At 64.9% G+C, this 111368-nt stretch carries 113 protein-coding genes and 3 tRNA genes (2 of these 116 cut by a window edge); 44 read left to right on the top strand and 72 right to left on the bottom strand.

The annotated features are described in order from the left end of the window. The 3 genes in view from hemC to CFB41_RS12890 are tightly spaced (at most 2 nt apart) and all read left to right on the top strand, a layout consistent with a single transcriptional unit that may run on beyond the window. Window positions 1-650, top strand: the 3' portion of a protein-coding gene (gene hemC / locus CFB41_RS12900) for a hydroxymethylbilane synthase (RefSeq protein WP_089456746.1). Its footprint begins 355 nt before the window's first position; 650 of the gene's 1005 nt are visible here — the last part of the coding sequence; the start codon falls outside the window, past its left edge; its stop codon occupies window positions 648-650. After that, window positions 650-2620, top strand: coding sequence for a fused uroporphyrinogen-III synthase HemD/membrane protein HemX (gene hemDX / locus CFB41_RS12895; RefSeq protein ID WP_089456745.1), 1971 nt, complete (start codon window positions 650-652; stop codon window positions 2618-2620). Before hemC ends, hemDX begins: the two co-directional genes overlap by 1 nt. Before the next feature lie 2 nt (window positions 2621-2622). Then, window positions 2623-3810: a heme biosynthesis protein HemY gene (locus tag CFB41_RS12890; protein WP_089440783.1), complete on the top strand. Its 1188-nt coding sequence runs from the start codon at window positions 2623-2625 to the stop codon at window positions 3808-3810. Window positions 3811-3925: 115 nt separating this feature from the next. Here CFB41_RS12890 and CFB41_RS12885 read toward each other — a convergent pair whose 3' ends face one another. The 4 genes from CFB41_RS12885 to CFB41_RS12870 form a co-directional block, all read right to left on the bottom strand. Continuing rightward, a complete protein-coding gene (locus tag CFB41_RS12885) occupies window positions 3926-4291 on the bottom strand; it encodes a DUF4180 domain-containing protein (protein WP_089456744.1) in 366 nt (121 codons plus the stop codon). 18 nt (window positions 4292-4309) lie between these two features. After that, the gene (locus CFB41_RS12880) at window positions 4310-5614 is read right to left on the bottom strand and encodes an MFS transporter (RefSeq protein ID WP_089456743.1); all 1305 of its coding nucleotides are present in this window, start codon (window positions 5612-5614) and stop codon (window positions 4310-4312) included. A gap of 177 nt (window positions 5615-5791) precedes the next feature. Then, complete coding sequence (locus CFB41_RS12875) at window positions 5792-6550, bottom strand: SDR family oxidoreductase (protein ID WP_069248588.1); 759 nt, start codon at window positions 6548-6550, stop codon at window positions 5792-5794. A 71-nt stretch (window positions 6551-6621) separates the two neighbouring features. After that, window positions 6622-8061 carry an aldehyde dehydrogenase family protein gene (locus CFB41_RS12870; protein WP_089456742.1) on the bottom strand — a complete coding sequence of 480 codons (1440 nt, stop codon included), beginning with the start codon at window positions 8059-8061 and terminating at the stop codon, window positions 6622-6624. Window positions 8062-8582: 521 nt separating this feature from the next. On the opposite strand from CFB41_RS12870, the gene ppa reads away from it, so the two are divergent. Continuing rightward, window positions 8583-9110, top strand: coding sequence for an inorganic diphosphatase (gene ppa / locus CFB41_RS12865; RefSeq protein WP_034178734.1), 528 nt, complete (start codon window positions 8583-8585; stop codon window positions 9108-9110). Between the two features lie 54 nt (window positions 9111-9164). On the opposite strand, the gene CFB41_RS12860 is transcribed toward ppa, so the two are convergent. From CFB41_RS12860 to CFB41_RS12850, 3 genes are all read right to left on the bottom strand, one after another. Then, on the bottom strand, window positions 9165-9989 hold the full coding sequence (locus CFB41_RS12860; protein ID WP_089456741.1) for a GIY-YIG nuclease family protein: 825 nt from the start codon (window positions 9987-9989) through the stop codon (window positions 9165-9167). A gap of 49 nt (window positions 9990-10038) precedes the next feature. Then, complete coding sequence (locus tag CFB41_RS12855) at window positions 10039-11073, bottom strand: AraC family transcriptional regulator (RefSeq protein WP_089456740.1); 1035 nt, start codon at window positions 11071-11073, stop codon at window positions 10039-10041. 304 nt (window positions 11074-11377) lie between these two features. Then, entirely contained in the window at window positions 11378-12556 is a 1179-nt protein-coding gene (locus CFB41_RS12850; RefSeq protein WP_089456739.1) for a GNAT family N-acetyltransferase, read from the bottom strand. A 110-nt stretch (window positions 12557-12666) separates the two neighbouring features. On the opposite strand from CFB41_RS12850, the gene CFB41_RS12845 reads away from it, so the two are divergent. Continuing rightward, entirely contained in the window at window positions 12667-14373 is a 1707-nt protein-coding gene (locus tag CFB41_RS12845; RefSeq protein ID WP_089457188.1) for an NAD+ synthase, read from the top strand. An 83-nt stretch (window positions 14374-14456) separates the two neighbouring features. Further along, a complete protein-coding gene (locus tag CFB41_RS12840; RefSeq protein ID WP_006398637.1) occupies window positions 14457-14795 on the top strand; it encodes a P-II family nitrogen regulator in 339 nt (112 codons plus the stop codon). Between the two features lie 181 nt (window positions 14796-14976). On the opposite strand, the gene CFB41_RS12835 is transcribed toward CFB41_RS12840, so the two are convergent. Continuing rightward, window positions 14977-16056 (bottom strand): porin, encoded by a 1080-nt coding sequence (locus CFB41_RS12835; RefSeq protein WP_071334967.1) that lies wholly within the window; start codon window positions 16054-16056, stop codon window positions 14977-14979. A gap of 562 nt (window positions 16057-16618) precedes the next feature. Then, window positions 16619-17590 carry a LysR family transcriptional regulator gene (locus CFB41_RS12830; protein ID WP_373558618.1) on the bottom strand — a complete coding sequence of 324 codons (972 nt, stop codon included), beginning with the start codon at window positions 17588-17590 and terminating at the stop codon, window positions 16619-16621. Between the two features lie 88 nt (window positions 17591-17678). Between CFB41_RS12830 and CFB41_RS12825 the strand changes: the two genes are divergently transcribed. Further along, window positions 17679-18176, top strand: a complete 498-nt coding sequence (locus CFB41_RS12825; RefSeq protein ID WP_089456738.1) for a GNAT family N-acetyltransferase — start codon at window positions 17679-17681, stop codon at window positions 18174-18176. A gap of 54 nt (window positions 18177-18230) precedes the next feature. Here CFB41_RS12825 and CFB41_RS12820 read toward each other — a convergent pair whose 3' ends face one another. The 4 genes from CFB41_RS12820 to CFB41_RS12805 all read right to left on the bottom strand — a co-directional run bounded on the left by CFB41_RS12820 (window position 18231) and on the right by CFB41_RS12805 (window position 21438). After that, window positions 18231-19010, bottom strand: a complete 780-nt coding sequence (locus CFB41_RS12820) for an ABC transporter ATP-binding protein (RefSeq protein ID WP_039368539.1) — start codon at window positions 19008-19010, stop codon at window positions 18231-18233. A 17-nt stretch (window positions 19011-19027) separates the two neighbouring features. Then, on the bottom strand, window positions 19028-19741 hold the full coding sequence (locus CFB41_RS12815) for an ABC transporter permease (protein WP_039368534.1): 714 nt from the start codon (window positions 19739-19741) through the stop codon (window positions 19028-19030). Further along, window positions 19738-20427, bottom strand: coding sequence for an ABC transporter permease (locus CFB41_RS12810; RefSeq protein ID WP_021158491.1), 690 nt, complete (start codon window positions 20425-20427; stop codon window positions 19738-19740). The genes CFB41_RS12815 and CFB41_RS12810 overlap by 4 nt, the downstream gene beginning before the upstream one ends. A gap of 228 nt (window positions 20428-20655) precedes the next feature. Then, complete coding sequence (locus CFB41_RS12805) at window positions 20656-21438, bottom strand: ABC transporter substrate-binding protein (protein ID WP_143330831.1); 783 nt, start codon at window positions 21436-21438, stop codon at window positions 20656-20658. 369 nt (window positions 21439-21807) lie between these two features. On the opposite strand from CFB41_RS12805, the gene CFB41_RS12800 reads away from it, so the two are divergent. Beyond that, window positions 21808-22503, top strand: a complete 696-nt coding sequence (locus CFB41_RS12800) for a pirin family protein (protein WP_089456736.1) — start codon at window positions 21808-21810, stop codon at window positions 22501-22503. 70 nt (window positions 22504-22573) lie between these two features. Here the strand turns inward: CFB41_RS12800 and CFB41_RS12795 are convergent, their stop codons facing one another. Continuing rightward, complete coding sequence (locus CFB41_RS12795) at window positions 22574-23125, bottom strand: periplasmic heavy metal sensor (protein ID WP_089456735.1); 552 nt, start codon at window positions 23123-23125, stop codon at window positions 22574-22576. 224 nt (window positions 23126-23349) lie between these two features. On the opposite strand from CFB41_RS12795, the gene CFB41_RS12790 reads away from it, so the two are divergent. Further along, the gene (locus CFB41_RS12790) at window positions 23350-24075 is read left to right on the top strand and encodes a response regulator (protein ID WP_009693256.1); all 726 of its coding nucleotides are present in this window, start codon (window positions 23350-23352) and stop codon (window positions 24073-24075) included. Next, complete coding sequence (locus tag CFB41_RS12785) at window positions 24059-25375, top strand: ATP-binding protein (protein WP_089456734.1); 1317 nt, start codon at window positions 24059-24061, stop codon at window positions 25373-25375. Before CFB41_RS12790 ends, CFB41_RS12785 begins: the two co-directional genes overlap by 17 nt. Window positions 25376-25417: 42 nt before the next feature. Here CFB41_RS12785 and CFB41_RS12780 read toward each other — a convergent pair whose 3' ends face one another. Then, complete coding sequence (locus CFB41_RS12780) at window positions 25418-25684, bottom strand: hypothetical protein (protein ID WP_011545926.1); 267 nt, start codon at window positions 25682-25684, stop codon at window positions 25418-25420. A gap of 503 nt (window positions 25685-26187) precedes the next feature. On the opposite strand from CFB41_RS12780, the gene CFB41_RS12775 reads away from it, so the two are divergent. The 9 genes from CFB41_RS12775 (at window position 26188) to CFB41_RS12735 (ending at window position 37701) form a co-directional block, all read left to right on the top strand. Next, window positions 26188-27945: an ABC transporter permease subunit gene (locus CFB41_RS12775; RefSeq protein ID WP_089456733.1), complete on the top strand. Its 1758-nt coding sequence runs from the start codon at window positions 26188-26190 to the stop codon at window positions 27943-27945. A 22-nt stretch (window positions 27946-27967) separates the two neighbouring features. Next, on the top strand, window positions 27968-29305 hold the full coding sequence (locus tag CFB41_RS12770) for an AAA-associated domain-containing protein (protein WP_011352844.1): 1338 nt from the start codon (window positions 27968-27970) through the stop codon (window positions 29303-29305). Window positions 29306-29865: 560 nt separating this feature from the next. Further along, the gene (gene tssI, locus CFB41_RS12765; RefSeq protein WP_089456732.1) at window positions 29866-32865 is read left to right on the top strand and encodes a type VI secretion system Vgr family protein; all 3000 of its coding nucleotides are present in this window, start codon (window positions 29866-29868) and stop codon (window positions 32863-32865) included. Continuing rightward, window positions 32865-33647, top strand: a complete 783-nt coding sequence (locus CFB41_RS12760) for an ankyrin repeat domain-containing protein (protein ID WP_089456731.1) — start codon at window positions 32865-32867, stop codon at window positions 33645-33647. The genes tssI and CFB41_RS12760 overlap by 1 nt, the downstream gene beginning before the upstream one ends. Window positions 33648-33664: 17 nt before the next feature. Continuing rightward, complete coding sequence (locus tag CFB41_RS12755) at window positions 33665-34561, top strand: DcrB-related protein (RefSeq protein ID WP_256941007.1); 897 nt, start codon at window positions 33665-33667, stop codon at window positions 34559-34561. A 12-nt stretch (window positions 34562-34573) separates the two neighbouring features. Beyond that, entirely contained in the window at window positions 34574-35917 is a 1344-nt protein-coding gene (locus tag CFB41_RS12750; protein WP_218828682.1) for a PAAR domain-containing protein, read from the top strand. 44 nt (window positions 35918-35961) lie between these two features. Next, on the top strand, window positions 35962-36393 hold the full coding sequence (locus tag CFB41_RS12745; RefSeq protein ID WP_089456728.1) for a hypothetical protein: 432 nt from the start codon (window positions 35962-35964) through the stop codon (window positions 36391-36393). Between the two features lie 64 nt (window positions 36394-36457). After that, complete coding sequence (locus CFB41_RS12740; protein ID WP_089456727.1) at window positions 36458-36940, top strand: tetratricopeptide repeat protein; 483 nt, start codon at window positions 36458-36460, stop codon at window positions 36938-36940. A 74-nt stretch (window positions 36941-37014) separates the two neighbouring features. Further along, the gene (locus CFB41_RS12735; protein ID WP_089457186.1) at window positions 37015-37701 is read left to right on the top strand and encodes a hypothetical protein; all 687 of its coding nucleotides are present in this window, start codon (window positions 37015-37017) and stop codon (window positions 37699-37701) included. Window positions 37702-37946: 245 nt separating this feature from the next. Here the strand turns inward: CFB41_RS12735 and CFB41_RS12730 are convergent, their stop codons facing one another. Both CFB41_RS12730 and CFB41_RS12725 read right to left on the bottom strand, forming a co-directional pair. Further along, on the bottom strand, window positions 37947-38441 hold the full coding sequence (locus CFB41_RS12730; protein WP_089456726.1) for a hypothetical protein: 495 nt from the start codon (window positions 38439-38441) through the stop codon (window positions 37947-37949). Next, a complete protein-coding gene (locus CFB41_RS12725; protein WP_089456725.1) occupies window positions 38438-38989 on the bottom strand; it encodes a hypothetical protein in 552 nt (183 codons plus the stop codon). The genes CFB41_RS12730 and CFB41_RS12725 overlap by 4 nt, the downstream gene beginning before the upstream one ends. A 288-nt stretch (window positions 38990-39277) precedes the next feature. Between CFB41_RS12725 and CFB41_RS12720 the strand changes: the two genes are divergently transcribed. The 3 genes from CFB41_RS12720 (at window position 39278) to CFB41_RS12710 (ending at window position 41618) form a co-directional block, all read left to right on the top strand. Next, on the top strand, window positions 39278-39484 hold the full coding sequence (locus tag CFB41_RS12720; protein ID WP_089456724.1) for a hypothetical protein: 207 nt from the start codon (window positions 39278-39280) through the stop codon (window positions 39482-39484). 138 nt (window positions 39485-39622) lie between these two features. After that, window positions 39623-41044 carry an alpha,alpha-trehalose-phosphate synthase (UDP-forming) gene (otsA, locus tag CFB41_RS12715; protein ID WP_089456723.1) on the top strand — a complete coding sequence of 474 codons (1422 nt, stop codon included), beginning with the start codon at window positions 39623-39625 and terminating at the stop codon, window positions 41042-41044. Continuing rightward, window positions 41037-41618: an AAA family ATPase gene (locus CFB41_RS12710; protein WP_089457185.1), complete on the top strand. Its 582-nt coding sequence runs from the start codon at window positions 41037-41039 to the stop codon at window positions 41616-41618. Before otsA ends, CFB41_RS12710 begins: the two co-directional genes overlap by 8 nt. Window positions 41619-41649: 31 nt before the next feature. Here CFB41_RS12710 and CFB41_RS12705 read toward each other — a convergent pair whose 3' ends face one another. Beyond that, window positions 41650-43017, bottom strand: coding sequence for an MFS transporter (locus tag CFB41_RS12705; RefSeq protein ID WP_089456722.1), 1368 nt, complete (start codon window positions 43015-43017; stop codon window positions 41650-41652). Window positions 43018-43176: 159 nt separating this feature from the next. After that, on the bottom strand, window positions 43177-43557 hold the full coding sequence (locus CFB41_RS12700) for a DUF5594 family protein (RefSeq protein WP_085041199.1): 381 nt from the start codon (window positions 43555-43557) through the stop codon (window positions 43177-43179). Window positions 43558-43674: 117 nt separating this feature from the next. Between CFB41_RS12700 and CFB41_RS12695 the strand changes: the two genes are divergently transcribed. Beyond that, on the top strand, window positions 43675-44076 hold the full coding sequence (locus CFB41_RS12695; RefSeq protein ID WP_089456721.1) for a hypothetical protein: 402 nt from the start codon (window positions 43675-43677) through the stop codon (window positions 44074-44076). 183 nt (window positions 44077-44259) lie between these two features. On the opposite strand, the gene CFB41_RS12690 is transcribed toward CFB41_RS12695, so the two are convergent. Beyond that, the gene (locus CFB41_RS12690; protein ID WP_046544669.1) at window positions 44260-44568 is read right to left on the bottom strand and encodes a hypothetical protein; all 309 of its coding nucleotides are present in this window, start codon (window positions 44566-44568) and stop codon (window positions 44260-44262) included. Between the two features lie 144 nt (window positions 44569-44712). Here CFB41_RS12690 and eco point away from each other — a divergent pair, with 144 nt between their 5' ends. Then, the gene (eco, locus tag CFB41_RS12685) at window positions 44713-45213 is read left to right on the top strand and encodes a serine protease inhibitor ecotin (RefSeq protein ID WP_046544670.1); all 501 of its coding nucleotides are present in this window, start codon (window positions 44713-44715) and stop codon (window positions 45211-45213) included. Between the two features lie 29 nt (window positions 45214-45242). On the opposite strand, the gene CFB41_RS12680 is transcribed toward eco, so the two are convergent. Continuing rightward, entirely contained in the window at window positions 45243-45857 is a 615-nt protein-coding gene (locus CFB41_RS12680) for a TetR/AcrR family transcriptional regulator (RefSeq protein WP_089456720.1), read from the bottom strand. A gap of 115 nt (window positions 45858-45972) precedes the next feature. Here CFB41_RS12680 and CFB41_RS12675 point away from each other — a divergent pair, with 115 nt between their 5' ends. After that, window positions 45973-46713 (top strand): SDR family NAD(P)-dependent oxidoreductase, encoded by a 741-nt coding sequence (locus CFB41_RS12675; protein ID WP_089456719.1) that lies wholly within the window; start codon window positions 45973-45975, stop codon window positions 46711-46713. A 53-nt stretch (window positions 46714-46766) separates the two neighbouring features. Here CFB41_RS12675 and CFB41_RS12670 read toward each other — a convergent pair whose 3' ends face one another. The 3 genes from CFB41_RS12670 to CFB41_RS12660 all read right to left on the bottom strand — a co-directional run bounded on the left by CFB41_RS12670 (window position 46767) and on the right by CFB41_RS12660 (window position 48261). Then, window positions 46767-47099, bottom strand: coding sequence for a hypothetical protein (locus CFB41_RS12670; RefSeq protein ID WP_089456718.1), 333 nt, complete (start codon window positions 47097-47099; stop codon window positions 46767-46769). Between the two features lie 212 nt (window positions 47100-47311). Then, window positions 47312-47388: transfer RNA gene (locus CFB41_RS12665), tRNA-Met, on the bottom strand. Window positions 47389-47736: 348 nt separating this feature from the next. Beyond that, on the bottom strand, window positions 47737-48261 hold the full coding sequence (locus tag CFB41_RS12660; protein ID WP_089456717.1) for an excisionase: 525 nt from the start codon (window positions 48259-48261) through the stop codon (window positions 47737-47739). Between the two features lie 504 nt (window positions 48262-48765). Here CFB41_RS12660 and CFB41_RS37325 point away from each other — a divergent pair. Both CFB41_RS37325 and CFB41_RS12650 read left to right on the top strand, forming a co-directional pair. After that, window positions 48766-49794 carry a hypothetical protein gene (locus CFB41_RS37325; protein WP_144029916.1) on the top strand — a complete coding sequence of 343 codons (1029 nt, stop codon included), beginning with the start codon at window positions 48766-48768 and terminating at the stop codon, window positions 49792-49794. A gap of 106 nt (window positions 49795-49900) precedes the next feature. After that, window positions 49901-50389 (top strand): hypothetical protein, encoded by a 489-nt coding sequence (locus CFB41_RS12650; protein ID WP_089456715.1) that lies wholly within the window; start codon window positions 49901-49903, stop codon window positions 50387-50389. Window positions 50390-50409: 20 nt separating this feature from the next. Here the strand turns inward: CFB41_RS12650 and CFB41_RS12645 are convergent, their stop codons facing one another. From CFB41_RS12645 to CFB41_RS12540, 25 genes are all read right to left on the bottom strand, one after another. Beyond that, window positions 50410-50670 carry a pyocin activator PrtN family protein gene (locus CFB41_RS12645; RefSeq protein WP_089456714.1) on the bottom strand — a complete coding sequence of 87 codons (261 nt, stop codon included), beginning with the start codon at window positions 50668-50670 and terminating at the stop codon, window positions 50410-50412. Window positions 50671-50830: 160 nt separating this feature from the next. Then, window positions 50831-51091 (bottom strand): pyocin activator PrtN family protein, encoded by a 261-nt coding sequence (locus tag CFB41_RS12640; protein WP_089456713.1) that lies wholly within the window; start codon window positions 51089-51091, stop codon window positions 50831-50833. Beyond that, window positions 51088-51876 carry a DUF4238 domain-containing protein gene (locus tag CFB41_RS12635; RefSeq protein ID WP_179250030.1) on the bottom strand — a complete coding sequence of 263 codons (789 nt, stop codon included), beginning with the start codon at window positions 51874-51876 and terminating at the stop codon, window positions 51088-51090. The genes CFB41_RS12640 and CFB41_RS12635 overlap by 4 nt, the downstream gene beginning before the upstream one ends. A 214-nt stretch (window positions 51877-52090) precedes the next feature. Continuing rightward, window positions 52091-52324 (bottom strand): hypothetical protein, encoded by a 234-nt coding sequence (locus CFB41_RS38095; RefSeq protein WP_179250027.1) that lies wholly within the window; start codon window positions 52322-52324, stop codon window positions 52091-52093. A 161-nt stretch (window positions 52325-52485) separates the two neighbouring features. Then, window positions 52486-52562 (bottom strand) — tRNA-Met (locus CFB41_RS12630). Between the two features lie 39 nt (window positions 52563-52601). Continuing rightward, entirely contained in the window at window positions 52602-53168 is a 567-nt protein-coding gene (locus tag CFB41_RS12625; protein ID WP_089456711.1) for a hypothetical protein, read from the bottom strand. Window positions 53169-53472: 304 nt separating this feature from the next. Then, entirely contained in the window at window positions 53473-55224 is a 1752-nt protein-coding gene (locus tag CFB41_RS12620; RefSeq protein WP_089456710.1) for a phage tail tip lysozyme, read from the bottom strand. A gap of 86 nt (window positions 55225-55310) precedes the next feature. Then, window positions 55311-56759, bottom strand: coding sequence for a hypothetical protein (locus CFB41_RS37320; RefSeq protein ID WP_144029915.1), 1449 nt, complete (start codon window positions 56757-56759; stop codon window positions 55311-55313). A gap of 152 nt (window positions 56760-56911) precedes the next feature. Further along, window positions 56912-57874 (bottom strand): hypothetical protein, encoded by a 963-nt coding sequence (locus CFB41_RS12615; protein WP_089456709.1) that lies wholly within the window; start codon window positions 57872-57874, stop codon window positions 56912-56914. A gap of 437 nt (window positions 57875-58311) precedes the next feature. Beyond that, window positions 58312-59061: a transcriptional regulator domain-containing protein gene (locus CFB41_RS12605; RefSeq protein WP_089456707.1), complete on the bottom strand. Its 750-nt coding sequence runs from the start codon at window positions 59059-59061 to the stop codon at window positions 58312-58314. Between the two features lie 141 nt (window positions 59062-59202). Then, on the bottom strand, window positions 59203-59580 hold the full coding sequence (locus tag CFB41_RS12600; protein ID WP_089457184.1) for a single-stranded DNA-binding protein: 378 nt from the start codon (window positions 59578-59580) through the stop codon (window positions 59203-59205). 174 nt (window positions 59581-59754) lie between these two features. Beyond that, entirely contained in the window at window positions 59755-60243 is a 489-nt protein-coding gene (locus CFB41_RS12595) for a hypothetical protein (protein ID WP_089456706.1), read from the bottom strand. After that, window positions 60240-62630 (bottom strand): AAA family ATPase, encoded by a 2391-nt coding sequence (locus tag CFB41_RS12590; RefSeq protein WP_089456705.1) that lies wholly within the window; start codon window positions 62628-62630, stop codon window positions 60240-60242. The genes CFB41_RS12595 and CFB41_RS12590 overlap by 4 nt, the downstream gene beginning before the upstream one ends. Then, window positions 62630-63028, bottom strand: coding sequence for a hypothetical protein (locus CFB41_RS12585; RefSeq protein ID WP_105771254.1), 399 nt, complete (start codon window positions 63026-63028; stop codon window positions 62630-62632). Before CFB41_RS12585 ends, CFB41_RS12590 begins: the two co-directional genes overlap by 1 nt. Next, window positions 63021-63233 (bottom strand): hypothetical protein, encoded by a 213-nt coding sequence (locus tag CFB41_RS12580; protein WP_089456703.1) that lies wholly within the window; start codon window positions 63231-63233, stop codon window positions 63021-63023. Before CFB41_RS12580 ends, CFB41_RS12585 begins: the two co-directional genes overlap by 8 nt. Further along, window positions 63226-63525 carry a hypothetical protein gene (locus CFB41_RS37315; protein WP_105771255.1) on the bottom strand — a complete coding sequence of 100 codons (300 nt, stop codon included), beginning with the start codon at window positions 63523-63525 and terminating at the stop codon, window positions 63226-63228. The genes CFB41_RS12580 and CFB41_RS37315 overlap by 8 nt, the downstream gene beginning before the upstream one ends. Then, the gene (locus CFB41_RS12575; RefSeq protein WP_105771256.1) at window positions 63522-63764 is read right to left on the bottom strand and encodes a hypothetical protein; all 243 of its coding nucleotides are present in this window, start codon (window positions 63762-63764) and stop codon (window positions 63522-63524) included. The genes CFB41_RS37315 and CFB41_RS12575 overlap by 4 nt, the downstream gene beginning before the upstream one ends. A gap of 107 nt (window positions 63765-63871) precedes the next feature. Then, the gene (locus tag CFB41_RS12570; RefSeq protein ID WP_089456701.1) at window positions 63872-64135 is read right to left on the bottom strand and encodes a transcriptional regulator; all 264 of its coding nucleotides are present in this window, start codon (window positions 64133-64135) and stop codon (window positions 63872-63874) included. A gap of 150 nt (window positions 64136-64285) precedes the next feature. Then, complete coding sequence (locus CFB41_RS12565; protein WP_089456700.1) at window positions 64286-64522, bottom strand: transcriptional coactivator p15/PC4 family protein; 237 nt, start codon at window positions 64520-64522, stop codon at window positions 64286-64288. Beyond that, window positions 64519-65241, bottom strand: a complete 723-nt coding sequence (locus CFB41_RS12560; protein ID WP_089456699.1) for a Rha family transcriptional regulator — start codon at window positions 65239-65241, stop codon at window positions 64519-64521. The genes CFB41_RS12565 and CFB41_RS12560 overlap by 4 nt, the downstream gene beginning before the upstream one ends. A 3-nt stretch (window positions 65242-65244) precedes the next feature. Continuing rightward, window positions 65245-65505, bottom strand: a complete 261-nt coding sequence (locus CFB41_RS12555) for an AlpA family transcriptional regulator (RefSeq protein ID WP_089457183.1) — start codon at window positions 65503-65505, stop codon at window positions 65245-65247. A gap of 104 nt (window positions 65506-65609) precedes the next feature. Continuing rightward, window positions 65610-66371: a hypothetical protein gene (locus CFB41_RS37310; RefSeq protein ID WP_144029914.1), complete on the bottom strand. Its 762-nt coding sequence runs from the start codon at window positions 66369-66371 to the stop codon at window positions 65610-65612. 9 nt (window positions 66372-66380) lie between these two features. Then, window positions 66381-67598 (bottom strand): integrase arm-type DNA-binding domain-containing protein, encoded by a 1218-nt coding sequence (locus tag CFB41_RS12550; RefSeq protein ID WP_089456698.1) that lies wholly within the window; start codon window positions 67596-67598, stop codon window positions 66381-66383. Between the two features lie 175 nt (window positions 67599-67773). After that, window positions 67774-67848, bottom strand: a tRNA-Arg gene (locus tag CFB41_RS12545). Between the two features lie 157 nt (window positions 67849-68005). Then, window positions 68006-68188: a rubredoxin gene (locus CFB41_RS12540; protein WP_006398668.1), complete on the bottom strand. Its 183-nt coding sequence runs from the start codon at window positions 68186-68188 to the stop codon at window positions 68006-68008. Between the two features lie 199 nt (window positions 68189-68387). On the opposite strand from CFB41_RS12540, the gene CFB41_RS12535 reads away from it, so the two are divergent. The 5 genes from CFB41_RS12535 to CFB41_RS12515 all read left to right on the top strand — a co-directional run bounded on the left by CFB41_RS12535 (window position 68388) and on the right by CFB41_RS12515 (window position 76375). Beyond that, window positions 68388-68792, top strand: coding sequence for a DUF4399 domain-containing protein (locus tag CFB41_RS12535; RefSeq protein WP_089440739.1), 405 nt, complete (start codon window positions 68388-68390; stop codon window positions 68790-68792). Between the two features lie 273 nt (window positions 68793-69065). Then, a complete protein-coding gene (locus CFB41_RS12530) occupies window positions 69066-71051 on the top strand; it encodes an ATP-binding cassette domain-containing protein (RefSeq protein WP_373558617.1) in 1986 nt (661 codons plus the stop codon). 241 nt (window positions 71052-71292) lie between these two features. Further along, on the top strand, window positions 71293-73275 hold the full coding sequence (gene parE, locus CFB41_RS12525; protein ID WP_089456696.1) for a DNA topoisomerase IV subunit B: 1983 nt from the start codon (window positions 71293-71295) through the stop codon (window positions 73273-73275). A gap of 69 nt (window positions 73276-73344) precedes the next feature. Next, entirely contained in the window at window positions 73345-75666 is a 2322-nt protein-coding gene (gene parC / locus CFB41_RS12520) for a DNA topoisomerase IV subunit A (RefSeq protein ID WP_089456695.1), read from the top strand. Window positions 75667-75916: 250 nt separating this feature from the next. After that, window positions 75917-76375, top strand: coding sequence for a CopD family protein (locus CFB41_RS12515; RefSeq protein ID WP_039370342.1), 459 nt, complete (start codon window positions 75917-75919; stop codon window positions 76373-76375). A gap of 53 nt (window positions 76376-76428) precedes the next feature. Here CFB41_RS12515 and CFB41_RS12510 read toward each other — a convergent pair whose 3' ends face one another. Next, complete coding sequence (locus tag CFB41_RS12510; RefSeq protein WP_089456694.1) at window positions 76429-77313, bottom strand: LysR family transcriptional regulator; 885 nt, start codon at window positions 77311-77313, stop codon at window positions 76429-76431. Between the two features lie 113 nt (window positions 77314-77426). Here CFB41_RS12510 and CFB41_RS12505 point away from each other — a divergent pair, with 113 nt between their 5' ends. Then, window positions 77427-77873, top strand: coding sequence for a multidrug/biocide efflux PACE transporter (locus tag CFB41_RS12505; protein ID WP_089457182.1), 447 nt, complete (start codon window positions 77427-77429; stop codon window positions 77871-77873). Window positions 77874-77931: 58 nt separating this feature from the next. Here the strand turns inward: CFB41_RS12505 and CFB41_RS12500 are convergent, their stop codons facing one another. The 7 genes from CFB41_RS12500 to CFB41_RS12465 all read right to left on the bottom strand — a co-directional run bounded on the left by CFB41_RS12500 (window position 77932) and on the right by CFB41_RS12465 (window position 86276). Continuing rightward, on the bottom strand, window positions 77932-79140 hold the full coding sequence (locus tag CFB41_RS12500; protein WP_089456693.1) for a chromate transporter: 1209 nt from the start codon (window positions 79138-79140) through the stop codon (window positions 77932-77934). A gap of 190 nt (window positions 79141-79330) precedes the next feature. Beyond that, entirely contained in the window at window positions 79331-81670 is a 2340-nt protein-coding gene (locus CFB41_RS12495; protein WP_089440733.1) for an EAL domain-containing protein, read from the bottom strand. 219 nt (window positions 81671-81889) lie between these two features. Further along, on the bottom strand, window positions 81890-82771 hold the full coding sequence (locus CFB41_RS12485) for a PhzF family phenazine biosynthesis protein (RefSeq protein WP_089457181.1): 882 nt from the start codon (window positions 82769-82771) through the stop codon (window positions 81890-81892). A 13-nt stretch (window positions 82772-82784) separates the two neighbouring features. Then, complete coding sequence (locus tag CFB41_RS12480; RefSeq protein ID WP_011352811.1) at window positions 82785-83243, bottom strand: RidA family protein; 459 nt, start codon at window positions 83241-83243, stop codon at window positions 82785-82787. A gap of 42 nt (window positions 83244-83285) precedes the next feature. Continuing rightward, a complete protein-coding gene (locus CFB41_RS12475) occupies window positions 83286-84467 on the bottom strand; it encodes a PLP-dependent aminotransferase family protein (protein WP_047852437.1) in 1182 nt (393 codons plus the stop codon). Window positions 84468-84619: 152 nt separating this feature from the next. Continuing rightward, on the bottom strand, window positions 84620-85528 hold the full coding sequence (locus CFB41_RS12470) for a DMT family transporter (protein ID WP_089440730.1): 909 nt from the start codon (window positions 85526-85528) through the stop codon (window positions 84620-84622). 55 nt (window positions 85529-85583) lie between these two features. Then, window positions 85584-86276, bottom strand: a complete 693-nt coding sequence (locus tag CFB41_RS12465) for a VOC family protein (protein ID WP_089456692.1) — start codon at window positions 86274-86276, stop codon at window positions 85584-85586. A gap of 230 nt (window positions 86277-86506) precedes the next feature. On the opposite strand from CFB41_RS12465, the gene CFB41_RS12460 reads away from it, so the two are divergent. The 4 genes from CFB41_RS12460 (at window position 86507) to CFB41_RS12445 (ending at window position 91105) form a co-directional block, all read left to right on the top strand. After that, on the top strand, window positions 86507-87967 hold the full coding sequence (locus tag CFB41_RS12460; RefSeq protein WP_089456691.1) for a PLP-dependent aminotransferase family protein: 1461 nt from the start codon (window positions 86507-86509) through the stop codon (window positions 87965-87967). Between the two features lie 158 nt (window positions 87968-88125). Next, the gene (gene htpG, locus CFB41_RS12455; RefSeq protein WP_089456690.1) at window positions 88126-90024 is read left to right on the top strand and encodes a molecular chaperone HtpG; all 1899 of its coding nucleotides are present in this window, start codon (window positions 88126-88128) and stop codon (window positions 90022-90024) included. A gap of 8 nt (window positions 90025-90032) precedes the next feature. Further along, window positions 90033-90629: a chorismate lyase gene (locus CFB41_RS12450; RefSeq protein WP_089457180.1), complete on the top strand. Its 597-nt coding sequence runs from the start codon at window positions 90033-90035 to the stop codon at window positions 90627-90629. Then, window positions 90629-91105 (top strand): DNA-deoxyinosine glycosylase, encoded by a 477-nt coding sequence (locus CFB41_RS12445; RefSeq protein ID WP_089456689.1) that lies wholly within the window; start codon window positions 90629-90631, stop codon window positions 91103-91105. The genes CFB41_RS12450 and CFB41_RS12445 overlap by 1 nt, the downstream gene beginning before the upstream one ends. Window positions 91106-91316: 211 nt before the next feature. Here CFB41_RS12445 and CFB41_RS37300 read toward each other — a convergent pair whose 3' ends face one another. The 5 genes from CFB41_RS37300 to CFB41_RS12425 form a co-directional block, all read right to left on the bottom strand. Beyond that, window positions 91317-91982: an MAE_28990/MAE_18760 family HEPN-like nuclease gene (locus tag CFB41_RS37300; RefSeq protein ID WP_144029913.1), complete on the bottom strand. Its 666-nt coding sequence runs from the start codon at window positions 91980-91982 to the stop codon at window positions 91317-91319. Between the two features lie 23 nt (window positions 91983-92005). Then, window positions 92006-93166 carry a DUF262 domain-containing protein gene (locus CFB41_RS12440; RefSeq protein ID WP_089456688.1) on the bottom strand — a complete coding sequence of 387 codons (1161 nt, stop codon included), beginning with the start codon at window positions 93164-93166 and terminating at the stop codon, window positions 92006-92008. A 300-nt stretch (window positions 93167-93466) separates the two neighbouring features. Then, a complete protein-coding gene (locus CFB41_RS12435; protein ID WP_089456687.1) occupies window positions 93467-93721 on the bottom strand; it encodes a hypothetical protein in 255 nt (84 codons plus the stop codon). A gap of 14 nt (window positions 93722-93735) precedes the next feature. Then, a complete protein-coding gene (locus CFB41_RS12430; protein WP_089426040.1) occupies window positions 93736-94044 on the bottom strand; it encodes a type II toxin-antitoxin system RelE/ParE family toxin in 309 nt (102 codons plus the stop codon). Next, window positions 94041-94319 carry a YlcI/YnfO family protein gene (locus CFB41_RS12425; RefSeq protein WP_089457179.1) on the bottom strand — a complete coding sequence of 93 codons (279 nt, stop codon included), beginning with the start codon at window positions 94317-94319 and terminating at the stop codon, window positions 94041-94043. Before CFB41_RS12425 ends, CFB41_RS12430 begins: the two co-directional genes overlap by 4 nt. 156 nt (window positions 94320-94475) lie before the next feature. Here CFB41_RS12425 and CFB41_RS12420 point away from each other — a divergent pair, with 156 nt between their 5' ends. The 3 genes from CFB41_RS12420 to mctP all read left to right on the top strand — a co-directional run bounded on the left by CFB41_RS12420 (window position 94476) and on the right by mctP (window position 97381). Further along, window positions 94476-95393 (top strand): spermidine synthase, encoded by a 918-nt coding sequence (locus CFB41_RS12420; protein WP_089456686.1) that lies wholly within the window; start codon window positions 94476-94478, stop codon window positions 95391-95393. A 198-nt stretch (window positions 95394-95591) separates the two neighbouring features. After that, window positions 95592-95834 (top strand): DUF3311 domain-containing protein, encoded by a 243-nt coding sequence (locus tag CFB41_RS12415; protein WP_011352801.1) that lies wholly within the window; start codon window positions 95592-95594, stop codon window positions 95832-95834. Then, window positions 95831-97381, top strand: a complete 1551-nt coding sequence (mctP, locus tag CFB41_RS12410; RefSeq protein WP_089456685.1) for a monocarboxylate uptake permease MctP — start codon at window positions 95831-95833, stop codon at window positions 97379-97381. The genes CFB41_RS12415 and mctP overlap by 4 nt, the downstream gene beginning before the upstream one ends. Window positions 97382-97448: 67 nt before the next feature. Here the strand turns inward: mctP and CFB41_RS12405 are convergent, their stop codons facing one another. The 5 genes from CFB41_RS12405 to CFB41_RS12385 form a co-directional block, all read right to left on the bottom strand. Further along, on the bottom strand, window positions 97449-97904 hold the full coding sequence (locus CFB41_RS12405) for a VOC family protein (protein WP_089456684.1): 456 nt from the start codon (window positions 97902-97904) through the stop codon (window positions 97449-97451). A gap of 251 nt (window positions 97905-98155) precedes the next feature. Continuing rightward, window positions 98156-99109 (bottom strand): transaldolase, encoded by a 954-nt coding sequence (tal, locus tag CFB41_RS12400; protein WP_089456683.1) that lies wholly within the window; start codon window positions 99107-99109, stop codon window positions 98156-98158. Window positions 99110-99277: 168 nt separating this feature from the next. Further along, window positions 99278-100489, bottom strand: coding sequence for a benzoate/H(+) symporter BenE family transporter (locus tag CFB41_RS12395; RefSeq protein WP_089456682.1), 1212 nt, complete (start codon window positions 100487-100489; stop codon window positions 99278-99280). A gap of 54 nt (window positions 100490-100543) precedes the next feature. Then, window positions 100544-101719, bottom strand: a complete 1176-nt coding sequence (locus CFB41_RS12390) for a VWA domain-containing protein (RefSeq protein WP_089456681.1) — start codon at window positions 101717-101719, stop codon at window positions 100544-100546. A gap of 27 nt (window positions 101720-101746) precedes the next feature. Further along, entirely contained in the window at window positions 101747-102589 is an 843-nt protein-coding gene (locus CFB41_RS12385; RefSeq protein WP_089426034.1) for a MoxR family ATPase, read from the bottom strand. 245 nt (window positions 102590-102834) lie between these two features. On the opposite strand from CFB41_RS12385, the gene CFB41_RS12380 reads away from it, so the two are divergent. Continuing rightward, the gene (locus CFB41_RS12380) at window positions 102835-103194 is read left to right on the top strand and encodes a c-type cytochrome (protein WP_011352793.1); all 360 of its coding nucleotides are present in this window, start codon (window positions 102835-102837) and stop codon (window positions 103192-103194) included. Between the two features lie 40 nt (window positions 103195-103234). After that, window positions 103235-103594, top strand: a complete 360-nt coding sequence (locus CFB41_RS12375; RefSeq protein WP_011352792.1) for a cytochrome c — start codon at window positions 103235-103237, stop codon at window positions 103592-103594. Between the two features lie 85 nt (window positions 103595-103679). Here CFB41_RS12375 and CFB41_RS12370 read toward each other — a convergent pair whose 3' ends face one another. Then, window positions 103680-104114, bottom strand: coding sequence for a DUF1841 family protein (locus CFB41_RS12370; RefSeq protein ID WP_089456680.1), 435 nt, complete (start codon window positions 104112-104114; stop codon window positions 103680-103682). 294 nt (window positions 104115-104408) lie between these two features. Between CFB41_RS12370 and CFB41_RS12365 the strand changes: the two genes are divergently transcribed. Further along, entirely contained in the window at window positions 104409-105338 is a 930-nt protein-coding gene (locus tag CFB41_RS12365; protein ID WP_089456679.1) for a DMT family transporter, read from the top strand. A 150-nt stretch (window positions 105339-105488) separates the two neighbouring features. Here CFB41_RS12365 and nth read toward each other — a convergent pair whose 3' ends face one another. Together nth and rsxB are read right to left on the bottom strand one after the other, a co-directional pair. Next, window positions 105489-106133 (bottom strand): endonuclease III, encoded by a 645-nt coding sequence (gene nth, locus CFB41_RS12360; protein ID WP_042976184.1) that lies wholly within the window; start codon window positions 106131-106133, stop codon window positions 105489-105491. After that, complete coding sequence (rsxB, locus tag CFB41_RS12355) at window positions 106130-107131, bottom strand: electron transport complex subunit RsxB (RefSeq protein WP_089456678.1); 1002 nt, start codon at window positions 107129-107131, stop codon at window positions 106130-106132. The genes nth and rsxB overlap by 4 nt, the downstream gene beginning before the upstream one ends. Before the next feature lie 156 nt (window positions 107132-107287). On the opposite strand from rsxB, the gene CFB41_RS12350 reads away from it, so the two are divergent. Further along, window positions 107288-107920, top strand: coding sequence for a TetR family transcriptional regulator (locus CFB41_RS12350; RefSeq protein WP_039370405.1), 633 nt, complete (start codon window positions 107288-107290; stop codon window positions 107918-107920). A gap of 88 nt (window positions 107921-108008) precedes the next feature. Here CFB41_RS12350 and CFB41_RS12345 read toward each other — a convergent pair whose 3' ends face one another. Both CFB41_RS12345 and CFB41_RS12335 read right to left on the bottom strand, forming a co-directional pair. After that, a complete protein-coding gene (locus tag CFB41_RS12345; RefSeq protein WP_089456677.1) occupies window positions 108009-109478 on the bottom strand; it encodes a polyhydroxyalkanoate depolymerase in 1470 nt (489 codons plus the stop codon). Window positions 109479-109690: 212 nt separating this feature from the next. Beyond that, window positions 109691-111368 carry the 3' portion of a glycoside hydrolase family 15 protein gene (locus CFB41_RS12335; protein ID WP_089440715.1) on the bottom strand. It continues 152 nt past the right edge of the window, so 1678 of the gene's 1830 nt are visible here — the last part of the coding sequence; the start codon falls outside the window, past its right edge — the gene reads right to left on this strand; its stop codon occupies window positions 109691-109693.

Genomic DNA, 111368 nt, shown 5'->3' with positions numbered 1-111368 from the left:
ATGCATTCGTGTCGAACGACTACGCGTCGCTCGACGCGCTGCCGGCCGGCGCCGTGGTCGGTACGTCGAGCCTGCGCCGCGAGGCGATGCTGCGCTCGCGCTACCCGCACCTGGACGTGCTGCCGCTGCGCGGCAACCTCGACACGCGCCTCGCGAAGCTCGATCGCGGCGACTACGCGGCGATCATTCTCGCGGCTGCGGGCCTGAAGCGCCTCGGCCTCGAAGCGCGGATCCGCGCGCTGCTCGACGTCGAGGCGAGCCCGCCCGCCGCGGGCCAGGGCGCGCTCGGCATCGAGATCGCATCGCACCGCGACGACGTCGCCGCATGGCTCGCACCGCTGCACGACTCGCAGACCGCGCTCGCGGTCGAGGCCGAGCGGATGGTGTCGCGCGCGCTCGGCGGCAGCTGCGAGGTGCCGCTTGCCGCGCACGCGGTGTGGCGTGCGGGCGAGTTGTACCTGACGGGCCGCGTGTCGACGACCGACGGCAAGCGCGTGCTGACGGCCGAGGAATGCGGGGCCGTCGTGACCGTCGCCGATGCGCTCGCGCTCGGCCGCGCCGTGTCCGACGAGCTCGAGGCGCAAGGCGCGCTCGACATCGTCCGGGCGCTGCTCGCGGGCTCGCAGGCCGCCGGCAAGGGCGACGCCTGATGGCGGGCGGCGCGCGCACGTTCACCGCTGTCCTGACGCGCCCGGACGGCCAGTCCGGCGCGCTGGCGTCGCAACTGGCCGAGGCCGGCTGCGACGTGCTCGAATTTCCGTTGATCGACATTGCGCCGGTCGACGATCCCGCACCGCTCGACGCGGCATTCGCGGCGCTCGCCGACTACGCGCTGGTGATTTTCGTCTCGCCGAACGCGATCGACCGCGCGCTCGCGCAGTACGGCGCGATCTGGCCGAACGCGCTGCCGGTCGGCGTGGTGGGGCCCGGCAGCGTCGCGGCGCTCGAGCGTCACGGTATCGCGGCGCCCGCGCATCGCGTGATCGCGCCGCAGGCACCGGCCGACGGTGGCGTACCTCACTACGATTCGGAAAGCCTGTTCGCGTGCATCGAGGCCGCGTTCGGGGGCGCGCAGGCGCTGGCGGGCAAGCGCGTGCTGATCGTGCGCGGCGACGGCGGTCGCGAATGGCTCGCCGAACGATTGCGCGAGGCCGGCGCGGACGTCACGCTCGTCGCCGCCTATCGGCGCGTCGTGCCCGAGCCGCGCGTCGGCGCGTGGGAGCGCGTGCATGCGCTGCTTCACGGCGAACCGCATGCGTGGCTCGTCACGAGCTCGGAAGGCGTGCGCAACCTGCACGAACTCGCGCGGGCGCATCTGAACGATGCCGAGATCCACGCGCTGAAGCACGCGCCGCTCGTGACGCCGCATCCGCGGATCGAGCAGACCGCGCGTTCATTGGGTTTTGATAGGATTACGCTGACCGGCGCGGGCGATGAGCGCATCGTCCGCGCGTTTCGAACGATGGCCGAGGAGGCCGTCCAACCGGCGACAGCCGCACCGGTGACTAAACGCATGACAGATACCAACGATTCCAAAAGCGTCGCTTCCCAGCCGGCCGCTGCATCCGCACCGCCGTCACGCCCCGCCTACATGGGCGCCGAACCGCCCGCGCGCCGCGGCGGTAGCGCGGTGCTGTGGTTCGTCGTCGTCGTGCTCGGCTGCGCGGCGGGTGTCGGCGGCTACGCGCTGAACCGCAAGATCGACCGGCTCGACGGCACGTTCGTCACGCGCCAGAAGGCGCTCGATGCGCAGACGGCCGAGACGCGCATGAAGACCGAGCAGGCGCTCGCGAGCACGCATCAGGTCGACACGCAGCTCGCGCAGCTCGACGGCAAGCTCGCCGACGCGCAGAGCGCGCAGCAGGCGCTGCAGCAGCAATACCAGGACCTGTCGCGCAACCGCGATGCGTGGATGCTCGAGGAGGTCGACCAGATGCTGTCGAGCGCGAGCCAGCAGCTTCAGCTGACCGGCAACACGCAGCTCGCGCTGATCGCGCTGCAGAACGCCGACGCGCGCCTCGCGACGTCGCAGAGCGCGCAGGCGGTCACGGTCCGCAAGGCGCTCGCGCTGGACATCGAGAAGCTGAAGGCCGCACCGGCGGCCGACCTCACCGGCCTCGCGATCAAGCTCGACGATGCGATCGCGAAGATCGACGCGCTGCCGCTGTCCGGCGAGGCGATCGTCCCGCATGAGGCGCCGAAGGCAGTGCCGGCTGACGCCGCGTCGTCGGCCGTGGCCGGCGAGCCGCGCTGGAAGGTGTGGTGGCACGACTTCTCGGCCGGCCTCGGCCAGCAGTTGAAGGGGCTCGTGCAGGTGCGCCGCATCGACAACGCGGACGCGATGCTCGCGTCGCCCGACCAGGGCTACTTCGTGCGCGAGAACGTGAAGCTGCGCCTCTTGACCGCCCGCCTGTCGCTGCTCGCGCGCAACGACAGCGCGATGAAGGCCGACCTGCACGCCGCACAGGCGTCGCTCGGGAAGTATTTCGACCAGGCATCGAAGGACACGCAGACCGTCGAGGATCTGCTCAAGCAGGTTGACGGCGCATCGCTGACGGTTGCGGTGCCGAACCTGAACACGAGCCTGAACGCCGTTCAGCAGTTCAAGAGCCGGGGGTAACGATGACGCTTCGAGGAATCGTCTGGCTCGCGGTCCTGTTCGCGATCGCCGCTGCGCTCGCCACCGTCGGCCGTTTCGACGCCGGGCAGGTGCTGCTCGTCTATCCGCCGTACCGGGTCGACGTGTCGCTGAACCTGTTCGTGATCGCCATCGTCGTGCTGTTCATCGTCGTGTATGCGCTGCTGCGCATCGTGCGCAACATCTGGCGCATGCCGCAGCGGGTCGCCGCGTATCGGGCGCGCTCGCGCAACGAGAAGGCACAGGCATCGCTGCGCGACGCGATCGCGAACCTGTATGCGGGCCGCTTCTCGCGTGCGGAGAAGGCCGCGCGTGAAGCGCTGTCGGTCGATGCGAACCTGGGCGCCGCGAGTCTCGTCGGGGCCACCGCCGCGCACCGGATGCACGAGTACACGCGCCGCGACGACTGGCTGTCGAAGGTCGACGCGCCGGAATGGCAGGATGCACGGCTGCTCGCCGCGGCCGACATGCGCGCGGATGCGCGTGATGCCGACGGCGCGCTTGCCGCGCTGGCCGACCTGCAGGCGGGCGGCAAGCGCATCCATGCGCAGCAGGTCGCGCTGCGCGCGCAGCAGCAGCTGAAGAACTGGGCCGAGGTGCTGAAGCTCGCGAAGGCGCTCGAGAAGCGCGAGGCGCTGCATCCGGCGGCGGCCGTGCGGCTGCGCCAGCAGGCCGCGGAAAACCTGCTGCGCGAACGCCGGCACGACCCGGACGCGCTGCTCGAGGTGTGGCAGTCGCTGTCGCCGGTCGAGCGCCAGTCGCCGCGTCTCGCCGATCTCGCCGCAGAGCTGCTCGTGCCGCTCGAGCGTCGCAACGAAGCGCGCCGCATCGTCGAGGACGCGCTCGCGCACAACTGGGATGCGCGTCTGCTGCGCCGTTATCCGGATACGGCCGGCGCCGATGCGCTGCCGTTGATCCAGAAGGCGGAAGGGTGGAAGAAGGATCACCCGGAGGATGCCGACCTGCTGTTCGCGCTCGGTCGCCTGTGCCAGCAGCAGCAGCTGTGGGGCAAGGCGCAGTCGTTCCTCGAATCGGCACTGAAGCTGGCCGACAACGAGGCGCTGAAGGTGCGTGCGCATCGCGCACTTGCGCGCCTGTTCGAGCATCTCGGCGAAACCGACAAGGCTGCGAAGCATTACCGCGAAAGCGCGCTGGCGATTACCGTGGTCTGATGCCGGTCACTCGGGCCGCCTGCTGCAGGCGGCTCGTACACCCCGCGCAAAAAAGCCCCGAAGGCCTTTCCGGCATTCGGGGCTTTTTTTCGTCCGGGGTGGGCCGGACGACACGTCACGCGCCGAGCTTGCGCAGCAGGTCGTCCTCGCTGATGACGAACCACACCGATTGCCCGCGATTGGACTCGCGAACGAGCGCGCGGAGCGCTTCGCTGCGCGCGAGCCAGTGGTCGATATCACCGACCACGCCGAGCCGGACGCCGTAGTTGACGAGTTTCTGCAGCACGGCGCCCGCCAGCCCGCTGTCGAGCCGGTAGAAGTCGTCGTGCAGCGCGTTGGCGGGCACCGCGACCCAGTCGGCTTCATGTTCATGCGCGAGCGCGACGAGGTCGAGCGCATCGCTTTCGCGCTGGACCGGGCCAGCGGCGGGATCGCGGACCAGCACACGGTGGCCGGCTGCCTGGACGATTCGATGGTGCATGCGGGTGGGCTCCTTGCGTCACTTGTCGACCAGCCGCTTCGGCACCGACAGCGCCAGCAGCCCGCCGAGCACGAGGAACCCGGCGAGCATGTACATGCCTGAATCATTGGCGCCCGTTGCCTGCTTGAGCCAGCCCATCATGTACGGGCTGAGGAAGCCGGCGAGGTTGCCGATCGAGTTGATCATCGCGATGCCGGCCGCGGCCGCCGTACCGCCGAGGAACGCGGTCGGCAGGCTCCAGAACAGCGGCAGCGTCGTCAGGATGCCGATCGTCGCGAGCGTGAGGCCGAGCATCGCGAGCGCGGTCTGGTGCGCCCAGATCACCGACAGCACGAGCCCGAGCGCGCCGATCGCGGCCGGAATCGCAACGTGCCAGCGGCGTTCGCGGTGCCGGTCCGCGCTGCGCGCGATCAGGATCATCGCGACCACCGCGGCCGCATACGGAATCGCGGACAGCAGGCCGATCGTGAACGTGTCGGTCACACCGGTAGCCTTGATGATGGTCGGCAGCCAGAAGCCGACCCCGTAGAGCCCCATCACGAACGAGAAGTAGATCAGCGCCATCAGCCACACGCGCGGGCTCGACATCACGGCGCCGAGCGGCAGGTCTTCCTTGGTGGCTTCTTCAGCAGCGACGTTGCGCGCGAGCAGCGCCTTTTCGTCGTCGGTCAGCCAGTTGGCCTTCTCGATCCGCTCGTCCAGCTTGAGGAACACGACCACGCCGACCAGCACCGACGGGATACCCTCGAGCAGGAACAGCCATTGCCAGCCGTGCCACCCGCTGATGCCGTCGAACGCCTTCAGGATGAAGCCCGAGAGCGGCCCGCCGATCACGCCGGACAGCGCGACGGCCGTCATGAAGAACGTCGTCATCCGGCCGCGCCGGTGTGCGGGATACCAGTAGGTGAGGTAGAGGATCACGCCGGGGAAGAAGCCGGCCTCGGCGACGCCGAGCAGGAAGCGCATCACGTAGAACATCGCGGGCGTCGTGACGAACATCGTCAGGATCGAGATCACGCCCCATGTCGCCATGATCCGCGCGATCCACACGCGCGCGCCGACCTTGTGCAGGATGATGTTGCTCGGCACTTCGAAGAGGAAGTAGCCGAAGAAGAAGATCCCGGCGCCGAGCCCGTAGACGGTGTCGCTGAGGTTCAGGTCGCTCGCCATCTGCAGCTTCGCGAACCCGACGTTCACGCGGTCGAGATACGCGACCACGTAGCACAGCAACAGGAGCGGCACGAGCCGCCACGACACCTTGCGGTAGGTTGCTTCCTCGAATGCGCCGGACGAGCCCGGCAGCGACTGCGTCGATGTTGCCATGTTGTCTCCTGTCGATCAAAGTTAGCGCTTTAGCGGTTACTTGGATCCCATGCACCGCTGTCCTTATAGTTGGCCGGGGAAGGCGCTGCGGCACCCGATCCGGTTTCGTGCGAAGCAATGCGTGGATGTCGTGCCGGCCGGTGAACCCCGGCGCGGTGCGCGAACAGCCCGGTGCGGCTAGATGCAGCGTCCGCCGTCGACTTCGAGACAAACGCCCGTGATGAATTCAGCTTCGTCGGAGGCGAGGTAAAGCGCCGCGTTCGCGATGTCCTGCGGCGTCGAGAAGCGGCCGAGCGGGATCGTCGCGAGGAACCGGCTGCGGTTCTCGGGGGTATCCTCGCAGCCCATGAATTCGGTCATCAACGCCGTTTCGCCGAGCACGGGGTTGATGCAGTTCACGCGGATGCGGTCGGCGCCGAGTTCGGCCGCGAGCGACTTGCTTGCGGTGATCATCGCGCCCTTCGTGCTGTTGTACCAGACGAGGCCGGGCCGCGGCCGCACGCCGGCCGTCGACGCGACGTTCACGAACACGCCGCCGCCCTGTTCGCGGAAGTACGGCACGAAGGTCTGCACGCACCAGAACAGGCTCTTCATGTTGACCGCGTACACGCGGTCGAATTCGGCTTCCGTCACGTCGAGCACCGGCTTGTTTCGGTGCGTGGTGCCCGCGTTGTTCACGACGATCTGTACCGCATGGAAATCGTCGAGCGCGGCTTGCAGCAGCGCGTGCCAGTCGTCCTGCCTCGACACGTCGCCGGCCACCGCGATGGCCTTGCCGCCCGCGAGCGCGATCTCGCTCGCGACGCGCTCGGCTGCCGCGCCATTCAGGTCGTTGACGACGACGTTCGCGCCTTCGCGCGCATAGGTCTTCGCGATGCCTTCGCCGAATCCCGAGCCGCCGCCCGTGACGATTGCCGTCTTGCCGCTCAACCGCATGGTGTGTCTCCTGTGCTGGATATGAGTGTCGTCGTGCTTCGGCACGCGGCCGGGTGCTGCATGCGGCGCGGTCAGCCGTGCCGGATCGCGATCGTCTTCAGCGTGGTGAAGCCGTACAGTGCCTCGAAGCCTTTCTCGCGGCCATGCCCCGAGTGGCCGACGCCGCCGAACGGGAGCTCGACGCCGCCGCCCGCGCCGTAGTTGTTGATGAACACCTGTCCCGCGCGCAGGCGCCGCGCAAGACGCATCTGGCGCGCGCCGTCGCGCGTCCAGATGCCCGCGACGAGACCGTACGGCGTGCCGTTCGCCAGCGCGACGGCTTCGTCCTCGTCGACGAAACGCATCGCGGCGAGCACGGGGCCGAACACTTCCTCCTGCGCGAGCCGGTGCGACGGCGGCACGTCGCGCAGCAGCGCGGGCGCCTGGTAGAAGCCGCTTTCGGGCGCGTCGGCGACGACTTGCCCGTGCGCGGCCATCGGAATGCCGTCGTGCTGCGCGTCGGACAGGAAATCCCACACGCGCTGCTGCTGTTTCGCGTTGATCAGCGGGCCGCAGTCGAGGTCGGCGCGGCTCGGGCCGACGCGCAGCTCGTTGAACGCGGTGGCGAGCCGCTCGACGAGCGGCTCGTACACCGCGCGCTCGATCAGCACGCGGCTGCCGGCCGAGCAGGTCTGCCCGCCGTTCTGCACGATCGCGGACACGAGCACGGGCAGCGCCGCTTCGAGATCGGCGTCGGCGAACACGATCTGCGGCGACTTGCCGCCGAGTTCGAGCGTGACGGGGACGTGGTTCTCGGCCGCCATCTGCGTGACCAGCTTGCCGGTGGCCGGCGATCCCGTGAACGAGATGTGGTCGATGCCGGGATGGCGTGCGAGCGCGGCGCCGGCTTCATGGCCGTAGCCGGTGACGATGTTCAGCGCACCGGCCGGCAACCCGGCCTCGACGGCCAGCTCGGCGACGCGCAGCAACGACAGGCACGCATCCTCGGCCGGCTTGACGACACAGGCGTTGCCGGCCGCGAGCGCGGCGCCGACGCTGCGCCCGAAGATCTGCATCGGGTAGTTCCACGGCACGATATGGCCCGTGACGCCGTGCGGCTCGCGCACCGTCAGCACCGTGTAGCCGGCTTGATAGGGGAGGGTTTCGCCGTGCAGCTTGTCGGCGGCGCCTGCGTAGAACTCGAAGTAGCGCGCGAGCGCGGCTGCGTCGGCGCGTGCCTGTTTCAGCGGCTTGCCGGTGTCGCGCGCTTCGATCGCGGCGAGTTCCTCGATCGAGGCGGCGACACGTGCCGACAGGCGCATCAGCACGCGGCCGCGCTCGGCGGCGCTGGCGGCGCCCCACGGGCCCGCGAATGCGTCGCGGGCCGCGGCGACCGCGCGCTCGATGTCGGGCGCCGTGCCGCGGGCGATCGACGCGAATGGCTGGCCGTCGGAGGGATCGACGACCGCGATGGTTTCCAGTTGCGCGGGCGACGTCCATTCGCCCGCGATGAAGTGCTTCGCCTCTTCCATGCCAGCTCCTGTCGACCCGAGTTAGCGCTTTAGCGCTTACTCGGGTCCCATGCTTCGCGGTCGACCCCGAGTTAGCGCTTTAGCGCTCACCCGGGTCCCATGCTTCGCGGTCGACCCCGAGTTAGCGCTTTAGCGCTCACCCGGGTCCCATGCTTCGCGGTCGACCCGAGTTAGCGCTTTAGCGCTCACCCGGGCCCCATGCTTCGCGGTCGGCCGGAGTTGGCGCTTTAGCGCTCACCCAGGCCCCATGCTTCACGGTCGCCCCGCGTTGTCGCTTTAGCGCTCACCCGAGCCCCATGCTTCGCGTTCGACCGGCGACAGCGCCTCAACCACCGACACCGATTCCACGTACCACGGCCGATGATTCAACGGCCGGGCATCCGGAACGATTATCGGCCGATCGTCATCCGGACGCCACCGGTCGATTGGCTATAATGGCGCATTCCCTTGCGGGACGCCTGCGGCGATGCATCGGCCGCGGCGCCCTGTCCCGAATTCCCATCGACCTACAGAGAGTGCTCATGAGCTTCAATCATGTTCCGGCCGGCAAGGACCTGCCGCAAGATTTCAACGTGATCATCGAGATTCCCGCGCAAAGCGATCCGGTGAAGTACGAGGCGGACAAGGAACTGGGCCTTCTCGTCGTCGACCGCTTCATCGGCACGGGCATGCGCTATCCGGTGAACTACGGCTACATCCCGCAGACGCTGTCGGGCGACGGTGATCCGGTCGACGTGCTCGTGATCACGCCGTTCCCGTTGCTGGCAGGCTCGATCGTGCGCTCGCGCGTGCTCGGCATGCTGCAGATGACCGACGAGTCGGGCGTCGACGCGAAGCTGGTCGCCGTGCCGCACGACAAGATCTGCCCTATGACGGCAAACCTGAAGTCGATCGACGACGTGCCCGAGTACCTGAAGGACCAGATCAAGCACTTCTTCGAGCAATACAAGGCGCTCGAGAAGGGCAAGTGGGTGAAGGTCGAAGGCTGGGCCGGCATCGAAGCCGCGCACAAGGAAATCACCGACGGCGCAGCGAACTACAAGAAGTAAGCGGCGTACCGGCCGACGGCCGGTTCGTGCGAAACGCCAACCGCGCGTGTCTCCTCAGGAGGCCGCGCGGTTTTGTTTTGTGCGTTGGGGTCGCTTGCGTACGGCAGCGGGTACGGCCGCAGGCGACGGGGCGGTGGACGGCGCGTCCTTCGCGCGCTTCGCGCGGCGAGCGGTAGCGGGAGCCGCCGGCGCTTCGGCGGCTTGGGCAGCGGCCGCGCGGCGGCGACCCGATGCGGGCGCGGCATCTTCGCGTCCGTTCGTGCTGAGTTTGCCGCTGGCTGCAGGCGCCTTTGCTTTCGACGAAGCGGGTGCGGCCGGCTTGTCCTTTTTTACCAGTGTGTCGCGCGATGAAGTCTTTTTTGCGACGCCATCGCTTTCGGGCTTCTTGCGCTTTGCGACCGGGGCGGCTTTTGTCGCCGTGGGAGACTCGGGGGCTTTGGCTTCTGCAGGCTTATCGACCTTTTCGGCTTTCCCGGCTTTTCCGGGCTTCTTCGGGCTTTTGCCCGTCTCGACCGACTGTTCCGCACGGTCGACGTTCTTCGCCTGCTTCCGCCCGCGCGCACCGGCCTTCAACCCGGTCGTATCACCGCTCGCGTCGACAGTCACGACGGCCGGCAGCACCGACTCCAGCGTCCGCAACCCGGCCGCCAGCTCCCGCTTCTGCGCCGCCGTGAGCTGCTTCACCCAGTACTCGGCGCGCGACGCGCTCGACCGGTCGGGCAGTGGAAACGACGCGAGCACCGCACGCGGCTTGCGCGAGCGCGTATAGCGCGCGCCCTTGCCGGATGCGTGCTCGTCGAAGCGTGCGGCAACGTCGGTCGTGATGCCCGTATAGACGCTGTCGTCGGCGCATTCGATCAGATACAGAAACCAGGACATGGCAGGGCGGCAGGATGCGAAGCCGCCAGTGTCTCAGAAAAAGCGCCCGTCAACGCCACCGCTCGCCGTGCCTGTCGCGAAAGCGGCTCGGCGCCGCGCCGAGTTCGCGCGTGAAGAAGCGCGTGAACGCGCTCGTCGAACGGAAGCCGACCCGCGCGCCGATCTCCCCGATCGGCAGTTGCGTAGTCAGCAGCAGGTCGCGCGCTTCACCGAGCCGCGCCTGCGCGACGAGCGCATGAAACCCGACCGCTTCGCGATGCAGTCGCCGGCGCAGTGTCCAGCGCGACATCGCGAAGCGCGTGCAGACGTGCTCCATCAGCGTGTCGGACGGCACGTCGGCGTCGTCGGACGTGCGCAGCCAGTCGCGCACGCATTGCTCGACCGACGCGCCGAACGTCGAGCGGGCACGCACGCGCTCGCGCGCGGCGTCGGCCGCATGACGCTGGATGTCCGCGAGCGGCGCGTTGTAGCACTCGAACGGCGTGTCGAAGCGCGCGGAGCGCAGCACGACGCGGTTGCATGCGGCATCGAACGACATCGTCGCGCCGAGGAGATCGCGCAACGCGGCCGTCGGCGCGAACGCGCGGCCCGCGAACGCGGCTTCGTCGATCCGCACGTGCGGATCGTACAGGCGCGCGAGCGCGACGAGGATCGCGAAATTCGCGAACGCGCTGCTGGCGGGCCGGCCGTCACCCTCGTTCACGTATTCGAGTGCGATCGCGTCGCCGGTTTCATGCGCGAAAAGCCAGTCGACGTTGCCGATCAGTTCGCGGTAGCGCAGGTAGCCGTGCAGCGCGTCGCGCAGCGTCGCGGCGTTGCAGGTGATGCCCGCGAGCTCGGGGAACGGCGCGAGCCACGGCACGACCTGCGGCGGCGGCCGATGCCAGGACAACGGCCAGTCGCTCATCAGCCGCATCGCGGCGACGTGCCGATCACCGGGGATGCGCCGCGCGTCGTCGGCGAGATCGGCCGCGCCGATGCCGAGCGTCGCATACAGCGGCGCGATGTCGAAGCCGTTGCGGCGCATGTCGTCGAGCGCCTGTCGGTAGACCCGGACGGATACCGATTTCTGTCGTAACTCCATGTCTCTCTCCATGACCTTCGGGTTGCCCCCGCTGCGAGAGGTCAGGTACGGCTCCTGCCGGTCAAGCATGGTGACCGGTCGATTTTTTTGAACTGGGACGCTGGAGTGGGACGACAAGTACAACAGATCGATTCAGTCGGATCAACGAAAACTTCGCTGTTCCCCCGTTCGGCGATTGCGTCCGCGTGGGCGATCGAGGCGTGGCCGACGACGGTGACGCGCGTCGCGCACCGGGCCGAAGGCGCCGTACGGCATGCGGCGAAGCCGGCCGTGACTTCGTCGCATGCCGGGGCCCTTGATGACGTTACGCGCCGCTGCGCCGGAACGGATCGTGTTCGCGCAGTTCGTCGACGTACGCGTGGATATGCTCGGTCTCGCGTTCGAGAAAGCGTGCGACCGCGTCCGAGAACGCCGGGTGCGCGAGCCAGTGCGCGGAGTGCGTGACGGTCGGCAGGAAACCGCGCGCGAGCTTGTGTTCGCCCTGTGCGCCGCCTTCGAACGTATCGAGTCCGGCCTCGATGCAGAATTCGAGCAACTGGTAGTAGGCCGTTTCGAAATGCAGGCAGGGCACGTGTTCGAGCGCGCCCCAATAGCGGCCATACAGCGTGCCGCCGCCGTTTTCGCCGCGCCGGTAGACGGCGAGCGCACTCGCGATCGGCCGACCGTCGGCTTCCGCGATCACGAGCAGCAGGTTCTCGGGCATCGTTGCGCCGATCGTGCGGAAGAAGTCGAGATTCAGGTACGGGCTCGAATAGTGTTCGCGATAGGTCTGCCGATAGCAGCGCGAGAAGAAGCGCCAGTCGGCGTCGGTGATCTGGTCGCCGGTGAGCCGCCGGAACGTCACGCCCGCGTCGTGCACCTTGCGCCGCTCCGCGCGGATGTTCTTGCGCTTCTTCTGCTCGAGCGTGCCGAGGAAATCGTCGAAGTGGCGGTAGCCGTCGTTGATCCAGTGGAACTGCACGCCTTCGCGCAGCATCATCCCCATCGATTCGAGCAGCGCCGCTTCGTCGCCGGTCGGGAACAACACGTGCAGCGACGACAAGTCGCTCTGCTCGGCGAACGCGAGCAGCGTGGCCGCGAGTCGGCGGCGCGCGTCGTCGTCGGCCGCGAGCAGGCGCGTGCCCTGCACGGGCGTGAACGGCACCGCGCACAGCAGCTTCGGGTAGTAGGGCAGGTTATTGCGCTGGTACGCATCGGCCCAGGCCCAGTCGAACACGTATTCGCCGTACGAATGCTGTTTCGCGTAGACGGGCGCTGCGGCCGCGAGGCGGCCGGTGCGCTCGTCGGTCAGCGTGACGAAGTGCGGCGACCAGCCGGTATCGTCGACCGCGCAGCGTGCGACGTGCAGCGCGTCGAGGAATTCGTGGCGCAGGAAGGGCGTCGGCTGCGCGTCGCGGGCGAGCAGCGCGTTCCATTCCGCGGCCGGCACCTCCGCGGGGGACGACAGGATGCCCGTGCGATAATCGATGCGTTCGTGTTTCAAGCGTGAATCCGTACCGTTCTGTGTCGCCGGATGCGCGGGCCTGCATGGCCTGCACCGGGACGATTTCGTCAGCCGTTCAGGGCGCGCCGCCGGGCTGCGCCGATCCCGCCATGAAGACCCGACTCGCTCTCGCCCAGATCAACGTCACCGTCGGCGACTTCGCCGGCAACGTCGCGCGAATCGTCGCGGCCGCCCGCGCCGCGCACAACGATGGTGCGCAGCTGATGGTCGCGCCGGAACTCGCGCTGTCCGGCTATCCGCCGGAAGACCTGCTGCTGCGGCCCGCGTTCTACGCGGCGGCGGCCTCGGCACTCGACGCGCTCGCCGACGCGCTGAAGGCATTCGACGGTCTCGCGGTGCTGGTCGGCCATCCGCTGCGCGGCGCGGGCAAAGGCGCGCATGCGTCAGCCGTCGATGGTAATGCAAACCGCCCGATCGAGCGCGGCGTGCCGCCCACCGATACCTACAACGCGGTTTCCCTGATCGTCGGCGGCGCGATCGTCGGCACCTACCGCAAGCAGGATCTGCCGAACGCCGAGGTGTTCGACGAGAAGCGCTACTTCGCGACCGACGCCGAGCCGCTCGTGTTCGAGCTGAACGGCGTGAAATACGGCGTGATCATCTGCGAGGATGCGTGGCACGCGTCGGCCGCGCAGATCGCGAAGGCGGCGGGCGCGCAGGTGCTGCTGATCCCGAACGGCTCGCCGTACCACATGAACAAGGAAGCGGTGCGCATCGACATCCTGCGCGCGCGGATCCGCGAAACCGGGCTGCCGATGGTGTACGTGAATCTCGTCGGCGGCCAGGACGAACTCGTGTTCGACGGCGGCTCGTTCGTGCTCGACGCGCAGGGCGCGCTCGTCGCGAAGATGCCGCAGTTCGTCGAAGGGCACGCGATCGTCGAATTCGACGGCGCGCGGCCGCTGCCGGGCGCGATCGCGCCCGAGCTGTCGACGCACGCGCAGGTGTATCGCGCGCTCGTGCTCGGCGTGCGCGACTACATCGGCAAGAACGGGTTTCCGGGCGTGCTGATCGGGCTGTCGGGCGGCGTCGATTCGGCGCTGGTGCTGGCCGTCGCCTGCGATGCGCTCGGGCCCGAGCGCGTGCGCGCGGTGATGATGCCGTCGCGCTTCACGGCCGACATCTCGACCACCGATGCGGCGGAGATGGCGCGGCGCGTCGGCGTGCGCTATGACGAGATCGCGATCGCGCCGATGTTCGATGCGTTCCGCGCATCGCTCGCGGGCGAGTTCGCGGGCCGAGCGGAAGACGCGACGGAGGAGAACATCCAGGCGCGCATTCGCGGTACGTTGCTGATGGCACTGTCGAACAAGTTCGGCTCGATCGTGCTGACGACCGGCAACAAGAGCGAGATGGCGGTCGGCTACTGCACGCTGTACGGCGACATGGCCGGCGGGTTCGCGGTGATCAAGGACATCGCGAAGACGCTCGTGTACCGGCTGTGCCGCTATCGCAACGAAACGGCCGACTATCCGCTGCGCGACGTGATCCCCGAGCGGATCCTCACGCGCGCGCCGTCGGCCGAGCTGCGCGAGAACCAGACCGACCAGGACAGCCTGCCGCCGTACGACGTGCTCGACGCGATCATGCGGATGTACATGGAAGAGGACCGGCCGCTCGCCGAGATCGTCGCGGCCGGTTATGCGCAGGCCGACGTCGAACGCGTGACGCGGCTCATCAAGATCAACGAATACAAGCGCCGCCAGGCGCCGATCGGCATTCGCGTCACGCATCGCGCGTTCGGGCGCGACTGGCGCTACCCGATCACGTCACGGTTTACCGAACGTCTCGATTGAGCGGTGCTGGGCCGCGTGCGGCCCGCAGGCTTACAATCGGGGTCGCGATTTTGCATCCAAACGAGCATTGGGGGACAACCACCATGAAACGCATCACTGCCATCATCAAGCCGTTCAAGCTGGACGAAGTCCGCGAAGCGCTCGCCGAAGTGGGTCTCACGGGCCTGACCGTGACGGAAGTGAAGGGCTTCGGCCGCCAGAAGGGCCATACCGAGCTGTATCGCGGCGCCGAATACGTCGTCGACTTCCTGCCGAAGATGAAAATCGAGGTGGTCGTCGCGGAAGCGCAGGTCGACCAGGTGATCGACGCGGTGATCGGCGCGGCCCGCACCGGCAAGATCGGCGACGGCAAGATCTTCGTGTCGGACGTCGAGCGCGTGATCCGCATCCGCACCGGCGAAGAGAACGAAGCGGCCGTCTGAGCGCCGCGTCCGCGCCATTTGATCGCTTCCCGGCCGCTTCGGCCGATCGGGCCACGGGTCGCAAGAACCCGTCGCCCAAGAAAAAACGGTGCGGATACCCGGTTGGGTACCGCACCGATACGCGCCTCTCGCAGCAGCGTGGAAAACGTCGTTGAATCGATTCTTTGAGAACGGCGCCCGATCAGAACAGGTGCTGGATACCGGCGTAGACGCCGGTCTGGCTGCCGCCCGGATGCGGGTTGCCGGTCGACACGGCGGTGCCTGCACCGTTCGCGTTCAGACCGAAGTTGGCCGACGAGCTGTTACGCACCGTCGCGGCCTGCAGGTCGAACAGCGTGCGCTTCGAGATGTTGTACGAACCGCCGATCGTGTAGATGTTCGCGTTGCCGCCGCCGTGGTTCGCGTTCACGTGATACACGGCCGCGATCAGCGCCGCTGCCGGCGTTGCCTGCCACGTCACGCCGCCCCAGACCTGCTGGGTGCCCGTCACGCCGGCGTTCACTGCCGGGCCACCGCTGCCGTCCGCGCGCGATGCCTGGTAGGCCGCTTGCACCTTGAACTGACCGAGGAACACGTTCACGCCCGCGAAGTATTCACGCGAGTAGTTGAACACGTCCGAGAAGCGGCCGTTGCTGTCGCGGGTTTCGTCGTAGATGCCGCGCAACTGGAACAGCGAGTTCGTGTAGGTGACCTGACCGCCCATTGCACGGCCCGGTTGGCCGGCCGTCGTGTTGCCGTTGAAGCTGGTCGAGTTCGAGAACGAGAACTGGCCGTAGAAGTCGAGGCCGTAGAGCGACGGCGACTGGTACGACACGTTGTTGCTGGTCTTGTTCCAGTTGCGGCCGCGCACCAGCGAGGCCGTCGACCAGGCCGACTGGCCGAACGGGTCGAAGTCCCACACGCCGTTGGCGATCGCGAGCTCGCGACCCAACAGCAGCGTACCGTAGCGGTCGTTCGAGATCCCGACGGTCGCGAAACGATCCCAGATCGAGCCGCTGAAGCCGCCCGTCATCGTGTTGAACGCGCCTTCGAGGTGGAACAGGACCTTGTTGCCGCCACCGATGTCCTCGGTGCCCTTCAAGCCCCAGAGGCTGGTGCCCCAGTCGCCGCTTTCCGCGCGCACTTGGTGGCCGTTCTGCAGGCCGTTCAGGTACTCGATGCCGGCATCCAGGCGGCCATACAGCGTGACGCTGCTCTGCGCGTGCGCCGTCACCACCCCAGCAGCCATCAGCGCGGCCGCGACCAAAGCTTTCTTCATCATCTCCTCCATACCCTGTCAAAAAGTCAACCCAGACTGCACGAGATGCCCGGAGCGCGAGCGCCGGGCAAAAGCGGGATAACCAGGGAGACCTCGTGCAGGGCCGGTAAGCGCGGCACGCGGGCAAGCGGACGGAAAACCGTTGAGCGTTCCCGCGCAGCCGGGTCGGCCTGCGGGGTCTCCTTGTAGTGTCGTGAAGCTAAACTACATTTCACGAACTTCGTTTTGCTACTTTGGTTACTAATTTAGCAAAAATACAATTTTGTGGCGATGGAAATCGTTGTTTGACTAACACGTGTCGCCAAATTGCCATGCAACACGGTGGGCAACAGGGGTGCCAAGGGTTTGCAATTAACGGAAAACCCTTGTCCCGCAAGGGAGACACGAGTTTTGCAAACGGGGGTCAAGGATTGTCACTATTGACGCTGCGGGGGCGCAGGCGTAAGCGTCAACGACGAGAAATTGGTAAGTATTTCGTAATGAATGGGCGGCTGCCGGATAGGGCCGGCGATTGCCTGAAACGCTTGTCCGGCAACGCGCAGCGCGGTGTACCGACATACCTTGGTCAGGCAGCGGCGGGCCGCGCGCCGAGCAACTGCGCGCGAATCCAGCGGTGCGCATCGGTGCGCGCATGCTTCGCGTGCGAATAGACCTTCACGGTGTAGCGCGGAATCCCGAACGGCGCCGGAAAGAGGCGGATCGGCGCCGCGTGCCGCAGCGCCTGCGCGGCGCGGTTGGGCACGGTCATCAGCAGCGCCGATTCCGCGATCACGAACGGCGCGGCCAGCACCGTCGGCAACTGCACGGCGACCTGCCGCGCGAGGCCGAGCCGGTCGAGCACATGGTCGACGACGCCGCGCGACTCGTTCCACGGCGTGACGACCACGTGGCGTGCCGCCAGGTACTGGTCGAGCGTCAGCCGCCGGCGAATCTCCGGATGCGTGGCGCTCGCGATCACGACGTAGTCGTCGGAGAACCAGTCGAAATCCTCGATGCCCGGTGCGTCGGCCGTCGATTCCTCGTGGTAGCCGAGCGCGAAATCGATGCGTCCGGCCGCGAGTTCGTCGACGGAGATCTTCCGGTCGGAATGCACGACGCGGATCCGCAATTGCGGCGCGACATGCTGGATGCGGGCGAGAAACGCCGGCAGCACGGCGAATGTCGTGTAGTCGGTCGCCGCGAACACGAACGTGCGGTCGCTTTGCGCGGGATCGAAGCGGCGTGCGCGGGCGAGCCCCTTCGACATCGTGTCGAGCGCGTCGCCGGCCCAGGTGGCGATGTCGTCGGCGCGCACGGTCGGCTGCATCTCGTTGCCGAGGCGCACGAACAGCGCGTCGCCGATCGTGTCGCGCAGCCGCGCGAGCGCGTGGCTCAATGCGGACGGGCTCAACGCGAGCTCGTGCGCGGCCGCGGCGACGGACCGGTGGCGGTACAGCGCATCGAACACGAGCAGCAGGTTCAGGTCGAGGCGGCGCAGATCGGGATGCATCATGTTCAGGTCCGGATGAAGAAACTGCACTTCCTGCAGGGGCTGCATGAACGTAGCATGACGTTCTGATGGGTGCCAGCGCGGCTGCGCGGCATCGTTTCACGTTACCAGCCAGGGCCGGAGGAGGGCTCAACCCGTGCAAATCGACATCCGTTCCGCCACCGTCGCCGACGTGCGGCAGATCCTGCGTTTCATCACCGAGCTGGCCATCTACGAGAAGGCCGAACACGAAGTGATCGCGACGCCCGCGTCGCTCGAGCGCAGCCTGTTCGGCGAGGGATCGCCGGCGCGCGCGCTGATGTGCGAGGTCGACGGCGAGCCGGCCGGCTTCGCCGTCTATTTCTTCTCGTATTCGACGTGGCTGGCCCGGCAGGGGCTGTATCTCGAGGATCTGTACGTGTCGCCACGCTTTCGCGGCGCGGGCGCCGGGCTGCGGCTCCTGAAGGCGCTCGCGCGGATCGCGGTCGAGTCGGGCTGCGGGCGTTTCGAGTGGAGCGTGCTCGACTGGAACGAGCCGGCGATCCGCTTCTACGAAAGCGTCGGCGCGGCGCCGCAGAGCGAATGGGTGCGCTACCGGCTCGCGGGCGACGAACTGCGCGCGTTCGCCGACAGCGCGCCGGTGAGCGCCGCGTAAACGCAAAACGGGCGCCGCGCGGCGAACCGCGGGCGCCCGCTCATCCAGCGTGCGTTACTTGAGGCTGCCCGACAGGAACCCGCGCAGGCGTTCGCTCTTCGGGTTGGCGAACACCTCGGACGGCACGCCTTCTTCCTCGACGCGGCCCTGGTGCAGGAACATCACGTGGTTCGACACGTTGCGCGCAAAGCCCATCTCGTGCGTGACGACGATCATCGTGCGGCCTTCCTCGGCGAGCTTCTGCATCACCTTCAGCACTTCGCCCACCAGTTCCGGGTCGAGCGCCGACGTCGGCTCGTCGAACAGCATCACGTCCGGATGCATCGCGAGCGCGCGTGCAATCGCCACACGCTGCTGCTGGCCGCCCGACAGGTGCGACGGATACTGCTTCTCGACGCGCGGCGCGAGGCCGACTTTCTCGAGGTACTCGCGTGCGCGCTCCTCGGCTTCCTTCTTCGGGATGCCGAGCACGTTCACCGGCGCTTCCATCACGTTCTCGATCACGTTCATGTGCGACCAGAGGTTGAAGTGCTGGAACACCATCGACAGCTTGGTGCGCACGCGCTGCAGTTGCTTCGAATCGGCCGCGCGCAGCGCGCCCGTCTTGTCGAGCGCGGTGCGCACTTCCTCGCCGTCGACGAAGATGCGGCCCGCATTCGGCTGCTCGAGGAAGTTGATGCAGCGGAGCATCGTGCTCTTGCCGGAGCCGGACGAGCCGATCACGCTGATCACGTCGCCCGAGTTCGCCTTCAGCGACACGCCCTTGAGCACCTCGTTGTCGCCGTACCGCTTGTGCAGATCGTCGACGAAAAGCTTCTGAGTCTGGGAATTCATCATAGTCCTGCGAAAACTTACTTGCCTTGCGGGCGCAGATACGCGAGCCAGCGGCGCTCGGCCTGGCGGAACAGCCAGACGAGCGTGAACGAGATCGCGAGATAGAGCAGGGCGGCGATGCCGAACGCATGGAACGACATGTAGGTCGCCGAGTTGACGTCGCGGGCGATCTTCAGGATGTCCGGCACGGTCGCGGTGAAGGCGACGGTGGTCGCGTGCAGCATCAGGATCACTTCGTTGCTGTACAGCGGCAGCGCGCGGCGCAGCGCCGACGGCAGGATCACGCGGCGGTACATCGTGAACGTCGACATCCCGTACGCGCGAGCGGCTTCGATTTCGCCGTACGACGTCGCCTTGATCGCGCCCGCGAAGATTTCGGTGGTGTACGCGCAGGTGTTCAGCGTGAACGCGAGCAGCGTGCAGTGCATCCCGTCGCGGAAGAACGCGTCGAGCATCGGCGTGCCGCGCACGGCCTGCAGGCTGTAGAGGCCCGTGTAGCAGAGCAGCAGCTGCACGTAGAGCGGCGTGCCGCGGAACACGTAGGTGTAGAGCCACACGGCGCCCGACAGCCACTTCTTCTTCGACACGCGCGCGACCGCGAGCGGTATCGACAGGCAGAAGCCGAGGCCGATCGACACGACCAGCAGCCACAACGTAATCGCGACACCGGTGATGCGATAGCCGTCGGTGTAGAGATAGTTGCGCCAGTATTCTTGGATGAGTTCGATCATAGGTCAGCCTTGCGGACGCCGGTCGAGTAGCGCTTTTCGAGCCACATCAGCACGAAGTTCGAGATCGTCGTGATCGCGAGGTAGACGGCACCCGCGATCAGCGTGAAGAAGAAGAACCGCAGCGTGCCCTTGCCGGCGTCCTGCGACGCCTTCACGACGTCGGCGAGGCCGATGATCGACACGAGCGCGGTCGACTTCACGAGCACCTGCCAGTTGTTGCCGATGCCGGGCAGCGCGAAGCGCATCATCTGCGGGAACATGATTCGCGTGAACACCTGCCAGTTCGTCATCCCGTAAGCGCTGCCGGCCTCGAGCTGGCCGCGCGGCACCGACAGGAACGCGCCGCGGAACGTCTCGGTGAAGTACGCGCCGTAGATGAAGCCGAGCACGAGCACGCCGGCGAGGAACGGGTCGATGTCGATCTGGTCCCAGCCGAGCGCGTCGGTCGCCATGTTCAGCCAGATCTGCAGGCTGTAGAACAGCAGCAGCATCAGCACGAGGTCGGGCACGCCTCGGATCAGCGTCGTGTAGACGGTGCCGACGCCGTTCGTGAAGCGGTTGCGCGACAGCTTCGCGCCCGCGCCGAGCAGGCCTAGCAGGAACGACAGCGCAAGCGAAAGCACCGCCAGTTTGACGGTTTGCCAGGTGCCAGCGAGGATCAGCGGGCCGTAACCTTGTAGAAACATTGAGTGGTCCCTGGTGTGGTCCCTTAGGGCGCACGCGGTGCGCCGCGAAAGACGCGTTCCGCCCAAGCTGCGCGGAACGCCCCGTGCGTATCATGACCGTCCGCCCCGGCAGCGGTGCCGGGCCGCCCGTCGCGGGAGCGGCGGGCAGCGGCGGGCGGCGCGTGGTTGACTGCCTGTACTGCCCGGATGCGGGGCGGCCCCGCATCCGTCGTCTCTTCTTTTCGTTACTCAGCGGGCCGAAGCCGAATAGACGCTGAACGCGAAATACTTGTGCGACAGCCGGTCGTACGTGCCGTCCTTGTGCATGTCGGCCAGCGCCTTGTTGATCTTGAGCTTCAGGTCCGTATCTTCCTTGCGCAGGCCGATCGCGGTGCCGTCGCCGATCGTCTTCGGATCCTTCACTTCCGGCCCGGCAAACGCGAAACCCTTGCCGCGCGGCGTGCGCAGGAAGCCGTAGTCGGCCTGCAACTCGTCCTGCAGCGTCGCGTCGAGACGGCCCGAGCCGAGATCGGTATAGACCTGGTCCTGGTTCTGGTAAGGAATGATCGTCACGCCCTGCGGCTCCCAGTACGCCTTCGCGTAGGTTTCCTGCGTCGAGCCCTGCTCGACGCCCACGCGCTTGCCCTTCAGCGACGCGACCGTCGGCAGCAGCGGCGAGCCGGTCTTCGCGATCATCCGCGCCGGCGCGTCATAGACCTTGTCGGAGAAGTCGATCTGTTCGCGGCGCTTGTCCGTGACGGTCAGCGACGACACGATGACGTCGTACTTCTTCGCCTTCAGCGCCGGGATGATCCCGTCGAGATCCTGCGCCACCCACACGCATTTCACGTTGATTCGCTTGCAGATTTCCTTGGTGAGATCGACGTCGAAACCGACGATCTCGCCGCTCGGCGCGGTCGACTCGAACGGCGGGTAGCTGGCGTCGACGCCGATCCGCACGGTCTTCCACTCCTTCGCGAAGGCGCTGCCCGCCATGAGGGCGAGGGCGGCGCACAGGGCGGCCTTCTTCATTTCCATCCTTCTGTTGCTGACTTTCCGGGAGCGCTCGCGGCCGGTTGGACCGGGCGCCGCGGCGTATTCTAGACGGCCAAAAATCGCCGAGCGGCGCTCTGGCAATGGCGGCCGCCGGAACGGCGAACGCCAAAAGGCCGGTATTTTACCCGAACGCGATACGCGGAAACCGGCAATCCGGGCCGACCGATCGATTCTTCGACGCATTGATCCGGCTGTTGCGATAATCGCTGCATTCACGAGGGACATTGCATCGATTGCATCCGCAAGTGCAACGATGCGGTGCGCAGGCGGCGGATTGTGGCGCGATTGGCACACTCATACAGTGACGGCATGGCAGAACCCTGCATCCCACGGAGTGTCCGTTCCATGTTCCAGATCCGCCGCGCCGCCGATCGCGACCAGCGCAGCCATGGCTGGCACGAATTCCTTCACAGCTTTCCCGGGGCGTCCGGCCGGAGCGGGCCGACGGCGTTCGGCGCATTGCGCGAACTGAACGAGGAATGCATCGCGCCGACCCGCGGCTACGGGATGCGGCCGTACCGCGACGCGGAAATCGTCACCTACGTGCTCGACGGCGCGCTCGCGCATCGCGACAGCCTCGGCAACGGGGCGATCGTCCGTGCGGGCGGCGTGCAGCGCATGAGTGCCGGCACCGGCGTCATGCTGAGCGAAACCAACGCGTCGCGTGACGAGCCGTTGCGCCTGCTGCGGATCTGGCTCGCGCCGGCCGGGGCGGGCGGCCGGCCCGGCTACGGGCAGACGCACTTTGCCGATGACGAGAAACGCGGGCGGTTGCGGCTCGTCGCGGCACCGGACGGTGGCGACGGTGCGTTGCCGATCGGGGCGGACGCCCGCATCTTCGCGGGGCTGATCGACGGCGACGAGGCGGCGGCGTTCGACGTGCCGGCCGGGCGCCGCGCGTACGTGCACGTGGTGCGCGGCGACGTCGAGGTGAACGGCTACGCGCTGTCCGCGGGCGACGGCGCGCGGATCGGTGCCGTGGACGCGGTGGCGTTCGCGCGCGGCCGGGCGGCCGAGGTGCTGCTGTTCGACGTCGCCTGAAACGCAAAAAGGGGACGCGGGCCGGTGCCCGCGTCCCCTTCGATGCCGCTTCGCGGAGCGGCCCGCCGGCTTACTGCGCCGGCGCCGACGCGGCCTTGGCCGCGCGATGCTGCTCCCAACGCTCCTTCATCTTCTCGTGGCGCTGTTCCATCTTCGCGAACTGCTGCTTGAGCGCCGTGCTGACCATCGTCTTCTGCTGGTCGTTCAGCCCGTTGTAGAACGTGAGCCACGCGGCGGACGTCTGCTCGCGCAGTTGCGCGTTCTGCGCCTCGGCCTGCTGGCGTGCCGAGTGCATCGCGCTCAGGTCGAGGATCGGCTGGTTCTGCTGCGCCTTGAACTGGTCGCGCATCTGCTCGTGGCTCTTGCGCATCGCGTCACGGTTCTGCTTCATCGTGTTGACGGCTGCCTGCCACTGCTGTTCCTGCGACGCGTTGAGCTTCAGCTGGTCGTGCAGTTTCATGATCGCGCCGAACGGGCCGCCTTCATGCCCGTCGTGCATCTGATGGGCGCCGGGGCCGCCCGGAGGCGGCATGTCGTTGGGCTGCGCGGCATGCGCGGTGCCGAATGCGAGAGCGAGCACGGTGGCGGCCGCGATGGCCACGCGGGAAGTCTTCTTATACATTTCAGAAACTCCTTGTATCCAAAGGGTCCGGCGATGCGGGTCCGGGAAAACCGGGTGCCGCATCCGGTAAGACGCAGGTTAGCGATGCAGGCTGCGGCCGGTGTTACGCGGGGCGGTGGCCGGGTTACCGCGCATTACAGTTCCCTTGCGCGGTAACCCGCAGTAACCCTTTCGTCCCTTTGTTTCGTTCTTCGACTCCGCCCTCGCGCGGTAAACTTCGAGCCATGACTACCCAGATCCTCATCGTCGACGACGACCAAGAACTCCGAGACCTGCTGCGCGACTACCTCGTGCGCCAGGGGATGGAAGTGTCCGTGCTGCACGACGCGGCGACGCTCGAGAAGCGCCTCGAGCGCGAGCGGCCCGACCTGATCGTGCTGGACCTGATGATGCCGGGCGTCGACGGCCTGACCGCGCTGCGCCAGCTGCGTGCGGCCGGCGACGACATCCCCGTGATCATGCTGACCGCACGTGCGGACGACGTCGACCGCATCGTCGGGCTCGAGCTCGGCGCGGACGACTACCTCGGCAAGCCGTTCAACCCGCGCGAGCTGCTCGCGCGCGTGCAGGCCGTGCTGCGCCGCCGCCGCGCGACGCCGTCGGCCGCGGCGCCCGAACAGCGCGAGCCGTTCGCGTTCGGCCGCTTCGTGCTCGACTTCCAGGCGCGCACGCTGTCGGTCGACGGCAAGCCGGCCACGCTGTCGAGCAGTGAATTCGCGCTGCTGAAGATCTTCGTGAACCACGCGCTGCGCACGCTCACGCGCGAGCGGCTGCTCGAGCTGCTGCACGGGCCCGAGTACGACGGCACCGACCGCGGCATCGACGTCCAGGTGTGGCGCCTGCGCCGCATCCTCGAAACGGATCCGTCGACACCGCGCTTCATCCAGACGGTGCGCGGGCGCGGCTACGTGTTCGTGCCCGACGGCGAGGCCCATGCGCAAACCCATTGATTCACTGTTCGGGCGGCTGGCGCTGCTCGTCGTCGGTGTCCTGCTCCTGTCGCACTTCGCGTGGTTCTTCGCGATGCGGCTCGAGCGCAGCCAGATGCAGACGCGTTACGCGGTCGAAGAGGCTGCGTTCCTGGTCGACGCGGTGCGCCAGCACGTCGCGCGCACGCCTGACCAGCCGCTGCCGTCGCGCGTGCGGCTCGTGTCGCCGGACAGCGCCGACGTGCCGAAGGGCGGTGATGCAGGGCTGCCGCCGCCGCTGAAGCGGTTCCGCGACGACGTGAGTGACCGCATGCCGCCCGGCACGCAGGTCGAGATCGGCACGCCCGGCCATCCGCCCGTGCTGTGGGTGAAGGAGCCTGCCGACCGCAACTGGATCGTGGTGCCGGTTCAGCCGCTGCGGCCGCCGCGCTCGCTCGACCGGATGCTGTTGTGGCTCGGCACGATCTTCTCGGCCGGCGTGATCGCCGCGCTGTTCGCGGCCTGGCAACTGCAGCAGCCGCTGCGTTCGCTGGCACGCGCGGTCGCGCGCTTCGGCCGCGGCCAGCCGGTGCCGCCGCTGCGTGAGCGCGGCCCGCGCGAGCTGCGCCAGCTCACGCATGGCTTCAACCAGATGGTGGAACAGGTGTCGCAGGCCGAGAGCGACCGCGCGGTGATGCTCGCGGGCGTGGCGCACGACCTGCGCACGCCGCTTGCGCGGATGCGGCTGCGGGCGGAAATGATGGACGACGCCCGGTTGCGTGACGGCGTCGTGCGCGACGTCGATTCGATGTCGCACATCGTCGATCAATTCCTGGTGTTCGCGCACGGCGGGTCCGATCGCAGCGAGCCGGTGCCGGTCGATCAGGCGTGCGAGCGGATCGCGCGCAGCTATCGCGCGGTCGCGCCGAACGCGCCGACGGTCCAGACCCGGCTCGACGCCGATCCGGGCTTCCGGCTGCCGACGGCGACGCTCGACCGGATCCTGTCGAACCTGCTGGACAACGCGCATGCGTACGGTGCGCCGCCCGTGCTCGTCGAGACGGCGCGCACGCCGGCCGGCTATGTGTTGTCGGTCAGCGACAGCGGCGGCGGGATCGCGCCGCGCGACCTCGCGGCGGCCACGCGGCCGTTCGTGCGGCTCGACCCGGCGCGCGGCGGCAACGGCCACAGCGGGCTCGGGCTCGCGATCGTCGAGCGGCTCGTACTCAGGCTGGGCGGGACGTGCGACATCGGCAACCGCCCCGAAGGCGGCCTGCGTGTCGCGATGACGTTCCCGTTCGAGGTCGTGCCGAAGGACGAACCCCACGCACAGGCCGCATGAGCGGCTGCGGCGCCAGCCCGTCCGGGCTGGCGCCGCGTGCCATCATTCGCCGAACAGCGTGCCGAGCGTCTCGGCCGCGTTGCTGTCGATGGTGTTGTAGGTCACGGTCGTGGCCTCGAAGATGTAGACGGTCGTGTACCGGCCGAGGCGCTCCAGGATTTCCTCCTGCAGCGATTCAGGCACGACGTTCATGTTCAGGTACCACGCCGTCGACGACAGCCGCGTCTGGAACGACCCGTACTCCTGCATCAGTTCGTAGAACGCGTCGGCATCCTGATCGCGGCAGACGATCACCAAGTTTCCTGCCATTCCCTTTCCTCCCGCTCGTCGATCGATCCCCAAGGCCTGTTGACATCGGGCACGCGCATGCGTTGCCATCGGACCAGCCGCAACAGACCCCGAGGGCCAGCCCTGATCATACCCGCTTAGTCGTATCCGGCTGGTGACGCCCGACATGGTTTGCGCGCACGTGCGGCCAGCGGGTTCACGGGCGGGCCGGATCACGGCATAATTCGGGCCTGCATGCCGGCCGAAAGACTGCGGCCGGGCTGCTCGACCCGCGCACCCGCCATCCGCCCCGCGCGCCAGGCACGATCCGTGCACCGCCTGCGCCGTTCCCGGACGGTTGTACCTGAAATACAGGTTGGTGTAGTGTCGTGCCGTCGCGGGCCGGCTCGTCCGGGGCGCGGCAGCGCACGCACGCACCGCGCTCGCGCGCGATCGTCAGTCAATCGAATTACCGCACCCGTGCGCTTTGCCATGAATCAACATCGACTGCCGGCTTCGTTCGGCCTTACCGGGGAGGGCGCCTGATGGACGTCGGATTCTTCAATCCGAACCGGACCGCCAACGCGTCCGCGTGGCGCGTCCTGCCGAACCGGTGGGATTTCATCGCGTTTCCGCTGATCATCTGCCTGATCGCGATGGCGGTCGTCGGTTTCCACGAAACGATGGCGCCGATCGGCACCCTGCAGACGCAGAAGATCTCGCTCGACCCGTCGAACCTGCCCGAATATGCGTTGCGCACCACGCTGCGGATGCTTGCCGCGATGGTCGCGTCGCTTGCGTTTACGCTGATCTACGGCACGTTCGCCGCGAAAAGCCGGCGTGCCGGCATGGTGCTGATCCCGATCCTCGACATCCTGCAGTCGGTGCCGGTGCTCGGCTTCATCTCGTTTACCGTCACGTTCTTCCTCGCGCTGTTCCCGAGCCGCGTGCTCGGCGCCGAGCTCGCGGCGATCTTCGCGATCTTCACGAGCCAGGCGTGGAACATGACGTTCAGCTTCTACCAGTCGCTGCGTACGGTGCCGCGCGACCTGGACGAAGTGTCGCGGGGTTTCCACCTGACGTCGTGGCAGCGCTTCTGGAAGCTCGAAGTGCCGTTCTCGATGCCGGGCCTGATCTGGAACATGATGATGTCGATGTCGGGCGGCTGGTTCTTCGTCGTCGCGTCGGAGGCCATCACCGTCGGCAACCAGACGATTACGTTGCCGGGCGTCGGCGCGTATCTCGCGCAGGCGATCTCGGACAAGAACCTCGGTGCGATCGGCTGGGTGATCCTCACGATGACGGTCGTGATCGTCGCGTACGACCAACTGCTGTTCCGCCCGCTGATCGCGTGGGCCGACAAGTTCCGGATGGAAAACACCGCGTCGGGCGACGCGCCGCAATCGTGGCTGCTCGACCTCGTGCGCCGCACGCGCCTGATTCATCAACTGCTCGTGCCGGCCGGCTGGTTCTTCGCGAAGGCCGCGCGGATTCCGCTGCGGCTGCCGCTGTCGGGGGCGATGCGCTTCTCGCTGCCGAAAGTCGAGAAGAAGGCGTCACGCACGGTCGACATCGCGTGGGCGACCCTCGTGCTGCTCGGCACGGCCTATATCGTGTGGCGTGTCATCAGCTTCGTGTCGACCGGCGTGACGATGGCCGAGGTCGGCCACGTGCTGGTGCTGGCGCTCATCACGCTGCTGCGCGTGGTCGTGCTGATCTCCATCGCGTCAGTGATCTGGGTGCCGATCGGTGTGTGGATCGGGCTGCGCCCGAAGCTGGCCGAGAAGCTGCAGCCGCTCGCGCAGTTCCTCGCCGCGTTCCCGGCCAACCTGTTGTTCCCGGTGTTCGTGATCGTGATCGCGCGCTTCCACCTGAACGCCGATATCTGGCTGTCACCGCTGATCGTGCTCGGCACCCAGTGGTATATCCTGTTCAACGTGATCGCCGGCGCAACGTCCTACCCGAACGACTATCGCGAAGCGGCGACGAACTTCCGCATCCGTGGCTGGCAGTGGTGGCGGCAGGCGATCCTGCCCGGCATCTTCCCGTACTACGTGACCGGCGCGATCACCGCATCCGGGGGCGCGTGGAACGCGAGCATCGTGTCGGAAGCCGTCCAGTGGGGCAATACCAAGATCGAGGCGCACGGCCTCGGTGCCTATATCGCGCAGACCACCGCCGCCGGCGATTTTCCGAAGATCATCCTGGGCATCGCCGTGATGTCCCTGTTCGTTACCCTGTTCAACCGCCTGTTGTGGCGCCCGCTGTATGCCTTCGCCGAAGCGAAGCTGCGGCTCGACTGAGACCGATTGAGAGCGAAACGCGATGCACAATCCGAATGCTGTAAACGCCCCCGTCCAGACGAACCAGCCGCCGCGCCTCGGTGAGGAAATCCTGCGTGTCGATCACGTCTGTCGCGGCTTCAACAAGACGCAGGGCGAACTGCTCGTGCTCGACGATGCGAACCTGTCCCTGCGCGAAGGCGAGATCGTCGGGCTGCTCGGCCGTTCCGGCTCGGGCAAGTCGACGCTGCTGCGCATCATCGCCGGGCTGATCGAGCCGACCGGCGGCGAGGTGACCTATCTCGGCCAGCCGCTGCGCGGCCCGGCCGAAGGTGTCGCGATGGTGTTCCAGACCTTCGCGCTGTTCCCGTGGCTCACCGTGCTGCAGAACGTGGAAGCCGGCCTCGAGGCGCTCGGCGTCGGCGCCCGCGAGCGGCGCGAGCGCGCGCTGGCCGCGATCGACCTGATCGGTCTCGACGGCTTCGAGAATGCGTACCCGCGCGAGCTGTCGGGCGGCATGCGCCAGCGCGTGGGCTTTGCGCGCGCGCTCGTCGTCGACCCGACGATCCTGCTGATGGATGAGCCGTTCTCCGCGCTCGACGTGCTGACGGCCGAGACGCTGCGTACCGACCTGCTCGATCTCTGGACGCAAGGCCGCATGCCGATCAAGTCGGTGCTGATCGTCACGCACAACATCGAGGAAGCCGTGTTCATGTGCGACCGGATCCTCGTGCTGTCGTCGAACCCGGGCCGCGTGATCGCCGAGATCAAAGTGCCGTTCAAGCATCCACGTAACCGTCTCGACCCGGCGTTCCGCAAGCTCGTCGACGACATATACGCGAAGATGACGGCCCGCCAGACCGGCGAGGCGACGAAGAAGGGGCTCGAGCTCGGCAGCTGGCTGCCGCAGGTGTCGACCAACCTGATGGCCGGCCTGATCGAAACGCTCGCAATGGCGCCTTACCACGGCCGCGCGGACATGCCGGAAATCGCACGCACGCTGCATCTGGAAGTCGACGACCTGTTCCCGATCGCCGAAGTGCTGCAGTACCTCGGCTTCGCGGACGTGCGCGAAGGCGACGTGTTCCTGACGCCGCCGGGGCGCGTGTTCGCGGAATTCGGCACGCAGGAGCGCAAGCTGATGTTCGCGGATCACCTGCTGAAGCACGTGCCGCTCGCGGCGCGGATCAAGAAGGTGCTGAACGAGCGCCCGGGCCATCGTGCGCCGCGCGTGCGCTTCGAGCAGGAGCTGGAGGATTTCCTGTCGGACGGCGCCGCCGAGGAGACGCTCGACGCGGTAATCGACTGGGGCCGTTATGGCGAGATCTTCTCGTACAACGACCAGACCGAGATCTTCAGTCTCGAGGACGTCGAGTCCTGACGCAGTCGGGGCGCATCCGGCCGACACGGCCCTGATGTCCGCCGCGCCTTGATCCGGCCGCGCCCCGCCAAGGGCCGTGCGGCCTGCCCCCCGGCGATCGCAATGAGCGCCGGGCGATGCTCCATCTGAGCGTCGGGCCGCGCCATCGCCGGGGCGCGGAAAATGGCGTTCGTCAAGGATGCCGCGCCCGGTTTGATCCTCGACCGCAGCGCTTTGCTCGCCTCTGGCTGCGTCATCCACTCCGTCACGCATCGAATTCCCGCCGCCCCCGTCGCTCGTTGTCCGGTGTACGCCGCACTCCGGTCGTTCGTCGTTGCCTGATCACAAGCGATGCCGCGACAGGTGCGCGATTACGCTGCGACGGCAGGCAATGAATATTGGGGTTCGATTGAATGGCCGATCGGGCCTGTCGTCATTCCGGAATATTAAATGCTGGCAAGTGTTATGAAATTCTCCGCGGTTTGATATATTTAGCGCCTTCAAGGCGGCTGAGAGCGCCTTGTTGGTGCGATAGCGTCTGGGTTGCGGCGGGTCCGCCGGACGAAAAAAACGAGGTTAAGATGAGTTTCGCTGCAAACGGAAACCCCGATGGGACGGGAGGGGGCGGCGCGGCCTTGGCCGGCGGTTTGAGCAACCTGGGTTCGCTTGCCGGAATGGCGGGGCAACTGGGGGCGCTGACCGGCATGCCGGGCGCCGGGCTGCTGGGCGGAGCCGCGAGCGCGGTTCAACTGGCTCAAACCGGCTTGTCGTTGATCGGCAAGGCGCCGGAGTCGATTGCCGAGGCAATCAACGGCCTGACGGGTGCGGTTCCGCGCTTGACCCAGGATAATCGCTTCGTCACGATCGAAACACCGCTCGGTCCGGACGTGCTGCTGGTCAGCGCGGCCGTCATTGACGAACACGTCAATCAGCTCACCGAAACGCATCTCGATCTGCTGTCGCATCGCAACAATATCGAGCCCCAGGAAATTGTCGGGCAGCGGGTCAAGATCACGCTGGAGCCGCAGAGCCGCAATTTCAGTCTGACGCGTGTCGTGACGTCGTCGGCCGATATCGAGACGAAGCGGTATTTCGACGGTTACGTTGCGTCGTTCGGGCGTGTCGGAAACTCGGGTTCGGTGACCCGCTACGAAATGTCGGTCGTTCCGTGGTTCTGGTTCCTGACGCGCTCGACCGATTGCCGGATCTTCCAGAATCAGACGCCGCAGGACATCCTGGGCGACATTTTCCGTGAGATGGGCTTCCCGGATTTCGAGTTCGCCATTCAGGGCGATCGTCCAAAGCTCGAATACATCGTGATGTACGACGAGTCGTACTACAGTTTCTGCTCGCGCCTGATGGAGCAGGAAGGGCTGATCTGGACGTTCCGCTACGAAAACGACAAGCATGTACTCGTGATCGGCGACAGCAACGCGATGTTTCAGCCGATTCCGAATCTGAAGACGATTCCGTACGAAGCCAACAGCGCAGCAAGCGAGCAGAACGGCATCAACCGCTGGGACGAGGCGTTCAGCTTCCGAGTCGGCAAGATCACGTACCGGGATTTCAATTACAACCAGCCGTCGTCGCAACTGATGCATGTCGAGGTGCCGACCGTCAATCTGAAGCACCCGAATATCCAGACGACGGAGCGTTACCAGTTCCATTCGCTGTATGACCACGGGAACGACGGGCAGCGTTACGCATGCTATGCGATGGAAGCGGAAGAAGCGCTCGCGCATCGTTTCAACGGAGCGGGGCATGCGCACGGCATGACGACGAGCGGGCGCTTTACGCTGGTCAATCACGGCACGTCCGCCTACAACAACAAGGATTTCGTGATTCTTCGCGTTCGTCATCAGGTGGCGAACGACTATACCCAGCAGACCTCGAAGCTGCCGTACCACAATACGTTTACGTGCTTGCCGATCGACATTCCGTTCCGGCCGGAGCGGCGTACGCCCAAGCCGCACATGCAGGGTACGCAGTCCGCGATCGTGGTCGGGCCGAAGGGCGAGGAAATTCACACCGACGGCAGCCGGGTCAAGCTGCATTTCCTGTGGGACCGGCGCGGCAAGCTCGACGGCTCGGACTCGATGTGGGTGCGCGTATCGCAACCGTGGGCAGGCAAGGGATGGGGCGGTTCGGCGATTCCACGGATCGGCCAGGAGGTGCTGGTCTCGTTCAACCAGGGCGACCCGGACAACCCCATCGTCGTAGGCCGTGTGTTCAACGGCGAATCCGGCAACCCGTATCACGGTAGCGGCGGCCAGACGATGGGGATGCGCAGCCAGACGCACAAGGGCGAGGGCTTCAACGAACTGCGGTTCTCGGATGTGAATGGCGCCCAGGAAGTCTTTCTGCATGCGCAGAAGGACATGAAGACGATCGTCAAGGATAACGAATCGCATACGGTCGAATCCGGAGCGCGAAGCGTGTCGGTGCTGAAAGGCGACGAGAGCAAGCACGTTGCGGAAGGCAGCCTGTCGGAAAAGATCGCGAAGGCGCGCTTCACGACGGCCAACAGCGTCGGCGTGCAGGCGCTGGCCGGCGATGCCGGGCCGGGGAAGCAGAGCTATCAGGCAACGGACGAGATCGAGCATCGGGTGGGCGCGAGCATCGTCACACTGAAGCCGGACAGCATCAAACTGTCTCATGGCGCATCGAGCATCCTGATCAATCAGAGCGGCATCTTTCTCGATGGCCCGGTGATCCATCTGAATCAAGGGCTTTTCGTGACGCCTGAACAGGCGATGGCGATCGAGTGGGCCAATCAACAGGCGATCATCGCGGCAGGTCTCGCGTCGGCCGATCCAAAAGTGCAGGCGGCGGCTCGCAAGCTTCAGGCGACGGTCAAGGCGCAGCAACTGGCCAAACTCGCGGGGGCCGTGTACACGCCAGGTACGGCGCCGCCCGGATGGAAGAACGTATCGAACGATCCGGAAGCGCTCAAGAAGTTCGGCCTGAGGCCGCAAGACCTGCAGATTCCCGGCAGCAACTTCGGTGCGCAGGTCTATGCGCCCGACCCTGCGGTGTTCGGCGACAGCATGAAGCCCACCCTGGCCTTCAAGGGAACGCAGCCCACGGTCAAGGAGGACTGGTCGAACAACCTCAATCAGGGATTGGGCGACAACTCACCGTACTACGATCGTGCGGTGACCATCGGCAAGAAGATCTACGGCTCGGGCAATGCAGGCGGCCTCGATCTCACCGGTCACTCGCTCGGCGGCGGGTTGGCTTCGGCAGCGTCCCAGGCCAGCGGCGCGGGCGCGACGACGTTCAACGCGGCCGGCCTCAATTCCGAAACGCTGCCGATGTACGGCGCAGCACCCCGGGCGTCGGCCATCACGAACTACCGGGTCGATGGCGACATCCTGACCGGGGTGCAGGAAGGCAGGCTGGGCCCGATCAGTGACGTGACGTCGCAATTGATGCCCAAGGCCGTCGGTGAGCAGATCACCATTCCGGGTACCAGTTTGACGACCGTTCAGCGTCACATGATGGGGCAGGTGACGAGCGGACTGGAAACGACCGCTGCCGATCAGCAGGCGTCGTTGCTGAGCCAACTTCAGGGACATTGATGAAATACAGCAAGGTCATCGCCGCGGGCGCGGTTGTCGCGGTAATCGGTTTGTCGTCGCCGTTCTGGTGGCCGACTCAAGCACAGGAAACAAAAATGGCAGACTTCAAGCGTTACCCGCCCGAAGACTTTTTCTCGGGATCGCAACTCGAGCTGGCGCGTGCCATTCGCGACGGAAATCTCGAGCAGGTCAAATCGCTTGCGACGCGTACCGATCTGGCTGCGCCGGGCAACAAGAAGGCCACCCTGTTGTCGTTCGCGGTGCAGGAGGCGATTCCGGTGAAGACGGACGCCACGAACGTGCACTTCCAGATCGTCAGCGAACTGGTGCGGGACGGCGCGAAGCCCGAACAGCCGTTCGGCGAGAACGGCGCGAACGTGGCATATCTGGCTGCGCGGGCAGACACGCCCAACTTGCTGAAAGCGTTGCTGGCGGGTGGCATGAGCCCGGATCTGAAGTACGACGGCGATACGCCGCTGCTGTTCGCAACCTGCAAGGACACGCTGTTGCCGCAAATGCGCGTGCTGGTCGAGCACAAGGCCAACGTCAATCTGCGGGACTCGATGAAGGAAACCGCGCTCTACGAAGCGACGCGCCTGCGGCAGTGGGACGTCGTCGATTATCTGCTCGAGCACGGTGCCGATCCGTCGGTGAAGAACGACAATGGCCTCGCCTATTCGAAAGTCCTCGGCGACGAACTGCAGCAGACGCCGAAAGGCTCGCCGCAGCTGAGTCGCATCGAAGCCATTCACAAGCGTCTGGTCACGGCGGGCGTGCAGTAACGTCAGCCGCATGACGGATGCGCCGGCTGCGCCAGTGCAGCCGGCGAACAGTTTCAATCCGGCGCCTGCCCCGACGGGCAGGCCGAACCGAGAAGAGCATGTCCGAATATCAGATGAACGACGCCGTCATTCAGTTGCCGGCGCACTTCAAAGACAAGACGATTCACCTGTTCACGGTCGATGAAGCAGGGAGCAGCGGATTCACGTTCGTGGTTTCGCGTGCGCCGATGGAGCCGGACGACACGGTCGATACGTTCGTGACGCGGCTCGTATCGGAGATGCGAAAGTCGCTTCCGCGTTTCGAATTGAAGCATCTGGAAAACCGGGAAATCGATGGCGAAACCGCGCGCGAAGTCGATTATCAGTGGGTGTCGGAAGGCACGCCGCTGCATCAGCGCCAGACGGTGGTGATGTCGCCGAAGGCCGGGCGCGAGCGCGTGGCGATCAGTTTCATCGGCACCTGTCCGAAGTCGTTCACGGAGGACAAGAGCAAGGAGTACAAGAGCCTGCTCGCGAGTGTCGTGCTGGCCCGGCCCGACCGTGCGGCTTTTGTGCCGACCGCGCTCGGCCAGGACGAGGCGGGCATCGTCTTCGTGCTGCACGAGCCGAGCGCGACGTTGTACGCGCTCACCGGCATGGCCGAACTGTTCCGGCACGACGTCACGGAAATGTTCGACGACACCGCGTTCTTCGGCTCGGCCGGCGAGCCGCTCGCGTTGCAGCCTGCTCCGGCTGGACAGCAGGCGTGGCGAGCACTGGATGGCCGTCAGTTCGCGCTCTGGACGACGGATTCGCGCGAGCACGCGTCGCTGGGCGACCGGCTTGCCGGGGTGACGGCGGTGAAGGGCATGACCGGCATGCAGAGCATCGAGGCCGTGCGTGCTTATCTGACCGCGGTTGCGAACGCGGGCTAACGGGGAGCGCGCGTGGATACATTGCTTGCTGCTGCGCGACTCGGCGATCCGATTGCGCATACGGCATCCAAGGGATGGATGATCGCCGGGTTGATCGCGGGTGCGGTGATCGGCGCGGTGGCGGTGGTCGCCACAGGCGGTGCCGCGTTGACGGTGGTCGCTGCAGTCGCCGCGGGTGCTGCCGCGGGCGGCGGCCTTGGCGAAGTGCTGGGCACGATGTCGTGGGCGCCGCGACACGTCACGGGAAGTCTGATAAAAGGCTCGCCCAACGTCTTCATCAACAGTCGCGCGGCGATGCGGGCCATCCTGAGCCTGGGCCTGTGCAGCGACCACGCGGGTCCGCCGCAGGTGGTCGCGCAGGGTTCGTCGACGGTCTTCATCAACAGCCAGCCGGCGAGCCGCAAGGAAGACCGGATGATGTGCGGCGCGCTGATCAACGACGGATCGCCGAACGTGTTCATCGGCGGCCCGGCGGTCGGTGAGTACAATCCCGAGATTCCGGCGTGGGTCAACTGGACGATGGCTGCGGTGGGCATTGCCGCCGCGGCTGTCCTTGCGGGGCCGGCGCTGGCGTTGCTCGGCGCCGCCGGCGGTTTTCTCGGCGGCGAAGTCGGCGGGTGGCTGGGCGGAAAGATCTTCGGCGAGGGTTCCGACGGGCAGAAGTGGTCGATGCTTGGAGGAAGCTTGCTGGGTGGATTCGGCGCGGGGAAGGGGGCCGGGCTCGTCAGCGGGGCGAGGGGGGCGGGCTCGGTGGCTGGCGAGTTGTCGGCGCTGGAGGCCGTCGAAGGTGCCGCGGGCGCGACGGAGCAGCCGACGATTTCGCTGTTCGGGTTTCGTGGCGGCGGACGGGTGTCCGACGTCGAAGCCGGCATGCATCCGTATCAGTACACTGGCCACGTCGGGTATTCGCTGGACGGTGGCAAGACGATATGGGGCTTTGGTCCCGCAACGGGAGACGCGAGCGCAGCGGAAGTGTTTGGCAACCTGAAGGGATCGGGCAGTTACCCCGGGATGCTTACCGCGGATCAAGACGCATTCATCGCGGTCGCGAAAGAGCCGCTGCCTGCCCGTGGTGGCGGCGGCGCTCTACAGACAGTGTACGAGCAAAAGATACCGGTCACGCAAGAGCAGTACGAATCGATACTGGCGGCACATGAGGAACTGCTTGCACGTGGACCGATGGATGACATCCGGTATCAATGGCCGCCCAAGTCTGGCGAATGGCCCGAAAACAACTATAACTGTGCAACGTTTCCAGGACGCCTCGGCATTCCCATTCCTGAAGGAACAGGGAAATTGCAGAACTACATGCCGGAGCTCGAGAAAGTGGGCACGCCCTGGACGCCGGGAAATTGAATCTTATGAATGTGTCAGAGAGCCTTTATTCCGCCGCTGTCAGAATGCACGACCTGGTGTTCGTGTCCGTCGTCGATTCACCGAGTCCGCACGTACTCCGGGCAAAAATAGAGCAGATCTATTCCTGCGGAAAGGGCATCACGCCGGATCACCTCGGGACGGAGTTCGAGTTTTACAGTGGACCTGCGACGTGGGGGAACGTTTCGCTCCAGATCGGGGAGCGGGCGCTGCTCTTCGTCCATCAGGTGTCCGGCGTGTTCAACGAATATCCATGGCGCGGCCACATGGTCCTGGAGGAAATTGACGGTGAATCGTACGCGCGGTTGCAGATGCCCGAGTTGTGGTTGAGGGACGATCTGCCGGAAGCCGTGAAAGCTGCGGCGGGTCCGCATCCAACCAGGCGAAATGCGTCGATTGTCCGGTTCAGTGTGTTTGAGAGCTACCTGAAAGGGCTCATCGAGAAATCGGCTCCCTGAACCGGGGCGGTTTCCGGACGGCGAAGCGGATAATGGAAGAACGAAGTTTTTGGAGCTGAATGGAATGACCGACAAGAATCCTGATTTTTCACCGATTCGCATGCGGGCGCGTGGTTTCGTGTCGCAGGGGCGCATCGAGGACGCGCTCGGGCTGTACGGCGACATCCTGAAAATCGCGCCGGAAGACGCGGCGACGTATGCGGACCGCGGCACGACCTTCGCGATGATCAAGAAGACGGATCTTGCGTTGAACGACCTGAATCGGGCCATCGAACTGGGGTACACGGACGCGTCGGCGTATTGCACGCTCGCGACGATTTTCCTCGAAGGCGGCGGCTACCAGAAGTCGCTGGATTATTTCGACAAGGCGCTGAAGCTCAATCCCGATCAGCCTTTCGTCTATTTCAACCGCGCCCGCGTTTACGAGACGCTGGGCGATATCAAGGCTGCGATTGCCGATCTGGAGCGGTGCCTGACCTACAACCCGGACGATGCGTTGTCCGCGAAGATCAAGGACAGGGTGGCGCAGCTTCGCGCGCGTGCGTAACGGCTGCCGCGGGGTGCGAAGTTGGCGGTATCCGGCCCGGAACTATCCGGGCAAATTGCTTGGGGGCCGTCGTGATGTTGAAGCGTGACAAGTTGCCGTACTCCGTGCTGCCTTCATCGTTGACGGTGTTGATTCCCGAGGCAATTTTCTTGAAGGCGCTCGAGAATGCCGAGTCGCAAACGATCGTCGTTTGGTACGTCGACGCGAAAATCGGTCGTCAACATGAAGTCGAGTTTTCGCCGCAATCGGGGCGTCTGCTGTCACGCAGCGAGCGCGAAGCACGATTTCCGATCGAGCGGCGGATCGTTCTGCGGGATGGAATCCGGGTGCAAGTGGGCAATCGGCTCGAGGCCGCTACCGACGTTCGTTACGAAACCTATACCGCGTACGATCCCGTGACTTCGTCGAAGCTTGCCGTCGGCGAACAGATGTTCTTCATGCGGTTTCTGGGCGATCCCGAGACAATCGTTCGGCAAGCGATCGAAAAAGCGAGGTTCCCGAACACCTATGCGGGATGGAGCGCAATCGAGCGCATTCGCTACTGGGTTGGCGTGCTGTATCGTGCGCGACGTCAGACGGGGGAGTCGGGAATCAATGAAGATGAAGCCTTCCAGCCTGCGTTGCTGAAGCAGATGAGAGCGGTGGATCCCGAGGTCGACGGCATACTTGCGGCGGTCCTTGCCGAGCTGAGTCGAATGGAAATGATCGGCCCGGATGTCATGCGGGCCGCGTTCAATCGGCGGACAGGCGCATCGATCTGATCGTCCGGCGGACGAACGTGCCGATGATCGAAGTGCCCGGATTGGCAAGTCGGATGCTTGGCGGCTGACTTGATTGGCCGACAGGTGAGGGCACCTGGCCAGCAATCCGGAAGATGGGTGCGTTGTCCGCGCGGATCAAGGGCAGCGCGATGCTGCTTGGCGCGTCCATCTAACGACTGCCGGTTGCGGCCGAGCGGAACGGCATCGGCAACGGCACCGCGCATGATGCGCGGCCTATCGCATCGCTACTGCAGATTCCCCCACCGATCGACCGCCGGTTCCGCCGACGCCCACTTCCAGTGCGTGCCTTGCTGGCAGGCATTCGCGAAATACCAGTCGGCCTTGTCGCCGTCCTTCACCGAGAACGCGAATTCCTTGCACAGCGCGAGCGGCGTCGAATAAGCGCGCGCGACGCGCACCTCGCCTTCGCCGTTTTCCAGCGGCAGCGTGTTCTTCACCTTCCACGGCTTTACTTCGCCGACGGCCAGGCTGCCGGCCGTCTTCGCAATCGCGTCCTGCTGGTTCTGATGGAGCTGCTTCATCGTGCGGTTGACGGCTTCGTCGGTCGCGGCCTGCACGGCAATCCCGACGCCGACGCCGACCGCCGGGTTCGCGGTGACGAGGCCCGTCGCCGCGCCGGCGAGGGCGCCGCTCGCCGCGCCGACCGACCCGCAGCCCGACAGCGTGGCCGTTGCCGCGCACATCGCGCCGATGGCCGCGATACGGAGCGCGACGCTCATTGCAGTGCGCCCCAGCGTTCGGTCGCCGGCTCGGCCGATGCCCATTTCCACACGGGGCCGTCGCGGCAGATCGTGGCGACGTAGAAGGCCGATTGCGCGGCTTTGTCGGGTTTCGCGGGCGTATCGACCGCGAACACGATTTCCTTGCAGTCGAGCGGGCCGATGCTGATCATCCGGCTGACCGTCACGCGACCCTGCTCGTCGTCCTCGATCGGGAACGAGTGGTGCGTCGACCACGGCGCAACGCCGCCCACGTCGAGCGGGCCCGCCGCCTTCGCGATCTGTTCCTGGGTGTAACGGTGTGCGACCCGCTGCGAGTACTGGACGCCCGCCCGCGCCCCGGCGACGGCGCCGAGGCCGATGCCCGTCGCAACGGCGGCGTTGTTGGTGACCTTGGAAGCGATCGCGGCGCCCGCGATACCGGCGCCGGCAGTCGCGCCTTCGCTGTACAGCGAGTTGCAGCCGGACAGCAGTGCGGCCGTGGCGATCACGGCCAGCACGACGCGCGCCCGCGTGGCCCGGCGCGGCGATTCGAAACGAATGTTCATCCCTGAGTGCAAGTCCTGTCTGGGTGAGCGGCGACGCGTGCACGCCCTGATGCCGCGTCATTGTTTCGCAATTGTCATGGGAAAACTGCAAAGCTTTGACAAATCGCCGTGCGGCAGGCCGCGTGCGCGCGAGCGGCGTTATTGTCGGATAGATGCTTGCGAAGGGGTCGAAACGTTACAAATTGAAGGTAATTGTTACCTTCGGATGCGATCAGGCGACCTAGACTGTTGTGCGATGGAATGTTTCTACGACGGCCTCGGGCCGCACCGCATATGAGACACCCAGCTATGCGCCGTTCGAAACGGCTGTCACCTCGGCCGCCCGACGCGGCGGCCGGCCGTCCGGAGGACCGCCCGCGTCCGCGGACCGACGCGCCATCGGCGCCGCCGGGCGCGCCCGACGACACGCCGTCGGACGGCGATCACAACCAGGGCGGTGCCCGCCCGGAAGGGCTCGACTATCAGCGCGACCTCGGTCAGGAGCAGGACGCGTGATTCCGTCGTAGCCGCATTCCACCGCCGTATTTCATTGCAATTCTCGGAACTGAGTCGCCGCGCGGCCGCCTTCGGGCCGCCGCGCCCGCTTTGGCGTGCGTCGCGCGCCAGCCAATCGAATCGAGGAGGGGAAGTCGCATGAGCAGATTGATCGTGGTATCGAACCGTGTCGCCGCCGGCGAGGACACGCGCCCGAGCGCGGGCGGCCTGGCGGTCGGCGTGATGGACGCGCTGAAGGAAACGGGCGGCGTCTGGTTCGGCTGGAACGGCGAGATCGTCGACGCACCCGACACCGCGCCCGCAATCCAGCGGGACGGCAACGTCACCTACGCGACGGTCGGGCTGACCCGCCGCGACTACGACCAGTACTACCGCGGCTTCTCGAACGCGACGCTGTGGCCGGTGTTTCATTACCGCGGCGATCTCGCGCGCTTCGACCGTCAGGAGTACGCGGGCTACCTGCGCGTGAACGCGATGCTCGCGAAGCAGCTCGCCGCGTTGCTGCGCCCCGACGACCTGATCTGGGTGCACGACTATCACCTGTTGCCGTTCGCGCATTATCTGCGCGAGCTCGGCGTGAAGAACCCGATCGGCTTCTTCCTGCACATCCCGTTTCCGTCGCCCGACATGCTGCGTCTCGTGCCGCCGCACGAGGAGCTCGTGAAGTTCATGTGCGCGTACGACGTCGCGGGCTTCCAGACCGAGGCCGACAAGCAGGCGTTTACCGACTACATCGAGCGGCGCGGGATCGGCGCGGCAAGCGACGACGGGATGCTGCACGCGCATGGCCGCGTCGTGAAGGTCGCCGCCTATCCGATCGGCGTGCATCCCGACGCGATCGCGCAGGCGGCCGTCCAGTACGGCACGCGCAAGCCGGTGAAGATGCTGCGCGAGGCGCTCGACGGCCGCAAGCTGGTGATGAGCGTCGACCGCCTCGATTATTCGAAGGGGCTCGTCGAGCGCTTCCAGTCGTTCGAGCGGATGCTCGCGAACGCGCCGGGCTGGCAGGGGCGCGTGTCGCTCCTGCAGATCGCCCCGCCGACGCGTTCCGACGTGAAGACCTATCAGGACATCCGCGAAACGCTCGAGGGCGAGGCCGGCCGCATCAACGGCCGCTTCTCGCAGCTCGACTGGACACCGATCCAGTACCTGAACCGCAAGTACGAGCGCAACCTGCTGATGGCGTTCTTCCGGATGTCGCAGGTGGGCTACGTGACGCCGCTGCGTGACGGGATGAATCTCGTCGCGAAGGAGTACGTCGCGTCGCAGGATCCGGCCGATCCGGGCGTGCTCGTGCTGTCGGAGTTCGCGGGCGCGGCAGCCGAGCTGACCGGCGCGCTCCTCGTCAATCCGTACGACCTGTCGCAGATGGCCGAGGCGCTCGAGCGCGCGCTGTCGATGCCGCTCGCGGAGCGGCAGGCGCGCCACGAGGAAAACCTCGCGCGGTTGCGCGCGAACGACCTGTCGGTCTGGCGCGATACGTTCGTCGCCGACTTGCGCAGTGTCGCGGCGGCCGCGTCGGTCACGCGGCGCGCGGGCCGGCGGGTTGCGCATGCGTGAGTTTGGACCGGAGCCCGGCGTGGAGGACGACGCTACCCGTCGCTTCTTTGTCGTGACCGGTGGCCCGGGGTCGGGCAAGAGCACGTTGCTCGATGCGCTCGAGCGTGCCGGTTTCGCGCGCTCGCAGGAAGCAGGGCGCGGGGTGATCCGTGACCAGATGGCGATCGACGGCCAGGCGTTGCCGTGGCGTGACCCGGCGGCGTTCGCCGAGCTGATGCTGAGCTGGGAGATGCGTTCATACGATCTCGCACGCCGCGCGCGCGGGCCCGTGTTCTTCGATCGAGGCGTGCCGGACGTGGTCGGCTATCTCCGGCTGACAGGGCTCGCGGTGCCCGCGCATGCGCAAGCCGCGGCCCGTCGTTTCCGCTACCACCGGCGCGTGTTCATCGCGCCGCCGTGGCCGGACATCTATACGCAGGACACCGAACGCCGGCAGGATTTCGCGGAAGCCGTGCGCACCTACGACGCGATGGTCGAGTGCTACACGTCGTATGGCTACCGGCTGGTCGAACTGCCGCGCGAGAGTGTGAAGACGCGCGTGCGCTTCGTGCTGGACGCGCTCGACGCGGCGTGATGCTCGGCCACGCACGCGGTGCGCGGGGGCGTCAGGTCGCCGTGTCCGGCCGCGGCGACGTGATGCGCAGCATGCTGACGACCGCGGCCACCGCCGCGAATGCCGCGGCGACATAGAGCGCGATCGTCGGCCCGCGGTCCGGCACGAGCCCGAAAATCAACGCGACGAGCGCGGCACCGAGCGTCTGCCCGGTGAGCCGCGCGGTGCTCAGCATGCCGCCCGCGCCGCCGCTGCGTTCGCGCGGCGCCGACGACAGCATCGCGCGGTTGTTCGGCGACTGGAACAACCCGAAGCCCGCACCGCACAGTGCCATCCGCCACACGATGTCGACGGTGCCCGGGTGCGCGCCGATCGTCGCGAGCGACAGCAGCCCGGCCGCGAACAGCGCGAGCCCGATCCCGCCGAGGATGCCGGCCGAATAGCGATCCGACAGCACGCCCGCGAGCGGCGCAGCGAACACGATCACGAGCGGCCACGGCGTCATGTACAGGCCCGTCTCGACCTGCGAGAAGCCGAGCGAGTTCTGCAGCCAGAACGGCAGCGCGACGAACGCGAGCATCTGCGACGTGAACGACGCCGTCGATGTGTAGACCGACAGCGCGAACATCGGGATGCGCATCAGGTCGACCGGCAGCAGCGGCGCCGGCTGCGACAGCTGGCGCTTCACGAAGAAGTAGCCGACGACGAACGCGACGGCCAGCTCGGCCGCGACATACGCATGGCCTTCGCCATGGCCGAGCCCGTCGACGGCCGTGATCAGCAGCCCGAACACGCACGCGTTCATCAGCGCGCTCGCGAAATCGTACGGTGCGTCGTGCAGCGGGTTGGCCGGCAGCGCACGCACGCTACCGAGTACCGCGGCGATGCCGATCGGCACGTTGACCGCGAACAGCCATGGCCACGACGCGAACGACAGGATCGCGGACGCGACCGTCGGCCCGATCGCCGACGACAGCGCCACCACCATCGCATTGATCGACAGCCCGCGCCCGAGCAGCGACGACGGGTAGATCATCCGCACGAGCGCCGCGTTGACGCTCATGATGCCGGCCGCGCCGAAGCCCTGGATCACGCGCATCACGGCCAGCATCGGCAACGAGCCGGCGAGCGCGCAGCCGAGCGACGCCGCGGTGAACAGTGCGAGCCCCGCGATGTAGATACGGCGATAGCCGATGCGCTCGCCAAGCGACGCGAGCGGCAGCAGCGTGATCGTGACCGCGAGCTGGTACGCGTTGACGATCCAGATCGACGCGGCGTCGGATGCGTGCAGGTCGCGCGCGATCGTCGGCAGCGCGACGTTCGCGATGGCGCCGTCGAGCACGGCGAGCGTGATGCCCAGTGCGACGCAGACGATCGCCCAGTAGCGTTGCGGAAGCGGCAGGCCGGTATCGGCGTTCATGGCGGGAGCAGAGGCGTGGTTGTCCGCGCGCCCGGTTGCCGGTTGCGTGCGCAACCATGCGCAAGGGTGGAGGCGGCGATGAGCGGCCCGGCCGGCGCAACTGCACCGGAGCGGGGCCGGTCGAGTGTATCACCGGGCCGCATCGCGCGACGCCGGCGCTCAGCCTTCGAAGTCGAGGCCGCCGAGTCGCACGAGCGGGTCGGCCTGCGTGCGCGACAGGAGATCGATGTCGCGCGCGCTCTGCCATGCACCCAGCTTTTTCGGCAGCGCGGCGAGGTAGTGCTCGAAGCGTTGCGGGCCGTCCGGCTCCATCAGCCGCTCGATTTCGTCGGTGTCCCAGGTCAGCTCGAGGTTCAGCGGATGCTCGAAGCCGCTGACGTGCTCGTGCGGTGCGCTGCGGATCTGCACGCGCGTCGGGTGCCCGTGGCCGCCATACGGGACGACGTCGGTCAGCACGTGTTCGGCGAAGAAGGCGGCGATTGCCTGTGCGATGCGCGGGGCGAATTCGGTATCGAAACGGCGGGCGGTTTCCGGCTGCATGACGGCGTCTCCTGTATGCCGAAAATCGTAGCACGGCGACGGCGCATTTCGATGGGCGTGATACCGGTAATCGCGCGTTACCACTTGCTGCATCTATTACGGCCGCAAGCCGCCACAATGCATCACATCCAGTACCACTTCGCGTGGGAGTCCATCATGAAAAAAATTGCCGCAGTGTGTGTCCTCGCCGGTTCGCTTGCCGTGGCAGGCCCGGCGTCCGCGCATGGCCGCGACGGTGGCGCCGTCATCGGCGCGTTGATCGGCGGCGCGGTGCTCGGCGCGATCGTGACGTCCGCGATGAATCCGCCCGTCGCGTATCAGGCGCCTGCTTACCAGGCGCCGGCCTATCAGCCGCCGACGTACTACCAGGCGCCCGCGTACCAGCAGCCTGCGTATCCGACCTACCAGCAGGCGCAGTACCAGGACGACGGCCCGAACTATTGCTACGACCGCTACCAGCGCGCGTATGTGTGCGGCGCGCCCGTATCGGGTGGCTACGCGCAGCCGGCAGGCTGGTGAGCACGCCGACGCGCGAAGCGTGAACGGGCGGCGGTAGCGCCGTTCGCTTCATCGCGCCGGACGACAAAAAGGCCCTCGCTTGATGCGAGGGCCTTCGTCTTTTGGGCGGCCGTCCGTTCGTCTGCGTGACACGCCGGCCATCCTGGCGCGCGGTACGGGGATACAAACGGTTGCAAATGCGCGTCAGTGGCGATGGCCGCCGCCTCCGCCGCCATCGTTCCAGTCGCCACCGCGGTGTCCGCCGCCGCGCCCCCAGCCGTTGCCGCGGTTGCCACGATCGCCGTCCCAGCGATGGTAGTCGCGCCGGCCTCGATCCCAGTCGCGTCCGCCGCCACCGCCCCAGATATTGACCGTGCCGTACACGGGCGACGGGGCGTACGCGTAGCCGGGATCGGAATAGTAGGGCTGCCCGTAGCCGTATCCGGCGTCCGGGGCGACGACGCAGCCGGCCAGCAGGGTGGCGACGCCGGCGGCCGCAATGAGCTTCAGCATGATGTTCTCCGTTGGTTCTCGTATAAGTACCGCGCAAGGGGATTGCCAGCTGTTTGCAATTGTGTCGTCAAATTACAGCGGCGTAAGGTCTTGCGATGGAAGTGTTAGCATCCAGGGCTCATTTTGTTTTTCAGGAGTACATCGATGAAATTCGCGATCCGGGCCGCACTGGCCGCCTTCTGCGTGACGACAGCCGCCGCCTGCGTGGCGGGGCCCGCTTCGGCGCCCGCCGTGACGGCCGAGTCGATCAAGATGTTTCCGCAGGCAGCGGCCGGACAGCAGCGTGTCGTGATCGCGCTGCCCGCGCTCGAGAACGAAGGCGATGCGCGAGTCGAACTGATGATCGGCAAGACGCTGCAGACCGACTGCAACCAGCAGTGGTTCGGCGGCGAGCTGACCGCCGAGGACGTGAAGGGCTGGGGCTATACGTACTACCGGCTCACCGACGTGAAGGGGCCGGCATCGACGCTGATGGCATGCCCGGGCCAGGCACCGCAGCAACGATTCGTGCAGGTGCGCGGTGATGGCCAGCTGCTGCGCTACAACAGTCGCCTGCCGCTCGTCGTCTATGTACCGGACGGCTTCGAGGTGCGCTATCGCGTGTGGCATGCGTCGAAGGACGTGCAACACGCGGCGAAGCAGTAACGTTACGGCGCGGCCGCGGCGTAACGTCGCTAAGTGCCGCCCGTACCGACGAGCGCCGGCCACGCGGCCAGCGCGGCTTGCGCGACGGCCTCCAGATCGCGACGGCTCGCACCGTCGCGCGCCTGGATCGACATCCCCTGCTGGACCGTGACGTAGTACCGCGCGATTGCGTCGAGGTTCGCTTGTGCGGCGATCTCGCCGGTCGCGACCCCTTGCCCGAGACGTTCGCGCAGGTTCTCGACCGTGCGCTCGCGCATCGCGATCAGCGTTTGCCGGACCGTATCGGAGCGCTCGGCCGGATGCAGTGCGGACAGTACGATCAGGCAGCCGGCCGGCTTCGAGCGCCGCGTGAACACGCGTGCGGTATCCATCAGGTAGTTCCGTACGGCGTCGTGCGCGCTGCCGGCCTGTTCGACACCCGCCCAGATTTCCCGTCCCTCCGTTGCGCCGTAGTGATCGAGCGCTTGCCGGAACAACGCTTCCTTGCTGCCGAACGCCGCATACAGGCTCGGCGACGCGATGCCCATCGCGGCCGTCAGGTCGGCCATCGACGCGCCTTCGTAGCCGAGGCGCCAGAACACCTCCATCGCGCGATCCAGCGCCGCTTCCTTGTCGAAGCTTCTCGGTCGGCCTCGTTCAGCCATTGCGTCCGTTCCTTGATCGATTTCTGTATCGATCGATAAATTAAATCAATTGACTGTGTCGCGCAACTTGTCACATTCTGTGTCGGTCGTTACATAAATGAGGAAAGGAACCGACATGAACCGACTTCAGGGCAAGCGTGCACTCGTCACGGGCGGCAGCCGCGGCATCGGGGCGGCGATCGCGAAACGGCTGGCGGCCGAGGGCGCGGACGTCGCAATCACCTACGAGAAATCGGCGGAGCGGGCGCAGGCGGTCGTCGCCGGCATCGAGGCGCTGGGCCGCCGCGCCGTTGCGATCCAGGCCGACAGCGCCGATCCGGCGGCCGTGCGCGATGCGGTCGATCGTGCGGCGGAGGCGTTCGGCGGTCTCGACATTCTCGTCAACAACGCGGGGATTTTCCGGGCCGGCGCGCTGGACGACCTCACGCTCGACGATATCGACGCGACGCTGAACGTGAACGTGCGCGCGGTGATCGTCGCGTCGCAGGCGGCGGCGCGGCATCTCGGGGAGGGCGGGCGCATCGTGTCGACCGGCAGCTGCCTCGCCACGCGCGTGCCCGATGCGGGGATGAGCCTCTATGCGGCGAGCAAGGCCGCGCTGATCGGCTGGACGCAGGGGCTCGCGCGCGATCTCGGTTCGCGCGGCATCACCGTCAACATCGTGCATCCGGGGTCGACGGATACCGACATGAACCCGGCCGACGGCGAGCATGCCGGTGCGCAGCGTTCGCGGATGGCGATCCCGCAGTACGGCAAGGCCGACGACGTGGCGGCGCTCGTGGCGTTCGTGGTCGGCCCGGAAGGGCGGTCGATCAATGGGACCGGGTTGACGATCGACGGTGGTGCGAACGCGTGAGTGTGTGAATGCCGACGCCCGGCGTGACTTTTCGACCGGGCGGTGTGTGTTCGTTATCGGCAGCCGAGCCGGTGATGCTCGGTTTCGAGATCGGCGCGCTTGTCGTAAGCGCGCAGCTCGTCGCGTGGCTTGCCGTCCGGGGCCATTCCGCGCACGACCTTCTGGCCGCGGTCGGGGGCGTGCGTAACGGCGTCGATCCCGGCGGCCAGTTCGCGGCAGCGTGCGTTGGGGGACGGGTTTTCCGCGGGCGGGGCTGCGGCGTTCGTGATGTTGGCGATGCCGGGGCTGACATAGCGAGGCTTCGCGGGCGCGGTGAGGGTGTCGGCGGCGTTTGCCGTGCCGGTCATCGCTGAAAGCGCGGCGAGTGCCGCGATCGCTCGAATCATTGCGGGAGTCCGGATGCTGAAGAAGGTTCGGAATTCTACGCAATGTGTGGCGCAGGGCCGCGGCGATCGGGCCGGATGCGATCGTGTGTCGCAGGGGATGCCTGGGGCTGAATGTTTTGCGATTCGTCTGCATCGCAGCCCGTCGGTGCTCACGCAGCAGTACATGCGAAAAGCAAAAAGCCCGCTTGCTTTCGCAGAGCTGGCTTCGATATTGGTTGCGGGGGTAGGATTTGAACCTACGACCTTCGGGTTATGAGCCCGACGAGCTGCCAGACTGCTCCACCCCGCGGCGCGAAGTGTACTCGGGCTGATGGGGAGAGTCAACGATCTTTGATCGCGAGTCGAACGGAACCCTCGGTTTGCCGAGCGCGACGATTCGATTTGGCGTGTGCGTTGATTGCTTGTGCTTCCCGATCGGCTTCAACGTCAGGCGCTTTTCGTCGCCGCCGTTGCGGTATTGGGTCGTGGGAAAGTGGATGAGGCAATGAGGATGGCTGGTCCCCCGACAGAATTCACGCTTATATGACAGGCAAGAAGCGGGATGGAGGTGATGGCGAAAAGACCCCCAAAACAACCCCCTGATGACCGAATCCATGCGTGCGCCGAGCGCGATCGGCAGACGGACCGCACCGAATTGCTAGAACGATTCCCCATAGATCAGATCGAGCCGCTCGGCTTCGTAGTCGTAATAGCGCGCCGTCGGGCTGCAGAAGTAGGTCGCGCCGACCTTTCTCGGCGCCGGCCGGATCTTTCCGCTTTTGCACCATGCACGAAGCGTTGCTATGCTCGGCGCATATTCTCCAAACACCATCTCGGCCCATACACGAAGTGGAACGAGCTTCTGAGCTTCCTTGCTTTGCTTGGCAGGAGCAGCGGGCGCTCTCGTCGAGGCAAGCCGGTTCATCGCAGCACGCTCACGGTCGTCACTTCTGCTAATGCGCTCGACCAACGGTAGTCTGCGGTCGGTGTTCTCGAGGGCTAGCAGATCAAGGTAAGCTCGGATGTCGATCTCAATATCACCTTGCTCGGGGACGCGGAAATGGACGCCGCGAATAAGCCGACCATCCCTGATTTTTGCGCGGATGGGATTCGGTGATAGCTTCATCTTCCGTGCGGCTTCCTCCAGCGGCAGCCACTCATGATGCTCTCGGGTATCGGTCATATCGATGCAGGCTCGCGAGGGTCCGAACGAGCAATAATCCTACGCCTACATGGCCGTATTCACGACCGCTCATCTTGTCGCCATCCGCGCGATAGGCGCAGAAAGAATTCGATGCTTTGCTGAAGTATTCCCTTGAATGGCGGCGCCGACAAAGTGAGGCGGCTGCCGTCGATGTCCTATTTTGACGGCTTGGATGCGACTAACAAGACTGCCGCATGTGGCCCTGGATGGTCGCTCCACCCGAACATTGGGGATTTGGGGGGTAACGTCTCCATCAAGGTCGACGGCATGCCGGCCGCAGCGAGGATCCGGCGGACTCTATCGATTTCGCGAGGCTCAGAGGGGCTGGTGAATGGTGGGCTCATGCTGACCACCAGTCCGTAAATCGGTGCCCCGACTTGCAGTGTTGCGTACCCGGTTTTCCATCCGGCCTCATCGAAGGCGCTTCTGAGTTGCTGCGCATACTCGGAGGCTTCTTGGTCGTTGCCTACCGATGGAATCCAAATGTTTCCCAGCCCCTCGCTTTTGGCCGCAGCTACGAGTAATGCACGCTGCTCGGGAGTGAGGCGGCGTCGCGAGTTTAGTTCGCGCACATTTCCCGCGACAAAGGAGATATACATTGACAATGCTGCTGCCAGGGAGGGGAGGCCGACGAACACCGGCTGTGCATTCGCAAAGGCCGCGACACCCGACCATATAGTCGCGGCGATAGCGAGCAGGTTTGCATACGGCCACAACCGCTCTGCAGTTGCTGGTCGCATTTCTGACAATGGAAGCTTCACCTTTTCACCCCGTCAATTGCATTCGGCGGTTTCCGCGACCGCTTTTGATGCCTTGACGATTGTAGTCCATCTCGATTCCGATACTGCGCTCGCGACAGCGGAGCGTTCTCTGGTACGAGTGCTACGATCACACAACAGTGAAAGCGAAACAGAGGCAAGTGTGTCGATCCGTATATCCAAGCTTGAAGCCGCACGTCGCCAACTGCGCACGGCAATTCGAATGCTCTTCGATGAGGCGGATCCGGTTGCGATTCACACACTGGTGGGAGCGGCTTCCGTTCTGGCTGCAGATCTGGCCAAGCATCACCATCCGGACCAACATTTGGAGAAGTTGGCTCAGAAAGCGAACAATTTGACTTCGCAGCAGTATTTCGAAGTCGCTCGGGAAACGCAGAATTTCCTCAAGCACGCAGACCAAGACATCGACGAGGTCCATGAGTTCGATCCTATCGACACAGACGCTCTCGCTGTCGGTGCCATCCGCAATTTGGCCAATTTCGGCATACTGAGTCTTGAAGAAAGTGCACTCGAACTCTGGTACATCGCATGCAATGATCCTGAAGGGAAGGGCTATGCGGGCGAGTGGTTTGCCGAGGCTGCGCACTTTTTTGGCGATCTGAGAAACAGTGATCGACCGGCAAGACTGGCTAAGGGGCGCGAAGTTCTCAATGCCTTGCGCAGAGTGCGCGAGAGTGAATTCGCGTTGGGCGATGGCGGCCGAAATGGCATGCTTCGAGGCACCTCTAGATGAAGCACGAGGCTCTCTAGGATGAGCTTCGCGATTGATGCCTAATGTGCCTGGGCGCCTCGATCCGATATTCTCTCGGGTATCAAGACCGGACAAAGAGGCCTAAGCGATGGACGCCAGAAATGATCTTGCAGAGGACGCGCAGGCGAGAGAACTTGCACTCCGACGTGCAGCGCGTTCGTCGCTCGAGCAATGGTGGGAGCGCTTGGCCCAGCTGTCCTCTGCATGGGATCTTGAGACGGTCAAGCATCTCGTCGTGTTGAATGCGGCGGGGCTCGCCGGCGCAGCGACTTTATTAGCCGGCACGAGGCTGCAGCCGCCGAAGTGGATCGGCGCTGCCATATTGCTCGGATACGGACTCGGTGTTGCTTTGGCAATTCTCAACATGTACCTCGTTAGGTTGAGCCTTGACAGGAACCTCAACGAAGTCAAATCGCGGATGGCTGAGGTATACGACCTCACCAAGAAAATTGACCAGGCGTTTGATCCTCTCACCGCTGGAAGGAAAATCAATATCGCCGGTCAAACCTGTGGGTGGATAAGCGCGATACTTGCAATTGCAAGCACGCTTGCGATCGGTTTCAGTCTCGTCAACTGATCGATGGACGTGACCAGCGGCTACGCGCGTAACTGCGCAAATTCTTTCAGCGCCGCTGCGCGCCGATCGTCGATGTAGTTCGCTAGATCTTGAATATGGACGCCCTTGGCGCACTTCTGGGACTTTCCCATCCGAATGAGCGGAAGCGGAATTTCACCGGAGCCGATCTTTCGGATAAGCGTCGCGACCGTCATCGGCGCGAAGTAGTCTCGGCACACGACATCGATCGGTACGATCGCTGTTGCGTTGTACTGAGCCATCAGCAGGAAGACAGTGTTCATGTTCCGTGGGTGGCAATTGATTGATGCATGAGAACAATTCGTCGGTCACGTGCTCGACGTCCAGGCCGCGCTGCACCGACTGCCCGGCCCGTTAATGGGGCGCCCGCAATCGGCTTCAGCGTTGCCAACTGATCGGGCCGCGACATCGGTCGCCAGAGCGCTACGAGCGCAGCTGCTCGCATTCCTTTAACGCTGCAGCACGCCGCTCATCGATGTAGTTTGCGAGATCTTGAACGTGAACGCCCTTAGCCGACTTCAACGATTTTTCGATCCGGACGAGTGGGATGGCAATCTCCCCAGCGCTCACCTTACGCACAAACTGCGGAACGGTTAGATGCGAGAAGTAGTCCCGGCAGATAAGCTCGACCGGAATGACGGCAGTTGCTCCGTACTGCGCCATCAGTAAAAAGATCGTATTCATGGATGGTACGGAACCCATACGGGATCGTGTTGAGCAGAGCGTAAAGCCTCCTCCGAAGTACCGAACAGCTGCGCGTGGCACCCTGATGCAAGTTTCGCATTGAGGCGGCGGACTTGCTCCGTCGTAAGTGTTTCGCTGGCAAGAGGGAGGTTGTCATCGACCTCGTTCAATACCAATGCAAGGTCAGGAGAAATCGGGTAGTAGAGGGCCAAACGCTCAGGCGGGCCGTCTGCAATGGCCAATAGATTAGCCACGGGCTGATCACCGGTTATGAACGGCACGTCCGTCGTGTTTTGAATCAACACAAGTTTGCGTCGCCGTCGTTCAACATACAGGGTCGCCCCGACGTTTTCCGCGAAGGTAATGGCGAGGATCGGCCAGATTCTTGATATGTCTGGAACGCCGCCTTCCACGTTCAGCGCTAAAACGCGTTCGCGAACACCCTTTGTTCGCATGTTCTGCGTGCACAGGTAGTGCAGGAACGGGATGCAGTCCTGGTCGTGTCTATAGAAATCGATGTCGTGAACCAGCGCCCTTTTCAGCAACGGGATGAACGAGTGCTCAATCGCAGTGTGCCATTCCTCGAGGACGTTGCTGTGAAATGTATCAATCTCGCTATCGATGTCTGGTGATATGCCCTTGAGCCTGGAAGGGATTGCAATCCTTTCCAAAAATCTAAGCTGGCTTTGACGTGCGTCCTCGTTCTTCACTCCGCCGATCAAGACGCGAGCGAGCTGCAGATCTTGATTGCTGAGAGCCTTCAGTGTGTAGAAGTCGCGATCCACGGCAACTCGGACGGTTCCGGTTCGGAAGATCGAATCTGCGGCCAAGCATGTTATCGCCCCGTTGACTAGCCACGATTTCAGATAGTGTTGCCAGACATGGTGATGAAGTCGCTTTCTCATGTCATTTTCTGCGCTTCGAAGGATTGATTGCCTTGATTGCCTGCAGTTGGTCCATGCCCCGCGATTGTGATGCGGGGCATAACCACATGCGTGATTACTGGCGTGTGGTCCTCGGGTCAAGGCCGCCGATGAAATCGTCCGAGCCGACGCGATGAGAGCCGTAGTCGAAAACGTAGTCGGTGCCCAACTTTGCTGCTGCCGCGTTGGCGGCATCTTCGCTTGGGTAAATGCCAGCGAAGTGCCACGGTGCTTTTCGAATCACTCCCCAGCCCAGAACATGCCCTTTGTTATCCGGATCAGGTTTCAGCTCCGTAACGTCAATTTGCATAATGCCTCCTTGGAAAAGGAGATCATTATGTGCCATATGAGAATCGGTATCGAGGAGGTAAGGATCAGGATTGGTCGCGGGTGGCTTCTTGTCGTCACAACGGCGACATGCCGCGCACAAAATGAAAAGCCCGCTTGCTTTCGCAGAGCGGGCTTCAATGTTGGTTGCGGGGATAGGATTTGAACCTATGACCTTCGGGTTATGAGCCCGACGAGCTGCCAGACTGCTCCACCCCGCGGCGCGAAGTGTACGCGGACTGCTGCAGTGCGTCAAACGATCAACGATCCTCGCTGAACTGAACCTCTGGCTCCCCCAGTTGTGCAATCTGCTTGTGGACATGGGCGACCAGCACCGAGGTGATCTTGTCGGCCTCAATTCCGAGTTCGGAGGCAATCAGTGGCCCGACCTTCGCCGGCCAGTTGAGCCACGCATCGCGCTGAGCCCGGAACTCCTCGAAGAGGACCGTGCTCGCGGTATCGAGCTCCACCAGGGCGCCGGACTTCTTCTCGAAGTCGAGGCGATGCAGTAGGGCGAGATAGACCTCCTTGATGCGTCTGGCTTCGTCGAAGCTCGTAGCGTCAACGTCGATCTCGCCGGTGAGGCGTTCAGCGGCCTGGTCGAGGGATTCGCCGGGCTGGATCTCGATGTCGACCACCGCATCCTTACCCGCACCGGGCTGAACGGGTGAGCCTCCGCGCCGAACCCGGCCGAGCCGAGCCAGAGACGCATCGACGTCGACGCGCGTGCCCTGCATGACCAGTTTGCCCTCGCGCTTCCAGTTGAGCACGGCTTGTCGTGACACGCCGCACAAGTCCGCAAATTCCGACTGCTTCATGAATGCCATGTTGATTTCCTCTGGCAAGGTGCGGCCGGCACGGCCGCGAAATTGGGTGCTCGAGTTCATTCGCCCGTCAATTTGTCAACCTGCTGTCAACCAACTTGACAGAATTTCGCCGGTCACCGCCCGCATAAAGTTCTTTTCGTTTCATGAGCTTAAGCCTGTTTTGTCAAGCGATAGAGTTTCCCTATCGATGATTTTGTCAACCAAATCCGGAAGTTTGTAGCTGGTGGAAATCCGCGAGTCATTCGTCCCGCCCGTCCGCGTTTTCGTTTCCAGGACCCGGCCTCAGGCCGGCCTTCGTTGGGCATCACGGGCCCATGAGCAACGAGTGACCGATTTGACCGGTTGCCATGACCTCGCCGTTCGAGTGCACGCTCGCGCGCGTGCCGTGCGGCGCACCTGGCATATGGATCGTGACCTCGAGTTTTTGCGTCGTATAGCTCGACCGTACCGCCGAATCAATCTCAGCTGCTATCTGCCCGCGTCGGTACTCTTCCCGCGGATCCTTCGGACGCTCATACAGTCGCGACACAACCCCACCAGAACCCACTGGTGAGTCTTGTGCCATAAGTTGGATGCCGGCCTGCTGCGCCCCCTTATCCGGACCGTAGCGGAGTTCGTGGTCGACATAGTCAAGTTGTTGCTCGAGCGTCGATTTGCGAATGTCGATGCCGAAAAGTTTCTTGAACGCAGCCTGGCGATCTTCGTGCCACTGTGCGATTCCGTACGCGTGCCCGTTGTCACCGACGGCACGCGGGTTATATCCACTTTCCGGCCATAGGCTCGCGGCAATGCCGGCCGATTGCGCTCGAGTCCATCCCTTCATCATGAAGTACTTGACGACATTGGGTGTCATGGGGTCTTTCGCGGCGCCGTTTCGGCGTTTTGCCCCAATCGGATCACCGTCCCATACGTCTCCGGGCTGCGTCAGGCGCGTATCGCCTTCGCCCTGATTTAGCCCCTGGCTATATACCAGACCGAGAGCTCCGGCGACGATCGGATTAGCCGCCAGCGGCATCAGAATCGTGGAGAGCGTTGTTGCCTTCCCAATTAGGGATGCAAGTCCAGCGATCGGTCCTGCGAACGTGACAGCCGCTACGGCCAGCCCGATTCCCTTGACGCCTCCGAGCGCCTCGCCAACACCAGCGATCGATTTCGCGGTCTTGTCCCAGTCGACGTTGTCGATCCAATGCGCGATCTTCGGGCCGTAATCGTCAGCAAGACGCGCGAACTCATCGACAGCTCGGCCAAGCGCCGGCGCGAGAGCCGATCCGATCGAATTTTTCAGTTTGTCGACCGACGCGTCGAGCGAGATCATCGACTGATTGAATTTCTCGCCCTGCGCGATCTGCTCCGGCGACATCGTCGCGTGCAATTCATCGAACTTCGCGACGAATTGGTCGATCGTGCCGCGGCGAATCATCGCCTGAATACCGCCGAGCCCGAAAATGTCGAGGAACTTACGCTGCGCCTGCGTATTCGTGATCTTCGAAGCCGCCGACGCCACATCATGAAGGCCGCGCACGACGTCGATCGTGCCGTCCTTCAGGCGATGTATGCCGATCCCCTTGTCGGAGAGCACGCCTGCCACGAAGTTGTTACGGCCAGCCGACGCGTCCTCGAACGCGTCGCCGAGCGACTGCATGCTGCTCGTCATTGCGTCGGCAGACAGGCCCGCGACGCGCGCTGCACCGCGATAGCGCTGCAAGTCGGTCGTCGTGACGCCGATCACGCTCGACGTATTGGCAATTTCAGAAGCAGCACGGCCCCAGCTGGTCGCAAACGCGGCGATCCCTGCCACACTTCCAACGCCAACGATCGCCGCGAGAGGCGGCGCAATCGATGCGACGCTGCGCGCGACGGTCTGCGCCGACTTACCGACCGATTCGAATTTCTTGCCGACCTGGTCGAGACCCGTCTCTTTGTTGAAAGCTGCTACCGACGACTTGACGTCTGCGATCGGCTTTGTGAGCTTTGCGATCGAATCGTTGACGCGTCGTGCTACTGCCGTCGCCTTGTCTGTCGCGTTTATGACGATGTTGAATGAATTCGCGGCCATTGTTGGCTTTCCTTATGATGCGCCGTGCGTTCCCCAATCAGCTACGACGCCTGTAACGAGAACGCGAACGCCAGCAACTACCGACGTTAGTGCGCCGTCCACGACGAACCGTTGCAATACACTGGGATTGATACGCTGCCGCCGCCCGTGAGATTGCCGTTATAGGTCGGTGCAGTTGCGTCCGAGACGGCATACATCAGGCCTCTTTGACTGGCTCCGCAAGTCGGCAGTGTTGCCACGGTCGTCACGGGGAGTTGAATCGTGTTCGATGCCGTGCAGCGACCTCCAGACCCATTGCAGTACACGTAGCCGGTCAGCGATGCCTGAATCATGTAGCCGTTGTTGACGACATCCGATCCAGTCGAACCGCCGACATTCAGCAAGCTGCCATCACTTGCGTTATTAATTTGGACGCCGGTATCCGTGAAATGGATAAAGCCACCGGTCGTGGTCGCCGAACTGGTGATCTTTCCAGCTGTACCCGCAGTCCCCCATTGGATGCCACCACCCGGGGTATTCTGGGGGAGCGCGATGGCCTGCTTCGTGAAGCCTGCGGTTGAACCCGACAGATCGAAACCATAGGCGAGCGACACATTCGGATTCGACGCCTGAAGTAACGTCCCACCCGAGGTAATCGGCCAGTTTTGGGGGTAGCCTTGCGGATTCTCGCCGAACTGGATGCCAACCTGGAACCCGTCCGCGGTATTGCCGGAGTCAACGACTATCGCTAAGGCTGCGTCCTCGATGGTTCCGTGTGTGGTTGCGCCGCCGGACAAATTCTCCCCAGCGATTCTCCAACCGTTGCGGATAGCCACGGGCCCATGTGTCTCAACATCAGCTTCTCCTCCGACAGCCGCACCCACCGTTCCAGTGAGGCCAGCGGGAACCAATGCCCGGGGATTCATGCCGGTGTAATTTCCAGCACCGCTGCCTCCTGCTACGGCCAGACCACTAATTCCCACACAGGACTTGTTCGCCAGCGTCGCATTACACGTTTGGATCGCCGCCATACCGATCCGGTCACCAGTGCCACCTGACAACTGGGTGGCGTTTAGAAAAAAGCCATAGTGCGTTGCGTAGGACTGGGTGTAGTTCAATGACTCGGAAATGTTGAGGTTGATGGTTGGGGTGTTATCGTTGTTCGATCGACCGACATCGTTGATCGACTGTAGGCCGTTGACCGTGAACGGATTGTTATAGGTGCTGGCAATGGTCGGCGACGTCGACAAGACGACAGAACCTGAGCCAGTCGCCGCGGTAGCTCCGGTACCTCCCGAGCCAACTGGAAGCGGCGACGAAAGCCCTGCGATAGTGCCGCCCGTGATTGCTACATTCGGACTTGTCAGGGTCGGCACCGTCAGCGGGCCGGTGAGCGCACCGCCCGAGCGCGGCAGTACGTTCGAGAACGCTTGGTTAAGTTGAGCGGCTGTGAGGACTTGTCCGCTGACAAATTGCGAATATGCGGCAGACGTCCAGAGGAGAGGGAATGCGAGCACGAGCCCTGTTTTAATGGCGCTAGAGAGCAATTTCTTCATGGTGACTTAAACTCCTAAATTTAACGAGAGGATACTGCCGCCTGCCGCGTTAGAACCCAGCCCGGAGAGGCTGGGAGAGGTCCCGCTTCCAAAAGCATCAGCAGTTGCCGGTGTTACAGCCCACCGCCGGCTGGGGCCCAGAGTTCAATCCCTCACTGCTCGGCGGACTGCTGCGCGTCGGTGATCGCGGCGGTCATGTTCATTTCCTGAACCTCTTTCCACGACCGAACGCCACCTGAATGCCCCTTGATTACGTATGGCTCGGCGAGAGCCTCCTCTACCGTTTTCATGCGAACTGGCGGGTCTCCTTGCATTTCACGGAACGGCGGACGGCCGCCGATGGGAGATCCTTTAATCTCGTATGGTTTGGCAGGCGGTTTCGGAGGCTGGAATTTCGGGTGGACGCGACATTTCTGCTCCATGTCGACTATTGGCTTAAGGGTTGAGGCGATGGCCTGGGCGTCGACGTCGTCGGCGGGAAGTTGAAGTAGGTCGCCCCCCTCGATCGACCAGCCGCCAAACGAAATCGGGACCATTGTGGCAATGGCAGGATCGACGACTTTCATGGCGCCGAGGTATTCCCGCATGAAGCCGTCTGGAAGATTGGCGCAGATGGCTCGCGCCTGACTTACGACCTTGGCCAAGTGGCCTACTGCTGAGAGCAGTTGCTCTGAGAAGACCGGAATGAGGTCTTTCGCCATAGCAGCCGCAGCTTTCTTGATTTCGGCGCGGGCAGATTCGATCGCAATATCCGCAGCTGCGGCTTCCGCGTGGAGAACAGGCTGTACGCGCTCGCAGCGATCAAGTTCCGATTGTGCTGCCACTAGGGTCTCGCGCGCTTTGTCGACCTGCTTCTTAAGTCGCGCCTCTTCCTGTCGTTTGTCTGGGTCGAGAACTGCTCGTGTTTCCGCGAGCAAATGCTCCTTCTCAAGTTCGGTGAGCTCCGCAGTCGATCGCTCGATTTCAGCGGCGAAACGCGCTTTCTCTTCATGTAAGCGGCGAACCGCGAAGACTACGTTCTCTTGAGCAGCGAGTGCGGCCTGAGCATTTGCGAGGGCAGCCGTGACTTCCGGTGTAAAGCCGATCGAGCTTGCCAGTGATTGAACCTTCGGCATGGGATTATCCTTTGGTGGGGGAGTGAGGAACGTCGTAGCTGCTCTGAAGAAGCGATCGGCTAGGCTCCAAGCGCGCGCCGCAGCGCGCCTACGTTGAACCGAACCGATCGACCGAATTTCTTGGGCTGGGGCAGGTCGCCGCTCTTTACCCTGCGATCGATGGACGATCGCGAAATGCCGAGGAGCGATTCGACGACCGCGGGCCCAACGTATGCTTCGTCGGTGAGATCGGAAAATCGGGGGGCTGGCGTTACGCGGGACGGTGCGAGCGCTTTTGACACGTCAGGTCTCCTGGCGAGAACCTGACGCGGTTGCGTATTCTGGAAGCGTCAGGATGTCTCGCGAACGTTGAGATGCAACCTGACGAAGATGGTATGAAGGGGGGGGGAGTTCGGCATAGGAAAGATAAGGCGATAGGCTTATCTAGGGCGCGCTGTTCACCGTTCCGGTATCAACAGGAGTGCCCTGTATCCCTGCATCGACAATTGCTCGGCCTCCTTACGCCAATTGTCGACGCTCTTGCTGGCTAACCACCCGTTGCCTTTGCTGTTTTCGATGTGGGGCAGTAGGACCGCGGCTAGCTCGCCGCGTTTCGTGCCGGATTCATAGCCATCGAGAACACGTAGATAGTCTCGGTAGCTCTCGAAGCGTCGGCGTTTTTTCTCGAATGACTCGATCAGTCCCGTTTGAATTCTTTTCTCGCTCTCGATCTTGTAATGTTCGCGCACCTGGTCGAGCTGGTCGTCAAGTGAGCGGCTTAGATCGATGGCGATTGCCATGTAGCGGGGATCCGCAAAATCGAATCCGTCATTCGGAAATACCAAGACACCAGCCATGTCGATCCAGCGATGGGTTAGCTGGTTGTGATCGGTGCCGGGGTCTGCGATCTGCGCCAGTCCCCACTTGCGTCCGTACCAATTCGCAAGGGGTGTCTCGATCTTTCTATGTTGACCTGTCGGTGACCTGATTTCCTCAACGTGCTGATAGCGCTTGTCGACGAGAAACGACGCCTTTTCCTGCGGCGAGAGGTTGGCATATCTATCGGCATACTCGCCGATCTTGGAGCGGAACTCCGCCCAATCTTGGGTGTATTTCGGATTTCGCCGAAGGAACTCCCACGCCCAGACGCGAGGCGACGTCGTCTCGACGGATGGATATTCATCGGCGTTGCGCCAATTCGGTCTCATTGATCGCGCCTCTATACGCGCCCTATCGAATAAGGAGCTGCTCCCGGCGAGAGGATAGAGGGACTCTCGGTTTCGCCCCGCCGGGCTAGGTGCAGCGTGATCGATAACGAGTTCTTGGATGGCGTTTACAAGCTCCTCACCTCACAGGGGATCATCTTGGTTACCGTCGGCGTGAGAGTCTTGAGGCGCTGATTCGCCGCTTATCACCTGCCGCTTGCGCTGCACGTGATAAGCCGTCAGAAGCCCGTGAGCAACCATATCGAGCGCTGGTTTCACGGTGCCATTCTTGTCAGTCCACACCTTCGGCGTGAGCGCTCCTGAGAGCGATACGCTATCCGCGTCTCCGAGAGCAAGTAATGCGGTCTGCACGTCGTCGTTGAACGCGATCACGTTCACGAACAGTGTTTCACCGTCGCCGGCAGTCGCACGCACCTTGCAGGTCACGAATCGCTTTCCATTCTGTCCTGTCCCGATCTGGGCTTCGCCGTAGAGGCGGCCACTTACCAAGCCGTCGATCATCATTTACCCCCTGGTCGTGTGTCGCGTTGAGTGGTGCTCTGCCACAGGATAGAGCTCCGCAGCAATCGCCGCGGCAGCTTCCGTGAGCGTGTAGAAGTGCATGAGTACCTCAAATCGAAAATCGGAATCGGCCGGCCCGGGGCCGGCTAGCCGAATGAGTGAGCAATCAGTGGATTATCGGTCGAACTTCCATGCTCGCCGGCTCGCTGCCTGCCTGGCTTCCGCCTCGAGTCGAGCAACCCGAAGCCGCTCACGGAAGTGTGCGAGATCCGGACGCAACGTCGAGGGAGGTTGGCGCTCGATAGCCCCGATGACGATGTCGTAATCATCGTCGGGCCAGCGCTCAAGCTGCGCGAGCTCGTCGACGACGTCGAATAGCTCCCGCTGCATCGATTGCAGTTGTTCCGGATCGAGAGCGGGCATCCAAGGCAAATACAGGCCGCCATCCGAAGAGCACAGCGCGCCAATGCAGTCAGCCGGGATTTGCTGACAACCGTCCGTAGCGGCGAGCAGGTACGCCATGATTTCCGGCTTGCGCGCAGCGATCTCCGGCTTGATTGCTGCGATCGCATCGGGCGGCCCCTTCATTTTCACAACGTCTCCCGCGACGCTCAGACGTATGCCCAGCGATCTGGCTTTGCTCAAAATCGCAACAATGCTCATACGTCGTCCTCCAGTTCGGCCGCCGCCGCGACATCACCATCAAGTCCGCAGTCTGAGGCGGCCTGCGGACTTGATTGCGGAGTTGATTCCCTTGATGGGTAAGGGTTTGCCGTCAAGTCCGCAACTCCGCAATGATTTCCAGAGTGTGCGGAGTTGACTGGAGATTGCGGACATGTGGCGACAATGCCGGCAACTCCGTCAACCGACTGCGGACTTGCGGACTTGGCTTCTGAGCCTTGCTGGACAAGGGATTCAACTCCGCAATCGTCTTTGCGGACTTGGATTCCTTGCGGACTTGAGACGATCTGCGATTGCGGAGTTGAATCACCGTACTTGGCGTCGTGATTATCCCAAATCCACCCCCAATCCTTGCCGTGCTTCACTGCTCGGATTTTATTGCCGGCCTTAACCTCGGCAGCCTTGGCAGCTTCCACCATGCGCCAGCTCACGCCTTCTGCCTGGGCCGCCGCTTTCATCTCCTTGGTGCTCATGAAGGGCGTCAGCCACTCATAGAGCATGGAACGAGCGCGCTCGAACTTCGATTCGCGCTCTCCCTGCTCCTCGGCGTCCTGATCGTCTGCCTCTAACTCGTGGAGTATTTCGCGCGCCGATCCGTCGAGCGGCTTACCCCAGGTAAGCCGGCTCAATGCAAGGCCGTCTTGTGCATCGAGCATCTCGATTGCATATTCGAAGCCTCCCGAGTCGCTGGCAATGTTGCATTTCGATTTGGCGAGGATCCGGCGGTCGGACATGTCATCCTTGCCAGCCACCAGAATCATCCGGGCAGCGGCTCCGAACGCCTGCGAACCGAGAATGCGCTCGGTCGGCGACGAGCCCTTTGATCCCTTCGAGAAGTGGGTAATGCCGAGGATTGCGCACCCGCACGAGGCCCCGAGATCGATCAGCGGTTGAAGCGATTTACGAACATCGCCGGATTTGTGAGAGTCGCCACTCACCACGCTGATGATCGGATCGAGGACAAGCATGCTCACACCGCCGATCTGCTCGATACGTTCGGCCAGAATTGGGACGTCGCGACTCGGATCGAATGGCTCGAGGGTGCCGTCGTCATTGGTGATTGTTTCCGCGAAAAACACGCGTTTGAGATCGGCACCTTCTGCCATGAGGCGAGGAACGAGCGTATCGGCGAGTCCATCCTCGCCGGTCCAGATCAAAATGTTTCCCGGCTCCTTGCAGTGCGTGCCGTCCGGCCAGTCCGCTCCATTCGAAATCGCGGCGGACAAGGAAATGGCGATCGTCGTCTTGCCGCACCCTGATTGCCCAGCGAGAATCGATAGTTTTCCGGCGGGCAGCCAGCCAGGCCAGAGCCAGTGAATGGGCTCCGGGACGATGTCGGCAGCGCAGGTCAAGTTGACAGTCCGTGCTGTGCGTTTTTTGGGGACGGCGCCGCTCGGCGCAACCGCAGTGTCAACGCAGCGCCGAACCGCCTCGAGTCCATTGAGGCAGTGCAGATCATTGAAATCCGATGCGTGGCCCGGGCGATCATGACCGAAGTCAGGCACAGCCAGCAAAGCGTCGACCGCGCGCGCAGCCTCGGACGCCTTGTTCATGCCTGGATTACCGGCCGTTACCGTGTCGTCGTCCGCACAGATCACGATACGCAGCTGAGGATGCTTTTTGCGCCAGGCGCGCGCGACGTTCGGGACGTTACCGGCATTCATAGCCGCAGCGACGGGATAACCCGTTGCTTCGTGAAGCGAACAGGCCGTCGCGTAGCCCTCGCAGATCAGCAGCGGTGTCTTGCCAGTCGACTTGACTCCGGCACTGACCGCGACGAAACACCCGCTGATTCGGCCACCGGCCTGGAAGGTTTTGTGACCATCCGGTTGGATGTATTGCGCGGAGTGGTGCTCGCCGTCAATGTCCTGCAGCTTGAGGACGAGCTGGGCGCGCAGTTGCTTCGCTGCGTAGGGCTTGATCCGCTTCGCGCGGACGTAGGCGTGGTCCGCATGAACAGTCCCGGCCTTCTCCCAGAGATTGCGTGCCTTGGTGGCCGCTTCTGCCTGAGTCTGTTGATGGATCTCGGCCGCGGCAGCCGCTTCACGCTCGCGCTCAACTCGGCGGCGTTCGCGCTCGTCGGCCGACAGCGGGATCATGGGCTCGCTTTCACGGTAGCCATGCTCGATCGCCCGCTTGAATAGGCTGGCGATCGTGATGCCGCCCGAGCGAAACGATTTCCAGACCGATTTCGCATCGTTCTCGCGGTAGCTTGATGCCGAGCGTGACCAGTCGTCCCAGAAATCGAATCCGGCTTCGCCCAGCTCGGCCTTTAACGCCATGCCCATCAGCACCCACGTATCGCGGTCATCCGCTGGCACATGACTTAGTGCCGCGCGGATGCGTTCTTCTTCTGCATGTACGCTCATTAAACCTCCTCGAGCGCTGAGGACTGCTCAGGGATCCGTACACGACGAGATTTGCCTGTCGCGAGCTTCTCAGTCATCCGAGCGCGGAGCACAGAATCCGACTCGCTTCCGATGTATGCGAGCTGTCCAATCACTTTGACCTCGTCGGCGATGCGATACAGCAGCGCCGCCTGGTCGGAATCCTGAAGCTCGCCGCATTGCGGTTTGCCTTCGAAGCCGCGGTCGCGCTCGATCAAACCGCCGATCGCCGCAATGTGCGAGCTGAGTTCCAAAGCCGCGTGCGCGGCCTCGTCTGCAGCTCCGGACAGGTATTCCAGGCCCTCATCAGATGCAGTGGTCGCATCGAAGTGGTCCCAAAGGAAGGCGAGCACGCCTGCGGCATTAGGTTGCTTAGACATGGTGAACCTCCAGCTTAGCGATTTTTCCCATCGTGGCTGCATAGCCACTCGCGATCTCTTGCCCGAGATTGGCTAGGTGATACGCGTAGCAATCGGAGTCAAGCTCACTACGGATCGCATGGAACATTGCTTCGAGTTGCTCGAGTTGCTGGATGGCCGTCGACGCGAATGGTGCAGTCGGATGAATTGCTGCAACGTTAGACATGGGCCACCTCACCGTGAACGATTGCTGTAGCAATGCGACGTGCGAATGCGACGTTGAAGGCCGTCCGGCGATCCTCGTCGGACAGCGCCGGTGCCAACCCGCCTAGCAAGTTCGCGAAGCGGTGATCACGGAAGTCGGCCATGCTCCGCGCGGACTGCCCTAGCCAAAGCTCAGCCGCCCGAGATCCGGCACGAACGAAAAGCGGAAATTGCAGGCTGGCGGCAAGGGACTGTTCAACGCCTGCCGAATCGCGCAGCGATGCGCGGACAATTTCGAGAATTGACGAGTTCATGCGCGCACCTCCGCAGCTTTGCGGTCGGTGCGGGAGGCAGCTTCGATGCGACGCTTGAACGAGCGCTCGAACGCAGCGTGGCAATTGGTGTAGCAGGGGATACGGCCTAGGCCGGCGACGAGGTTGTCGAACGCCGCCCGACACCACTGGTTCGGGCGCGCGGTCGGGCGGATCTTCAGCCAATGTTCCGCGGCGCGGATACCGGCGAGTTCGAACAGATCAGGAGTGACGGTGGTCACAGGCTTCGACGTCCGACCGTTGCGCCAAGCGCTCGGCACGATGTCGAGCGGATCGACCGATTGAGTGAGGGTATTCGGGATGGCGGCAGCGAACGCGCCGCCGGTCGTTACTCGCTGTCCAAGTCGATCGTCGCGCCGACCTCGCGCATTCGATTCAAGATTCGGTCGAGCGTTTTCGCATCCAGCTCGAGCCGAGCCATCGCGAAGAACAAAATGTGCGGACTGATTTCGCGCGGAGTCTCTCCGCCCGTGTACTTCCGCCATTGTCGCCCACCCTGCACGCCGAACAGATCCGCCATCTGCGCGCTGCTGAGCTGCAGGGTTTGCTTCAACTGCTCCAGATCGCTGGGAGTCGGTGGGGTATATCGCATGGGAGATAGGGCGGCCCAAGGCCTCCCAGAACGGGTACGTCATTTGTCGGATCCTCTCGGCTGTGGTGGGCCGCGCGAGAGCGCAGCCGCTGATGCACAAGATAGGCCCAAAAGCCCTATCTGTCAAGATCGATTTCTTTTGATTTGCCATCAGCGCATCCCCGCCGGATCCGCCGCTTGCGCAGCCAAGCGGAGTGCCTGCATGACTTCGCCGACCTGATCGGGACGCAGCGAGACGCCGGCACGGCCCGGTTTCCATTCGCCGTGTTCAGCGGCGAACCAGATCCGGAGATCAACGAGGACGCGGCCGCGGTACTCACCCACGGTTACGCGGAGGCGCTCCGAATCAGAGCGACGCAGGTCGAGGAATTCGGTGGAGTGGCTCATTGCGCGCCCCCGAGCAGACGGCCAGCCATAGAGGCGTATTCCTCCGCAGCCTGCTTGGCTGCGCGGTAGGCACCGCGGTGATCGTCGCCGGCGCCCATCGAACGCTGCAACGATGCGCGGATTACCTCCTGCGTGGCCGTCAGGATTGCCCTCTGGGTCGGATTCAACGATCGACGCTCGCCGGCCCGCAAGCCGCAAACCTTGTTGGCGAGCTTGTTGACGTTGCAGTGGAACACCTCATCGCCGGCCATGCTCCCTGCCTCGTGCGCGCGTCGGGCCATCTCTGCCACTTCGTCGTGCAGTGCGTGATAGCTTGGCAGGTACACGCCGTCATGGAGGGCTTGGCGGCTGCGAGCGTCACGAAACGCAATGACCAGACGCAGTTTCAGCGCACGTACGCGGTCGGTGTTGCGGCTATAGGCTAAGAGCAGGTAGCACTGGTCTTCATTCAACAACGCGAAGCGCTCCGGGCGGCCGCCGACCGATCCCGAGAGGGGTTTAGCGGTTTCAAACCGCAGAACCCCCAATGCGTCGAAATCACCGCTATAGCCCTCAAGCAATTCGCGGACATGCTTGTGAGAGTTGCCGAGGTGTTCTGCCAGCACGCGGCTATCGACGCGCGATTCGCCGCGTGACTGCTGGAGGGTGAGTGCGGTAAGCTGGCGCTGTTCGACGGCGCTCGATTCGGCTTTGCTGGGTCGGGCGTTTTCTTTTTTCATGGCTCAGCCCTCCACCCGGTAGTTCGATGGGTCGGCGAGCCAGCGGTGAATTTCGCGATTCGGCCATGCGATGCAACGCTGCGAACCCAGTTGCACGCGGCGCGGGAAGCGGCCGGCGATCTCACGCTGACGGATGGACTCGCGGGAGAGGGGGACCAAGCGACTCAGATCCGCCCAACGGGAGTAACCGTCGAGCGGGAGCCCCTGGGGTGCCGGGTTGAGCGGGCCGGCATTGGGTGGAAGTGACGGTGCTTTGGCAACCATGTTGTAACCTCGCAAAAGGTTGTTGAACATGGTTCCCGATTATTGTCATATCTTGGGAGGAGGCCAGTCAAAGCGCGAACTAAAGTAAATTATTTTCGGACGTTTTAGTTAGCGCATCGCTTCTTCCATGCAGCGCCTAGCGCAGTGTTGGTGACCTCGGTGAGCGGATTGTTGATTTGGGCGATATACGCAATTGCAGCGTGCTGGGGCGCTGTCAAGCGAGAGTTTAGCGATGCGAGAACTGCAACGTAGGCTTGCGTCGCTGCGTCATGGCTATCTGGTTGTCCGTATGGATATTTTGCTGCGGGATCTGCAAGCGTCAGCAACTTCTCTAAATGAAACAGCGCCGCACGGAGAGTCCTATTAGATGCCTGGAATGCTTGTGCTTCTTTGGCTGCCTCCCCGCCGGTTGCGCTTGCGTCACTTAATAGGTTACGAAAGTTGTTGTCGCCACCGGAGAAGAGAAAAGTGCGAATCTCGTGGACCTGATCCGCGAGTTCGTGGTAGCGCTTACGCTCATATTTAACCGAAATGTCTTTGGTGCCATGTTTTCGGACGCCGGTTAAAAGCGGGAATGGATTGCGCTGCGCCGTATCTGGCAGCACCAGGAAAAGTGCCAGAAGTTGCTCTTCAGAGACGGAAAATTTCTCGAGAGTTCTCCACCGTCTCCTGAGTTGATCGTCCTCTTCGGGGTGTGCCTCCCAGAACGAGCGAAAGCGGCGACCGCGTTCAATCACGCGAAGTGAGCGAGGGGTAGCATTGTGGCAACATTCGGCCAAGTGAGCGGCAATCACCGTAGGGAAATGGCACTCGGCCCAGTAACTGGGATCGATCTCACGCGATTCTGTTATGCGAGCCGGCTTCATGACATTGATTTATCGATTAGTGGCAGTAATCGGAACAACCAAGGTATCGGATTTCAGATTTTCGAGATGGTCACCCCAGTGCTGCATCATCTTGCGGCGCTCAGGTAAATACTCGGCGTGAACGTAGGCGGCAGTGACCTGGTTGCGTTCCGCGTGCGCCATCTGGCGCTCGACGACGTCGCGGCTGTATCCCAGTTCACGCAGTGCTGTTGCAGCAAGGCCGCGGAAGCCGTGCCCGGTCATGCGCGATTTATAACCCATCCGATACAGGGCATACAGCATCGTGTTGTTTGAGATGTGACTGCGGCCCTGCACGCTGTAGAACACGAACCGATGCTGGCCGTTGATCGCGCGGAGCTGGGCGAGCACATCGAGCGCCTGTCGAGAAAGGGGCACAATGTGTGGATCGCGCATTTTCATGCGCTCCGCTGGCACCCGCCACTCCCCAGCATCGACATCGATCTCGGGCCATTCGGCCTGGATCATTTCCTTTGTCCGCACGAACGTCAACGCCATGAACCGCAATGCGAGCCGGGTGACCAGATCGCCCGAGTATTCGTCAATGTCGCGCATGAGCTGCGGGATCTCGGTAGCTTTCACTCGCGCCATATGCTGGACGCCGGTGCTTTTCTTCAAAACTGTTTCGGCGTCGATGTCGGCCGCCGGATTTCGAGTGCAGCGGCCGGTCACGATGCCGTACTGAAACACGGCACGCGAACGCTGCAGCACCCGCTTGGCCGTCTCGCGAACGCCGCGAGATTCGACAGTGCGAATAATCGCGAGCAGTTCCGGAGCATCGATGCTTGCGATAGGGCGGGTGCCGAGCCGAGGAAATACATCGACTTCGAGGCAGTTGATGACCTTGCCTGCATACACGTCGGACCATCCGCCGCGTTGAGTCTCAAACCATTCGCGCGCGACGAGTTCGAACGAGCTGGCAGCGGCCAACTGCGCAGCCCGCTTGTCAGCTTTCTTGGCTTCGCTTGGATCGAGGCCTGCGGCAAGCTTTTCGCGCGCGTTATCACGTCGACCGCGCGCATCAGCGAGCGATACGTCCGGATATGTGCCGAGCGCCAGGCTCTTTTCTTTGCCGTCGATGCGGTATTTGAAAATCCAACGTTTCCCGCCGGCCGGTGTGATGAGGAGCAGTAGTCCGCCGCCGTCATAAAGCTTCTGCTGCTTCTCCGCGGGCTTTGCTGTGCGGACCTTGAGGTCTGTGAGCGCCATGTGCTGGTGCCTCGGGGGTTGTCTGAAGGGGGTGTTTTGCGAAGCCCCCAAAACAACCCCTAGACGGGGGTTGTTTCCACTGGCGGTCGCTGGTGGAAGTTTGCAACAAAAAACCCCGCACAGCCAAGCGTGACGGGGTTTATGTGGCGAAGCTGGTGAAACTTTGGAGGCTCTCTGGTCCCCCCGACAGGAATCGAACCTGTATCTAGCGCTTAGGAGGCGCTTGTTCTATCCATTGAACTACGGGGAGCGCCATGTCCGGGGAAAACGCAGAAAGACGCGAACCGGACGGCAGTGTGGACAGCGCGCAGAGTATAGCAAACGCGCAGCGCGTCGGCGGGGCGGAATGCACGCCGACGCGCGTGATCGCGTCATCACCCGCGATCGGAAATCAGCGCGTCAGCGAATCAGAAATCGACGACGACGAAATCTTCCTTGCCCACATCGCACAGCGGGCAGCGCCAGTCGGCGGGAATGTCGGCGAAGCGGGTGCCGGGCGCGATGCCTTCGTCGGGCAGCCCTTCCGCTTCGTTGTAGACCCACCCGCAAATCAGGCAGACCCAGCTCTGGTATTCGGTTACTTCACTCATGTAGCACTCGGGAAAATGGAAATCCGGTGATGCCGTTCGCGGCGTGGCCAGCGGACGAAAGGCGCAATGGTACCGGAATTTCGTCGAACGGCTCCGCAACGTCGTTTTAAACGTACGCATCGCGAACAACGCGACCGAAACACGCCTGCCCTGCGTGCGGTGTATGCTTCCGGGGCTGTCCAATCATAAGGAGAATGCGATGCTGAACAGAAAGTGGATCGCAGGTGCGGTATGCGTGGCGGCGATGGCCGTGTCGACGATGGCGCGGGCCGAGGCGCGCGTGTATTTCGAAGCGCCGAGCGAAGGCGCGACGGTGTCGAACCCGGTGCATGTGAAGTTCGGGCTTGAAGGGATGGAGCTTCGACCGGCCGGCGACAACACGCCGAATACTGGCCATCATCACCTGCTGATCGACGGCCGGCCGATTCCGAAGGGCGACGTGATTCCCGCGAGCGAGCGTTCGCTGCACTTCGGCAAGGCACAGACCGAAACCGACATCAATCTGCCGCCCGGCCAGCACACGCTGACGCTGCAGTTGGGCGACGGCGTGCACCGCTCGTACGGCCCCGAATTGAGCTCGACGATCACGATCAACGTGAAGTAATCGCATGTGCCGCGTACGGGCGCCCGAGGCGTCCGGCGCGGAATGGTCGATCGGCCGGCTGCAGGCCTCCGGCCGACGTTGGCCCTTTCGCTCGGAATTCGCGGCCGGCGTCCGCTACCGGCAGCCGGCCGCGCTCGGCGCGCCATCGCATCGCGTCGCTGCGCGTCGATCGCCGCCTGCCGGCCGCCAAAAGCACGTCCCAACCCGCCTCCCAACCCGTTTGCCGGCCTTATCCGTCCGGCCATGCCGGTAACGCCGCCCGCGACCGGTACAATGGGCGCTTCCGATTCCTCTCTTCGCCGTCTCCCCATGTCGCTCTATTCCATTTCCGGCGCGCAGCTCGCGTTCGGTCACGTCGCGTTGCTCGATCACGCGGATTTCTCGCTGGAAGCCGGCGAGCGCGTCGGCCTGATCGGCCGCAACGGCGCGGGCAAGTCGTCGCTGCTGAAGATCGTCGCCGGGCTCGCGAAGCCCGACGACGGGCTCGTCACGCGCCAGCAGGAACTCGTGACCGTCTACGTGCCGCAGGAGCCCGAATTCGAGCCGGGCGCGACGGTGTTCGATGCAGTGGCATCGGGGCTCGCGCACACACGCGAACTGCTCGAGGAATACGATTCGATCGCGCACCGCCTCGCGGATATCCCCGAAGGCGTCGAGCACGATGCGCTGCTCGCGCGGATGAACGCGCTGCAGTCGTCGCTCGATGCGCACGACGCGTGGAACTGGCGCACGCGCGTGTCGATGACGCTCGCGCAGATCGGCCTGGCGGACGTCGATGCACCCGTCGATGCGTTGTCGGGCGGGATGCAAAAGCGCGTCGCGCTGGCGCGCGCGCTGGTGCTGCAGCCCGACGTGCTGCTGCTCGACGAGCCGACCAACCACCTCGACTTCGACGGCATCCGCTGGCTGGAAGAGCTGCTCGTCGCGCAGCGCGCGGGCCTGTTGTTCATCACGCACGATCGCGCGTTCCTCGACCGCGTCGCGACGCGCATCGTCGATCTCGATCGCGGCCGGCTGCTGTCGTACCCGGGCAATTTCTCCGCGTACCAGACGCGCAAGGCGCAGCAGCTCGAAATCGAGCGCGTGGAAAACGAGAAGTTCGACAAGCTGCTCGCGCAGGAAGAAGTGTGGATCCGCAAGGGCGTCGAAGCGCGCCGCACGCGCAGCGTCGGCCGCATCGCGCGGCTCGTGCAGATGCGCAACGAGCGCGCGGAGCGCCGCAACACGCTGGGCAACGTGAAGCTGGATGTCGCGCAGGGCGAGAAGTCCGGCAAGATCGTCGCCGAACTGACCGACGTGACGAAGCGCTACGGCGGCCGCGCGGTCGTCGATCGCTTCTCGACGACGGTGATGCGCGGCGACAAGATCGGCTTCATCGGCCCGAACGGCGCCGGCAAGACGACGCTGCTCAAGCTGATTCTCGGCGAACTGAAGCCCGACGAAGGCACGGTGCGCATCGGCACCAACCTGCAGGTCGCGTATTTCGACCAGATGCGCGCGCAGCTCGACCAGGAGAAGAGCCTCGCGGATACGATCAGCCCCGGCAGCGAATGGGTCGAGATCGGCGGCGTGCGCAAGCACGTGATGAGCTATCTCGGCGATTTCCTGTTCGCGCCGGAACGCGCGCGGTCGCCGGTGAAGTCGCTGTCGGGCGGCGAGCGCAACCGGCTGCTGCTCGCGCGCCTGTTCGCGCGTCCGGCCAACGTGCTGGTGCTCGACGAACCGACCAACGACCTCGACATCCAGACGCTCGAACTGCTCGAGGAGCTGCTGGCCGACTATGACGGCACGGTGCTGCTCGTCAGCCACGATCGCGCGTTCCTCGACAACGTCGTGACGTCGGTGATCGCGGCCGAGGGCGACGGCAAGTGGCGCGAATACGTGGGCGGCTTCAGCGACTGGCAGATCCAGAGCGCGCGCGCCGATCAGCTCGCGCAGCAGGAAGCCGCGAAGCGTGCGGTCAAGGAAGCCGCGCCGGTGAAGGAAGAGGCGGCGAAAAGCGCCGCGGGCCGTAACACGCAACGCACGGTGAAGCTGTCGTTCAACGAGCAGCGCGAACTCGATGCGCTGCCGGAGAAGATCGCAGCGCTGGAAGAGGAGCAGAAGACGATCAATGCGCGGCTCGAAGACGGCTCGATTTTCGCGAAGGATCCGCAGGAAGGCACGCGCCTGACCGAGCGGTTCGCGGCGATCGACGACGAATTGCTCGAAGCGCTCGAACGGTGGGAAACGCTCGAGGCGAAGCGCAAGCCCGCGTAAAACGCAGGCGCGTCGCGCGGCCGGCGGCCGCTGCGCGCGATTCCGCGATTGGCGTGCCACGCGGAACCAGTAAAATACCGCGCGTCCCGGGCAGCGCAGCGCACGCCGCGCGCCCGCTTTCGGAGCAGTCCAAGCACACCGTTGTTTCGATTCGCTTTTTTACGGAACTCAACGTTTTGTCCACGACGTTATCCACACCAGGTGTGGACAACGTCCCGATGAATGACGAAATTCAGCGCCTATGTCAACGAAGAAACCCAGCGCGGCCTATAGCGAAGCATCGATCAAGGTGCTCAAGGGTCTCGAGCCGGTCAAGCAGCGGCCCGGCATGTACACCCGTACCGAGAATCCGCTGCACATCATCCAGGAAGTCATCGACAACGCGTCCGACGAGGCGCTCGGCGGCTACGGCAAGCAGATCACGGTCACGCTGCACGCCGACCAGTCGGTCTCGGTCGAGGACGACGGTCGCGGCATCCCGTTCGGCATGCACCCGGAAGAGGGTGTGCCGGTCGTCGAGATCGTATTCACGCGCCTGCACGCGGGCGGCAAGTTCGACAAGGCCGCGGGCGGCGCCTACACGTTCTCGGGCGGCCTGCACGGCGTCGGCGTGTCGGTGACGAACGCGCTGGCCACGCGCCTCGACGTGACGGTCTGGCGCGACGGCAAGATCGCGGAACTCGGCTTCGCCGAAGGCGATGTCGTCAAACCGCTCACGACGCAGGGCGCGGGCCGCGGCGAGAAGAAATCCGGCACGCGCGTGCAGGTGTGGCCGAATCCGAAGTATTTCGATTCGCCGAACCTGCCGCTCGGCGAGCTGCAGCGCCTGCTGCGCTCGAAGGCCGTGCTGTTGCCGGGCGTCGAGGTCGTGCTCGTCAACGAGAAGTCGGGCGAGCGCCAGACGTGGAAGTATGAAGACGGCCTGCGCGGCTACCTGCTCGACGAAATGAACGGCAGCGAGCTGCTGATCCCGCTGTTCGAAGGCGAGCGCTTTGCCGATTCGCGTTCGGGCGACGACACCTTCGCCGAAGGCGAGGGCGCGTCGTGGGTCGTCGCATGGAGCGAGGAAGGCTCGCTCGTGCGCGAGTCGTACGTGAACCTGATCCCGACGCCGGCCGGCGGCACGCACGAATCCGGCCTGCGCGACGGTCTCTACCAGGCGGTGAAAAGCTTCGTCGAACTGCACAACCTGCAGCCGAAGGGCGTGAAGCTGCTCGCGGAAGACGTGTTCGCGCGCGTGTCGTTCGTGCTGTCCGCGAAGGTGCTCGATCCGCAGTTCCAGGGGCAGATCAAGGAACGCCTGAACAGCCGCGACGCGGTGAAGCTCGTGTCGTCGTTCTCGCGCCCGGCGCTCGAGCTGTGGCTGAACCAGCACGTCGAGCACGGCAAGAAGCTCGCCGAACTCGTGATCAAGCAGGCGCAGGCGCGTACGCGCGCGGGCCAGAAGGTCGAGAAGCGCAAGAGCTCGGGCGTCGCGGTGCTGCCCGGCAAGCTGACCGATTGCGAGACGGAAGATATCGCGCGCAACGAGCTGTTCCTGGTCGAGGGCGACTCGGCAGGCGGCTCCGCGAAGATGGGCCGCGACAAGGAATACCAGGCGATCCTGCCGCTGCGCGGCAAGGTGCTGAACACGTGGGAAACCGAGCGCGACCGCCTGTTCGCGAACAACGAGGTGCACGACATCTCGGTCGCGATCGGCGTCGATCCGCACAGCCCGGATGAAAGCGTCGACCTGTCGAACCTGCGCTACGGCAAGATCTGCATCCTGTCGGACGCGGACGTCGACGGCTCGCACATCCAGGTGCTGCTGCTCACGCTGTTCTTCAAGCATTTCCCGCAACTGATCGAGCGCGGCCATGTGTGCGTCGCGCGCCCGCCGCTGTTCCGCGTCGACGCGCCCGCGCGCGGCAAGAAGGCCGCACAGAAGCTTTATGCGCTCGACGAAGGCGAACTCGAGGCGATCCTCGACAAGCTGCGCAAGGACGGCGTGCGCGAGACGCAATGGAGCATCAGCCGCTTCAAGGGGCTCGGCGAAATGAGCGCCGAGCAGCTGTGGGATACGACGATGAACCCCGACACGCGCCGCCTGATGCCGGTGAAGCTCGGCGAGCTCGACTACGAGGCGACCGTCGCACGCATGACGATGCTGATGGGCAAGGGCGAGGCAGCCGCGCGACGCGGCTGGCTCGAGGAAAAGGGCAACGACGTCGAAGCCGACATCTAAGCCGAACACCTGCGCGGCCGGGCAAGACGCCCGGCCCGGCCTTACGCCACTTACGAATACGGAATTCAGATGGACGACAACACTTCCGATCTCTTCGCCAGCTCCGATGCACCGGACGCCGAAGCGCTGACGCTCGGCAACTACGCGGAGCAGGCGTATCTCAGCTACGCGGTCAGCGTCGTGAAGAGCCGCGCGCTGCCTGACGTCTGCGACGGCCAGAAGCCGGTGCAGCGCCGGATTCTCTACGCGATGAACGAAATGGGCCTCGGCCCGGACGCGAAGCCGGTGAAGTCGGCGCGCGTGGTCGGCGACGTGCTCGGTAAATACCACCCGCACGGCGACCAGTCGGCATACGACGCACTGGTGCGTCTCGCACAGGATTTCTCGCTGCGCTACCCGCTGATCGACGGGCAGGGCAACTTCGGCTCGCGCGACGGCGACGGAGCGGCGGCGATGCGATACACCGAAGCCCGCCTCACGCCGATCGCGAAGCTGCTGCTCGACGAAATCGACCAGGGCACGGTCGACTTCATGCCGAACTACGACGGCTCGTTCGAGGAGCCGAAGACGCTGCCGAGCCGCATGCCGTTCGTGCTGCTGAACGGCGCGTCGGGCATCGCGGTCGGTCTCGCGACCGAGATCCCGTCGCACAACCTGCGTGAAGTCGCGGCAGCGGCGGTCGCGCTGATCCGCAATCCGAAGCTGTCGCACGCGGAGCTGATGAACCTGATTCCGGGGCCGGATTTCCCGGGCGGCGGGCAGATCATCTCGAGCGACACCGAAATCGCGGCGGCCTATGAAACCGGCCGCGGCAGCCTGAAGGTGCGCGCGCGCTGGAAGATCGAGGATCTCGCGCGCGGCCAGTGGCAACTCGTCGTGACCGAGCTGCCGCCGAGCACGTCGGGCCAGAAGGTGCTCGAGGAAATCGAGGAGCTGACGAACCCGAAGCTCAAGCTCGGCAAGAAGACGCTGACGCCCGAGCAGCTCAACACGAAGAAGGCGATGCTCGACCTGCTCGACGCGGTGCGCGACGAGTCGGGCAAGGAAGCGGCCGTGCGGCTCGTGTTCGAGCCGAAGTCGCGCACGATCGACCAGACGGAATTCGTGAACACGCTGCTCGCGTACACGAGCCTCGAGTCGAACGCGACGCTGAACCTCGTGATGATCGGCGCCGACGGCCGGCCGGGCCAGAAGGGCCTGCTGACGATCCTCGACGAATGGGTGAAGTTCCGCCAGCTGACGATGACGCGCCGGTGCCGCCATCGTCTCGCGAAGGTCGACGACCGCATCCACATCCTCGAAGGGCGGATGATCGTCTTCCTGAACATCGACGAGGTGATCCGCATCATCCGCGAGTCGGACGAGCCGAAGGCCGCGCTGATGACCGCGTTCGGCCTGAGCGAACGGCAGGCGGAAGATATTCTCGAAATCCGGCTGCGCCAGCTCGCGCGGCTCGAGAAGATCAAGATCGAGAAGGAACTCGAAGCGCTGCGCGACGAGAAGGCGAAGCTCGAGGAACTGCTCGCGAACGAAAGCGCGATGAAGCGGCTGATGATCAAGGAGATCGAGGCCGACGCGAAGCAGTACGGCGACGATCGCCGCACGCTGATCCAGCAGGAAAAGCGCGCGACGTTCGAGGCGAAGGTGGTCGACGAGCCGGTCACGGTGGTCGTGTCGCAGAAGGGCTGGGTGCGTGCGCTGAAGGGCCACGGTCTCGACCCGGCCAGCTTCTCGTTCAAGGCCGGCGACAGCCTGTACGCGGCGTTCCAGTGCCGCACGCCGGATCGTCTGATTGCGTGGGGCAGCAGCGGCCGCGTGTACTCGGTCGACGTGTCGATCCTGCCGGGCGGGCGCGGCGACGGCGTGCCCGTCACGTCGCTGATCGAGCTCGAGTCGGGCTCGCACCTGATGCATTACTTCGCAGCGCCGGCCGACCAGCAACTGCTGCTCGCGTCGAGCAACGGCTTCGGCTTCCTCGCGAAGGTCGGCGACATGGTGAGCCGCGTGAAGGCCGGCAAGGCGTTCATGACGATCGATGCGGGCGCGGTGCCGCTCGCCCCGATGCCGGTGCTGCCGAACGCGACGCAGGTCGCGTGCCTGTCGAGCGGCGGCCGCCTGCTCGTGTTCGGGATGGACGAGATGAAGACGCTGTCCGGCGGCGGTCGCGGCGTGATCCTGATGGCGCTCGACGACAAGGAAACGCTCGTGCAGGCGCTCGCGATCGATCCGGCCGGCGTCGTGCTGATCGGCACCGGCCGCGGCGGCAAGGTGATGGACGAAACGCTGTCGTATGCGGGGCTGGCGCCGCACGTCGGCAAGCGCGCCCGCAAGGGCCGCGCGCCCGACACGAAGCTCAAGGTCGTCAGCGAACTGCGTCCGCTGCTCGGCTGACACTGCGCACGTTCGATCGCCCGGTTCGGCCGCGATCGAGGGCCGCACCTCCGCTTCGGCGGACGTGCGGCCTTTTCTTTTGGGTCGGGGATGCGGGTAAGCAAGCGTGGCGCTGTCACGCGGAACTTGCAAAATAATGTGAAATCGCGCCTGGGGTCTGAACCGCTCGGCGACAATCCGGTCGAACGTCGCTCGATGCCGCGTGCGACGCGGCCGTTCGCCGCACCCCACTCCTCACAGGATTGCCGTCATGTCCCATGCTGTCTCCGTCGCGCTGTTTCTTCATCTGCTGGCCGTCGCCGTGTGGGTGGGCGGGATGGTCTTCGCCAACTTCTGCCTGCGTCCGGCGCTGTCCGACCTGTCGCCGCAGCTGCGGTTGCCGCTGATCGAAGGCGTGTTCGGCCGCTTCTTCAACTGGGTCTCGGGTTCCGTGATCGTGATCCTGCTGACCGGCGGCTTCCTGCTGGTGGAATTCGGCGGTGCGCACGCGACGTGGTCGCTGCACGCGATGGCCGGGCTCGGCGTCGTGATGATGCTGATCTTCGGACATATCCGGTTCGCGCTGTTCCCGCGCATCCGCCGTGCGGTTCAGGCGCAGAAGTGGCCGGACGGCGCGCGCGCGGTGAATACGGTGCGCCTGCTCGTCCTCGTGAACCTCGTGCTCGGCGTCGTCACGATCGGCGCGGCGGTGTTGTCGCGCGGTTTCTGATTGACCGCAGCCGGCCGGCCCGCGCGCAGCCGCGGGTGCGCCGGCAAGCGCCGCTACGCGGCCAGCATCGCATCGAGCAGCCATGAGCCGGCCGGGCCGAGCGGCCGGCTGCGCGACCAGACCGCATCGACCCGCACACGGCGCGGCCAGCCGCGCGCACGCAGTTCGCACAGGCGATCGCGTGCGAAGTGGTCGACCATCCAGCGCGGCAGTTCGGCCCAGCCGAACCCCAGCACGGCCATCTCCAGCAGCATCAGGTAGCTCGGCGCCAGCCAGTGCTGCGTGCCGACGACGATCCGGTCGTCGGCGCCGCGGCCTTCCGTTTTCACGTAGGTATTGAGGCGCAGTTCGCGCACGTCGCGCAGCGCGGCGTGCGGCACGTCGGCGTCGCCGTATTCGGCGAGCGCGTGCGTGCGGCCGACGAACAGCCCGATTTCCGACTCCTCGGCGATCGTCGCCGCGCCGATATCGGCCGGGTAGGCCGCGCGCGCGGCCATCAGCCCGAGCTGCGCGCGCCCCTGCTGGATCAGGTCGAGCACATCCTCGTGCTCGGCGATCTGGCATTCGAGCTCGAGCGTCGGGAAGCGCCGTTCGAGCGCCATCAACGTTTCCTCGTAGCGCTTCGACTGGTACGTATCGGACACGACGAGCGTCAGCCGCGCTTCCTCGCCACGCGCGAGCCGCGCGGCCGTCCGGTCGATCGCCGCGCCGGCTTCGAGTGCGCGCTGCACCTGCGGCAGCAGCGCACGCCCTGCATCGGTCAGCGTCGGCGCGCGCGTCGAGCGGTCGAACAACTGCACGCCGAGATCGATCTCGAGGTTCGCGATCGCCTCCGACACGGTCGACTGGCGCTTGCCGAGCTTGCGCGCGGCGGCCGTGAACGAGCCGAGCAGCGCGGCTTCGGCGAAGGCGAGCAGGGCTTCGGGGGCATGGCGCATGCGGCGCTCCTGGTGACGATATATCGGTAAAACCGATGATATCAAACTGGATTCATACGGTTGCGCCGATCAAAATGGCGGCCATGTACGAAGTAGACGAATCGGAGGGAATCATGAAACAGGTCAACAAAACGGTGACGGAACGGCTGCTGCATGCACTGACGTTCGAGCTGGTCGCGATCGTGCTGTGCGCGCCGATCGGTGCGTGGCTGCTCGACATGCCGGTGTCGCACGTCGGCGTGCTGACGGTGATGGTGTCGCTGATCGCGATGGCGTGGAACATGGCGTTCAATACGCTGTTCGACCGCTTCGAGCGTCGCGCGGGGCTGACCCGCACGCTCGGCATGCGGATCGCGCATGCGGTCACGTTCGAGCTCGGTCTCGTCGCGATGGTGGTGCCGGTCGCCGCGTGGTGGCTGAACGTGAGCCTCGTCGAGGCGCTGCTGCTCGACCTCGGCATCGTGCTGTTCTTCCTGCCTTACACGTTCTGCTTCAACCTTGCCTACGACGCGCTGCGCGCCCGCTGGATGGCACGCCGGGTCGCGGTGCAGGCAGGTTGAGGACGGCCTGGACGGGCGAATGCCGGTAGAACCCGGCGGGGCGGGGGGGCGCCGCCCGTCAGCGCGCGGCGGCCAGCAGCCACACGCCGCAAGCCACCGCGACCGTGCCGTACACGGCATAGACGGGCAGCTTGAAGCGCGCGAAGCACAGCGTCGCGAAGGCGCCCGTCAGCCAGTAAATGGGGTCGACGGGTTCGCGGTACAGGATCCTCACGACGGCGACGACGAGAAAACCCGTGGTCGCCGCCCGTAGCAGGCGCATCCCGTGCTCGAAGCGCGAATGGCGCTTGAGCCGGGACAGGTGGTTCTGCGCAAACACGACGAGGCATCCCGACGGGATGAACAGCGCGGCCGTCGCGAGCAGCGCGCCGACCCAGCCGTCGGTCAGGTAGCCGAGAAACGGGACGACGTTCAGCAGCGGCCCCGGCGCGACAGGGGACAGCGCGAACGCCAGCGTGAAGTCGTGATCGGAGATGCCCGTTGCGGGCGTGACGAACAGCGTCTTGAGCACGGGCAGCGCGGAAAAGCCGCCGCCGAACAGCGTCATGCCGGCGCCGGCGAGACGCGGCCACAGCAGCGTCGCCTGGTAATCGCCGGGCAGCGGCACCGCGAACAGCGTGACGAGTACGCCGAGCAGCACGAGCAGGTTGCGGTCGCGGGTCGACAACGTGAAATCGACCGCGTCGCGTTGCGGGGGCCCCGTGAGCCAGCCGGCCGCGAAGGCGGCGAAGAGAATCCCGACGAAGGCGGCCGGATTATGTGCGAAACCGAGCAGAATCGTCGACAGCGCGGCGATCAGCTGCTCGCGCCGTGTGCGTGCGAGCGAGCGCAACTGCTTGACCCACGTGACGCCGATCAGCGCGGCGAGCACCATCCCGAAGTGATTGATCAGCATCGGCGCGGCAAGCGAGCGCACGAGCGGCGTGCGATAGAAGATCGCGAACAGCGTCATCAGGATGGAGAACGGCAGTACGCTCGCGATGCCGGCGATCCACGCGCCGATGCGGCCGTGCAGGATCTGGCCGACCTGCACCGCCACGTTGCAGCCGACGGGGCCCGGCACCAGCCAGGCCAGCGCGACGAGGTCGCCGAATACGTTGGGCTCGATGCGCTTCAGCCGCTCCACGTAGTGGCGTTCGAGCTGCGCCATCATCGACAGCCCGCCCCACGAAACCGCCGAAATGCTGGCGACGACCTTGAACAGGTCCCACAGGGACGCCTGCGCCTGTTCGACATCAGCGGTCGCTTCGATTTCGACGGTAGTCATGTTGGTGGTGTGAGCGCGGGGCCCGATCTCTCGCGTGCGGCCATGCCGGCGGCCCGCCGACACGTTGGCCCTCCCAATTGTCCGCCGCGCATCGTGACACTGCCATGCGCGAAAACGCTAGTTCACGAACTAAACAATTGAATCGGAAAACGAAACAGTGACGGCGCGCGCAACGCGCGCCACGGTGCGCTTACGCGCCGGTGCTGCCGGTCGCGCGATGCGCGATCACGTTCGGCGCGTCGCCGCGCACGCCGAAGCGTGCGATCAGCGCGGGAATCGCGTCGGCCGGCACCGGTCGCGAGAACAGGAAGCCTTGCGCCTCGATTTCGCCGAGCGCGGCAAGCCAAGTGATCTGCTCCTCGGTTTCCGTGCCTTCGACGACGACGGTCAGGCCGAGGGAGCGCGCGAGATGCACGATCGACGACACCATCACGCACACGCTGCGATCGTTCGGGATTGCCTGCACGAACGAGCGGTCGACCTTCAGCGTGTCGACGGAGAAGCGGTGCAGGTACGACAGCGACGAATAGCCGGTGCCGAAATCGTCGAGCGCGATGCGGATGCCGAGCTTTTTCAGCGCGACGATCTTCTCGGACACGAGCTCCGGATATTCCATCATCGCGGTCTCGGTGATCTCGATCTCGAGCCGGTTCGCGTCGATGCCGGTTTCCTGCAGCGCCTGCGAGATCGTCTCGATCAGGTCGCCGCGCCAGAACTGCACGGGCGAGATGTTGACCGCGAGCGTCAGCGTGTCGTGGCCTTCGTCGCGCCAGCGCGCGATCTGCTCGCACGCGGTGCGGATCACGAAGTCGCCGATCGGCACGATCAGGCCGGTCGATTCGGCGATCGAAATGAATTCGTTCGCGGAGATGACGCCGTGTTCCGGATGATCCCAGCGCGCGAGCGCCTCGAAGCCGGTGATGTGGCGGTGCGTGAGGTCGATCTTCGGCTGGTATGCGAGGAACAGCTGCCCCTCGGCGAGCGCGACGCGCAGTTGCTGCTCCCAGCGCATCAGGTGGTCGGCGCGGTGCGACAGGTGCGGCGCATAGAACTGGTAGCAGTTCTTGCCGGCATCCTTCGCGCTGTACATCGCGAGGTCGGCCTTCTTCAGCAGGTCGATCTCGCTCTCGTTCGCCACCGTGTGCAGCGCGATGCCGATGCTCGCATGCAGCACGAACGAGCTGCCGCGCACGTCGAACGGTTCGCCGAACATCCGGATGATCGCTTCCGCGAGCCGCACCGCGCGCCGCTCGACGTCGTCGCCCTTCATTACCACGACGAATTCGTCGCCGCCGATGCGCGCGAGCGAGCCTTCGTCGCCGACCGCATCGGACAGGCGCGACGCGGTCATCTGCAGCACGATGTCGCCGGCGTTGTGGCCGAGCGTGTCGTTGACGGTCTTGAAGTTGTCGAGATCGATGAACAGCAGCCCGAGCCGCGACAGGCTCGCCGGCATCGACACGTCGTTGCGCAACCCGCGCAGCGTCGCATAGCGGTTCGCGAGGCCGGTGAGCAGGTCGTATTCGGCGAGCTGCGTCATTTCGCGCTCGCGGCCGAGCAGCTTGCCGATCAGGCCCGTCGCGACGCCGAAGAACGCGAGCATCGCGAGCGTGATGAAGCTCGTCATCAGCAGGTAGACGTTGCGCGTGTGGTAGTAATCCGCGAATTCCTCGGTTTGCGACAGCCCGACCATCACCGCGAGCGGGTAGCCGTCGAGGTGGCGGTACGACACGATGCGCGTCACGCCGTCGATCGGGTCGATGATCGTGCCCGTCACGCGCTCGGCGATCGGGTAAACACCCGACGCGGAAAACGCGCCCGGCGCGTTGCTGACCGAGCCCGTGCGCCGCGCGAGCACCGCGCCGGTATCCGACACCACCGCGATCACGCCTTCCTTGCCGATCGCCGCGTTGTTGTAGAAGTCGTTGGTGAAGTAGCTCGGGTCTTCCGACACGACGACGATGCCCGCGAAGCTGCCGTCCGGGTTGTTCAGGCGCCGTGTCATCTGCAGCGTCCAGTGGCTCGACACGCGGCCGAGTACGGGCTTGCTGATGAACAGGCGGTCGTCGTTGTGCGCGAGGTGGACCTTGAAGTGCTCGCGATCGGACAGGTTGATCGGCTGCGGATGCAGCTCGGCCGTGTTCGCGAACAGGATGCCCTTCGCGTTGACGAGCGACACCTGGATCAGCGTGTCGCTTGGCACGACGCCTTTCTCGACGGCGCTGGCGAGGTTGAAGCGGGCGGGCGACTTCTCGAATTCGAACTTGACGAAGCGGGTGATCTGGTCGACCTGGTGGATCGCCTTGACCGTATGCTGTTCGAGCGCGGAGGACAGGATTGCCGCGGAAGCGGCCGCTTCCTTGTACGCGCTGTCCTTTTCCACCGACAGACGCGCGATGATCACGGCCCACAGTAGCGCGAGCGCCAGCATCCCGAGCAGCGGGATCGCAAATAGCGCACGCCGGCGCGATTTGCGCGGCGCGCGTAGCGGCCGGGTCGGCGGCGTGTGGTTGGACCGGGCGGAGCTCATCGAAGCGGGTGGCGTCCTGCTCGCGTGCGCCATCCGTCCGGATGGCTGATTATTGGCTGGGGTCGTCCCGACGTCTGTTCGTTCGCGGGACACGCAACCATGGACAGACCTCCGAAACAACGGATTAGGCCCGATATTACTGGTTGGAACGTTTTTGCGATAGTTGGGCGAATCGTAGGGGGCGCCGGGCAGGCCGGCGCCATCGCACATCGCGAAATGTCAGGCGGGTGACAGGAAGGTGCCGTCGACGACGGTGACGACATGGCCGCCGATCCAGGTGGTGCCGTCTTCGTCATAGCTGACGAAGATGCGGCCGTCGCGGCCGATCGCCGTACCCTGGCGGGCCGTATACGACTGGCCGGGGCGGCGTTCCTGCCGCGTCAGCAGCCCGGCGAGCGCGGCGTTCGCGCTGCCGGTGACGGGATCCTCGCCGAAGCCGAAATTGCCGCCCGTCATCAGGCAGCGGATTTCGAGCGTCGCGGGGCCGCCTTGCGCGTGCGGCGCATAGACGGCGACGCCGTCCGTGGCGTAGCGGCGCGTGAGCGCCGCCAGCGCGGCCGGATCGGGCGTCAGGCCGATGCAGGCATCGGCCGACTTCAGCCGCACGACCAGCCATGGCGCGCCGTTGTCGACCGCGCACGGCTCGGCATCCAGGTCGAGCGCGTCGCTGCGCAACGCCGCAGCCAGCGCCGCGTAGTCCGAGCGGTCGAGCGGCGTGACGCGTGCCGGCGGCGCGGCGAACGCCCAGCCGTCGGCCTGCTCGCGCAGCGCGACCCGGCCGACCCCGCACTGCTGGATCAGCCGGCCCGGCGTGCGCGGCCGCGCGCCGCTTTCCAGGAACGCATGCGCGGTGCCCAGCGTCGGGTGACCGGCGAACGGCAGTTCGCCCTCCGTCGTGAAGATCCGGACGCGGTAGTCGGCTTCCGGATCGGTCGGCGTGCAGAGGAACGTCGTTTCCGACAGGTTCGTCCAGCGGGCGATCGCGAGCATGTCGTCGTCGCCGAGCGAATCGGCGTCGAACACCACGGCGAGCGCGTTGCCCTTGAACGGCACCGACGTGAACACGTCGACCTGCTTGAAACGGACGAGACGGCCGGGCATCGTGCTGCGTTCGTTACGCAACTTCGGCGATCAGCTCGATCTCGACGCACGCGCCGAGCGGGATCTGAGCGACGCCGAATGCCGAGCGCGCGTGCTTGCCGGCGTCGCCGAACACTTCAGCGATCAGTTCCGACGCGCCGTTCGTCACGACGTGCTGTTCGGTGAAGTCGAGCGTCGAGTTGACGAGGCTCATCAGCTTGACGATGCGCGTGACCTTGTTCAGGTCGCCGGTGTGCGCGTGCAGCGTCGCGAGCAGGTCGATCGCGATCGAGCGGGCGGCGGCCTTGCCGTCTTCCGTCTGCAGATCCGCGCCGAGCTTGCCGGCCCAGACCTTGCCGTCCTTCTTTGCGATGTGGCCCGACAGGAACACCGTGTTGCCGGTTTGTGCGCTCATCACGTAGGCGGCGGCCGGTGCGCCGGCGGTCGGGAGCTCGATGCCGAGCGACTTCAGCTTGTCGTAGACGTTAGCCATGGATTCGATTCCTCGTAGAGAGTCGTGACAGGAAAAAGGGGATCAGAGACGCTCGCGCAGCAGCTTGCCGAGGCGCGCGACGCCTTCCTCGATCTTCTCGGGCGGCACCGTCACGAACGACAGGCGCAGCGTGTTCTGCTGTGCGTTGTCCGCGAAGAACGGCGCGCCCGGCACGAACGCGACGTGGTTGTCGACGGCCGTGGCGAGCAGCTTCATGCTGTCGATCTGCGCGGGCAGGTTCACCCAGATGAACATCCCGCCTTCCGGGCGGTTCCACGTGACGCCTTCCGGCATGTGGCGCTCGAGCGCGCCGAGCATCGCGTCGCACTGCGCGCTGTACAGCTCGCGGATCGTCGGGATGTGCTCGTCGAGGAAGCCATCCTTGATCACTTCGTGCGCGATGCGCTGCGTGAGCGTCGGCGTGTGCAGGTCGGTGGCCTGCTTGGCCTGCACGAGCTTGAAGTGGAGTTCCTCGGGGGCAATGATGTAGCCGATCCGCAGGCCCGGCGCGAGCACCTTCGAGAACGTGCCGAGGTGCACGATGTGATCGGGCGCCATCGACAGCATCGTCGGCAGCGGCTCGCCGCGGTAGTTCAGCGCGCCGTACGGATCGTCTTCCAGCACCGGGAACGGGCTCGACTGCGCGAACGCGGCAAGCGCGCGGCGGCGCTCGACGGGCAGGCGGCGGCCGGTCGGGTTCTGGAAGTTCGGCTGCGCGTACAAGAGGCGCGCGCCTTGCGTGAGTTCGGGCGTGAGGCCGTCCGGCAGCAGGCCCTGCTCGTCGGTCGGCACCTGCACGTAGCGCGGCTCGTACAGCGAGAACGACTGCAGCGCGCCGAGGTAGGTCGGGGTTTCGACGAGGATCGGGCTGCCCGGATCGACGAGCGCCTTGCCGAGCAGGTCGAGCGCCTGCTGCGAGCCGGTCGTGATCAGCACCTGCGACACGCGCACGCTGTAGCGCTCGGCGATCCATTCGCGCAGCGGCAGGTAGCCTTCGGTCGCGCTGTACTGGAGCGCGGCGGCCGGCGCGTCGCGCAGCACGCGGTCGGCGGCGGCGCGCATGCGCTCGGCCGGGAACGTGGCAGGGGCGGGCAGGCCGCCGGCGAACGAGATGACCTCGGGGCGTTCCGTGACCTTCAGGATTTCGCGGATGGCAGAGCTCGTCAGCTTGCGTGCGCGTTCGGAAAGCTGCCAGTGCGGCGGATGCAGGTCGCTCGGATTCATAGTCTCCTCGTTCGGATATCGTGGTCAGTCAAGAAAGGTCGTTCGGGCAAATCGCGTCGACGCCGCCGGGTGGGCGGGCACGAGCGCGATCGAGCCTTCGCGGCCGGGTGGGCAAAACCGATCAGGCAAAACGTCCATTATGGCGCAGCTGTTCAGCCGGCGCGAGCCGGTTGCGCGGCGGTGGCGACCGCCGAGCGGCGCCCGAGCACCACGGTGGCGATCACCGCGGCCGCGAACAGCCACGTCGACGGCGTCACCGTTTCGCCGAACAGCAGCGCGGAAAAAGCAATCGTGAAGAAAATCTGCAGCAGTTGCACCTGGCCGACGCGCGCGATGCCGCCCATCGCGAGCCCCGCGTACCACGCGAAAAAGCCGATGAATTGCGAAAAGAGGGTCACGTAGCCGAACGCGAGCCAGGTGCGCAGCGCGAGCGGGCCCGGATGCACGGCATGCTGCGTCCATGCGAGCCAGCCGACCGGCAGCACGAGGAACGGCGCGGACACGACGAGCGCCCAGCAGATCACCTGCCAGCCGCCGATCTGGCGCGCGAGCCGCGCACCTTCCGCATAACCGAGCGCGCCGATGCCGACCGCGACGAGCATCAGCGCGTCGCCGGCCTGCACGGTGCCGCCGCCGTCGCGCAGCGCGAACGCGATCACGAGCGCGCTGCCGGCCACCGCGCTGGCCCAGAACGCCTTCGACGGCCGCTCGTGCGACAGCCAGGCCGCATACAGCGCGACGAACAGCGGCTGCAGGCCGTTGACCACCGCGCCGTGCGACGCCGGTACCGTTTTCATCGCCCATGCGGAGAACACCGGGTACGCGATGATCACGCCGAGCGACGTGATCGCGAGGCTTTTCAGCTGCGCGCGGGTCGGCAGCGGCTCGCGGCGCCACCACAGCAGCAGGCCGGCCGGCACCGCGGCGGCGAGCGCGCGGCCGAGCCCGTTGAGCAGCGGATGGAGTTCGGAGACGACGATCCGCGTCATCGGCAGCGTCAGGCTGAAGATCATCACGCCGATGAGGCCGAGCAGCATGCCCCGGGTTTCGCGCGAATTCATGAAATGGGTGTCTCCGTGTTGCCGGTATTAGATGTAGTCGGGTGCGGCGTGGCGCTCAGCGCAGCGTGCGTGCGCCCTGCGGCGTGTCGAATTCGGCGACCAGCGCGGGCGGGCCGTCGGTGGCTTCGAGGTCGAGCAGGTGGCCGGCGCCGAGCCAGTCGAGCTGCTCGCGGAGCGCGTCCGCGCGCGGGTGGGTGCCCTTGAGCGCCTTCAGCGCGACGCCGTCGCCCGGCAGCGATTCGGCCGGGTGGTGCGCGCTGTCCCACTGGATCAGCGACGGCAGGAGGCCGTCGCCCGCGCCTTGCCACGTGGGGAACGCGCCGTCGTCGGGCACCGTGAGGCCCCAGCTCAGGTCACCGCGCCGCATCGCGACGACCGGCGGGATGCGCGCCGGGTACTGGCTCTGCCACAGCGCGAGCTGGCGCGGACGGTCGACCCGCGCAACCCAGTGCGCGAGAAACGGGCCTTGCGCAAGCCGCGCGTGCATGGCCGGATCGTCGAGCCCGAACAGCCGCGCGCGGGGCGGTTCGGCGCCGGCGTTCGGTGCAGGCGCATCGGGATCGATCGCGATCACTTCGAGGTAGAGCCCGCCCCACGCACCGAACAGCGCATTGTGGGTCCGCATCAGCGGGTGGCGGCCGCCGCCGGCAGGTTCGATGCCGAGCGCGTCGGCGACGTGGCGGATGCCTTCGTCGAGCGTGCGCGCGGCGATCACGAGGTGGTCGAGTGTCAGGGAGCGGGCTGGCATGAACGTCGGTCGGGAAGCGAAAGTGTCATGGTGGGCAGGCGATGCGCCGGGCGGTGGCCGGACCGGCCGGCGTCCCGGCCGCGAGACGGGCCGGTGGGCGCGGTGCCAGGTGCGGCGGAGCCGGAACGGTGGCCGCACGGCTGCCATTCCGGTCAACTGTAATCGTCGCTACCGGCACAGTAACGGTACAATCGGCGCGATAGCCTTCGGTACAGTTGGAGCTGCCGCCCATGTCCACCGTCCCCCTCGCCCAGATTCCCGTGCCGCACGACACGGCCACGCTCACGCTCGTCGACCAGCTTGTCCAGTGGGCGCGACGGCGCATCGACGAGCGCGTGTTCCGGCCCGGCATGCGGATGCCGTCGATCCGCAAGCTCGCGCTCGACAAGAGCGTGTCGCGCTTCACCGTCGTCGAGGCGTACGAGCGCCTCGTCGCCCAGGGTTACCTCGACTCGCGGCGCGGCTCGGGCTTCTACGTGCGCGAGCGCACGGGCGCCGGCCCGCAGCCGGCCGACGGCGTCGCACGCGTGGCCGAGGCCGCGCCGGTGCACAACACGATCGACGTCGTCTGGCTGCTGCGCAACATGCTGCATACCGTCAGCCCGGAAAAGGGGCCCGGTCTCGGCTACCTGCCGGGCCGCTGGCTCGACGGGGAACTGATCACCGGCGCGCTGCGCGCGCTCGGGCGCCAGTCCGGCGCGCAGATGCTCGGCTTCGGCACCGCGCAGGGCTTCCTGCCGCTGCGCCAGCAACTGCAGACGCGCCTCGCCGAAGTGGAGATCGGCGCGAAGCCCGAACAGATCGTGCTGGTGTCGGGGATCACGCAGGCAATCGACCTGATCGCGCGGATCTACGTGAAGCCCGGCGATGCGGTGATCGTCGGCGATCCGGCCTGGTTCCAGATGTTCGGGCGCTTCGCGGCGCAGGGCGCGCAGCTCGTCGGGATGCCGTACACGCCGGACGGCCCCGATCTCGACGCGCTCGAAACGCTCGTCCAGATGTGGCGACCGAAGATGCTCGTGATCAATTCGGTGCTGCAGAACCCGACCGGCACGTCGCTGTCGGCCGCGCAGGCGTTCCGGATCCTGAAGCTCGCGGAGGCATACGACTTCCTCGTCGTCGAGGACGACGTGTACGGCGACCTGTGCCCGCCGAGCTATCCGGCCACGCGCCTCGCGAGCCTCGACCAGTTGAAGCGCGTGATCTACCTCGGCAGCTATTCGAAGACGCTCGCGGCGAACCTGCGGGTCGGCTACGTTGCGTGCGCGCCCGAGATCGCGAAGGCGGTCACCGACCAGAAGATGCTGGTCGGGATGACGACGCCCGAGCTCAACGAGCGCGTGCTGTACAAGATCCTGACCGAAGGGCATTACCGGCGCCACGTCGAGCGGCTGCGCGCGCGGCTCGACGGCGTGCGCGACAAGACCGCGCGGATGCTCGAGCGCACGGGGCTCGGCCTTTTCACGATGCCGGCGGCCGGGATGTTCCTGTGGGCCGACACGGGTGTCGATTCGGATGCGCTCGCGGCGGTCGCGCACGAGGCCGGCTTTTTGCTGACTCCGGGCAGCCTGTTCTCGCCGCAGCAATCGCCGTCCACGTGGATGCGCTTCAACGTCGCGAACTGCGGCGATCCCGCGCTGCCGGCGCTGCTGTCGCGCTATATCGATTCGGCCGCGCGCCGCGCATCGTGAATAGGCGCGGCAGGCCGGCTCTTGAAATGCCGCGCGCCGTCCCCAGATACGCGCGCAAACCGCTGGCGCCACGCGGTCGTCCTTGACGGGTCCGCCGGCATCGCGCGCCGGGCGCCGGCGTCACCCTTTTCCAGTTCAAGTAAGAGGAAACAGCATCCATGGCACACGAAACGATGAGCTTTCAGGCAGAGGTCAAGCAACTCCTCCACCTGATGATCCATTCGCTCTACAGCAACAAGGAAATCTTCCTGCGCGAACTGGTGTCGAATGCGTCCGACGCGGTCGACAAGCTGCGTTTCGAAGCGCTCGCGGACAACGCGCTGTACGAGAACGATCCGAACCTGCGCATCCGCATCGGCTACGACAAGGCCGCGCGCACGATCACGATCGACGACAACGGCATCGGCATGAGCCGCGACGAAGCGATCGCGAACCTCGGCACGATCGCGCGCTCGGGCACCAAGGAGTTCTTCACGAAGCTGTCCGGCGACCAGCAGAAGGATGCGGCGCTGATCGGCCAGTTCGGCGTCGGTTTCTACTCGGGCTTCATCGTCGCCGACAAGATCACCGTCGAGACGCGTCGCGCGGGCCTGCCGGCGAGCGAAGCCGTGCGCTGGGAAAGCGCGGGCGAGGGCGATTTCACGATCGACGCGATCGAGCGCGCGCAGCGCGGCACGACGATCACGCTGCACCTGCGCGAAGGCGAGGACGACCTGCTGTCGTCGCACCGCCTGAAGTCGATCATCCAGAAGTATTCCGACCACATCGCGCTGCCGATCCTGATGCAGAAGGAAGAATGGGATCAGGAAAAGGGCGAGATGGTCCTGAAGGACGAGGACGAGACCGTCAACCAGGCGAGCGCGCTGTGGACGCGGTCGAAGAGCGACGTCACCGACGAGCAGTACACGCAGTTCTACCAGCACATCGCGCACGACCACCAGGATCCGCTCACGTGGACGCATAACCGCGTCGAGGGCCGCAGCGAATACACGCAACTGCTGTTCGTGCCGTCGCACGCGCCGTTCGACCTGTGGAACCGCGACTATCGCGGCGGCCTGAAGCTGTACGTGAAGCGCGTGTTCATCATGGACGACGCCGAGCAGCTGCTGCCGCAATACCTGCGTTTCGTGAAGGGTGTCGTCGATTCGGCCGACCTGCCGCTGAACGTGTCGCGTGAAATCCTGCAGGAAAGCCGCGACGTGAAGGCGATCCGCGAAGGCGTGACGAAGCGTGCGCTGTCGATGCTCGAAGAGCTCGCGAATGCGGAAGAGGATGCCGGCAAGGAGAAGTACAAGACGTTCTGGGGCGCGTTCGGCCAGGTGCTGAAGGAAGGCCTCGGCGAGGATCACGCGAACCGCGAGCGCATCGCGAAGCTGCTGCGCTTCGCGTCGACGCACGCCGACACCGACGCGCAGGACGTGTCGCTCGCCGACTACGTGTCGCGCATGAAGCCCGAGCAGAGCAAGATCTACTACGTGACCGCCGATACGTGGCAGGCCGCGAAGAACAGCCCGCATCTGGAAGTGTTCCGCAAGAAGGGCGTCGAGGTGCTGCTGCTGACCGACCGCGTCGACGAATGGATGCTGTCGTTCCTGCACGAATTCGACGGCAAGCCGCTCGCGAGCGTGGCGCGTGGCGACCTCGATCTCGGCGAACTGAACGACGAGGAGAAGAAGGCGCAGGAGCAGGCGGGCGAGGCGATCAAGCCGGTGGTCGAGAAGATGAAGGAAGCGCTCGGCGACAAGGTGAAGGAAGTGCGCGTCACGTTCCGCCTGACCGATTCGCCGTCGTGCCTCGTCGCGGACGACAACGACATGAGCGGCTACCTGCAGCGCATGCTGAAGGCGGCGGGTCAGAACGCGCCGGCGATGCAGCCGATCCTCGAGATCAACCCGGAGCACGCGCTCGTGAAGCAGTTGAACGCCGACAGCGCCGATTTCGGCGACTGGTGCCATCTGCTGTTCGATCAGGCGCTGCTGGCCGAAGGCGGCATGCTCGACGATCCGGCAAGCTTCGTGAAGCGGACCAACGCGCTGCTGCTGTCGCGCGCCGCGTGAACACGCGGATGCGATTCGACGGCGCTCAGGCCGGCTGGCGCGAGACGCCGCGGCCTGGCTGCACGCTCGATCAGCGTGACTGGCTGACGCGCGGCGGATCGCTGACCGCGCACCTCGCGCGGCTCGGCCGCGTGGCCGTGCGCGTGACGCGCGAGGCCGTCGATTGTCCATGGTTCGACGAGCCGGACGCGCTCGCCAGTGCGCCGCGCGCACCGATGTGGGTGCGCGAGGTGATCCTGTCGGTCGACGGCACGCCGTATGTTGCCGCGCACAGCATCGCGCCGCTCGCGGCCAGCAAGGGCGTGTGGCAGGCGATGCGGCGGCTGCGCACACGGCCGCTGGCGGAGTTGCTGTACAGCGATCCGCAGGTCGAGCGTTCGGCGCTCGTCAGCCGGCGCGTGATCGCCGGCCATCCGCTGTATGCGCTGGCGAGCCACGCGCTTGGCGGCGCGCGTGCGCCGCATTCGTTCGTCGCGCGGCGCTCGGTGTTCCAGCGTCACGGCAAGCCGTTGATGGTCACCGAGTGCATGCTGCCGGCGCTGTGGCGCCATCTCGATGCGCACGGCGACGGGCCGCGCTCGGGCGGCCCGGACGGGGGCGCGTGATGTTGCGGGGTTTTCCGCCGGTCGTCGCGGCGAATACGCACACGATGATCCTCGGCAGTTTTCCGGGCGAGGCGTCGCTCGATGCCGCGCAGTATTACGCGCATCCGCGCAACCAGTTCTGGCGATTGTTGGGTGCGGTGCTCGGCGAGCCGGGGCTGCATGAACTCGCGTATGACGCGCGGCTCGAGCGCGTGTTGAAGCACGGCATCGGCATCTGGGACGTGCTCGATGCGTGCCATCGGCAAGGCAGTCTCGATTCCGCGATCCGCAATGCGAAGCCGAACGACTTCGCGTCGTTGCGCGAGCATGCGCCGTTGCTGAAGAAAGTGTGTTTCAACGGGAAGACGGCGGGGCGGTTTGCCGAGGTGATCGGTCAGGCCGGATACGACACGCTCGTGCTGCCGTCGTCGAGCCCGGCGAATGCGATGCTGTCGTTCGAGCAGAAGCTTGCGCAGTGGCGGGGAATTTACGGCTGAAGTGATTCAGTATTGATGAAATCGATGTCGAATTGCCTTATAAAGATTGCGATAGCGGCGCTTAGCTGGCCCAAATTAGTTGGGCGGTGACTCTGGCAGGTGGCAATGTCTTTCAATGTAATGCTTGCGGGTTGCGGCAAACATCAAGCGAATCAGATGTGTTGGAGTCTGTACTGGTGGAACATAAGGCCCGTATAATGGGCCTTATGTTTTATGCGGCAGCTTTGTATGTTTTATTTTCTGCTGCATTGATAAATTCATTACTTATTCGATCCAGTAGATGCAAAATTCTCTCTGATCGTTCGAGGAATTCAAATCTGGATAACCTAAATCCCTCGCCGTGCGCTACGCGATGGCGATCACGTACAACTTGTTCGTCAATGAATATTTTTGTGGTCGACCACGTTGCAGCATCCAATCCAAGTTGAGGATTGACCCCTGCCGAAGATAGAAGTCGCGTGAGAACTTCAGTACCCGGGTTTCCCTCAGTTTTTGCATCCCAGGTCGAGTGGGTACAAATTTCATCAAGCCCCATCAAAATTCGTTGGGCTAGTCGACCATGGGTCTCAGAGCTGCCTGGATAATCGGTTTTTCCTGCACGTTGAACATCTGCAAAAAATGCGGCTGCAACGAAATTCGGAGTTAATTCCCTAATTCTCAATCTTTGTGAAAATACATGATCAAAATATATCTCAATGGATTTTCGGAGAAATCCCTCCCAGTGGGCACACAGTAAAACTAATCCTGCGCGAAAAAAATAGTTTCTTTCGCTATCGGATCGACGCGCGGATAGCCGCATTCCGGTTATCTCCCGTTTCCGCCAGGCCAGCTCTCGCGCGATTTTCGCTTGAAATTCTTCGGCAGTGCGCGCACTCATTTTTGGGCTCTCAGGATAGTTGGCTATTTGCTTTTCCGGGCAACCGCTTTCTTTGTTGGGGTGCTTCGGGTTTTTATGCGGGTTAGCGAGTCTTTTATCAATTTTTCCGCAGTTGGTGTTACTCGTGCCATTCTTTCTCTGGCTCGTAATCCAGAAAAACTTCCGCGGTAGGCGTCGGTACTCCAAAGCTTCTTGATAAGTTCCGGGATATCTATTTTGGATTTAACTTTATCTATTTGGCTCCAGTGGCGGCCAACGGCTAGGCCAAACCCTTCGTATGCTGCCAGCGAAAACCCCCCGCGGAATGAGTTCTGAGTACTATTCCAATGTCGGAAGATGTTGCCACCTGAGCTGCTGTCGAGAAATTCGAACATATCCGAAAATATTTTCGCCTCGGCTTCTTCGTCAAAATTCTCGTCGATGGCAATCTTTTCCATCTGATCTCGAAGATACTCGTGAACGTCGCCAATGGATTTTGGATGGGCATCCCTAAGTATCACAAATCGTAGGGCGAGATCCATGTCATATTTTTCGGCGATCTGAGATTCGCTAAGAAGCGTGCATGACCGGAAATTTTGATTCTCTGCAAGCGATTTAAGCCATCTAAATCTTTTGGGATTCAGACTTACCAAAACACAGTTTCGAAGTTCTTGCGGGGATAAAGGTTCGCCGTAGGTGTTCAATCTCTCAAACAGATCAAATTTTCCTGTAGATGCGCCTTGCTCCCGGGCTAGAACTTTTATATCCAGTCGAGTACGCTTAAATTCAAGACGAAGAGCGTGATCCATTGTCTGGAACTCAACATCGTTGAGGCTGGGGAGATGTTTGGTTCCTTCCAATTTAAGAGGATCTTTCAACTCAAGATCATCGCTGTCAGAGTCGCTGGGGCCTTTTAATTCACCCATAAACTCGAATATTGTCGAAAGTCGTTGAACGCCGTCGATTACTTCCCAGACACCGGAATCATTTGTTGCCACATAAAGCGATGGAAGTGGGATGCCAAGGAGAAGGGACTCGATGAGGCGAGATTTCTGCTGAATTCCCCAACGGTAGACGCGTTGAAATTCAGGGTGAATGTCAAGCTCCTTCTCTTTGTAGAGGTTTAGGAGTTCGCCGATCGACATGGACAGATTGTCAGATGATATTTCGCGTCTTTTGGAGTCGACATCTTTCTTTAACGACATCTTGGTTGTCCTCGCTTTTTTTGGGAAGTTGATTTTCTTGTGGAAGATTGAAAGTGTACCGCAGAACAAGAGGAAGAGTTAGACGATCGATCTCGAGCGGAAGTGTGGATTTTGGTATTTCAGGGCCCATCGCTGGAGTGCCACGTGTCGTACGACAGAAGGGGGACTCGGGACGTGATTGGATCTTTACCCAAGTACCTTCCGACTGTGTTGGTTGCTGGGAGGTATCTATAGGTTCGCGCTCTCATAGGGCGTTTTGCCTAGCGTCATTCTCGTGTCGACTTTGAGTGCGACATTGATTCAGTTGTCGCTTCCCCGTCTCCATCTCGGTTTTTCCCCTTTCATCCAGCATACGCCAATTAGCACGATGGAGAGCACCGCGATGCACGTGGCATAGGCGTAAGGTAACCTGTCCGGCGGTACCAGCCATGCGCTTGCGACGATCCCTAAAAGATAAACCGACAACACGACCCAGCCCTGCCACGCGACCGGCAACCCCCATCCCCAGCCGTAGCGTTTCGCCGGGAACCAGATCTTCTTGTCGGTCAATTTCATGGGGTACCTCGTCGTCAATGGTAGTCGCTTTCCCGCTGGTGACGTACGGCAAGGATCGTCACCGTATGGCTGTCGTCGATTTCGAACAATGCAACATAACCGGACGCACCGAACGGGATGATCAACTCCCGCAGAAACGGCATCGACGGATGGACTTTACGGCAGGTGAACGGAGACGATTCGAGCGTAGCGATGCCCGAAGCAATGGCCGCCAGCGCGCGCTCGGCCACGTCGACATCGGCCTCGTCCCGATCGACGACGAACGCATAGAGTCGGTCCAGATCATCGGTTGCCGCAAGCGTAAAGCGAACCGTATACGTCATCGAGCCTGACGCTTCCTGTCACGGAGTGAGTCGAGCCGTCGACCCAGCCGCTCGAGAACCTCGGAAGACGACACATATTCGCCAGTACGGCGGGCCTCGTCCCGTGACGCAAGGCCGCGTGCAATAAATTCACTTTGGAGACGGCGGCGTTCGATGCCTTCGCGGATCGATTGCTCGACGAAACTCGACAGCGTTTCGCCTTCCTGAAGGACGTCTTCGGCGGCGTCGCGCAGTTCCGGTTCGACCCGAACCGACGGAAAAGTGGCGGTTTTCATCATTGACCTCAGTGCATCGCAATTGCGATGCATTATCGTCCACGTTGCCGATGGCTGCAAGTCGGCTGATCGGCCGAGTATCGCCGGCGGCTCCAGCCCTCCACCAATGCTATCCTCTCGTCCGCTAAAACCAGCTTCACCCAGCGAGATTCACACATGACCCGACTGATCAAGCGCGCGTCCGCCGAGGCGCGCGCGTCCAAGCGCAGCAAGCCGTCCGCGTACAACGGCTCCGACAAACTCCAGCCGCCGCGCGTGAAGCGCCGCCCGGAGATCGACGAACACGACGACGTACCGGTGCTCGAAGCCCCGCGCAAACCGCGCTTCGCGCCCGTCACGTTCTCGGAAGAGGGCGGCGTGCGCTTCCTGCACTTCGGTACCGAATGGGTGCAGGGCGCGATGCGGATCTCGAAGCCGCTGCATATCGAGCTCGAATACGCACAGCAGATGATGGCGTGGCTACTGTTCCTCGAAACGCCCGAGCGGATCGTCCAGCTCGGGCTCGGCACCGGCGCGCTGACCAAGTTCTCGCACCGCTTCCTGCCGCACGCGAAGGTCGAGGCCGTCGAGCTGAACCCGGCCGTGATCGTCGCCGCGCGCACGATGTTCGCGCTGCCGCCCGACGATGCACGCCTCGCCGTGCATGAAGCCGACGCGTGGGATTTCGTCAACGACCCGGCCAACCGCGGCACGACGGGCGCGATCCAGATCGACCTGTACGACGCGACCGCGCGCGGCCCCGTGCTCGACAGCGTCGCGTTCTACCGTGCGGTGCGCGGCTGCCTCGCGGATGCTGGCATCGCGACGATCAACCTGTTCGGCGATCATCCGAGCTTCGTGCGCAACATGAAGCACCTGAACGCGGCGTTCGACCACCGCGTGATCGCGCTGCCGGAAGTGCATGACGGCAACCGGATCGCGATCGCGTTCTCGGGCCCCGCGCTCGACGTGTCGTTCGCGCAGCTCGACGAACGCGCGAAGCTGATCGAGGACACGCTGAAGCTGCCCGCGCGCAAGTGGGTGAAAGCCTTGAAAGAAACGACCGGCGCACGCGACACCGCGTTCGCGATCTGACGCTTCATGCACCGACGGCATGCCGGTGCAACCACGCGACAAGGGGCGGATCACCTCGGGTTCGCCCCTGCTTGACCGCGTGCGAGCGGCTCCTATACTGGCGCGAAGCCAGGGGAGCCGCAGCCTACCCGTTTTGCGCTCCTCTCGGCGCCGTACCCGCTCAACAAGATCGATAACCGGGAAAGATGAGGAGACGTCATGGCTCACGATGCCGACGCCAACCGGGCCGCCAAGCGCTGGCTCTGGCTGCTGGTACTGCCGCTGATTGCGATGGTCTGGGTACCGTCGTACAGCAAGATCGAACCGCAATGGTTGGGTTTTCCGTTTTTCTACTGGTACCAGCTGCTTTGGGTCTTCATTAGCGCGGTGATCACTGCGTTCGTGTACTTCAAGACCAAGAACGCGTGGAAGGCGAGCGGCCCGCAGGGAGGTGCGCGATGAATCTCGGCGCAACCTTCGTCTTCGTGCTGCTGTTCATCGGCGTCACGATCATCGGTTTCCTGGCCGCGAACTGGCGGCGCGGCGATCTCGCCCATCTCGACGAATGGGGCCTCGGCGGCCGCCGCTTCGGCACGATCGTCACGTGGTTCCTGCTCGGCGGCGACCTCTACACGGCCTACACGTTCGTCGCGGTGCCCGCACTCGTGTTCGGCGCCGGCGCGATGGGCTTCTTCGCGCTGCCGTACACGATCCTGATCTATCCGTTCGCGTTCGTCGTGTTTCCGAAGCTGTGGAGCATCGCGAAGCGGCACGGCTACGTGACGGCCGCCGACTTTGTCAACGCGCGCTACGGCAGCCGGATGCTCGCGCTCGCGATCGCGGTGACGGGCATCGTCGCGACGATGCCGTATATCGCGCTGCAGCTCGTCGGCATCGAGGTGGTGATCGGTGCGCTCGGCTTCGACACGACCGGCTTCGTCGGCGACCTGCCGCTGATCATCGCGTTCGCGATCCTCGCCGCGTACACGTACACGTCGGGCCTGCGCGCGCCCGCGATGATCGCGATCGTCAAGGACATCCTGATCTACATCACGATCGCCGCGGCGGTCATCGTGATTCCGGCGAAGCTCGGCGGCTTCGGGCACATCTTCGCGAGCGTGCCGCCCGCGAAGCTGCTGCTGAAGGCGCCCGACGCGATGAGCCTGAACGGCTACAGCGCGTACGCGACGCTCGCGATCGGCTCGGCGCTCGCGCTGTTCCTGTATCCGCACTCGGTGACGGCGATCCTGTCGTCGTCGTCCGGCAACTCGATCCGCCGCAACATGGCGATGCTGCCGGCGTATTCGTTCGTGCTCGGCCTGCTGGCGCTGCTCGGCTACATGGCGCTCGCATCGGGCGTGAAGGACATGCCGCAGTACGCGCCGTACTTCAAGGCGTTCGGCCCGAACTTCGCGGTGCCCGCGCTGTTCCTCCAGTATTTCCCGTCGTGGTTCGTCGGCGTCGCGTTCGCGGCGATCGGCATCGGCGCGCTGGTGCCGGCGGCCATCATGTCGATCGCGGCCGCGAACCTCTACACGCGCAATATTCACCGCGAGTTCGTGAACCGCAACATGTCGCACGAGCAGGAAACGCACGTCGCGAAGCTGGTGTCGCTGATCGTGAAGGTCGGCGCGGTGGCGTTCATCCTCGGGTTGCCGCTGACCTACGCGATCCAGCTGCAGCTGCTCGGCGGGATCTGGATCATCCAGACGCTGCCGGCGATCGTGCTCGGCCTGTACACGCGCGTGCTCGACCATCGCGGCCTGCTGGCCGGCTGGGCGGCAGGCATCGTGTGCGGCACGTGGATGGCGATCTCGCTGAAGCTGGCCAGCTCGATCTTCACGATCCACCTGTTCGGCCTTGCGATTCCCGGCTACGCGGCCGTGTGGTCGCTGGTCGTGAACCTGGTGGTGGCGGTGGCGGTGAGCGTGCTGGTGCGCGTGATGGGCATGGCGCATGCGGAGGATCGCACGCGGCCGGAGGACTATCTCGACGTGGTGGAAGGCTGACGCCGCCTGCACGGCCACGCAATGAAAAAGCCCGCCACCGGCAAGGTGGCGGGCTTTGTCTTTCGTGTTATCCCTGCGCGCGCTCCGCGAGGTTCTCGCGCTGCGAGAGATCCTCGACGTTGACCATCCAGTGCACGCCGAAGCGATCCTTCGCCATCCCGAAGCCGAGCGCCCAGAACGTCTTGCCGAACGGCATCGTCACTTCGCCGCCGTCGGCGAGCGCATCGAACAGCTTCTGGCCTTCCTCGACCGTCGCCGGGTTCAACGACAGCGAATAGCCGGCGTGCATGCCGCCGCCGGGCTGGCTGCAGTCGCCGTCCGAGCACATGATCATCGAGTCGCCGATCGTGAAGCTCGCGTGCATCACCTTGTCGGCGATCTCCGGCGCAATCGTGTAGTCGGGATTCGGCGGCGCGTCCTTGAAGTGCATCTTGAACATCGTCTTCGCACCGAGTGCCTTTTCGTAGAACTGAAGGGCTTCCTCGGCGCGACCGTAGAACGTCAGGTACGGTTGGACTTGCATCGTTGTCTCCTGTAGTGGGGAGCCGGCCTGCGCATCTGCGCGGAATCGGCGTCGTGCAAGACTGACTGGGAAAGAGCGCCTCGGGAAGCGGCCGACGCACCCGTGACGTGGATTGTAGTGCGCGTGCTTGACGATGGAATGAAAATTAAAAACGGCCGCGAACATGACGTTCGCGGCCGTGTGCGGCGCGCGTGCTGACGGCTGTTGCCAGTGTTGCTGACAGCCGCTGACGCTTGTCGTGGCTCAGCGGCTCAGCGCAGCGAGTCGATCAGCTTCTCGAGCTTCACCGCATCGGCGGCGAATACGCGGATGCCTTCGGCGAGCTTTTCGGTTGCCATCGCGTCGTCGTTCAGCTGGAAGCGGAACGCGGCCTCGTCGATCGCGACACGCGCGGCGGGCTTGTCCTGCAGCGCTTCCGGCGACAGCTTGCGCGTGACCGTTTCGTTGCTGTCCTGCAGCTTCTGCAGCAAATCGGGACTGATCGTCAGCAGGTCGCAGCCGGCGAGCTCGGTGATCTGGCTGGTCGTGCGGAAGCTCGCGCCCATCACTTCGGTCGTGTAGCCGAACGTCTTGTAGTACGTGTAGATGCGGCGCACCGACTGCACGCCCGGATCGTTCGCACCACCGTCCTTCTCTTCATTCCACTCGGCGCCGGCCTGCTTCTTGAACCAGTCGTAGATGCGGCCGACGAACGGCGAGATCAACTGCGCACCGGCTTCCGCGCATGCAGCAGCCTGCACGAGCGAGAAAAGCAGGGTCATGTTGCACTTGATCCCTTCCTTCTGCAGCACTTCGGCCGCGCGGATGCCTTCCCACGTCGACGCGAGCTTGATCAGGATGCGCTCGCGACCGATGCCGGCTGCTTCGTACAGCTTGATGAGTTCGCGGCCCTTGTCGATCGAGCGCTGCGTATCGAACGACAGGCGTGCGTCGACCTCGGTCGACACGCGGCCCGGGATCAGCTTCAGGATCTCGGTGCCGAATGCGATCAGCAGGCGGTCGATGATGAAATCGGTGCTTTCGTTGCGATGATCGCGGACGGTTTTCTCGAGGATCGGCTTGTACGCATCCTTCTGGACGGCTTTCAGGATCAGCGACGGATTCGTGGTCGCGTCCTGCGGCTGGTATTGCGCAAGCTGCTGGAAATCGCCCGTGTCGGCGACGACGGTCGTGTACTGCTTCAGCTGGTCGAGTGCGGTAGTCATGGCGATTCGGAAGAAGGGCGCAAGGCGCCGGGTTCTCACGGGCCGCGCGAACGCGGCGGCGAAGCGAGGCGGCGCCGGGCACCGCCTCCGATCCGCTATTCTAGGCCCGATTCGTGTCGGGCACGTTCTGGCGTGTCCGAAGGCCGCAGCGGCGGGCGCGGTGCCGCGTCACGCGGGGCGGCGCGCGTTCAGGATCACCTGCGTGACGATCCCCGCGACGAGCCCCCAGAATGCCGAGCCGATCGACAGCAGCGTGAGGCCCGACGCGGTGACCATGAACGTGACGAGCGCGGCTTCGCGCTGCTTCACGTCCTGCATCGCGTTCGCGAGGCCGCTCATGATCGAGCCGAACAGCGCGAGCGCCGCGACCGACACGACGAGCGCCTTCGGCAGCGCCGCGAACAGCGCGGCGATCGTCGCCCCGAAGATCCCCGCGACCAGGTAGAACGTGCCGCACCACACGGCGGCCGTGTAGCGTTTCGCGTGATCCTCGTGCGCTTCCGGGCCGGTGCAGATCGCGGCCGTGATCGCCGCGAGGTTGACGCCGTGCGAGCCGAACGGCGCGAGCAGCAGCGACGCGAGGCCGGTGGTCGCGATCAGCGGCGACGACGGGGTCCGATAGCCGTCCGCGCGCAGCACCGCAATGCCCGGCACGTTCTGCGACGCCATCGCGACGACGAACAGCGGGATGCCGATGCTGACGATCGACGCGATCGAGAACGCGGGCATCGTGAACACGGGCTTCGCGAACGCGATGTGAAAGCCGCTGAAGTCGAGCAGGCCGAGACCGCCGGCGACTGCCGTGCCGACGATCAGCGTTGTCACGATCGCGTAGCGCGGCGCGAGCCGCTTGACGATCAGGTAGGTGAAGAACATCGCGAGCACGAGCGCCGTCTGGAACTGCGCGGCGCGGAAGATCTCGATGCCGATCTCGAACAGGATGCCCGCGAGCAGCGCGGCTGCGATGCCGGCCGGAATCTTGCGCATCAGCGTGTCGAACAGCCCGCTCACGCCGACGGCCGTCAGCAGCACCGCGCAGACGACGAATGCGCCGATTGCCTCGGGGTAGGGCACGCCGGGCAGCGAGGCGATCAGCAGCGCGGCGCCGGGCGTCGACCACGCGACGACGACGGGCGCGCGAAAGCGCAGCGACAGGCCGATCGTCGTCAGCGCCATGCCGATCGACAGTGCCCAGATCCACGACGAGATCTGCGCATCGGTGAGGTGGGCGGCGCGGCCGGCCTGGAACATCAGCACGAGCGAACTCGTATAGCCCGTCATCATCGCGACGAAGCCGGCGACGAGGGCCGAGACGGACGTATCGGCAAAAAAGCGGCGGCCGCCGGCGCGGCTGGCGCTCGCGGTGGGCGAGGGGTTCATGCTATCTCCGGGGGGAGGCCGCTCGGACGCGGCCTTCGTGTCTGGGTGGGGGCGTTACTTGCTGAGTGCGCGCATCGCGGTTTCGAGGCCCGCGAGCGTGAGCGGATACATGCGATGGCCGAGCAGGTCGCGGATCACCGCGACCGACTGCCGGTATTCCCATAGCCGCTCGGGCTCGGGATTCAGCCATGCATGATGGGGGAACTGGTCGGCGAGGCGGCGCAGCCATACGGCGCCGGCTTCCGGGTTGTTGTACTCGACCGAGCCGCCGGGCTGCAGCACTTCGTACGGGCTCATCGTTGCATCGCCGACGAAGATCAGCTTGTAGTCGGGCGTGAACTTGTGCAGCACGTCCCACGTCGCGGTGCGTTCCGAGTGGCGGCGGCGGTTGTTCTTCCACATGTGGTCGTACACGCAGTTGTGGAAGTAGAAGAATTCCAGGTGCTTGAATTCGGCCTTCGCGGCGGAGAACAGCTCTTCGGTGCGCTTGATGTGATCGTCCATCGAGCCGCCGACGTCGAGCAGCATCAGCACCTTCACGTTGTTGTGGCGCTCGGGCACCATCCGCAGGTCGAGCCAGCCCGCGTTCGCGGCGGTGCTGCGGATCGTGCCGGGCAGGTCGAGCTCCTCGGCGGCGCCTTCGCGCGCGAAGCGGCGCAGCCGCCGCAGCGCGACCTTGATGTTGCGCGTGCCGATCTCGACGGAATCGTCGTAGTCGCGATACGCGCGTGCTTCCCACACCTTCACCGCGGTGCGGTTGCCGTTCGACGGGCCGCCGATGCGCACGCCTTCCGGGTTGTAGCCGCCGTGCCCGAACGGCGACGTGCCGCCGGTGCCGATCCACTTGTTGCCGCCTTCGTGGCGCTCCTTCTGCTCGTCGAGCAGTGCCTTCAGGCGCTCCATCAGCTTGTCGAGCCCCCCCATCGCCTCGATCTGCGCCTTCTCTTCAGGCGACAGCTCGCGCTCGAGGCGCTTCTCGAGCCAGTCGAGCGGAATGTCGAACGCTTCGGACGGCAGCGCGGACACGCCGTGGAAATACGCGCCGAACGCCTGGTCGAACTTGTCGAAGTACTGCTCGTCCTTGACGAGCGTCATCCGTGCGAGGAAGTAGAACGCGTCGATCGACGGCGAGATCAGCCCGGCCTTCAGCGATTCGAGCAGCGTCAGGTATTCCTTCACCGAGACGGGCAGCTTGGCTGCGCGCAGCGCGTAGAAGAAATTGAGCAGCATGGCCGGGCCTTCGCGGGTGAGAGAGGATTACCGGTTGTGCCGGTTCATGTAGACGAGCCGTTCGAGCAGGCTCAGGTCCTGCTCGTTCTTCAGCAGCGCGCCCGCGAGCGGCGGGACGATCTGCTTCGCATCCACGCCGCGCAACTGGTCGGCCGGGATGTTCTCGGCGAGCAGCAGCTTCAGCCAGTCGAGCAGCTCGGATGTCGACGGCTTCTTCTTCAGGCCCGACACGCCGCGCAATTCGAAGAAACTCTCGAGCGCCGCGCGCAGCAGCTCCTCGCGGATGTCCGGGAAATGGACCGCGACGATCTTCTGCATCGTCGCCGGGTCGGGAAACTGGATGTAGTGGAAGAAGCAGCGGCGCAGGAACGCGTCGGGCAGCTCCTTCTCGTTGTTCGACGTGATGATGACGAGCGGGCGGTGCTTCGCGCGGACCGTTTCCCGTGTTTCGTACACGTGGAACTCCATCCGGTCGAGCTCGCGCAGCAGGTCGTTCGGGAATTCGATGTCGGCCTTGTCGATCTCGTCGATCAGCAGCACGCTCGGGTGCTCGGCATCGAACGCCTGCCACAGCACGCCCTTGACGATGTAGTTCGAGATGTCCTTCACGCGCGCGTCGCCGAGCTGCGAATCGCGCAGCCGCGAGACTGCGTCGTATTCGTACAGGCCCTGCTGCGCCTTCGTGGTCGACTTGATGTGCCACTGCAGCAGCGGCATGTCGAGCGCGGCGGCCACTTCCTCGGCGAGCATGGTCTTGCCGGTGCCGGGCTCGCCCTTGATCAGCAGCGGGCGTTGCAGCGTCAGCGCGGCATTGACCGCGAGCTTCAGATCGTCGGTGGCGACGTAGTGCGAGGACCCTTCGAAACGCATGGCGGCGCTCTTCTCAATCGGGGAAAAAACCCAGTATAAGTCAGAAGGGCTGTCCGGTTGGGCCACGCCCGCGTATCGTTGCGGGGCTGTGGCGGGGCGAACCGGGGTGCCTTGTGGACGCGTTCCCCGCCGACGCGGTACAATCTGGCCGTTTTTTTTGGCCTGCGTGGCGACCTGATAAGCATAACGGCGCGGGCCGTTGCCGCTTCGGCGCCAGTTTCCCCTCAAGCTAGGTTACAAGAGCTATGAACAAATTCGTCGGCAAACACGTCGTTGTCGCAGCGCTCGTGGCGCTCGCGGGCAGCGCGCAGGCGGCCGGTGTGGTCGGCAACCCGAAGGACGGGGCGAGCAAGGCCGCCATGTGCATCGGTTGCCACGGCATCCAGGACTACCGCGCGGCGTACCCGGAGGTCTACCGGGTGCCTGTCCTCGGCGGCCAGAACCAGCAATACCTCGAGAACGCGCTGAAGGCCTATCGCAAGAAGGATCGTCACTTCCCGTCGATGAATGCGATCGCCGGTTCGCTGACGGACCAGGACATCGCGGATCTGGCGGCGTACTACGCCGTCCAGAAGGCCGACACGAAGGACAATCCCTACAAGTAAAGCGCGCGCCGCCGATCTGACCGGCGGGACAGGAGCATTCATGAACAACGCATTCAAGACGGCGGCGGTTGCACTGGCGGCCGGCCTCGCGATCGGTACCGCGCACGCGGCGGACACCACGAAGGGCAAGGAACTGGTCGAATCGCACAACTGCGCCGCCTGCCACGGCGCGCAGATGAACAAGCCGATCAACGCCGAATATCCGCGCCTCGCGGGCCAGCACGCCGACTACCTCGTGTGGGCGATGCGCCAGTACCAGATGGGCCTGACGAATCCGCTGCTCGGTCGCAACAACGCGATCATGCAGGCGCAGGTGCAGAGCCTGTCGGTCAGCGACATGAAGGACATCGCGGCCTACATCGAGTCGCTGAAAGAAACCGATCTCGTGTTCAAGAAGTAAGCGCGACGGGCCCGACGGGCTCGCGCAGCAAAAATACCCCGCCATGGCGGGGTATTTTTTTGTCCGCGCGCCGGCGCCGCGGCGCTCAGTCGCGCGACGCGCGACGCAGGATGCGCTGCAGGTACGCGTCGGTATCGGGCGGCGTGCTCGTGCGCTGGGCTTCCCAGATCGTCTCGCCGAGGCATTCCATGATCACGTGCTGCGCGTCGTGGGTCGAGTCGAGCTTGGCCGCGAGCTTGTCGTGTGCGGCGCGGATGCCGGGCGGCTGGTCGATCGACAGCTGCTCGCTGATCGCGAGATGCATCGACAGGTGCAGGAACGGGTTCGTGCGGCCTTCCTCGGGCGTGTACTCGCGCGCGGTTACGCCGTCGGCGTCGGCGAGTTCGTCGTGGTATTCGGGATGCTCGACGATCCAGTCGGCTGCCATTGCTTCCAGCGGTGTCAGGATCTCGCCGGCGCGCTGCTTGCGCCAGGTCTCGGTGAAAAAGCGACGCACTTCGTCGCGGCTTGGATTGAACATGGTGGGGAAACGTCGTGATTCGGACGGCGTGATGCCGCGTCGCGCATTGTACGCCGGGTCGGCGCACGGCGCTGGCGGCGGGCGCGGAGCGGGGTTTGCAGTGGCAATGGCGGCAGTGGTGTCAGTGGCGGTCGCCCACGGGTCGCCCACGGGTCGCGCCGGCGCGCGGCGCGGGCCGGTCGTCGGTGCCCGCCACCGGCGCCGGGGAACGGGTAAGCGCGGGCTAGGCTCGCGGCCGCCGCGCCGTTACACTCCGACGATTTCCGTCGCCACGCCGCTCGCGCCCGTTTCGTCATGACCACCACCGCCCGCCCGTCGTCCACCGCCCTGCAGGGCACGCTCTACGTCGCGCTGTCCGCCGCCGCATTCGGCGCGATGGCGATCTTCGGCCGCTACGCGTATGCGGCCGGCGTCGACGTGCTCGGGCTGCTGATCGTGCGCTTTGCGATCGGCGGCGCGGTGCTCGCCGCGATCGCCCGGCATCGCCGTGTCGCGTGGCCGCGCGGGCGTGCGCTCGCGCCGCTCGTGGCGATGGGCGCGCTCGGCTACGTCGGGCAGTCGTTCTGCTATTTCAGTGCGCTGCAGCACGCGCAGGCGAGCCTCGTCGCGCTGCTGCTGTACCTGTATCCGGCGTTCGTCACGCTGCTGGCCGCGTGGTGGCTCGGCGAGCGCCTCACGCGCGCGAAGGCCGTCGCGCTCGTGCTGTGCGTCGCGGGTTCGGCGCTGATGGTCGGCGGCGGGCATGGCGAGCCGCTCGGGATCGCGCTCGCGCTGGCCGCCGCGGTGATCTATTCGCTGTACATCGTCGGCGGCACGAAGGCGACGCGCGGCGTCGATCCGCTCGCGACCACCGCGATCATCTGCCTGTCGGCAACCGCGACGCTCGTGGCGATCGCCGTCGTGCGGACCGCCGCGTTCGCCGCGCCGCCGCGCTGGCCCGCGACGGCCGGCGGCTGGGCGTCGATGCTCGCGATCGCGCTCGTGTCGACGGTGGCGGCGATGCTCGCGTTCTTTGCCGGGCTCGAACGGCTCGGGGCCGCGCGCACGTCGATGCTGTCGACGCTCGAACCGGTCGTGACGGTCGCGCTTGCGGCGCTGCTGTTCGGCGAAGCGCTGTCGCCGCTGCAGTGGGCGGGTGGCGTCGCGATTCTGGCTGCCGTGCTGGCGCTGGTGCGCGCGGGCGGCGCGGCGGCAGACGACGCGACGGCGACTTCCAACGCATAGCCTGGACGGGGTAAGCGGGGGCGATGGTGCGAGTGGCGACGCGCTATCGTGGTTGCGGTTAGACGGCCGGTCAACGGCCGACGCGGCGCGCATCGTGCGCCCGGCCGCCTGGCGCCGGGCGGCCTGCGGCCAGTCAGCCGCGGTGGCGCGTCATTCGTTCGGCGGCGGCGTCTTCGGCCGGAATTCGCACAGTGGTTCGATCGCGCAGTGCCAGCACTCGGGCTTGCGGGCCTTGCACACGTAGCGCCCGTGCAGGATCAGCCAGTGATGCGCGTCCTGCAGGAATTCCTTCGGCGTGAACTTCTCGAGCGCGGCCTCGACGGCGCGCACGTCCTTGCCCGGCGCGAGCCCGGTGCGGTTCGCGACGCGGAAGATGTGCGTGTCGACCGCGATCGTCGGCTGGCCGAATGCGGTGTTCAGCACGACGTTCGCGGTCTTGCGGCCGACGCCCGGCAGCCCTTCGAGCGCTTCGCGATCGGCCGGAACCTCGCCGTCGTAGCGGTCCAGCAGGATCCGGCACGTCGCGACCACGTTCTTCGCCTTGGTCCGGTACAGGCCGATCGTCTTGATGTACTCGGTGACGCCTTCTTCTCCGAGTGCGACGATTTGTCGCGGGGTATTCGCGACGGGAAACATCTTCCGCATCGCCTTGTTGACCGATACGTCGGTCGCCTGCGCGGACAGCATCACGGCGATCAGCAACTCGAACGGCGTCGAGTATTCGAGCTCGGTGGTCGGATGCGGATTGAGGCTCTGCAGCGTTTCGTAGATCGCGCGTCGTTTGCTGGCGTTCATGGAGCGTTCGGGTCGGGCCGGGCGGACGGGCCATCCGGGCCGTCGTTGCCTGCGTCGTTTTTTTCGTCGTTGCCGCTCGCGGCGGCCGCTTCGGCATCGCGCTGGGCCTGCTGTTCGGCGAGCCGCTTGCGACGCGCCTCGGCCGCGTCGATCTGCGCCTGGACGGCCGCGCTCACGCCTTCGGTGTTCTTCGGCACGGCGCCTTGCCCGGACAGCTCTTCCTTCTTCTTGCGCGCCCGTTCGAGCGCGGCGGCGATGATCGCGCGCTTCTTCGCTTCGGCGTCGTCCGCGGGTGCGGCGGCCGGCGCGGCGGACGGCGTTTCCGCTTGTGCCGCAGCCGGTTTCGCGGCACTCGCCGCGCGGCGTGCGGCCGCGCGCGCTTCGGCGGCCTCGCGCTCGCGGCGCTGGCGCGCGAGCCGCAGGTCGTGGTGCTCGCGTGCGGCGTTGGCCTGCTCCTGGGACCACGCGTCCCAGCCGGTGCGTTCGCCGGTCACCGGCAGCATCGCGATACAGTCGACCGGGCAGGGCGGCACGCACAGGTCGCAACCGGTGCACTGCGACGCGATGATCGTGTGCATCTGCTTCGGCGCGCCGACGATCGCGTCGACCGGGCACGCCTGCATGCACAGCGTGCAGCCGATGCACAGGCTCTCGTCGATGAAGGCGACCGCGCGCGGATGCTCGCTGCCGTTGACGGGGTTCAGCGGAATCACCGGTTTGCCGAGCAGGCTCGACAGGCGCGCGATGCCTTCGGCGCCGCCGGGCGGGCACTGGTTGTAGTTCGCATCGCCGGCGGCGATCGCCTCGGCGTACGGGCGGCAGCCGTTATAGCCGCACTTCGTGCATTGCGTCTGGGGAAGCAGATCTTCGATGCGATCTGCGAGTGTTTTGGAATCGGTCACGGTGACAACGGGCGCAGCGGCGCCGAATGGCTCTCGGCCGCGTCGGGCGCGGCCGGAAAGGTTTGCCAAAGCTCGATTATCGCCGATTTCCCGCATTGCGCTGGACGCCGTCTGTGCGCATAATCGAACCGCTTTTTTGCAGGGGCTCAGCAGGAGGGCGGCCGCCCGCGGCGCGCCCGTTCCAGGGCGGCCGGCGCCAAGGCGGTGGGGGTGCCGGTTCGGATCAAGCGGCTCACATAGCAAAACGCCACCATGAATCAGCCAAAAATCAAAAGAGATCCTGAAGGTACGCGCCGCCGCATCCTGATGGCGGCAGCCGAAGAGTTCGCGAGTGGAGGGCTGTTCGGCGCGCGCGTCGACCAGATCGCGCGCCGGGCCGAAACCAACGAGCGCATGCTCTATTACTACTTCGGCAGCAAGGAACAGCTGTTCACGGCGGTGCTCGAACACGCGTTCTCCGCGCTCACCGAGGCCGAGCGCGAGCTCGATCTCGATGGCGTCGCGCCGGTCGAAGCCGTCACGCGGCTCGCGCATTTCGTTTGGGACTACTACCGCGACCACCCGGAACTGCTCAGGCTCATCAACAACGAGAACCTGCACGAAGCGCGCTACCTGCACAAGTCGACGCGGATCCGCGAGATGATGTCGCCGATCGTCGCGAAGCTCGGCAACGTGCTGACGCGCGGCCAGAAGGCCGGGCTGTTCCGCACCGACGTCGATCCGCTGCGCTTCTACGTGACGCTGTCGGGGCTCGGCTACTACATCGTATCGAACCGCTTCACGCTCGCCGCGACGCTCGGCCGCGACTTCACCGACGCCGACGAGCGCGCCGAGATGGTGCGGATGAACACCGAAGTGCTGCTCGCGTATCTGCTGCGGCGCTGATGCGCTGACCGCGCTGAAGCGGCCGCCCGATGTAAAAACGCCGCCGTGCGCAGGCAACGGCGGCGTTTTTTCGTCGGAACGCGGTGCGTCAGGCGGCCTTGCGCGTGCGCACGGCTTTTGCGCGCGGGCTGCCGGCGGCGGCGCGTTTCGCGGCCGGTGCGGCCTTGGCGGGGGCGGCGGCCTTCGCCGGTGCCTTCGCGCGCTTCGCTGCCGTGGCGCGCGTCGTTTCGGCCGGTGCGTCGCCGGCCGGCACGGCGGAGAGCGTCTTCGCGGCCGGCGCTGCCGGGGCATCCTTCGTCGCACCGTGCTTCGGCTCCGGTGCATGCTCGCGGATGAAATCGCGCAGTTGCGGATAGATGATCGTGCGCCAACGGCGGCCCGAGAAAATCCCGTAGTGACCGCACTTCTCGGCGGTCAGGCTGCGGCGCTGGTCCTGCGGGATGCCCGTGCACAGCTCGTGCGCGACGTGCGTCTGGCCGCTGCCCGAGATGTCGTCGAGTTCGCCCTCGATCGTCATCAGCGCGGTGTGCCGGATGTCCTGCGGACGCACGCGCTCGCCTTCGACGTCCCACGTGCCTTCGGCCAGGCGGAATTCCTGGAACACGACGCGGATCGTCTCGAGGTAATACTCGGCGGCCATGTCGAGCACCGCGTTGTATTCGTCATAGAAGCGGCGGTGCGCTTCGGCGTCGTCCTCGTCGCCGCGCAGCAGGCTCTGGTAGAAATCCCAGTGCGATTGCGCATGCCGCTCCGGGTTCATCGCGACGAAGCCCGTGTGCTGCAGGAAGCCCGGATACACCTGGCGGCCTTCGCCCGGATAGTTCGCCGGCACCGTGTGGATCACGTTGTTCTCGAACCATGCGGTGGAGTGCTGCGTGGCGAGCGAATTCACCGACGTCGGGCTGCGGCGCGCATCGATCGGGCCGCCCATCATCGTCATCGTGAGCGGCGTGTCCTCGCCGCGGCTCGCCATCAGCGAGATCGCCGCGAGCACCGGCACCGTCGGCTGGCACACCGAGATCACGTGCAGGTTGCGCGCGCCGATGTGACGGATGAACTCCTGGATGTACGCGATGTAGTCGTGCAGGTGGAACGGGCCGGTCTCGACCGGCACCATCCGCGCGTCGATCCAGTCGGTGATGTAGACCTTGTGATCCTGCAGCAGCGTGCGCACGGTGTCGCGCAGCAGCGTCGAGTGGTGGCCCGACAGCGGTGCGCAGACCAGCACGACCGGTTCGTCCTTCAGTTGCGTGACGGCGTCGGCGTCGTCCGAATAGCGCTTGAAGCGCAGCAGCCGGCAGAACGGCTTCTCGACGATCGTCTGCTCGACGATCGGGATGTTGTGGCCGTCCTTGACGATCTGATGAATGTTGAATTCGGGCTTCTCGTAATCCTTGCCGAGCCGGTACATCAGCTCGTACGCGGCGGCCATCCGCGGCGCGCCGGGCATCAGCGAGAACGGGCTGGACGGATTGGCGAACGATTTGGACGCGGCCTGGGCCCAGGCCGTCAGCGGGCTCAGCATGGCGCGCTGGAATTCGTGCAGTTGGTAAAGCATGCAGACTACTCCCGCGTGGGGGACGGTGCGCAAGGGCGGCGTGGGGCGTCGCGGCGTGCCGTGTGGGTCAGCGACCGGCCATGTTGCATTGCAGCCGGACAATCGCGTCGATCATATCGGACAACGATGGGTGGTGCAATGCAACATTTCCCCGATTTTTCATCAAAGTTTTGCGATTTGACGTTATCTGACCAAGCCGCCCGCGCCCCCGTTCAGCGCCCCGTCGCCACGGCCGGCGCAGGCTGGCCGGCCGCGCGCGCCATTGCGTCCTCGTGGTGCATCAGGTTCATCGCGGTATGCACGAGCGCCACGTGCGAGAACGCCTGCGGGAAGTTGCCGACGAGCCGCCCGGCCACCGGGTCGTACTCCTCCGCGAGCAGCCCGAGGTCGTTCGACAGCGCGAGCAGCCGGCTGAACAGGCGGTGCGCGTCGTCGATCCGGCCCAGCAGCGCGTAGTTGTCGACCAGCCAGAAGCTGCACGCGAGAAACGTGCCTTCGCCGGGCGGCAGGCCGTCGTCGTATTCGGTCGTGCGGTAGCGCATCACGAGCCCGTCGTGCAGCAATTCCCGCTCGATCGCCTCGACCGTGCCGACGATGCGCGGATCTTCCGGCGGCAGGAAGCCGAGCAGCGGCATCAGCAGCACGCTGGCGTCGAGCTCGTCGCTGCCGTAGCTCTGTGCAAACGCCTGTTTGCTTTCATGCCACGCGTTGGCGCACACGTCGGCATGGATCTGGTCGCGCAGCGCACGCCAGCGGTCGAGCGAGCCGGGCAGCCGGAACATCTCCGCCGACTTGATCGCGCGGTCGAACGCGACCCACGCCATCACCTTCGAGAATGTGAAATGGCGGCGCCCGCCGCGCGTTTCCCAGATGCCTTCGTCGGGCTCCTGCCAGATCTTCTCGAGATGGTCGAGCAGCGCGCACTGCACGGACCAGACCGTGTCGTCGGCCTGCAGGCCGCCCACCCGCGCGAGGTGCAGCGCGGCCATCACCTCGCCGAACACGTCGAGCTGGAGCTGGTTCGCGGCGCCGTTGCCGATGCGCACCGGCTTCGAGTCCTGGTAGCCGGGCAGCCAGTCGAGCTCCATTTCCGGCAACCGGCGTTCGCCGGCGATCCCGTACATGATCTGGATCTGCTCGGGCGAGCCGGCCATCACCCGGCCGAGCCACGTGCGCCACGCGCGGGCCTCGTCGTAGTAGCCGCCGCGCATCAGCGCGAGCAGCGTGATCGTCGCGTCGCGCAGCCAGCAGTAGCGGTAGTCCCAGTTGCGGTTGCCGCCGATCTTCTCGGGCAGCGACGTGGTCGGCGCCGCGACGATGCCGCCGGTCGGCTCGTACGCGAGCGCCTTCAGCGTGATCAGCGAGCGGCGCACGGCGGCCGCGTAGCGGCCCTGCACCTGGCAGCGGCCCGACCATTCGAGCCAGTAGTTCTCGGTACGCGCGAGCATCGACAGCGGGTCGCGGGCGGGCGGCAGCCGCAGGTGGGATGCCGCGTAGCTGAGCGAGAACGGCACGCGCTCGTCGGCGCTCACCGTGAATTCCGCGAGCGTGTGGAGATTCTTGCCGGTGAGCGGCACCGGCGTGCGCAGCACGACGGTGTCGGGGCCCGCGATCGCCTTCATGCCGTCCTCGCGGGTCAGCTGCGTGACCCACGGGATCGAGAAGCCGTAGTCGAAGCGCAACACCAGCTCCATGCGCATCTTCATCGTGCCGTGGCGGCCGACGACGATCCGCACGAGTTCGGACCAGCCGTTGCCGGGCGGCATGAAGTCGACCACGGTGACGGCGCCGTCGGCGCTTTCGTAGTCGGTTTCGAGAATCAGCGTGTCGCCGCGATAGCGGCGCGTCGTGTGCGTGATCGCGGCGTCGGCGGCCGGCGCGAGCAGCCAG

It is taken from the genome of Burkholderia sp. AU33803 (assembly GCF_002223095.1).
GTDB lineage: Bacteria > Pseudomonadota > Gammaproteobacteria > Burkholderiales > Burkholderiaceae > Burkholderia.
This window is presented reverse-complemented; position numbering and strand designations above follow the sequence as displayed.

Coding starts and splice junctions, on each gene's coding strand:
- CFB41_RS12660 (WP_089456717.1), bottom strand. CDS start 48,261: ATGACCGATACCCGAGAGCATCATGAGTGGCTGCCGCTGGAGGAAGCC.
- CFB41_RS12435 (WP_089456687.1), bottom strand. CDS start 93,721: ATGAAATTGACCGACAAGAAGATCTGGTTCCCGGCGAAACGCTACGGC.
- CFB41_RS12375 (WP_011352792.1), top strand. CDS start 103,235: ATGAACAACGCATTCAAGACGGCGGCGGTTGCACTGGCGGCCGGCCTC.
- CFB41_RS12500 (WP_089456693.1), bottom strand. CDS start 79,140: ATGACTACCGTCGAAATCGAAGCGACCGCTGATGTCGAACAGGCGCAG.
- CFB41_RS12510 (WP_089456694.1), bottom strand. CDS start 77,313: ATGCGCCATGCCCCCGAAGCCCTGCTCGCCTTCGCCGAAGCCGCGCTG.
- hemDX (WP_089456745.1), top strand. CDS start 650: ATGGCGGGCGGCGCGCGCACGTTCACCGCTGTCCTGACGCGCCCGGAC.
- CFB41_RS12560 (WP_089456699.1), bottom strand. CDS start 65,241: ATGAAAAAAGAAAACGCCCGACCCAGCAAAGCCGAATCGAGCGCCGTC.
- CFB41_RS12730 (WP_089456726.1), bottom strand. CDS start 38,441: ATGAGCGTCGCGCTCCGTATCGCGGCCATCGGCGCGATGTGCGCGGCA.
- CFB41_RS12530 (WP_373558617.1), top strand. CDS start 69,066: ATGGGCGCTTCCGATTCCTCTCTTCGCCGTCTCCCCATGTCGCTCTAT.
- CFB41_RS12740 (WP_089456727.1), top strand. CDS start 36,458: ATGACCGACAAGAATCCTGATTTTTCACCGATTCGCATGCGGGCGCGT.
- parE (WP_089456696.1), top strand. CDS start 71,293: ATGTCAACGAAGAAACCCAGCGCGGCCTATAGCGAAGCATCGATCAAG.
- CFB41_RS12760 (WP_089456731.1), top strand. CDS start 32,865: ATGAAATACAGCAAGGTCATCGCCGCGGGCGCGGTTGTCGCGGTAATC.
- CFB41_RS12805 (WP_143330831.1), bottom strand. CDS start 21,438: ATGAAGAAGGCCGCCCTGTGCGCCGCCCTCGCCCTCATGGCGGGCAGC.
- CFB41_RS12505 (WP_089457182.1), top strand. CDS start 77,427: ATGAAACAGGTCAACAAAACGGTGACGGAACGGCTGCTGCATGCACTG.
- CFB41_RS12345 (WP_089456677.1), bottom strand. CDS start 109,478: ATGCTTTACCAACTGCACGAATTCCAGCGCGCCATGCTGAGCCCGCTG.
- CFB41_RS12845 (WP_089457188.1), top strand. CDS start 12,667: ATGAAGACCCGACTCGCTCTCGCCCAGATCAACGTCACCGTCGGCGAC.
- CFB41_RS12405 (WP_089456684.1), bottom strand. CDS start 97,904: ATGCAAGTCCAACCGTACCTGACGTTCTACGGTCGCGCCGAGGAAGCC.
- CFB41_RS12710 (WP_089457185.1), top strand. CDS start 41,037: ATGCGTGAGTTTGGACCGGAGCCCGGCGTGGAGGACGACGCTACCCGT.
- CFB41_RS37310 (WP_144029914.1), bottom strand. CDS start 66,371: ATGAAGCCGGCTCGCATAACAGAATCGCGTGAGATCGATCCCAGTTAC.
- CFB41_RS12880 (WP_089456743.1), bottom strand. CDS start 5,614: ATGGCAACATCGACGCAGTCGCTGCCGGGCTCGTCCGGCGCATTCGAG.
- CFB41_RS12570 (WP_089456701.1), bottom strand. CDS start 64,135: ATGCGATATACCCCACCGACTCCCAGCGATCTGGAGCAGTTGAAGCAA.
- CFB41_RS12385 (WP_089426034.1), bottom strand. CDS start 102,589: ATGCGTTTCGAAGGGTCCTCGCACTACGTCGCCACCGACGATCTGAAG.
- CFB41_RS12810 (WP_021158491.1), bottom strand. CDS start 20,427: ATGTTTCTACAAGGTTACGGCCCGCTGATCCTCGCTGGCACCTGGCAA.
- CFB41_RS12465 (WP_089456692.1), bottom strand. CDS start 86,276: ATGCCAGCCCGCTCCCTGACACTCGACCACCTCGTGATCGCCGCGCGC.
- nth (WP_042976184.1), bottom strand. CDS start 106,133: ATGAACGCCAGCAAACGACGCGCGATCTACGAAACGCTGCAGAGCCTC.
- CFB41_RS12485 (WP_089457181.1), bottom strand. CDS start 82,771: ATGCCCGGCCGTCTCGTCCGTTTCAAGCAGGTCGACGTGTTCACGTCG.
- CFB41_RS12615 (WP_089456709.1), bottom strand. CDS start 57,874: ATGCCGAAGGTTCAATCACTGGCAAGCTCGATCGGCTTTACACCGGAA.
- CFB41_RS12775 (WP_089456733.1), top strand. CDS start 26,188: ATGGACGTCGGATTCTTCAATCCGAACCGGACCGCCAACGCGTCCGCG.
- CFB41_RS12770 (WP_011352844.1), top strand. CDS start 27,968: ATGCACAATCCGAATGCTGTAAACGCCCCCGTCCAGACGAACCAGCCG.
- CFB41_RS12420 (WP_089456686.1), top strand. CDS start 94,476: ATGACCCGACTGATCAAGCGCGCGTCCGCCGAGGCGCGCGCGTCCAAG.
- CFB41_RS12590 (WP_089456705.1), bottom strand. CDS start 62,630: ATGAGCGTACATGCAGAAGAAGAACGCATCCGCGCGGCACTAAGTCAT.
- CFB41_RS12675 (WP_089456719.1), top strand. CDS start 45,973: ATGAACCGACTTCAGGGCAAGCGTGCACTCGTCACGGGCGGCAGCCGC.
- CFB41_RS12785 (WP_089456734.1), top strand. CDS start 24,059: ATGCGCAAACCCATTGATTCACTGTTCGGGCGGCTGGCGCTGCTCGTC.
- CFB41_RS12875 (WP_069248588.1), bottom strand. CDS start 6,550: ATGCGGTTGAGCGGCAAGACGGCAATCGTCACGGGCGGCGGCTCGGGA.
- CFB41_RS37325 (WP_144029916.1), top strand. CDS start 48,766: ATGTTTCCCAGCCCCTCGCTTTTGGCCGCAGCTACGAGTAATGCACGC.
- CFB41_RS12885 (WP_089456744.1), bottom strand. CDS start 4,291: ATGCACCATCGAATCGTCCAGGCAGCCGGCCACCGTGTGCTGGTCCGC.
- CFB41_RS12370 (WP_089456680.1), bottom strand. CDS start 104,114: ATGTTCAATCCAAGCCGCGACGAAGTGCGTCGCTTTTTCACCGAGACC.
- CFB41_RS12795 (WP_089456735.1), bottom strand. CDS start 23,125: ATGTATAAGAAGACTTCCCGCGTGGCCATCGCGGCCGCCACCGTGCTC.
- CFB41_RS37320 (WP_144029915.1), bottom strand. CDS start 56,759: ATGAAGAAATTGCTCTCTAGCGCCATTAAAACAGGGCTCGTGCTCGCA.
- CFB41_RS12450 (WP_089457180.1), top strand. CDS start 90,033: ATGCGATTCGACGGCGCTCAGGCCGGCTGGCGCGAGACGCCGCGGCCT.
- tal (WP_089456683.1), bottom strand. CDS start 99,109: ATGACTACCGCACTCGACCAGCTGAAGCAGTACACGACCGTCGTCGCC.
- CFB41_RS12650 (WP_089456715.1), top strand. CDS start 49,901: ATGGACGCCAGAAATGATCTTGCAGAGGACGCGCAGGCGAGAGAACTT.
- CFB41_RS12690 (WP_046544669.1), bottom strand. CDS start 44,568: ATGCTGAAGCTCATTGCGGCCGCCGGCGTCGCCACCCTGCTGGCCGGC.
- CFB41_RS37315 (WP_105771255.1), bottom strand. CDS start 63,525: ATGAACTCGTCAATTCTCGAAATTGTCCGCGCATCGCTGCGCGATTCG.
- CFB41_RS12395 (WP_089456682.1), bottom strand. CDS start 100,489: ATGAACCCCTCGCCCACCGCGAGCGCCAGCCGCGCCGGCGGCCGCCGC.
- CFB41_RS12720 (WP_089456724.1), top strand. CDS start 39,278: ATGCGCCGTTCGAAACGGCTGTCACCTCGGCCGCCCGACGCGGCGGCC.
- CFB41_RS12430 (WP_089426040.1), bottom strand. CDS start 94,044: ATGACGTATACGGTTCGCTTTACGCTTGCGGCAACCGATGATCTGGAC.
- CFB41_RS12620 (WP_089456710.1), bottom strand. CDS start 55,224: ATGGCCGCGAATTCATTCAACATCGTCATAAACGCGACAGACAAGGCG.
- CFB41_RS12600 (WP_089457184.1), bottom strand. CDS start 59,580: ATGATCGACGGCTTGGTAAGTGGCCGCCTCTACGGCGAAGCCCAGATC.
- eco (WP_046544670.1), top strand. CDS start 44,713: ATGAAATTCGCGATCCGGGCCGCACTGGCCGCCTTCTGCGTGACGACA.
- CFB41_RS12860 (WP_089456741.1), bottom strand. CDS start 9,989: ATGTCCTGGTTTCTGTATCTGATCGAATGCGCCGACGACAGCGTCTAT.
- CFB41_RS12475 (WP_047852437.1), bottom strand. CDS start 84,467: ATGAATCCGAGCGACCTGCATCCGCCGCACTGGCAGCTTTCCGAACGC.
- CFB41_RS12625 (WP_089456711.1), bottom strand. CDS start 53,168: ATGGCATTCATGAAGCAGTCGGAATTTGCGGACTTGTGCGGCGTGTCA.
- CFB41_RS12470 (WP_089440730.1), bottom strand. CDS start 85,528: ATGAATTCGCGCGAAACCCGGGGCATGCTGCTCGGCCTCATCGGCGTG.
- CFB41_RS12540 (WP_006398668.1), bottom strand. CDS start 68,188: ATGAGTGAAGTAACCGAATACCAGAGCTGGGTCTGCCTGATTTGCGGG.
- CFB41_RS12755 (WP_256941007.1), top strand. CDS start 33,665: ATGCGCCGGCTGCGCCAGTGCAGCCGGCGAACAGTTTCAATCCGGCGC.
- CFB41_RS12700 (WP_085041199.1), bottom strand. CDS start 43,557: ATGCAGCCGGAAACCGCCCGCCGTTTCGATACCGAATTCGCCCCGCGC.
- CFB41_RS12390 (WP_089456681.1), bottom strand. CDS start 101,719: ATGCTGCTCAATTTCTTCTACGCGCTGCGCGCAGCCAAGCTGCCCGTC.
- CFB41_RS12515 (WP_039370342.1), top strand. CDS start 75,917: ATGTCCCATGCTGTCTCCGTCGCGCTGTTTCTTCATCTGCTGGCCGTC.
- CFB41_RS12670 (WP_089456718.1), bottom strand. CDS start 47,099: ATGATTCGAGCGATCGCGGCACTCGCCGCGCTTTCAGCGATGACCGGC.
- CFB41_RS12480 (WP_011352811.1), bottom strand. CDS start 83,243: ATGGCTAACGTCTACGACAAGCTGAAGTCGCTCGGCATCGAGCTCCCG.
- CFB41_RS12870 (WP_089456742.1), bottom strand. CDS start 8,061: ATGGAAGAGGCGAAGCACTTCATCGCGGGCGAATGGACGTCGCCCGCG.
- CFB41_RS12425 (WP_089457179.1), bottom strand. CDS start 94,319: ATGAAAACCGCCACTTTTCCGTCGGTTCGGGTCGAACCGGAACTGCGC.
- CFB41_RS12595 (WP_089456706.1), bottom strand. CDS start 60,243: ATGAGCATTGTTGCGATTTTGAGCAAAGCCAGATCGCTGGGCATACGT.
- ppa (WP_034178734.1), top strand. CDS start 8,583: ATGAGCTTCAATCATGTTCCGGCCGGCAAGGACCTGCCGCAAGATTTC.
- CFB41_RS12605 (WP_089456707.1), bottom strand. CDS start 59,061: ATGAGACCGAATTGGCGCAACGCCGATGAATATCCATCCGTCGAGACG.
- CFB41_RS12735 (WP_089457186.1), top strand. CDS start 37,015: ATGTTGAAGCGTGACAAGTTGCCGTACTCCGTGCTGCCTTCATCGTTG.
- CFB41_RS12835 (WP_071334967.1), bottom strand. CDS start 16,056: ATGATGAAGAAAGCTTTGGTCGCGGCCGCGCTGATGGCTGCTGGGGTG.
- CFB41_RS12565 (WP_089456700.1), bottom strand. CDS start 64,522: ATGAGCCACTCCACCGAATTCCTCGACCTGCGTCGCTCTGATTCGGAG.
- CFB41_RS12460 (WP_089456691.1), top strand. CDS start 86,507: ATGTCCACCGTCCCCCTCGCCCAGATTCCCGTGCCGCACGACACGGCC.
- CFB41_RS12745 (WP_089456728.1), top strand. CDS start 35,962: ATGCACGACCTGGTGTTCGTGTCCGTCGTCGATTCACCGAGTCCGCAC.
- CFB41_RS12705 (WP_089456722.1), bottom strand. CDS start 43,017: ATGAACGCCGATACCGGCCTGCCGCTTCCGCAACGCTACTGGGCGATC.
- htpG (WP_089456690.1), top strand. CDS start 88,126: ATGGCACACGAAACGATGAGCTTTCAGGCAGAGGTCAAGCAACTCCTC.
- CFB41_RS12440 (WP_089456688.1), bottom strand. CDS start 93,166: ATGTCGTTAAAGAAAGATGTCGACTCCAAAAGACGCGAAATATCATCT.
- CFB41_RS12640 (WP_089456713.1), bottom strand. CDS start 51,091: ATGAATACGATCTTTTTACTGATGGCGCAGTACGGAGCAACTGCCGTC.
- CFB41_RS12820 (WP_039368539.1), bottom strand. CDS start 19,010: ATGAATTCCCAGACTCAGAAGCTTTTCGTCGACGATCTGCACAAGCGG.
- otsA (WP_089456723.1), top strand. CDS start 39,623: ATGAGCAGATTGATCGTGGTATCGAACCGTGTCGCCGCCGGCGAGGAC.
- CFB41_RS12495 (WP_089440733.1), bottom strand. CDS start 81,670: ATGAGCTCCGCCCGGTCCAACCACACGCCGCCGACCCGGCCGCTACGC.
- CFB41_RS12695 (WP_089456721.1), top strand. CDS start 43,675: ATGCATCACATCCAGTACCACTTCGCGTGGGAGTCCATCATGAAAAAA.
- mctP (WP_089456685.1), top strand. CDS start 95,831: ATGAATCTCGGCGCAACCTTCGTCTTCGTGCTGCTGTTCATCGGCGTC.
- CFB41_RS12790 (WP_009693256.1), top strand. CDS start 23,350: ATGACTACCCAGATCCTCATCGTCGACGACGACCAAGAACTCCGAGAC.
- rsxB (WP_089456678.1), bottom strand. CDS start 107,131: ATGCGGGAAATCGGCGATAATCGAGCTTTGGCAAACCTTTCCGGCCGC.
- CFB41_RS12535 (WP_089440739.1), top strand. CDS start 68,388: ATGCTGAACAGAAAGTGGATCGCAGGTGCGGTATGCGTGGCGGCGATG.
- CFB41_RS12645 (WP_089456714.1), bottom strand. CDS start 50,670: ATGAACACTGTCTTCCTGCTGATGGCTCAGTACAACGCAACAGCGATC.
- CFB41_RS12585 (WP_105771254.1), bottom strand. CDS start 63,028: ATGTCTAAGCAACCTAATGCCGCAGGCGTGCTCGCCTTCCTTTGGGAC.
- CFB41_RS12550 (WP_089456698.1), bottom strand. CDS start 67,598: ATGGCGCTCACAGACCTCAAGGTCCGCACAGCAAAGCCCGCGGAGAAG.
- CFB41_RS12855 (WP_089456740.1), bottom strand. CDS start 11,073: ATGGAGTTACGACAGAAATCGGTATCCGTCCGGGTCTACCGACAGGCG.
- parC (WP_089456695.1), top strand. CDS start 73,345: ATGGACGACAACACTTCCGATCTCTTCGCCAGCTCCGATGCACCGGAC.
- CFB41_RS12415 (WP_011352801.1), top strand. CDS start 95,592: ATGGCTCACGATGCCGACGCCAACCGGGCCGCCAAGCGCTGGCTCTGG.
- CFB41_RS12830 (WP_373558618.1), bottom strand. CDS start 17,590: ATGCAGCCCCTGCAGGAAGTGCAGTTTCTTCATCCGGACCTGAACATG.
- CFB41_RS12840 (WP_006398637.1), top strand. CDS start 14,457: ATGAAACGCATCACTGCCATCATCAAGCCGTTCAAGCTGGACGAAGTC.
- CFB41_RS12815 (WP_039368534.1), bottom strand. CDS start 19,741: ATGATCGAACTCATCCAAGAATACTGGCGCAACTATCTCTACACCGAC.
- CFB41_RS12780 (WP_011545926.1), bottom strand. CDS start 25,684: ATGGCAGGAAACTTGGTGATCGTCTGCCGCGATCAGGATGCCGACGCG.
- CFB41_RS37300 (WP_144029913.1), bottom strand. CDS start 91,982: ATGAGTGCGCGCACTGCCGAAGAATTTCAAGCGAAAATCGCGCGAGAG.
- tssI (WP_089456732.1), top strand. CDS start 29,866: ATGAGTTTCGCTGCAAACGGAAACCCCGATGGGACGGGAGGGGGCGGC.
- CFB41_RS12365 (WP_089456679.1), top strand. CDS start 104,409: ATGACCACCACCGCCCGCCCGTCGTCCACCGCCCTGCAGGGCACGCTC.
- CFB41_RS12890 (WP_089440783.1), top strand. CDS start 2,623: ATGACGCTTCGAGGAATCGTCTGGCTCGCGGTCCTGTTCGCGATCGCC.
- CFB41_RS12580 (WP_089456703.1), bottom strand. CDS start 63,233: ATGTCTAACGTTGCAGCAATTCATCCGACTGCACCATTCGCGTCGACG.
- CFB41_RS12555 (WP_089457183.1), bottom strand. CDS start 65,505: ATGGTTGCCAAAGCACCGTCACTTCCACCCAATGCCGGCCCGCTCAAC.
- CFB41_RS38095 (WP_179250027.1), bottom strand. CDS start 52,324: ATGCAAATTGACGTTACGGAGCTGAAACCTGATCCGGATAACAAAGGG.
- CFB41_RS12800 (WP_089456736.1), top strand. CDS start 21,808: ATGTTCCAGATCCGCCGCGCCGCCGATCGCGACCAGCGCAGCCATGGC.
- CFB41_RS12350 (WP_039370405.1), top strand. CDS start 107,288: ATGAATCAGCCAAAAATCAAAAGAGATCCTGAAGGTACGCGCCGCCGC.
- CFB41_RS12680 (WP_089456720.1), bottom strand. CDS start 45,857: ATGGCTGAACGAGGCCGACCGAGAAGCTTCGACAAGGAAGCGGCGCTG.
- CFB41_RS12445 (WP_089456689.1), top strand. CDS start 90,629: ATGTTGCGGGGTTTTCCGCCGGTCGTCGCGGCGAATACGCACACGATG.
- CFB41_RS12380 (WP_011352793.1), top strand. CDS start 102,835: ATGAACAAATTCGTCGGCAAACACGTCGTTGTCGCAGCGCTCGTGGCG.
- CFB41_RS12725 (WP_089456725.1), bottom strand. CDS start 38,989: ATGAACATTCGTTTCGAATCGCCGCGCCGGGCCACGCGGGCGCGCGTC.